Annotated in this window: 88 protein-coding genes, 3 tRNA genes, 4 pseudogenes and 1 riboswitch (1 of these 96 running past the window's edge); of the genes and pseudogenes, 50 read left to right on the top strand and 45 right to left on the bottom strand. The window is 70.5% G+C overall.

Translation table 11 applies throughout. The annotated features are described in order from the left end of the window. Positions 1-582, bottom strand: a pseudogene (locus tag ACIRBY_RS13630) (collagen-like protein); the annotation flags it as partial. A gap of 297 nt (positions 583-879) precedes the next feature. On the opposite strand from ACIRBY_RS13630, the gene ACIRBY_RS13625 reads away from it, so the two are divergent. Further along, positions 880-2,040 (top strand): glycosyltransferase, encoded by a 1,161-nt coding sequence (locus tag ACIRBY_RS13625; protein WP_403900251.1) that lies wholly within the window; start codon positions 880-882, stop codon positions 2,038-2,040. 23 nt (positions 2,041-2,063) lie between these two features. On the opposite strand, the gene ACIRBY_RS13620 is transcribed toward ACIRBY_RS13625, so the two are convergent. Both ACIRBY_RS13620 and thiC read right to left on the bottom strand, forming a co-directional pair. Next, on the bottom strand, positions 2,064-3,113 hold the full coding sequence (locus ACIRBY_RS13620) for an aldo/keto reductase (protein ID WP_403900569.1): 1,050 nt from the start codon (positions 3,111-3,113) through the stop codon (positions 2,064-2,066). A gap of 124 nt (positions 3,114-3,237) precedes the next feature. Beyond that, a complete protein-coding gene (gene thiC, locus ACIRBY_RS13615; RefSeq protein ID WP_390686158.1) occupies positions 3,238-5,025 on the bottom strand; it encodes a phosphomethylpyrimidine synthase ThiC in 1,788 nt (595 codons plus the stop codon). Beyond that, positions 5,020-5,164, bottom strand: a riboswitch (TPP riboswitch). (Overlaps the previous gene by 6 nt.) A gap of 72 nt (positions 5,165-5,236) precedes the next feature. Between thiC and ACIRBY_RS13610 the strand changes: the two genes are divergently transcribed. Next, entirely contained in the window at positions 5,237-6,709 is a 1,473-nt protein-coding gene (locus ACIRBY_RS13610) for a YibE/F family protein (RefSeq protein WP_403900248.1), read from the top strand. A 34-nt stretch (positions 6,710-6,743) separates the two neighbouring features. On the opposite strand, the gene ACIRBY_RS13605 is transcribed toward ACIRBY_RS13610, so the two are convergent. From ACIRBY_RS13605 to ACIRBY_RS13590, 4 genes are all read right to left on the bottom strand, one after another. Then, on the bottom strand, positions 6,744-7,196 hold the full coding sequence (locus ACIRBY_RS13605) for an SsgA family sporulation/cell division regulator (protein WP_403900246.1): 453 nt from the start codon (positions 7,194-7,196) through the stop codon (positions 6,744-6,746). Positions 7,197-7,293: 97 nt separating this feature from the next. Further along, positions 7,294-8,040, bottom strand: a complete 747-nt coding sequence (locus tag ACIRBY_RS13600; RefSeq protein WP_403900244.1) for an IclR family transcriptional regulator — start codon at positions 8,038-8,040, stop codon at positions 7,294-7,296. 182 nt (positions 8,041-8,222) lie between these two features. Continuing rightward, a complete protein-coding gene (locus tag ACIRBY_RS13595) occupies positions 8,223-8,450 on the bottom strand; it encodes a DUF5326 family protein (protein WP_403900242.1) in 228 nt (75 codons plus the stop codon). A 160-nt stretch (positions 8,451-8,610) separates the two neighbouring features. Further along, a complete protein-coding gene (locus ACIRBY_RS13590) occupies positions 8,611-8,928 on the bottom strand; it encodes a cupin domain-containing protein (RefSeq protein WP_042810190.1) in 318 nt (105 codons plus the stop codon). 92 nt (positions 8,929-9,020) lie between these two features. Between ACIRBY_RS13590 and ACIRBY_RS13585 the strand changes: the two genes are divergently transcribed. From ACIRBY_RS13585 to ACIRBY_RS13565, 5 genes are all read left to right on the top strand, one after another. After that, positions 9,021-9,401, top strand: coding sequence for a phage holin family protein (locus tag ACIRBY_RS13585; protein WP_042810191.1), 381 nt, complete (start codon positions 9,021-9,023; stop codon positions 9,399-9,401). A 12-nt stretch (positions 9,402-9,413) separates the two neighbouring features. Then, on the top strand, positions 9,414-9,917 hold the full coding sequence (locus ACIRBY_RS13580; protein ID WP_403900239.1) for a low molecular weight protein-tyrosine-phosphatase: 504 nt from the start codon (positions 9,414-9,416) through the stop codon (positions 9,915-9,917). After that, complete coding sequence (locus tag ACIRBY_RS13575; protein ID WP_403900237.1) at positions 9,914-11,095, top strand: cystathionine gamma-lyase; 1,182 nt, start codon at positions 9,914-9,916, stop codon at positions 11,093-11,095. The genes ACIRBY_RS13580 and ACIRBY_RS13575 overlap by 4 nt, the downstream gene beginning before the upstream one ends. A 175-nt stretch (positions 11,096-11,270) precedes the next feature. Beyond that, a complete protein-coding gene (locus ACIRBY_RS13570) occupies positions 11,271-12,179 on the top strand; it encodes a LysR family transcriptional regulator (RefSeq protein WP_403900235.1) in 909 nt (302 codons plus the stop codon). A gap of 61 nt (positions 12,180-12,240) precedes the next feature. After that, positions 12,241-12,720 (top strand): NUDIX domain-containing protein, encoded by a 480-nt coding sequence (locus tag ACIRBY_RS13565; protein WP_403900233.1) that lies wholly within the window; start codon positions 12,241-12,243, stop codon positions 12,718-12,720. Between the two features lie 34 nt (positions 12,721-12,754). Here ACIRBY_RS13565 and ACIRBY_RS13560 read toward each other — a convergent pair whose 3' ends face one another. Together ACIRBY_RS13560 and ACIRBY_RS13555 are read right to left on the bottom strand one after the other, a co-directional pair. Further along, entirely contained in the window at positions 12,755-13,939 is a 1,185-nt protein-coding gene (locus ACIRBY_RS13560) for a globin domain-containing protein (RefSeq protein ID WP_403900231.1), read from the bottom strand. 168 nt (positions 13,940-14,107) lie between these two features. Next, positions 14,108-14,731 (bottom strand): HAD family hydrolase, encoded by a 624-nt coding sequence (locus ACIRBY_RS13555; protein ID WP_403900229.1) that lies wholly within the window; start codon positions 14,729-14,731, stop codon positions 14,108-14,110. Between the two features lie 166 nt (positions 14,732-14,897). On the opposite strand from ACIRBY_RS13555, the gene ACIRBY_RS13550 reads away from it, so the two are divergent. Genes ACIRBY_RS13550 through ACIRBY_RS13540 form a run of 3 tightly spaced genes read left to right on the top strand, consistent with a single transcriptional unit; the run spans position 14,898 to position 17,512 of the window. After that, a complete protein-coding gene (locus tag ACIRBY_RS13550) occupies positions 14,898-15,800 on the top strand; it encodes a GNAT family N-acetyltransferase (RefSeq protein ID WP_403900227.1) in 903 nt (300 codons plus the stop codon). A 17-nt stretch (positions 15,801-15,817) separates the two neighbouring features. Next, complete coding sequence (locus ACIRBY_RS13545; protein ID WP_403900225.1) at positions 15,818-16,279, top strand: GNAT family N-acetyltransferase; 462 nt, start codon at positions 15,818-15,820, stop codon at positions 16,277-16,279. A gap of 54 nt (positions 16,280-16,333) precedes the next feature. Continuing rightward, the gene (locus ACIRBY_RS13540; RefSeq protein WP_403900223.1) at positions 16,334-17,512 is read left to right on the top strand and encodes a winged helix DNA-binding domain-containing protein; all 1,179 of its coding nucleotides are present in this window, start codon (positions 16,334-16,336) and stop codon (positions 17,510-17,512) included. A gap of 31 nt (positions 17,513-17,543) precedes the next feature. Here the strand turns inward: ACIRBY_RS13540 and ACIRBY_RS13535 are convergent, their stop codons facing one another. From ACIRBY_RS13535 to ACIRBY_RS13525, 3 genes are all read right to left on the bottom strand, one after another. Next, positions 17,544-18,929, bottom strand: coding sequence for a serine hydrolase domain-containing protein (locus ACIRBY_RS13535; RefSeq protein ID WP_403900221.1), 1,386 nt, complete (start codon positions 18,927-18,929; stop codon positions 17,544-17,546). Positions 18,930-19,087: 158 nt separating this feature from the next. Beyond that, the gene (locus tag ACIRBY_RS13530) at positions 19,088-19,468 is read right to left on the bottom strand and encodes a hypothetical protein (RefSeq protein ID WP_403900219.1); all 381 of its coding nucleotides are present in this window, start codon (positions 19,466-19,468) and stop codon (positions 19,088-19,090) included. Positions 19,469-19,546: 78 nt separating this feature from the next. After that, on the bottom strand, positions 19,547-19,849 hold the full coding sequence (locus ACIRBY_RS13525; protein WP_403900567.1) for a hypothetical protein: 303 nt from the start codon (positions 19,847-19,849) through the stop codon (positions 19,547-19,549). 80 nt (positions 19,850-19,929) lie between these two features. Here ACIRBY_RS13525 and ACIRBY_RS13520 point away from each other — a divergent pair, with 80 nt between their 5' ends. Then, complete coding sequence (locus tag ACIRBY_RS13520) at positions 19,930-20,286, top strand: hypothetical protein (RefSeq protein ID WP_403900217.1); 357 nt, start codon at positions 19,930-19,932, stop codon at positions 20,284-20,286. Here the strand turns inward: ACIRBY_RS13520 and ACIRBY_RS13515 are convergent, their stop codons facing one another. The 7 genes and pseudogenes from ACIRBY_RS13515 to dnaB form a co-directional block, all read right to left on the bottom strand. Continuing rightward, complete coding sequence (locus tag ACIRBY_RS13515) at positions 20,287-20,493, bottom strand: hypothetical protein (RefSeq protein ID WP_403900215.1); 207 nt, start codon at positions 20,491-20,493, stop codon at positions 20,287-20,289. It lies immediately after the preceding gene. Positions 20,494-20,940: 447 nt separating this feature from the next. Further along, on the bottom strand, positions 20,941-23,013 hold the full coding sequence (locus tag ACIRBY_RS13510; RefSeq protein ID WP_403900565.1) for a LysR family transcriptional regulator: 2,073 nt from the start codon (positions 23,011-23,013) through the stop codon (positions 20,941-20,943). A gap of 261 nt (positions 23,014-23,274) precedes the next feature. Continuing rightward, positions 23,275-23,667, bottom strand: a pseudogene (locus ACIRBY_RS13505) (TniQ family protein); the annotation flags it as partial. After that, on the bottom strand, positions 23,664-24,782 hold the full coding sequence (locus ACIRBY_RS13500; protein ID WP_403900213.1) for an AAA family ATPase: 1,119 nt from the start codon (positions 24,780-24,782) through the stop codon (positions 23,664-23,666). The pseudogene ACIRBY_RS13505 and the gene ACIRBY_RS13500, both read right to left, overlap by 4 nt. Then, positions 24,779-26,908 (bottom strand): helix-turn-helix domain-containing protein, encoded by a 2,130-nt coding sequence (locus ACIRBY_RS13495; protein ID WP_403900211.1) that lies wholly within the window; start codon positions 26,906-26,908, stop codon positions 24,779-24,781. Before ACIRBY_RS13495 ends, ACIRBY_RS13500 begins: the two co-directional genes overlap by 4 nt. Beyond that, on the bottom strand, positions 26,905-27,603 hold the full coding sequence (locus ACIRBY_RS13490) for a TnsA-like heteromeric transposase endonuclease subunit (RefSeq protein ID WP_403900209.1): 699 nt from the start codon (positions 27,601-27,603) through the stop codon (positions 26,905-26,907). The genes ACIRBY_RS13495 and ACIRBY_RS13490 overlap by 4 nt, the downstream gene beginning before the upstream one ends. A 223-nt stretch (positions 27,604-27,826) precedes the next feature. Next, positions 27,827-29,293 carry a replicative DNA helicase gene (gene dnaB, locus ACIRBY_RS13485; protein ID WP_042810219.1) on the bottom strand — a complete coding sequence of 489 codons (1,467 nt, stop codon included), beginning with the start codon at positions 29,291-29,293 and terminating at the stop codon, positions 27,827-27,829. 452 nt (positions 29,294-29,745) lie between these two features. On the opposite strand from dnaB, the gene ACIRBY_RS13480 reads away from it, so the two are divergent. Continuing rightward, positions 29,746-31,083, top strand: coding sequence for an MATE family efflux transporter (locus ACIRBY_RS13480; protein ID WP_403900207.1), 1,338 nt, complete (start codon positions 29,746-29,748; stop codon positions 31,081-31,083). 164 nt (positions 31,084-31,247) lie between these two features. Here the strand turns inward: ACIRBY_RS13480 and rplI are convergent, their stop codons facing one another. The 4 genes from rplI to rpsF form a co-directional block, all read right to left on the bottom strand. Then, entirely contained in the window at positions 31,248-31,694 is a 447-nt protein-coding gene (rplI, locus tag ACIRBY_RS13475) for a 50S ribosomal protein L9 (RefSeq protein WP_042810204.1), read from the bottom strand. 18 nt (positions 31,695-31,712) lie between these two features. Continuing rightward, positions 31,713-31,949, bottom strand: coding sequence for a 30S ribosomal protein S18 (gene rpsR, locus ACIRBY_RS13470; protein WP_005315025.1), 237 nt, complete (start codon positions 31,947-31,949; stop codon positions 31,713-31,715). Between the two features lie 43 nt (positions 31,950-31,992). Continuing rightward, entirely contained in the window at positions 31,993-32,577 is a 585-nt protein-coding gene (locus ACIRBY_RS13465; RefSeq protein ID WP_358891494.1) for a single-stranded DNA-binding protein, read from the bottom strand. Positions 32,578-32,649: 72 nt separating this feature from the next. Next, the gene (gene rpsF, locus ACIRBY_RS13460; protein ID WP_007265254.1) at positions 32,650-32,940 is read right to left on the bottom strand and encodes a 30S ribosomal protein S6; all 291 of its coding nucleotides are present in this window, start codon (positions 32,938-32,940) and stop codon (positions 32,650-32,652) included. A gap of 252 nt (positions 32,941-33,192) precedes the next feature. On the opposite strand from rpsF, the gene ACIRBY_RS13455 reads away from it, so the two are divergent. The 3 genes from ACIRBY_RS13455 (at position 33,193) to ACIRBY_RS13445 (ending at position 35,854) form a co-directional block, all read left to right on the top strand. Further along, positions 33,193-33,504: a hypothetical protein gene (locus ACIRBY_RS13455; RefSeq protein ID WP_403900204.1), complete on the top strand. Its 312-nt coding sequence runs from the start codon at positions 33,193-33,195 to the stop codon at positions 33,502-33,504. Between the two features lie 132 nt (positions 33,505-33,636). After that, positions 33,637-34,755 carry a peptidoglycan bridge formation glycyltransferase FemA/FemB family protein gene (locus ACIRBY_RS13450; protein WP_042810209.1) on the top strand — a complete coding sequence of 373 codons (1,119 nt, stop codon included), beginning with the start codon at positions 33,637-33,639 and terminating at the stop codon, positions 34,753-34,755. Positions 34,756-34,822: 67 nt separating this feature from the next. Then, the gene (locus ACIRBY_RS13445; RefSeq protein WP_042810210.1) at positions 34,823-35,854 is read left to right on the top strand and encodes an alanine racemase; all 1,032 of its coding nucleotides are present in this window, start codon (positions 34,823-34,825) and stop codon (positions 35,852-35,854) included. Between the two features lie 32 nt (positions 35,855-35,886). On the opposite strand, the gene ACIRBY_RS13440 is transcribed toward ACIRBY_RS13445, so the two are convergent. Beyond that, a complete protein-coding gene (locus tag ACIRBY_RS13440) occupies positions 35,887-37,380 on the bottom strand; it encodes a glycosyltransferase family 87 protein (RefSeq protein WP_403900201.1) in 1,494 nt (497 codons plus the stop codon). A gap of 86 nt (positions 37,381-37,466) precedes the next feature. Beyond that, positions 37,467-40,034 carry a transglycosylase domain-containing protein gene (locus ACIRBY_RS13435; RefSeq protein ID WP_403900199.1) on the bottom strand — a complete coding sequence of 856 codons (2,568 nt, stop codon included), beginning with the start codon at positions 40,032-40,034 and terminating at the stop codon, positions 37,467-37,469. A 272-nt stretch (positions 40,035-40,306) separates the two neighbouring features. On the opposite strand from ACIRBY_RS13435, the gene ACIRBY_RS13430 reads away from it, so the two are divergent. From ACIRBY_RS13430 to ACIRBY_RS13420, 3 genes are all read left to right on the top strand, one after another. Beyond that, positions 40,307-40,909, top strand: a complete 603-nt coding sequence (locus ACIRBY_RS13430) for a helix-turn-helix transcriptional regulator (RefSeq protein ID WP_358891489.1) — start codon at positions 40,307-40,309, stop codon at positions 40,907-40,909. A 50-nt stretch (positions 40,910-40,959) separates the two neighbouring features. Further along, on the top strand, positions 40,960-42,042 hold the full coding sequence (locus ACIRBY_RS13425; RefSeq protein ID WP_403900196.1) for an inositol-3-phosphate synthase: 1,083 nt from the start codon (positions 40,960-40,962) through the stop codon (positions 42,040-42,042). A 116-nt stretch (positions 42,043-42,158) separates the two neighbouring features. Further along, positions 42,159-43,415 carry an MFS transporter gene (locus ACIRBY_RS13420; protein ID WP_403900194.1) on the top strand — a complete coding sequence of 419 codons (1,257 nt, stop codon included), beginning with the start codon at positions 42,159-42,161 and terminating at the stop codon, positions 43,413-43,415. 74 nt (positions 43,416-43,489) lie between these two features. Here ACIRBY_RS13420 and ACIRBY_RS13415 read toward each other — a convergent pair whose 3' ends face one another. After that, entirely contained in the window at positions 43,490-44,941 is a 1,452-nt protein-coding gene (locus tag ACIRBY_RS13415) for a CCA tRNA nucleotidyltransferase (protein WP_403900192.1), read from the bottom strand. A gap of 196 nt (positions 44,942-45,137) precedes the next feature. Between ACIRBY_RS13415 and ACIRBY_RS13410 the strand changes: the two genes are divergently transcribed. From ACIRBY_RS13410 to trxA, 7 genes are all read left to right on the top strand, one after another. After that, the gene (locus tag ACIRBY_RS13410) at positions 45,138-47,405 is read left to right on the top strand and encodes a DUF6049 family protein (protein WP_403900190.1); all 2,268 of its coding nucleotides are present in this window, start codon (positions 45,138-45,140) and stop codon (positions 47,403-47,405) included. Positions 47,406-47,451: 46 nt separating this feature from the next. Next, complete coding sequence (gene murJ / locus ACIRBY_RS13405; RefSeq protein ID WP_403900188.1) at positions 47,452-49,626, top strand: murein biosynthesis integral membrane protein MurJ; 2,175 nt, start codon at positions 47,452-47,454, stop codon at positions 49,624-49,626. Between the two features lie 117 nt (positions 49,627-49,743). Next, the gene (locus tag ACIRBY_RS13400) at positions 49,744-51,462 is read left to right on the top strand and encodes a protein kinase family protein (RefSeq protein WP_403900186.1); all 1,719 of its coding nucleotides are present in this window, start codon (positions 49,744-49,746) and stop codon (positions 51,460-51,462) included. Between the two features lie 25 nt (positions 51,463-51,487). After that, entirely contained in the window at positions 51,488-52,189 is a 702-nt protein-coding gene (sigM, locus tag ACIRBY_RS13395) for an RNA polymerase sigma factor SigM (RefSeq protein ID WP_403900184.1), read from the top strand. After that, on the top strand, positions 52,186-53,136 hold the full coding sequence (locus tag ACIRBY_RS13390; RefSeq protein WP_403900182.1) for an anti-sigma factor family protein: 951 nt from the start codon (positions 52,186-52,188) through the stop codon (positions 53,134-53,136). The genes sigM and ACIRBY_RS13390 overlap by 4 nt, the downstream gene beginning before the upstream one ends. A 147-nt stretch (positions 53,137-53,283) precedes the next feature. Beyond that, on the top strand, positions 53,284-54,243 hold the full coding sequence (gene trxB, locus ACIRBY_RS13385; RefSeq protein WP_403900180.1) for a thioredoxin-disulfide reductase: 960 nt from the start codon (positions 53,284-53,286) through the stop codon (positions 54,241-54,243). Positions 54,244-54,292: 49 nt separating this feature from the next. Next, entirely contained in the window at positions 54,293-54,631 is a 339-nt protein-coding gene (gene trxA, locus ACIRBY_RS13380; protein WP_344160326.1) for a thioredoxin, read from the top strand. A gap of 89 nt (positions 54,632-54,720) precedes the next feature. On the opposite strand, the gene ACIRBY_RS13375 is transcribed toward trxA, so the two are convergent. From ACIRBY_RS13375 to rpmH, 9 genes are all read right to left on the bottom strand, one after another. Beyond that, positions 54,721-55,344 carry a GNAT family N-acetyltransferase gene (locus ACIRBY_RS13375; protein WP_403900177.1) on the bottom strand — a complete coding sequence of 208 codons (624 nt, stop codon included), beginning with the start codon at positions 55,342-55,344 and terminating at the stop codon, positions 54,721-54,723. Positions 55,345-55,426: 82 nt separating this feature from the next. Then, positions 55,427-56,533 carry a ParB/RepB/Spo0J family partition protein gene (locus tag ACIRBY_RS13370; protein ID WP_403900175.1) on the bottom strand — a complete coding sequence of 369 codons (1,107 nt, stop codon included), beginning with the start codon at positions 56,531-56,533 and terminating at the stop codon, positions 55,427-55,429. Further along, positions 56,530-57,654, bottom strand: coding sequence for a ParA family protein (locus ACIRBY_RS13365; RefSeq protein WP_403900173.1), 1,125 nt, complete (start codon positions 57,652-57,654; stop codon positions 56,530-56,532). The genes ACIRBY_RS13370 and ACIRBY_RS13365 overlap by 4 nt, the downstream gene beginning before the upstream one ends. A gap of 255 nt (positions 57,655-57,909) precedes the next feature. Then, positions 57,910-58,626 (bottom strand): 16S rRNA (guanine(527)-N(7))-methyltransferase RsmG, encoded by a 717-nt coding sequence (rsmG, locus tag ACIRBY_RS13360; protein WP_042810509.1) that lies wholly within the window; start codon positions 58,624-58,626, stop codon positions 57,910-57,912. 116 nt (positions 58,627-58,742) lie between these two features. Continuing rightward, a complete protein-coding gene (locus ACIRBY_RS13355; protein ID WP_403900171.1) occupies positions 58,743-59,255 on the bottom strand; it encodes a protein jag in 513 nt (170 codons plus the stop codon). A 14-nt stretch (positions 59,256-59,269) separates the two neighbouring features. Then, positions 59,270-60,376, bottom strand: a complete 1,107-nt coding sequence (gene yidC, locus ACIRBY_RS13350) for a membrane protein insertase YidC (protein WP_403900169.1) — start codon at positions 60,374-60,376, stop codon at positions 59,270-59,272. Between the two features lie 3 nt (positions 60,377-60,379). Then, a complete protein-coding gene (gene yidD / locus ACIRBY_RS13345; RefSeq protein WP_403900167.1) occupies positions 60,380-60,661 on the bottom strand; it encodes a membrane protein insertion efficiency factor YidD in 282 nt (93 codons plus the stop codon). After that, positions 60,658-61,032 (bottom strand): ribonuclease P protein component, encoded by a 375-nt coding sequence (rnpA, locus tag ACIRBY_RS13340; RefSeq protein ID WP_403900165.1) that lies wholly within the window; start codon positions 61,030-61,032, stop codon positions 60,658-60,660. The genes yidD and rnpA overlap by 4 nt, the downstream gene beginning before the upstream one ends. A 21-nt stretch (positions 61,033-61,053) precedes the next feature. Beyond that, positions 61,054-61,191 (bottom strand): 50S ribosomal protein L34, encoded by a 138-nt coding sequence (gene rpmH, locus ACIRBY_RS13335; RefSeq protein WP_018547628.1) that lies wholly within the window; start codon positions 61,189-61,191, stop codon positions 61,054-61,056. A gap of 359 nt (positions 61,192-61,550) precedes the next feature. Between rpmH and dnaA the strand changes: the two genes are divergently transcribed. The 11 genes from dnaA to ACIRBY_RS13280 all read left to right on the top strand — a co-directional run bounded on the left by dnaA (position 61,551) and on the right by ACIRBY_RS13280 (position 74,853). Then, positions 61,551-63,323, top strand: coding sequence for a chromosomal replication initiator protein DnaA (gene dnaA, locus ACIRBY_RS13330; RefSeq protein WP_403900163.1), 1,773 nt, complete (start codon positions 61,551-61,553; stop codon positions 63,321-63,323). Between the two features lie 864 nt (positions 63,324-64,187). Then, positions 64,188-65,318, top strand: a complete 1,131-nt coding sequence (gene dnaN / locus ACIRBY_RS13325; RefSeq protein WP_042810517.1) for a DNA polymerase III subunit beta — start codon at positions 64,188-64,190, stop codon at positions 65,316-65,318. Positions 65,319-65,512: 194 nt separating this feature from the next. Further along, positions 65,513-66,388, top strand: coding sequence for a phosphogluconate dehydrogenase (NAD(+)-dependent, decarboxylating) (gene gnd, locus ACIRBY_RS13320; RefSeq protein WP_403900160.1), 876 nt, complete (start codon positions 65,513-65,515; stop codon positions 66,386-66,388). Between the two features lie 56 nt (positions 66,389-66,444). Next, positions 66,445-67,581 carry a DNA replication/repair protein RecF gene (recF, locus tag ACIRBY_RS13315; RefSeq protein WP_403900158.1) on the top strand — a complete coding sequence of 379 codons (1,137 nt, stop codon included), beginning with the start codon at positions 66,445-66,447 and terminating at the stop codon, positions 67,579-67,581. Between the two features lie 83 nt (positions 67,582-67,664). After that, positions 67,665-68,144: a DUF721 domain-containing protein gene (locus ACIRBY_RS13310; protein ID WP_403900563.1), complete on the top strand. Its 480-nt coding sequence runs from the start codon at positions 67,665-67,667 to the stop codon at positions 68,142-68,144. 335 nt (positions 68,145-68,479) lie between these two features. Then, positions 68,480-70,501: a DNA topoisomerase (ATP-hydrolyzing) subunit B gene (gene gyrB, locus ACIRBY_RS13305; protein WP_403900561.1), complete on the top strand. Its 2,022-nt coding sequence runs from the start codon at positions 68,480-68,482 to the stop codon at positions 70,499-70,501. Between the two features lie 41 nt (positions 70,502-70,542). Next, on the top strand, positions 70,543-73,167 hold the full coding sequence (gene gyrA / locus ACIRBY_RS13300) for a DNA gyrase subunit A (protein ID WP_403900156.1): 2,625 nt from the start codon (positions 70,543-70,545) through the stop codon (positions 73,165-73,167). Positions 73,168-73,170: 3 nt separating this feature from the next. Continuing rightward, positions 73,171-73,845: a DUF3566 domain-containing protein gene (locus ACIRBY_RS13295; RefSeq protein ID WP_403900154.1), complete on the top strand. Its 675-nt coding sequence runs from the start codon at positions 73,171-73,173 to the stop codon at positions 73,843-73,845. Positions 73,846-73,940: 95 nt separating this feature from the next. Beyond that, positions 73,941-74,014: transfer RNA gene (locus tag ACIRBY_RS13290), tRNA-Ile, on the top strand. 145 nt (positions 74,015-74,159) lie between these two features. Further along, positions 74,160-74,294, top strand: coding sequence for a DLW-39 family protein (locus ACIRBY_RS13285; RefSeq protein ID WP_208809277.1), 135 nt, complete (start codon positions 74,160-74,162; stop codon positions 74,292-74,294). 232 nt (positions 74,295-74,526) lie between these two features. Further along, positions 74,527-74,853, top strand: a complete 327-nt coding sequence (locus tag ACIRBY_RS13280; protein ID WP_403900152.1) for a hypothetical protein — start codon at positions 74,527-74,529, stop codon at positions 74,851-74,853. A gap of 301 nt (positions 74,854-75,154) precedes the next feature. On the opposite strand, the pseudogene ACIRBY_RS13275 reads toward ACIRBY_RS13280, so the two are convergent. Beyond that, a pseudogene (locus tag ACIRBY_RS13275) lies at positions 75,155-75,706 on the bottom strand (serine/threonine-protein kinase); the annotation flags it as partial. 45 nt (positions 75,707-75,751) lie between these two features. Next, entirely contained in the window at positions 75,752-76,300 is a 549-nt protein-coding gene (locus tag ACIRBY_RS13270) for a helix-turn-helix domain-containing protein (protein WP_403900150.1), read from the bottom strand. A 162-nt stretch (positions 76,301-76,462) separates the two neighbouring features. Here ACIRBY_RS13270 and ACIRBY_RS13265 point away from each other — a divergent pair. Both ACIRBY_RS13265 and ACIRBY_RS13260 read left to right on the top strand, forming a co-directional pair. Further along, positions 76,463-76,535 (top strand) — tRNA-Ala (locus ACIRBY_RS13265). A 245-nt stretch (positions 76,536-76,780) separates the two neighbouring features. Continuing rightward, a complete protein-coding gene (locus ACIRBY_RS13260; protein ID WP_403900148.1) occupies positions 76,781-77,248 on the top strand; it encodes a LysM peptidoglycan-binding domain-containing protein in 468 nt (155 codons plus the stop codon). Positions 77,249-77,321: 73 nt separating this feature from the next. Here the strand turns inward: ACIRBY_RS13260 and ACIRBY_RS13255 are convergent, their stop codons facing one another. After that, positions 77,322-77,990 carry a DUF5324 family protein gene (locus ACIRBY_RS13255; protein WP_403900146.1) on the bottom strand — a complete coding sequence of 223 codons (669 nt, stop codon included), beginning with the start codon at positions 77,988-77,990 and terminating at the stop codon, positions 77,322-77,324. Positions 77,991-78,165: 175 nt separating this feature from the next. On the opposite strand from ACIRBY_RS13255, the gene ACIRBY_RS13250 reads away from it, so the two are divergent. After that, positions 78,166-78,705, top strand: a complete 540-nt coding sequence (locus ACIRBY_RS13250; RefSeq protein WP_403900559.1) for a peptidylprolyl isomerase — start codon at positions 78,166-78,168, stop codon at positions 78,703-78,705. A 124-nt stretch (positions 78,706-78,829) separates the two neighbouring features. Further along, positions 78,830-79,705: a rhomboid family intramembrane serine protease gene (locus ACIRBY_RS13245; RefSeq protein WP_403900144.1), complete on the top strand. Its 876-nt coding sequence runs from the start codon at positions 78,830-78,832 to the stop codon at positions 79,703-79,705. Positions 79,706-79,822: 117 nt separating this feature from the next. Here the strand turns inward: ACIRBY_RS13245 and crgA are convergent, their stop codons facing one another. Then, complete coding sequence (gene crgA, locus ACIRBY_RS13240) at positions 79,823-80,077, bottom strand: cell division protein CrgA (RefSeq protein ID WP_366454121.1); 255 nt, start codon at positions 80,075-80,077, stop codon at positions 79,823-79,825. Between the two features lie 92 nt (positions 80,078-80,169). Between crgA and ACIRBY_RS13235 the strand changes: the two genes are divergently transcribed. From ACIRBY_RS13235 to ACIRBY_RS13210, 6 genes and pseudogenes are all read left to right on the top strand, one after another. Beyond that, on the top strand, positions 80,170-80,946 hold the full coding sequence (locus ACIRBY_RS13235) for a DUF881 domain-containing protein (RefSeq protein WP_403900142.1): 777 nt from the start codon (positions 80,170-80,172) through the stop codon (positions 80,944-80,946). Further along, positions 80,915-81,640, top strand: a complete 726-nt coding sequence (locus tag ACIRBY_RS13230; RefSeq protein WP_403900140.1) for a class E sortase — start codon at positions 80,915-80,917, stop codon at positions 81,638-81,640. Before ACIRBY_RS13235 ends, ACIRBY_RS13230 begins: the two co-directional genes overlap by 32 nt. A 91-nt stretch (positions 81,641-81,731) precedes the next feature. Further along, a complete protein-coding gene (locus tag ACIRBY_RS13225; protein WP_030011120.1) occupies positions 81,732-81,908 on the top strand; it encodes a hypothetical protein in 177 nt (58 codons plus the stop codon). Continuing rightward, positions 81,905-82,543, top strand: coding sequence for an aminodeoxychorismate/anthranilate synthase component II (locus ACIRBY_RS13220; RefSeq protein ID WP_403900138.1), 639 nt, complete (start codon positions 81,905-81,907; stop codon positions 82,541-82,543). Before ACIRBY_RS13225 ends, ACIRBY_RS13220 begins: the two co-directional genes overlap by 4 nt. A gap of 203 nt (positions 82,544-82,746) precedes the next feature. Beyond that, positions 82,747-83,367 (top strand): annotated as a pseudogene (locus ACIRBY_RS13215) (class E sortase); the annotation flags it as partial. Between the two features lie 24 nt (positions 83,368-83,391). Beyond that, positions 83,392-84,126, top strand: coding sequence for a class E sortase (locus ACIRBY_RS13210; protein WP_403900136.1), 735 nt, complete (start codon positions 83,392-83,394; stop codon positions 84,124-84,126). Positions 84,127-84,224: 98 nt separating this feature from the next. Here ACIRBY_RS13210 and pknB read toward each other — a convergent pair whose 3' ends face one another. From pknB to ACIRBY_RS13180, 6 genes are all read right to left on the bottom strand, one after another. After that, positions 84,225-86,264 (bottom strand): Stk1 family PASTA domain-containing Ser/Thr kinase, encoded by a 2,040-nt coding sequence (gene pknB / locus ACIRBY_RS13205; protein WP_403900134.1) that lies wholly within the window; start codon positions 86,262-86,264, stop codon positions 84,225-84,227. A gap of 156 nt (positions 86,265-86,420) precedes the next feature. Beyond that, positions 86,421-87,884 carry a peptidoglycan D,D-transpeptidase FtsI family protein gene (locus ACIRBY_RS13200; RefSeq protein WP_403900132.1) on the bottom strand — a complete coding sequence of 488 codons (1,464 nt, stop codon included), beginning with the start codon at positions 87,882-87,884 and terminating at the stop codon, positions 86,421-86,423. Next, a complete protein-coding gene (locus tag ACIRBY_RS13195; RefSeq protein ID WP_403900130.1) occupies positions 87,881-89,305 on the bottom strand; it encodes an FtsW/RodA/SpoVE family cell cycle protein in 1,425 nt (474 codons plus the stop codon). The genes ACIRBY_RS13200 and ACIRBY_RS13195 overlap by 4 nt, the downstream gene beginning before the upstream one ends. Positions 89,306-89,336: 31 nt before the next feature. Next, on the bottom strand, positions 89,337-90,800 hold the full coding sequence (locus tag ACIRBY_RS13190) for a PP2C family protein-serine/threonine phosphatase (RefSeq protein WP_403900128.1): 1,464 nt from the start codon (positions 90,798-90,800) through the stop codon (positions 89,337-89,339). Between the two features lie 144 nt (positions 90,801-90,944). Further along, positions 90,945-91,445 (bottom strand): FHA domain-containing protein, encoded by a 501-nt coding sequence (locus ACIRBY_RS13185; RefSeq protein WP_344160193.1) that lies wholly within the window; start codon positions 91,443-91,445, stop codon positions 90,945-90,947. 10 nt (positions 91,446-91,455) lie between these two features. Then, positions 91,456-92,262, bottom strand: coding sequence for a DUF3662 and FHA domain-containing protein (locus ACIRBY_RS13180; protein WP_366454130.1), 807 nt, complete (start codon positions 92,260-92,262; stop codon positions 91,456-91,458). Positions 92,263-92,554: 292 nt separating this feature from the next. Here ACIRBY_RS13180 and ACIRBY_RS13175 point away from each other — a divergent pair. From ACIRBY_RS13175 to ACIRBY_RS13160, 4 genes are all read left to right on the top strand, one after another. After that, positions 92,555-92,637: transfer RNA gene (locus ACIRBY_RS13175), tRNA-Leu, on the top strand. 165 nt (positions 92,638-92,802) lie between these two features. After that, positions 92,803-94,515, top strand: coding sequence for a sensor histidine kinase (locus tag ACIRBY_RS13170; protein ID WP_403900125.1), 1,713 nt, complete (start codon positions 92,803-92,805; stop codon positions 94,513-94,515). Positions 94,516-94,523: 8 nt separating this feature from the next. Continuing rightward, positions 94,524-95,183, top strand: coding sequence for a response regulator (locus ACIRBY_RS13165; RefSeq protein WP_403900123.1), 660 nt, complete (start codon positions 94,524-94,526; stop codon positions 95,181-95,183). A gap of 114 nt (positions 95,184-95,297) precedes the next feature. After that, a protein-coding gene (locus ACIRBY_RS13160) for a DUF2252 domain-containing protein (protein ID WP_403900121.1) crosses the window boundary here: on the top strand, positions 95,298-95,830 show its 5' end (the start). The gene runs 916 nt beyond the window's last position; only the first 533 of its 1,449 coding nucleotides appear in the window; it begins with the start codon at positions 95,298-95,300; its stop codon lies off the right edge, out of view.

Below are 95,830 nucleotides of genomic sequence, written 5' to 3'. Positions count from 1 at the left end.
GGTCTCGCCCGTGGCACCGGTCGCTCCTGTGGGACCGGTCGGACCTGTGTCCCCCGTGGCGCCCGTCGCACCCGTCGCACCCGTCGCACCCGTCGCACCCGTCGCACCCGTAGCGCCCGTCGCACCGGTCTCGCCCGTGGCACCGGTCGCTCCTGTGGGACCGGTCGGACCTGTGTCCCCCGTGGCGCCCGTCGCACCCGTCGCACCCGTCGCACCCGTCGGGCCGGTGTCGCCCTTCGGGCCCTTCGGGCCTCGCGGACCGCGCGGGCCCCGCGGGCCGCGGCAGCCCTCGTCGTCCCGGTCGCCGCCGGCGGGAGACCGGTCGGCCCGACGGGCCTCCGGCTGGTCGTCGTCATCGTCCCCGTGATGGTGCGCCTTCCGCTTGCAGTGGTCCTCGCCACCGCCGACCGCAGGGCCGGCCGCGGCCACCGCCGGTCCGGCCTGCTGCGCCACCGCGACCACGGGACTGACGAAACCCGCCAGTACGAGGGAGAGCGAGGCCAGGGCGCCTCCCGCCAGCCAGGCCCCGCTTCGCGGAAGAGGGCCGAGGGGGACGACCTTGGCACGGTGCTCACGACTCATAGAGCGCTCCTTCGGCAAAGTGACTCGAACCGGAGCCGTCGGGATCCGGTCGCGGTTCGAGCCTCTCCCGGTGAACCCGCATCGCCGCGCGACGCCCTCGGAGCCGTTCCCACTATCAGCGCACCGGCTGACCCGATGCCCCCAATCGGGCCAACTCGGACTTTCCCGGCGCGCCACCCGGCGGTCCCCCGCGTGCCCTCCCTAGAGTCCCCGACGATCCATCCGACCCGGCCGGCCGCCAGAACGCACGGCCCACACCAGCGGACGGGACCCGTGAGACCAAAAGTCTGTCTGAACATGATCGTCAAGGACGAGGCCCCCACGATCCGGAAATGCCTCGACTCGGTACGTCCCCTGATCGACACCTGGGTGATCGTGGACACCGGCTCGACGGACGGCACCCAGGACGTCATCAGGGACTGCTTCGGCGACCTCCCCGGAACCCTCCACGAACGCCCCTGGAAGGGATTCGACGGCAGCCGGACCGAGGCGATCGAACTCGCCCGCGACACTGCCGACTACCTGCTGTTCATCGACGCCGACGACGCGATGGAGGTGGAGCCCGGGTTCCGGATGCCGGAGCTGACCCTCGACGCGTACCGGATCGCCCTGCACGACGGGCCGATCGTCCACTACCGGGCGGCGCTGGTCTCCACCCGCCTGCCCTGGCGGTACGTCGGCGTGCTCCACGAGTACATCGACTGCGGCGGCGAGTACAGCCTGGGAACGCTCGGCGGCGCCCACATCCTCAGCATCGGCGGGGGCGCCCGGCTCCGGGAGGGAGGTCAGCGGCAGAAGTACCTGCGCGATGCGGCCCTCCTCGAAGAGGGGCTGGCCAAGGAGCCCGACAACGCCCGCTACGTGTTCTACCTCGGGCAGAGCTGGCGGGACGCGGGCGAGCAGGAGAAGTCCCTCGCCGCTTACGACCGCCGGGCGTCCATGGTCGGCTTCTACGAGGAGACGTACCTCGCCCGGGTCTACGCCGCACGGGCCGCCGCGGGCCTGGGCAGGCCCGCGGCCGAGGTGATGGACCGCTACCTCCGCGCCTTCGAGAGCAGGCCCTCGCGGGCCGAGGCGATCGGGGACCTGGCGGGCCTCTGCCGGGTGGAGGAGCGGTGGCCGCTGGCCTATGTGTTCGCCAAGGAGGCGGCTCGTATCCCCTGCCCGAAGGACGTCCTCTTCGTGGAGCACGCCTGGCACGAGTGGCGGGCGCTCGACGAACTCGCGATCGCCGCCTACTGGGTCGGCGAGTACCGCGAGTCGCTGGAGTGCTGCGAGCGCCTGCTGAGCAAAGGAAGGATGCCCGACGAGCACCGCGAACGGGTCGCCGGGAACCTGGACTTCGCACGGAGCAGGCTGGATCCGGCGATGTTTCACGTGAAACGTCCGTCCGCCCCCCTCCCGGCCTCCGCCGGGAGCCGCCCCCCGGCGAAACGCCGCGCCAAGCGCCGGGTCTGACCCCTCCCTGCCGGAGGGACGGTCTAGCCCGCGGCCCGGTCGCCGAGCGGGCGCCGCCGCTGGGTGGCGTCCGTGAGGGCCGGCGGGCGCCAGACGCCGTCCGGGTGGTAGAGGTTCACGCCCGGCGGCACGACCTCGTCGATCCGGTCGAGCACCTCGTCGTCGAGGACCAGCCCGGCCCCCTTCACCAGGGACTCGAACTGTTCCATCGTGCGCGGCCCGATGATCACCGAGGTGACCGCCGGATGCGCGACGGGGAACGCCACGGCCAGCTCCGGCAGCGTGCAGCCCAGGTCGTCGGCGATCGTGACGAGCTTCTCCACGGCCTCCAGCTTGGCCACGTTGCCGGGGATCGCCGGGTCGAAGCGGGCCGGGTGCAGCTTCGCCCGCCCGGTGGTCAGGTCGACCGGGCTGCCGAGCCGGTGCTTCCCGCTCAGGAAGCCCGAGGCGAGGGGGCTCCAGGTCAGCACGCCCATCCCGTAACGCCGGGCGACGGGCAGCACGTCGGCCTCGATGCCGCGCGCGAGGATCGAGTACGGCGGCTGCTCGGTCCGGAACCGGGGCAGGGCCCGGCGCTCGGCGGCGTGATGGGCCTCGACCAGTTCCTCGGCGGGAAAGGTCGAGCAGCCGAAGGACCTGATCTTCCCGGCCCTGACGAGGTCGCCCAGGACGGACAGCGTCTCCTCGACATCGGTCGAGTGGTCGGGCCGGTGCACCTGGTAGAGGTCGATCCAGTCGGTGTCCAGCCGCCGCAGGCTGTCCTCGACGGCCCGCACGATCCAGCGCCGCGAGTTCCCGCTGCGGTTGCGGCCCTCTCCCATCTGGAAGTGGACCTTGGTGGCGAGCACCACGTCGTCCCGCCGCCCCTTGAGCGCCTTGCCGACGATCACCTCGGACTCGCCCGCCGAGTACATGTCGGCGGTGTCCACGAAGTTGATGCCCTGGTCGAGGGCGGCGTGGATGATCCGCTCGCACTCCGCGTGGTCCGGGTTCCCCACCGCCCCGAACATCATCGTGCCGAGGCAGTGGGCACTCACCTCTATGCCGGTCCCGCCCAGATTCCGGTATCGCATGGTCATGCGGCCGCACTCTAGGAGCTGGAGCGCACTCCAGCGCAAGACCCCGTTTTCCCGGCGGTCCGTCCGGACCGTCCCGCAACTCCCCCCATGAGGTCGCGGGACGGTCCGGACGGTCGGCTCAGTCCGCCAGCGGCAGGTAGACGCGGTTGCCGGAGGCGGCGAACTCGGCGGACTTCTCCGCCATGCCCGCCTCGATCTCCTCTGCCTTCAGGTCGCCGCCGTGCTCACGGCGGATGTCCTGGGAGATCTTCATCGAGCAGAACTTCGGACCGCACATGGAGCAGAAGTGCGCGGTCTTGGCCGGCTCGGCCGGGAGCGTCTCGTCGTGGAACTCACGGGCCGTGTCGGGGTCGAGGGCCAGGTTGAACTGGTCCTCCCAGCGGAACTCGAACCGCGCGTCCGACAGGGCGTCGTCCCACTCCTGGGCACCCGGGTGGCCCTTGGCCAGGTCCGCCGCGTGGGCCGCGATCTTGTACGTGATGACACCGGTCTTCACGTCGTCGCGGTTGGGCAGGCCCAGGTGCTCCTTGGGCGTCACGTAGCAGAGCATCGCGGTGCCCCACCAGGCGATCATCGCGGCGCCGATGCCCGAGGTGATGTGGTCGTAGGCGGGCGCGACGTCCGTGGTCAGCGGGCCGAGCGTGTAGAACGGCGCCTCCTCGCAGATCTCCTGCTGGAGGTCGATGTTCTCCTTGATCTTGTGCATCGGGACGTGGCCCGGGCCCTCGATCATCGTCTGCACGTTGTGCCGCTTGGCGATCGTGTTCAGCTCGCCCAGCGTCTTCAGCTCCGCGAACTGCGCGGCGTCGTTGGCGTCCGCGATGGAGCCGGGGCGCAGGCCGTCGCCGAGCGAGTACGTGACGTCGTACGCCGCGAGGATCTCGCAGAGCTCCTCGAAGTTCGTGTAGAGGAAGTTCTCCTTGTGGTGCGCCAGGCACCAGGCGGCCATGATCGAGCCGCCGCGGGAGACGATGCCGGTCTTGCGGCGGGCCGTCAGCGGCACGTACGGCAGCAGCACGCCGGCGTGGACCGTCATGTAGTCGACGCCCTGCTCGGCCTGCTCGATGACGGTGTCCTTGTAGATCTCCCAGGTCAGGTCCTCGGCACGGCCGTCGACCTTCTCCAGCGCCTGGTAGAGCGGCACGGTGCCGATCGGGACGGGGGAGTTGCGCAGGACCCACTCGCGCGTGGTGTGGATGTTGCGGCCGGTCGAGAGGTCCATGACCGTGTCGGCACCCCACTGGGTGGCCCAGGTCATCTTGTCGACCTCCTCCTCGATGGAGGAGGTGACGGCCGAATTGCCGATGTTGGCGTTGACCTTCACCAGGAACCGCTTGCCGATGATCATCGGCTCGATCTCCGGGTGGTTCACGTTGGCCGGGAGCACCGCGCGGCCTGCGGCGATCTCCTCGCGGACGACCTCGGGGGAGACGTTCTCGCGGATCGCGACGTACTCCATCTCCGGGGTGATCTCGCCCCGGCGGGCGTACGCGAGCTGCGTGACGGCCTGGCCACCGCGGCCCCGGCGCGGGAGGCGCGGGCGGCCGGGGAAGACCGCGTCGAGGTTCTTGAGGCCGCCGCGGGGCGAGGTGTGCTTGATGCCGTCGTCCTCGGGGCGCACGGGACGACCCGCGTACTCCTCGGTGTCACCGCGGCCGATGATCCAGTTCTCGCGCAGCGGCGGCAGGCCGCGGCGCACGTCGGTCTCGATCTGCGGGTCGGTGTACGGACCGGACGTGTCGTAGAGCGTGACGTCCTTGCCGTTGGTGAGGTGGACCTGGCGGACCGGCACCCGGATGTCCGGGCGGGAACCCGCCAGGTATCCCTTGTGCCAGCCGGGCTGGCGCTCGGTCTGGCCGTCGGCGCCCTGGTCGACGGCAGGCGTGCGTGCGTCCTGAATGGTCATGAGACCTGATCTCCCTACGCCGGCATTACCCGGTAACAGGTTCGGCGGTCGACGCAGCCTCCTCCCGTACGCAATCTGCTGCGCGTACGGTGATCAGCGCCCTCTCAGCCCGGTGCTCCGAGCTCCCGCGTTGTGCAAAGTAGCCCCCACGCTAGCGTCATCTGTGGCGTGCTGAACAGTGGGCCCCCTCATCTCTTGCGATGATCTGCCGGTGACGACCTCGCCGCAGCCCCCCAACCAGCCCACGGAAACCTGGGGCCACACCGGCCACGAGCATGCGTCCCCCGGGCATGCGGCCGACGGCCCGCAGGACCCTTCCCACGGCCATGGGCCTTCCCACGGGCAGGCGCACGGACATGACCACGGACACGACCACGGACAGGCGCACGGACACGGCCACAGCCACGGCCACGGGCCGGCGGCCCCGGGATCCAGGCACCTGCGCAAGGTGATCTCCGCCGTACTGATCCCCTTCGCCGTCGCCGTCTTCGCCGGCCTGGTGGTGCTCTGGCCCGGCGGCGCCCCCGGCCACGAGCGCACCGGGGTGGGCTTCGACCGCCAGACGCAGCAGGCGAAGGTGGTCGCGATCTCCGACGTCGACTGCAAGTCGGTCAACGCCTCGCAAGTCCCGCCCACCGGCAACGGTCCCGCCCCCCAGGGGCGCGAGGCCCGGCCCGGTGCCTGCAAGAGGGCCACCGTCGAGGTCGGCACCGGACCGGACAAGGGGCGCGTCTTCTTCGAAATCGTCCAGCCCGGTGCGCCACGACAGCTGGAGATGGACCAGGAGGTGGTCGTCGCGTACGCGCCGAACGCGCCGCGCGACCTCCAGTACTCCGTGATCGACCTGAACCGCAAGTTCCCGATGATCCTGCTCGCGGCCATCTTCGCGGTGGCGGTGGTCGTCGTCGGCCGGATGCGCGGGCTGTTCGCGCTCGTCGCGCTCGTCGTGAGCTTCGGGGTGCTGACCCTCTTCATCCTCCCGGCGATCCTGCAGGGTTCGAACCCCCTGCTCGTCGCGGTCGTCGGCGCCAGCGCGATCATGCTGATCGCCCTGTACATGTGCCACGGGCTGACCGCCCGGACCTCGGTCGCCGTCCTCGGCACCCTGGTCTCGCTGCTGCTGATCGGACTGCTGGGTTCGCTGTTCATCGGCTGGGCGTTCCTGAGCGGGAACACGGACGACAACACCGGGCTGATCCACGGGCTCTACCCGAACATCGACATGAGCGGCCTGCTGCTCGCAGGCGTGATCATCGGATCGCTCGGCGTCCTCGACGACGTGACCGTCACCCAGACCTCCGCCGTCTGGGAACTGCACCAGGCGGACCCTGACATGGGTCCGCGCGCCCTGTACCGGGCGGCCATCCGGATCGGCCGGGACCACATCGCCTCCGTGGTCAACACCCTCGTCCTGGCCTACGCGGGCGCGGCGCTCCCCCTGCTGCTGCTGTTCTCCATCGCGAACAGCAGCATGGGCACGGTGGCCAACAGCGAGCTGGTGGCGGAGGAGATCGTACGGACCCTGGTGGGCTCCATCGGACTCGTCGCCTCGGTCCCGGTGACCACGGCGCTGGCCGCTCTGGTGGTGTCCGCGGACCGGCCCGCCCCCACCGCCGCGGGCGCCGTCCCCGCCCAGGCCGCGCCGGCGGCCCGCGGTGGGCGGGGCCGGCGGCGCAAGCGCTGAGGGGCTGCGGGGGACGGGCCCGGGGAGCGGGCCCTCAGCCCGCGTTCTGCCCGTTCTGCTGCTGCGCCTGCGCGAGGATCCTGCCGAGCTCCTCGTCGAGGGTCTCCTCGAAGTCGCCGAGGCTGCGCTCCTGACCGAGCGGGACGAGCCGGTCGGTCCGGTCGAGGAACGCGACGAGCGGGGCCGCACCGGCACGGAAGAGGGCCCGGTCACCGCCGACCTGGAGGCGGATGTGGACGTCGGAGAGCTCTCCCGGTTCGGTGGGAGCGATGTGCACGTCGCCTTCACCGCAGGGCCTGTTGATGCCGTCGAGGAGCAGCTCCCGGCCGAACGCCCAGGTCACCGGGGCGTCTCCGGGAAGGTGGAAGGTCAGGCGTACGGCGTAGGGGTCACGGGCGTCGTACCGGAGTTCCACCGGGATCCGGAACGCGAGCTCCTCGGAAACGAGGAAGCTCATCATGACCTCTGCCTGTACCGACTCGCGCATTGCCTACCCCGCTGTAGTGGAAGTGGCCAGGAATGATCCCCCAGGGCCCTCTTGACAAGGGTGGTGGAAGCGCCAGCAGATCACAAGGAGTGAGTTTTCAGATACTGATAGAGAACGAGAGGGTGCTCAACAGCGCGCCTACTTCACTCCGTAGCCGATCGACTACACACAGCAAGCGGGATTCCTGGTGCACAGGGAGAGAAATGGCCATGGTCGCGGCGGCGTCGCCGGCGGTGATCGGGATGGCCGCGCACACCGTGCCCAGGGCGTACTCCTGATGCTCGGTCACCGGCTGCATCCGCCCCAGGGAGCCGATCCGCTCCTCCAGCGTGCGCATGTCCCGCACGGTGTACGGCGTGATGCCCTCGACCGGATGACGGTCGTAGTAGTCCCTGCGCGCCTTCTCGTCCAACTGCCCCAGCAGGCACTGCCCGATGGCGTGCGCGTGCGCGGTGGCGCGGAAATCGGCCCATTCCTCGCAGGCGGGGTTGGCCGGGGTGTCCGAGACACCCATGACCTCGATCTCACCCTCACGGTAGACCGCGAAGTAGACGGGGGCCCCGACCGCGTCGCGGAAGTGCGCGAGCGAATCGAGGATCATGCTGCGACGTTTCTGCTGAAGCCCTCCGTCCGCCAGCCGGCCGGCCGCGTCACCGAGGACGAACACCCCGCCCTCCCGGCGCAGATAACCCTCGTGCGTCAGGGTGCGCAGCAGGTGGTACGCGGTGGGGAGCGGGAGCCCGGCCTCGCGCGCCAGCTGTTTCGCCGGGGCTCCCCCGCAATGGGAGCTCGCCGCTTCCAGCAGCCGCAGCGCCCTCTGCACCGAGCCGATCAGCGTCGGCACACCGGCATTGCGATCCGGAGACACAGCTCACCCCCAGGCGTGGCGGCGGGCCCGGGGGGCCCGCCGGCGCCCAGGGAACGGCACGGATTGCCAGCCTATCCACCGATTGCCACAGGATGAGGGGTTTGCCGGGACATGTTCGCCCGGCTGGCGCAATGCCCGCACCCCTCGGGCACGACGGCCTACCAGTCGCCGGAGGTGCTCTTCGCCCCGCTGCCCGTGAACTTCTTGACGACGAAGACCAGGCCGCCGACCAGGGCCGCGAACAGCAGGACCTTGAAGGCGAAGCCGATCAGCGTGCCGATGATCGAGGTGATGATCCCGCCGAAGACGAAGAGCGCCAGCAGGGGAACGGCGACCCACTTGACCCACCACGGCGTGCCCGCGAACATCGCTCGGATCCCGTCCATGTCCCTACCTCTTCCTCGTCCTCGCCGGTGTCCCTGGCGTCGTCTTCCTTGGTCTCGAGCTTAGGAGCCGCGCGCACGGGCCGGGGGCCCGAGAGCCCCCGGAACCCCCTGACCCGCCCCCTAGGGGGATCAGGGGGACGACCCTCAGTCCGGCGGGGCCTCAGGCCTCCGGCGGGGAGAAGACGACCATCACCTTCAGCGGCTCGGTGATGTGGTGGAACTTGTGCGGCACCCCCGCCGGGACGTAGACCACGCTGCCGTTCGCCACCGTCGTCGTCTCCTCCCCGACCGTGATCGAGGCACGGCCGCTCACCACGAAGTACACCTCGTCCTGGCGGTGCGGCTGCTGCGGGTCGCTCTGCCCCGCGTCCAGCGAGTAGAGCCCGACCGACATGTTCCGCTCACGCAGGAACTGCAGGTAGGCGCCGTCGTTGGCGGCTCGTTCGGCTTCGAGCTCGTCAAGCCGGAAGGCCTTCATGTTCGCTGTGCCCCTTGCCCTTGCCCAGTGGTTCCCCGGATCCGCACATCTGCCGATGTCCGGCCCGCATGTTCTCTGCCACGATCAGACACATGACGAATTTCGTAGTCAAGACACTCGCCAACGCGGGGGCCCTGGCGGTCGCCGTCTGGCTGCTCTCGGGCATCACGCTCGACGACGGCAGCTCCCTGGGCCGCCGGACGGTGACCCTGATCCTGGTCGCCCTCGTCTTCGGACTGGTCAACCTCATCGTCAAGCCCGTGGTGAAGCTGCTCTCGATCCCGCTCTTCATCCTCACCCTGGGCCTGTTCACCCTCGTCGTGAACGCCCTGATGCTGCTGCTGACCTCCTGGCTGGCCGACAAGCTCGACCTCAGCTTCCACGTCGACGGCTTCTGGACCGCCCTCCTCGGCGGTCTCATCATCTCCGTCGTCTCCTGGGCCCTGAACCTGGCCCTGCCCGACAACGACTGAGCGGGCCCGCCCATGTACCGCGTGTGCTTCGTATGCACCGGCAACATATGCCGGTCCCCCATGGCCGAGTCCGTCTTCCGCTCGCACGTGGCCGCGGCCGGACTCGACGGCCTGGTCGAGGTCGACAGCGCCGGCACCGGCGGCTGGCACGAGGGCGACGGCGCCGACCCCCGTGCCGTGGCCGTGCTGGAGGCCGCCGGATACGGACAGGACCACCGCGCCCGGCAGTTCCGGTCCTCCTGGTTCGACCGCCTCGACCTCGTCATCGCCCTCGACTCCGGCCACCTGCGCGACCTCCGCTCCCTCGCCCCCACCCCGGAGGCGGCCGCCAAGGTCCGGCTCCTGCGCTCGTACGACCCCGCGGCGGCGGACGCGCACGGGTCCGGCGGCCCGGACGTACCCGACCCGTACTACGGCCCCTTCGACGGGTTCGAGGAGTGCCTCGCCCTGGTCGAGGCCGCGAGCCCCGGCCTGCTGGACGCCGTACGCGCCGCCGTGAAGGAGCACACCGCATGACCGAACACCCCGTGGCCGGGCACTCCGCCGGCGAAACGGCCCCGCCGGTCGCGTACGGCGACGGGACCCGGGCCGTACGCGCCGGGCTGCCCGAGCCCGTCAAGAACGAACCGCCGCTCCCCGGGCCCGTCTTCGCCGCCCACTTCCACCTCCCCGGCGAGGTGGCCGGCCCGTACACCTACGGACGTGACACCAACCCCACCTGGACGCTGCTGGAACGGGCGATCGGCGAACTGGAGGCGCCCGGCCGCCGGGACGTGGACACGATCGTCTTCGCCTCCGGCATGGCCGCGGTCTCCGCCGTCCTCCTCTCGCAGGCCCGCGCCGGGGACACCGTCGTCCTGCCCGACGACGGCTACCAGGCGCTACCCCTGGTCAGGGAGCAGCTGGAGGCGTACGGGGTACGGGTGCGGACCGCGCCGACCGGCGGGGACGCCCAGCTCACGGCCCTCGACGGGGCCCGGCTGCTGTGGATCGAGACCCCTTCCAACCCGGGGCTCGACGTGTGCGACGTACGCCGGCTCACCGCGGCCGCGCACACGGCGGGCGCCCTGGTGGCCGTCGACAACACCCTCGCCACCCCGCTCGGGCAGCGGCCGCTGGAGCTGGGCGCGGACTTCTCCGTGGCCAGCGGCACCAAGGGTCTCACCGGCCACGGCGACCTGCTGCTCGGCTACGTCGTCTGCCGCGACCCGGAGCTCGCCGCGGGCGTCCGGCGCTGGCGCAAGATCGTCGGCGCCGTCCCCGGCCCCATGGAGGCCTGGCTCGCCCACCGCTCCCTGGCCACCATCCAGCTGCGGGCGGAACGGCAGTGGGCCAACGCGCTGGCGGTCGCCGAGGCACTGGCCGACCGCACCGAGGTGAGCGGACTGCGCTACCCGGGGCTCCCCTCGGACCCCTCCCACAAGACGGCGGCCCTGCAGATGAGCGGCTTCGGGTCGGTGGTCTCCTTCACCCTGCCCGACCGGGCGCACGCGGAGCGCTTCATGTCCGCCCTGTACCTGGTCGAGGACGCCACGAGCTTCGGCGGGGTGCGCTCCACCGCGGAGCGGCGCGGGCGGTGGGGCGGTGACGCCGTGCCGGAGGGGTTCATCCGCTTCTCGGCAGGCGCCGAAGACCCCCGGGACCTGGTCGCGGACGTGCTCAGGGCCCTGGACGAAGCGGCTTCCGGGGCCTGAGTCCGCGGGAAGGCGGTCCGAGCCTCCCCCCTGGTGGCTCGGACCGCATCGGGTTCCCTGCCCACAAGAACCACGTCGACAAGGCTAGTTGACTCAGCGTCAGAGTCCAATCACGGTAACGACAGGAACCTATCGGCATATTTATAGTTGAAGGCCCCCACTGAGAGGGGCCGCCATGGACCTGGCCCTGCTGCGTACCTTCGTCGCCGTGCACCGGGCCGGCTCGTTCACCCGGGCCGCGACGCTCCTCGGGCTGTCCCAGCCCGCGGTCACCTCCCAGATCCGCACCCTGGAGCGCCAGCTCGGCCGCCCCCTGTTCCACCGCCGGGCCCGCGGTGTCACCCCCACCGCCGTCGGCGACGAGCTGGCCCACAAGGCGGCCCCGCACCTGGACGCCCTGCTGCGGATCGCCGAGACCGAGCGGCAGGCCGCCGGGGCCCTGCGCACCCTGCACCTGGCCGGACCGCCCGAGTTCCTGAGCCTGCGGGTGCTGCCCGCCCTCGCGCCCCTCGTGGGCCACGGCCAGACCCTGCGCACGGTCTTCGCGGCCGACACGGAGCAGAACCTCGCCGGGCTCGCCGCCGGACAGCACGACCTCGTCGTCACCGCCGCCCGGCCGCGCGGCGGTCCCTTCACCGCGGGCCCGCTCTGCGACGAGGAACAGGTGCTGGTGGCCGCGCCCTACTGGGCCGCCCTCGCCGACCCCGGCGAGCTGCTCGCCAAGGGCCCCGAGGCCCTCGACGGGATCCCGGTCGTGGAGGTCCACGAGAGCCTGCCGCTGGTCACCCGCTACTGGGCCGCCGTGTTCGACTCCGTGCCCGGCTCCGCGTCCGACACGGCCGCCACCGTCGTGGCGCCCGACCTGCGGGCCGTGCTGGAGTGCGTCCGGGCCGGCGCCGGGCTCGCCGTGCTGCCCCGCTACCTGTGCCAGGACGCCCTCGAACGCGGCCAGGTCGTCGCCCTGCTGGAGCCCGACCTGCCTCCGCTGCGCACCTGGTTCCTCGTCGTACGGACCGGCAGCCTGGCCCTCGCCCACCTGGCCCGCGCCCACGACCGCCTGCTGCGCGCCGCCGCGCACTGGTGAGCGGCTCGGGTTTCGGACGATGGCGCGTTTCAGATGCGCGGAGGTGGGCCACTCTTCTCCCATGACCGAACGCCCCGTGGTCAAACGCACCGCCCGCGCGATCCTGCTCGACGGTGACGACCTGATCCTCATCAAGCGCACCAAGCCCGGCGTCGACCCGTACTGGCTCACCCCGGGCGGCGGTGTGGAACCCTCCGACGCCACCGTCGTGGACGCCCTCCACAGAGAACTCGACGAGGAACTCGGCGCCAAGATCACCGATGTGGTGCCCTGTTTCGTCGACACCGTCGAACACATCGCCTCGGGGGGAGTGACCGGGGTGAAGGTGCAGCACTTCTTCGTCTGCCACCTCGAATCCATGGACCCCGACCGCCGGCACGGCCCCGAAGTCGACGAACCCCAGGGCGAGTACGAGATCGTCCGCGTGCCCTTCAGCCGCGTCGGCATCGCCGCGGTCCACCTCGTCCCGCTCTCGCTGCGGCACTACCTCGACGGCAACATCGAGGGGGTGCGCGCCATGCACGCCCCCGACCTGGGCTGAGCACGCCGGGGAGCGGGCGGGCCCGCGCCGGTCCTCAGCCGGCCACGCCCGCCAGCTCTTCCAGCGCGTCGTAGCGGATGCGTTCTCCGGGGATCCCGATCCGCTTGAGCGCGTCCACACCACTGCGGATCATCGCGGGCGGCCCGGAGATGAAGGCGTCGTACGAGCTCCAGGGCCCGTGCTCGCCGACCGCGTGCGGCAGCTGGCCCGCCATCCCCTCCCCGATCACCGGGCGCACCGACAGCCACGGATGGGAGCGCTGCAGCCCCAGCAGGGTGTCCTTGTCGTAGAGGTCGTCATCGCTGCGCGCCCCGAAGAAGACCTCCACCCGGCGGCGTTCGCCGTGCCCGGCCACGTCCTCGATCAGCGCCTTGATGGGGGCGATGCCGGTCCCCCCGCCCAGGCACAGCATCCCGTTGTCGGTGCTGTGGTCCACCACCATCGACCCGGCCGGCGGGCCCAGCCGCAGGACGTCGCCCGGGCGGGCGCGCCGCACCAGGGCGTTGGAGACCCACCCGGCCGGCACGGCCTTGACGTGGAAGGAGAGCAGTCCGTCGGCGCGCGGTGCCGAGGCGAAGGAGTAGTGCCGCCAGACCCGCGGCCACCACGGGGTCTCCAGGCTCGTGTACTGGCCCGCCAGGAACGGGTACGGCTGGTCGGGGCGGACGGTCAGAACCGCGATGTCCGGGGTGCGCAGGTCGTGGGAGACCACTTCGGCGTGCCACCACGCCGGCGCCCGCGCCTCGTCCTCCGCCGCGGCGTCGATCATGGTCTGCGAGATCGCGGTGTACGCGCGCACCCAGGCGGCCTCGGTCTCCGGGCCCCAGGTGAGCTCCGCGTACCGGGCCAGAGCCCCGATCAGCGCCTCCCCGACCGCCGGATAGTGCGCGGCCATGGTGCCGTACTTGCGGTGCCCGGTGCCGAGCCGGCGCAGGTAGGGGGTGAGCACCGCCGGGTCGTCGATGTGCTCCGCGGCGGTCAGCAGCGCCTTCAGCAGCCGGTCGCGCTGGGTGTCCATGGCGGCGGGGAACATCTCCCGCACCTCCGGGTGCCCCGTGAAGACCAGGGCGTAGAAGTACGAGGTGACCCTGTCGGCGACGGGTGCGATCTCCGCGAGGGTCCGGCGGATGAGGACGGCGTCCGGGGAGGGTTCGGTCGCACCGACCCCGGACGGTATCCAGCCCGCGGGTCTCGCCGATCTGGTGGGCGGAAGGTCCATGCGGTGCCTCGCTTCGAGCATCTCGGTCGGGTCTCACACGCCACGGCCTCGAATCCGTGGTTCCGGGCTTCACAGCGTGCCAGCCGACCGGGGGCCCTGCGGGGGAATGGGGAAAACCCGCACTCCGAACCCACGATCCCCTTAAGATGCTTCGACTCCCGGGCGCGTCTACCCCAGGAGCTGGTATGCCTCCCGCAGGTCACGGCCCTCGTAGACATGGGTGGCCCGCTCCGCCAGGTACGGCCGCGCGTTCACCGCCACCGACCGCGGAAGGGCATCGAAGAGGAACGCATCGGTCATCGAGTCCCCGTACGCGACGCAGTCGGCGCGGGTCACCCCGAACCGCTCGCACAGCCCGTCCGCGATCCTCAGCTTGCCCTCCGGCGTGAGGATCCCCGCCCTGTCGACCGGGCGGGTAAAGGGGACCTCGGGGAAGACCGAGCCGTGCGCGGCATGCGCGCCCCACTCCAGCAGCAGCTCGACGAAGAACGAAGGCGACAGGGAGATCACCGCGCAGTAGTCCCCGCGCTCCCGGATCTCCCGCCAGACGTCCCGGATACCGGCCAGCCACGGAGCCGCGTCGAACGCCGCCCGGACGTGCGCGGGCGTCAGGTCGGCCCACAGTTCGCGCGCCGCCTGCGAGAAGCCCTGCGGGCCGATCTCCCGGGCGCCGAAGGCCCGCTCCAGCTTCGCGATCTCGGTCTCCAGACCGAGCTGGCGGGAGATCTCGACCGGCGCGGCCGAGCCGTACATCAGGGTCCCGTCGAGGTCGAACACGTGCAGCAGCGTCATAGCCGTCGAGGCTAGCCCCTGCGTACGGCGGCACACACCTGGTTCGAGTGCCCCTCCCCTCCGTGGCCGGTGGTGGGGCGTCGGCTGTTTCACGTGAAACAAGGCGATGTTTCACGTGAAACGTCGAGCGCCCGGATCCCGGAATTCCCTGGACGCCCCCGAGTCGATGATCCACTCTGGGCCGGTGACACCACCACCGCTCACCGATCTGCCGATCCGCGCACTGACCCCGGACGACCTCCGTCACTGCGCCGACCTGTCCCAGGACCGCGGCTGGCCCCGCGAGGACCACAAGTGGGGGCTGCTCCTCACCGCCGGAACCGGGTACGGCGTCGACGCGCCGGACGGGCAGGGCCTCGCCGCCGCCTGTGTCGTCACCTCCTACGGGGACACCCTCGACAAGCCTGACCTCGCCGCCATCGGGATGGTCCTGGTCGCCGACCGCTTCGCCCGCCAGGGCCTGGGCCGCCGGCTGATGCAGTACGTCTGCGACGACGTCCTCGCCGGCGTACCGCTCACCCTGCATGCCACCCCGTACGGCCGGCCGCTCTACGAGGAGCTCGGCTTCGACACCACGGGCCGGGCGGAGATGCTCCGCGGCGCCTTCGTCCCCGACCCCCGACGGGCCGCTACGGGCGTCCCGGTCCGGCCGGCCACCGGCGAGGACCTCCCGGGGATCGTCCGGCTGGACACGGAGGTGTTCGGCACCGACCGAACCCACATGATCACGCGCCTGCCGGCCTTCACCGACCGGCTGCTCGTCGCCGAGGACGCCTCCGGCGCACTCATCGGCTATGCCGCCCTCTGGCCCAACATGGAGACCCATGTCGTCGGCCCGCTGATCGCCCGGGACACCGCCACCGCGCAGGCACTGGTGACGGCCCTGGCCGCGAGCACCGAGCGGCCGCTGCGCACCGACATCGACGTACGCCACGAGGAGCTCGTCTCCTGGCTCAAGGAGCGCGGTCTGCAGTCCCTGGCCTTCAACGCCGTCATGACCCGGGACATCCCCGGCCTGCCCGGCGACTGGACCCGCCGCTGGGCCCCGCTCACCGTCGCCGCCGGCTGAGAAGAGGACCCCCGACCATGACCGAAACCCCCGACCTCGTCATCCGGCCCGCCACCGAGGCCGATCTGCCCGCCATCGTGGCCCTGCTCGCCGACGACCCCCTGGGCGCCACCCGCGAGTCCCCGGACGACCTGGCCCCGTACGTCTCGGCCCTCCGGCGGCTGACCGACGACCCCCACCAGCACGTCGTGGTCGCCGTCCGCGACGCACGCGTCGTGGGCACCCTCCAACTGACGATCGTGCCCGGCCTGTCCCGCAAGGGCTCCACGCGCTCGATCATCGAAGGGGTCCGGGTCCACGCCGACGAACGCGGCAGCGGCCTGGGCACCCGCTTCGTCGAATGGGCCGTCGACCGGTCCCGGGCGGAGAACTGCCAACTGGTGCAGCTCACCTCCGACGTGTCCCGCACCGATGCCCACCGCTTCTACGAACGGCTCGGCTTCACCCCCTCCCACGTGGGGTTCAAGCTCCAGCTCTGAGCGGGCCCGCGGCGGGCCGGGGCGCTGTCGGCGGCCCGGCCTACGATCGGGAGGATGAGCACCGGGCTGCCCCTCGTCACCACCGCCGACCGCCGCCACCGGCTCGGCCGCCGCCACCGCCTGGCCCCCTCGGCCCGCGCCGCCACCACGAGCGGGGCCGCGGACGCGGTCGTCGCCCTGCACGCCACGGACGCGGCGACCGTCTACCTCTCCGCCCGCGCCCGCCTGGCCGAGGGCCACGGCACCACGGCGGTCGAACGCGCCCTGTACGAGGACGTGAGCGTCGTCCGGATGCTCAGCATGCGCAACACGCTCTTCGCCGTGTCCACCGAACTCGCGCCCCACGTGGACGCCTCCACCGCCCGCGCCATCGCGGTGAAGGAGCGCCGGACCTTCCTCAAGCACCTCGCGGAGGACGGCCAGGGGCTCGACGCGGACTGGCTGGCACGGGCCGAGACCGCCGCACTCGACGCCCTCGACGTCCTGGGGCCCTCGACCGGGGCCCAGCTCTCCGCGGCGGTACCCGCCCTGCGTCAGAAGATCACCATCGGCCGGGGCAAGAAGTACGAGGCCGAGACGGGCGTGGCCACCCGCGTCATCCGCCTGCTCGCCGCGGACGGCCGGATCCGCCGGGACCGGCCGCGCGGCTCGTGGACCTCCAGCCAGTTCCGGTGGGTGCACACGCAGCCCTGGCCCGCCGTACCCGCCGCCGAGGCCCGCGCCGAGATCGCCCGCCGCTGGCTCCGGGCCTACGGTCCCGCCACCGAGGCCGACCTCAAGTGGTGGACCGGCTGGACCCTCACCGACGTGCGCAGGGCCCTGGCCGCCGTGGGCCCCGAACAGGTCCGCCTGGAAGACGGCGGCACGGCGCTCGTCTGCCCCGGGGACACCGCGCCCGAACCGGCCCCCGAACCCTGGGCCGCGATGCTGCCGGCGCTCGACCCCAGCGGTATGGGCTGGGCCGACCGGAGCTTCCACCTCGACCCCGCCCACCGGCCCGCGCTCTTCGACTACGCGGGCAACATCGGCCCGACCGTCTGGTGGAACGGCGAGATCGTCGGCGGCTGGGCCCAGCGCTCGGACGGGGAGATCGTCTGGCGGCTGCTGGGCAGCCCCGGCCGCGACGCCGAAGAGGCGATCGGGGCCGAGGCCGCACGGCTGGCCGCCTGGGTGGGCGACGCCCGGGTCACGCCCCGCTTCCGCACTCCACTGGAACGCGAACTGGTCTCCTGACCCGGCTCGTCCCCCGACCGGGGGGGGAGCCTCAGCCGATGCCGCGCCAGCCCTGCGGGTCCACCCCGCCGGGCACCGGGGCCTGGGGGTCGTAGGGCTCGCGCGTGAAGACGAACGAGGCCAGGTCGAGGTGGCTGACGGAGCCGTCCTCCCGCCGTACGGCCCGCAGGGTCTCACCCGCGTAGTAGCCCGTCAGACCCGTCCACGTCCCGTCGGACCCGGCACGGAACCGGGCCGACCGGCCCAGCACGCCCACCGGGCCCAGTTCCAGCGAGCCGTCCGCCTTCAGCCGCAGCGCATGGGGCGCGGTACCCCAGTACCAGACGCCGCAGAGCTCCAGCGGAACCAGGTCGGCCTCCGCGAACGGCCGCCACGGCGCGGGGAACCCGGGCTCCGCGTCCGCCACGATGCCGATCAGGTCGGCGGCCACCGTCGAGGCCGCCAGACCCGACGTGCAGTTCGACAGGACCACGGCCGCCACGTCATCGGCCTCGCTCAGCCACAGTCCGGCGACGAAACCGGGGAGCGAACCGCTGTGTCCGACGAGCCGCCGTCCGCGCTGCTCCGTCAGCTGGAGCCCCAGTCCGTACCCGAGATCGGCGAACCCGGGCTCCGGGGGCGCCACCGACCTGCGCATCTCCCGTGCGCTCTCCGCGCTCAGCACCCGCTCGTCACCCCGCGCCAGCAGGACGGCGAACCGCGCCAGATCGCGGGTCGTGGACCACAGCTGACCCGCGGAGGCCATCAGCCCCAGGTCCTCGGCCGGCTCGGGCATCATCACGTCCGCCCAGGGGTGCACCGCCCAGCCACCCGCGTGCGGAGCCTGCGGCTGCGCACTCGTCCGGTGCAGCCCCAGCGGCTCCAGCACCTCGGTCCGCAGCACCTCCTCCCACGGCTTCCCACGCAGCGCCTCGACGAGCGAACCCAGCAGGGTGTAACCGGGGTTGGAGTAGTGGTGTCGGGTTCCCGGCACGTGCTTGAACGGCTCGTCGCCCAACACGTCGGCCAGCCCGGGCCGCTGCGCACCCGGAGTGCGCTCCCACCACTCGCCGGGCGTCTCCGCCGCCAGTCCCGCGCTGTGGGCCAGCAGTTGGCCGATGGTCACCTCGTCGGCGCCGGTCCCGGGCAGGTGCCGACCCAGCGGGTCCGAGAGCGCCAGCAGCCCCTCGTCCCGCAGCCGCAGCACGAGGACCGCCGTGAACGTCTTGGTGATCGACCCCACCCGGTACTGCACGTCCCCGTCGGGACCGTGGCCCTCGACGGAGGTCCGCGCGCCCTCCCAGACCACCTCTCCGCCGCGGACGACGGCCGCGACCACGGACGGGGCCCTGCCCTCGCTCTGCGCGACGGCGATCCGGTGGCTCAGCGCGCGCCGGGTGGAGGGCAGGAGTTCCAGGTCTTCAGAGAGCGCATCCATGATCTGTAGGTTCTCGCTTTCGGTGTCATATCGCGACGCTGTGACCTGCAGGTCTCGGCGATGTCTCACGTGGGTCGGCCGGGGTTCTGTCTCACGGCTGTGTCATTTCCTCGCAGCCATCCCGGATCCCTGTGCCTGCATCCGGGTTCCCTTCAAGGTCACCCAAAGATCAGTTCAACGTCCGAGTCGACGCAGACCTTCAATACGATCACGAGCTGTCGAGCGTCCTCGATGTGCCGCGAGAGAGGGGGAGTGCTTTCCTCGGCCTCCCACTCAGTGATGATCTCGGCCAGCCGGGGCAGGACCCTGGCGCAGTCGGCGGCGGATAGATCGCCGGCATCGTCGGGATGATCGATTAGGGGCTCAAGCGTCGATGAGATCTCGCTCCAGTCCCGGTCCCCGCCAAAGCCCCACATGTCCGGCAGTGCGAACCCCTCAGCCTGCGCCAAGCGCTGGCGAAAGGCGCTGAAACCCGAGTAGGACCAGCTGATGTCCGGGCTGGTGAGGTCACCGTCCCCAGGAAACAGACACAACCCCACGAAGCCTCCTCGATCGAGACTTCATGATCAAGGAGGCAGATCGAGTGCGGCAAGTGACTATCCGCCCCCAGCGAGCGATCACGACGGCCGCGCTGCAATCTGCTGACGGGCGGAGTCCCAGACCTTTTCGAACTCTTCAGAAGTCAGCTGCTCCGGATCATGGCCTTCCCACTCAGAGACGGGCAGTTCTGCTGTGATCCCAAACCTGCTGTCGTACTCGTCGAGGCGGCCTGTGTCGGAGGCCTGTTGCCATTCGACGACGGAGGCGGCTGCGATCGGGGTCAGCTCCGGCCCTTCGAGCTCGATCTGCCGGGTCACCCAGCCTTCGGCGTCGACCTCGAAGTAGAACCAGAGGTCTTCCTCGTCCCAGTAGCAGCGCATCCATGTCGTCACCAGGCCATGATGACTGCGTGCTGTCTGCTCGGCGGAGCAATGTCAGAGCCATGTTGGAGGATCACGCCATGCTGATTGCAACTGATGAGGCTGGGCGCGTGGTGAAGAGGCCCTCGAAGCCGGCGATAGGCAGGATGCTGGCCAACCTCCGGCGCGGTGATGCGCATCTGGTGTTGGAGCGCGTGGAGGAGGGCCTGGAAGGTAGCTGGTATGTCCAGGTGTTGCTGCGCGACGACAACACGTACCAACTCGAATTCCGGGACGGCGTGGCAGCCGAGCACTATCAGACGCGGACTGTCTCTCAGGAGAAGGTCCTGACGGCAATGCTCGGCTGGGCTGCTGGCAGGGGGGACTGGCGGGACGCTTTCATGTGGAACAACATCGGCTCGCAGTTCGAAACCGGAGAGGCTCCGCAACTCGGCTGATCAGGTCACCCATCCGGTAGTTGCTTCGCCCTTCGTCTGGATCCACTCGCGGATGGTCTCGATGGCGTCGAGAAGATCCTCGAAGGTGCGGAGATCACGATGCTGTCGACGAACCCGATCTGTTGGCACGTCCCCGCACTCAAGTTCCGCTTCACCGCTGCTCCAGACGATGAGCACGGCGACTTGGTCATCCGTTTCTAGCGTCACCCAGGTGCTGGTCTTGGTTCGGCCGTCCTCAGGCGATCGCTGGACGCCACCCGTGATTCCGCACGATCGCAAGCGTTCCTCGTGCTCGTCGAACCACGTCTGGAGCCTCTGAGGCAGCTCATCCGGGGTCCGCCGAGCTTCTCCACTGTCTCTCATGGCTGGGGGATGAATCCCGCGGATCGGTCGAGCGAGAACGGAGCACCGGCCAGCATCGGATCCCAGCCTTGGCTCCGCGCTTCCCGAATGCTCGCAGCAACGTGAGCTGGCCGAATGGGCTCAGTCTCGACACCCAACCAGTTACTGGGATGGGCCTGGCCGCTGGTAACGATCAAGGTCGTGCCCGGCTGGTCGACGTTGGCGGCCTCGACCGCGTAGGTCATGGGTGTCCAGCAGAGTCCCTGCATGTAGGAGGGCTTCCTACGGATTCGCCAGCGGTACTCGATCCCGTCAACGGTTATGCGGCGGGATCCCTTCTTGTTCAGCGCCATCGTCCCCCTTTTCTGCCTCGGACTGTAGTGCCCTGCCACTGGCCTGTCCCTGGATATTCCTGGCTGCGGCGGCGACCCTCTTCCCGAAGGCGGTCAGCTTCATGGCTCTGCCTCGTTCGGCGCGCTCAATCAGAAGCTGTCCCAGGTCCTTTTCCAGCCGGTTGATCTGGATCACCAACGTCGGCTGGTTGATGCCGAGGGCCCGTGCGGCCTCACAGATCGTGGGATAGCCGGAGGCAGCCAGGAAACGTGCAATGCGTTGCCAGGCATAGGGGCTGGTGAGGGCCTTCCGTAGGAGGGCTGGGGTCTCGGCTCTCTTCTCGGTCACGCGGAGTGCGGTGTCGTGGCTTCCGCCGCCGCGGGGCCGGAGGGGGATCTTGTGGGCGTGGGCCCAGCGGGCCATGTTCGCGGTGCTCATGCCGGCTTCTCGGGCGAGGTCCGGCAGGGTTCGGCGGCGATGGAGGTACTGCTCGATGAGCCAGTCTCGTTCGACGGTGCCCCGGCGCCTGTAGTCCTGTGGACCCTCACGGAGCGGGATGCCGTAGTCCTTGGCGAGGCCGGTCAGGGCGCTGCGGGAGAAGCCCGTGAGGATGGCAATCTGCTGAAGGGACCGGTGTTCGTCGAGGTAGAGCTGGGTGAAGCGCTCTTCCGGGATGGCTTGTCGGGCTTGCTGCCGGATGCGGCCGGTGGATCTGGCGGCGTTCTCTGTCAGCGGTGGTGCGGGGGCAGGGTGTTCGTCGAGGACAAGACGGATGGCCTCGACGGTCGCGCCCAGGACCTGGGCGGCGTGCTGAACGGGGTGTTGGCGTTCGCGGACCAGCTGGTGCAGGCGGGGCAGGTCGATGTGCGCCGGGTCGGGTCCGGGAAGGGAGAGCCCTGTCAGCAAGACGGTGGGAGGCTGCCAGGTCAAGGGCTCGTCGTGGATGTCGTGCGAGGCCAGGAATTCGAGGGCTTCCTCCTGGAGGGCGAGCGCGAGTTCAGGTGTCTGCAGCGCTGTGAACCGCAAAGACGTCGCCCGGAACTCTGCGCTGTCGAGCCCGCCCAGGTCGTCGGGGAAAGACTCGGCGGGCAGGCCGCTGAGACGTTGGAAGAGCTGGCTGCGTGCGATGCGTTCGCGCCGTCCGGTTCCCGGTGGTGTTCCGGTGCGGCGGCAGATCTCCAGCCAGCGGTCATGAGGAAGCAGACCGGTGCAGTCGAGGAGCCGGCGCCGGCCGTAGTCGATGGGGGTGCTGTTGGCGTCGAGGTGGTCGGCGAGCCGGTCCAGGGCAGTGGCGATGCCCGGCCATTGCGAAAGGTCGTCGAGTTCCTGGAGGAGGCGTGAGACCTCAGTGCCGTCGATCGCGTCGCCAACCAGCCCGGCTGCCTGGTCCAGGGATGTGCGGCTGTCGGGAAGCAGCAGCAGGGCGGCCAGGACGGGGGCCAGAGCCCGCGCGTGGACTCCTTCGGACGGTGCGAGCCGGATCGTCCAGGACGGCCAGAACATCGTGGGGATCTTCCTGGCTCGCTGCTCGATGTCCCGAGTGGTCCTGGCCGGTCGGCGGGGAGTCTCGGTCGCAACGCGGTAGCGGACGTATTCGCTGGGGCGGAGGGAAGGGGCGAGGGCGGCCAGGTGCACGGATTGCAGCACCGGGCTGATGCCCCTGCCCCAGCTGTCGATGCTGGTTGCCGAGATCTGCGTGAGTTCCTCGCGTACTGCTTCCAGCAGGCCCCGCAGGGCCTCGCCGGCCGGTTGGATTCCTGATTGCTCCAGGATGCCCAGGGCCATGGTGACCGCGACTGCTGTGTCTGCGGCTCGGGGCGGGGCCATGAACCCCGGACGTTCCGTCGCCTGTCCGGTGTGCGGTGAGACCGGATCGGTGCTGAGGTGCGCTTCTGCGATATCAGCCGGGATCTGTTCCCTTAGGACAGCCGCGGGCAGGTCGCTCAGAACGCGGATGCCCAGGGCCCGGATGTCCGCCAGCACCGCCGATGCCGGCTGGGGAGAGGTCCGGTAGGGGCCGAAAGCAGCCGTTGCCCCGTCGATGACCTCCATCACTCGGTCCTGCGCCATGAGAACCGGATGGCCAGGAGGCAGGAGAAGTGTCGAAGCGCGGGTCAGATCGGTGCCGCAGCCAGCCGAAAACGGGCGGGTGGGGCGGGTCGGTGGATTGCCGCAGAGTTCAGGCCGGGGGACGGACCGGCCTGAACGGGGCCGCTGCCGCAGCACTCTCCCGCACTGCGGGCAGCAGTCCGCCAGCAGTCTGCGGTGTCGGGTGCAGGCGAAGGAGAAACCGAGCCTCCAGGACAATTGCCATCGCCCACCAGTGGCATGAAGGCACTCCGGGCAGAACCGAGATCCGCCTCCGCGGCCCCAAAGGACGTGCCGTGACACGGCCCGGCCCCCGGCACTCAGGTGGAGGGCCCGTCCGTCGTAGTGCGCCAGGGTCAGGGCAGCGATTGTCTCCGGGGACGTCCCGGTGGCGTGCGCGACAGCATTGGTCTGCTGTTTGTCGAGGACGATCGTCCAGTCTGCCGGGATGCCCCGGAACTGGTTTCCTGCCCGGTGCCGGACCGGGAAGCCGAAGTGCAGCAGGACATCACCGAGTGCGGTGTCCATCCGCCTGGCCGTCGCCTCCAGCCATGAGTCCAAGGCCTCGCCGGGCAGTGGAGGCAGCCGGATCGGCAGGGTGCGGACCTGCGTACTCATGCGGGTCGCCGGCTCCGGGACCGCGGGCGACTGGTCAGCCGTTTCTTCTCCAGCGCGGCCTGCAGTTCGAGGCGGGCAGCCTCGGATGCCTCGTCGTTCTTCACCCGGTCCATGAGCTCCTGGTCAAGACGTTCGGCGCCGGTGCGGACCGCCCGCTGGCAGCTGCGGTTGATCAGCGTCATCAACGAGCCGATGTGTCCGGTGCTGCGGGCGAAGAGGTAGTCCGACAGGTCGTCCGCGAGCATGCCGGGGTGCTTGTCGGTGAGGACGACGCGCTGTTCGAGGGCCAGCAGCATCTGCCGCCATTCCCGGCGCCCGGCTTCCGTATCGATGGTGAACGGGCGAAGTCCGAGGCGGGTGGTGCGACGGCCGGTCTGAGCCAGAGCGGTGTCGCGCCCGTTCGTTCCTTCGCCGAACAGGCCCTTCTTCGCGAGCTCGACGCCCGCCATCAGCAACGTCACCGGGAACTCGTTGGCGATCCACTTCAGGTGGTTGCTCACCTCGATGCCGCTCTTCTGCCCCCATTTCAAGAAGTGCAGATCGTCCAGAACCACCAGGCGGACATCGCAGGACAGCACGCAGTCCAACACCCGCCGTCCGAACTGGGCGGTGGTCCCCCGCATCTGTCCGGGGTGGCCGAAGAACTCCAGCATGGCCCGGTTGAGATCCTTCATTCCGGTGTTCCCGGTCAGTCCGACCCGGCAGACGGGGATCCGCTCGTGCCCTTGGCTCGTGAACGCTCCCGACTCCTCGATCTCCCGCTGGTGGAAGTCGCGTGCAAAGGCCAGCACCGAGGTCGTCTTGCCCAGCCCCGGGAACGCGTCGACGGCCACCGCCCCCTTGGCCTTGTCGCCGTCCTGCTCGTTGCTGTCGACGATGTCCCATAGGTCTTCATGGAGCTCCGTCAGCTGCGGCGTCTTGACCGGGCCGATGTTCGCGTGCCACTGCCGGCGCTGACGGTCGTAGTCCGCCCGCGCCTGTGTGGGCAGGGACTTCAGCTGCTTGCGGGTCAGCAGGTCGGGCCGGCTGCGGCGAGGGCTCTCTGCAAACGCCTTGAAGTCCTCCTTCCGCGACAAGGCAAGACTGCCCGGATGCGGAACGCTGCCGCCGTTCACACGTCCTCCAGGGCATCGGCGTAGAAGTCATCCTCCCCGGCGAGGTCCTCCAGATCAGCCTCGTCGTCATCCCCCGTCTCCGCCACCACGTCGGGCTCCCGCCGTTCTGCGGTCTGTTCGTCCTGGCCGAGGGCCTTGCGTACGGAGGGAAGCGAGACGACCGTTTCCGCCTCACTCTCCGGAAGTTCGATGGCGGCCTGTTCACGCGAGAGCCGCAGGGCCATGCGCCGCTCAGCGATCGTGGTGCCCAGGCCAAGACTCCACCGCTCCAACAAATCAGCGACGGCAAGCCGGTCGTCGGGAAAGCGATACTTCGAGGCAGCCAGCTGCCGGGCGAACGTCAGCGCGTCCTCGCTCAGCGGCATCTCGGCCGACGGCGCGTGTTCCCAGACCAGCGTGTGCCAGGCCCGAGTAGCCGGATCGCGGAAGTAGATCTGGGTGATGTCGTCGGGGTCCACCTGGAAGGGCCAGCCGTTCTTGACCGGACTGTCGTAGGGGCTGCGGACGCCCGGCTCGGGCAGGCCGGGGCCGCTGTAACGGCGGCGGCCGATCTCGACCCCGTAGTGCTGGACCGTGCGCCACTTCGTCTGCAGGAACTCGAACGCGAGATCACGGTCCCGGGGAACCTCGATGTAGCCGGCGCGGGCCATGCCGTGCTCGAACATCTTCGCCGGGGACATCCGCAGACCCGGCAGGCCCGGATCGACCAGGCTGGAGTGCGGCCGGCAGTGATAGACCGCGGCGGTCCATTCCCGGATGATCGCCTCAAGCTCGTCGAGGAAGAAGAACGCTTCGTCCTCTGGGCTCTCGCCTCGCGAGTGGATGTCGGGCCCCTTGTAGCCGGGCAGCACCTGCAGCAGCCCCTCCCGCAGGGTCCGGAAGTAGCGCTCGACCGGCCCCTTGTCGCGGCCCGTCCGCAGCCGGGCCGGCTGGATGGAGATGCCCATCCGGCGGCAGACGCTGGTCAGATGCTCCGAGACGTAGACCTTGCCGTGGTCGACAACCAGCGTCTCCGGGACCAGAGGCGGCGAGGCCAGGCCCGGTCCGGTGGCACCTTCGACGTCGACCAAGACGGTGCGGGGGATACCGTGCTCGGGCCAGACCGCGTGCCGCGGCCAGTCCCGCCCCGCCGGCCGCGGCCGAAACGACTGGAACAACACCGCACTGACATCCACCGCCTTCGTCGAGACCGGCGTCAGCCGGATCCCCGTGATGCAGCGGGAGTACCAGTCCATCCCGACACTCAACTCGGCCTGCACCCACTTCAGCGTCAACGGGTCGAACGCGAAGACGTCCAGGCGCGTGGAGTCCATCAGCAGATACTCGCCCGGCCGCGTCGGCCGCAGCTTCCCGTACGGACCCGCCGGCCGACCAGCGATATCCCGGTTCCGCTTCGTACTCAGCCGGAACAACGGATGGCGTCGCTCCAACTCCTCCAACAGCCGAAACGCCGTCGCCCGACTCGGCTGCGGCACCACCCCCTCGCCGAACCGCGCGATCACCCGAGCTCGGGTCCGATCGATCACCATCGTCCGCGACGGCCGCGACTGGTCGGTGTGCTCGACCATCACCTCCACCGCGGTCTCTACCCACCGGTCATCGACCGCAATGTGCGACTTCCGCGTCGGCCCCTTCCGGGGAGCAAGTCCAGCTTCCCCGTGCTCCCGGAACTCGGCGACCCACCGTTTCAAGGTCCTCAGACCCAAACCGAGTTCAGCGGTCTTCGCCGCGTATCTGGCCTCCAACGGCTTCTCCGGCGAGTACTCGGAACGAGGTTCTTCGTCACGTGCGAGTTCGGGACTGCCGGACCGATAACCCGTCAGCACCTCACGGACGTGCTCGGCTCTTTCCAGGACCTTCTGTTTGCCCACGGCGTCAAGCTGCCCGAGAACCACAGAGGCGATCTCGCCCTCGTCGTCCGCCGACGGCCCCGGACCGTCAGGGGTGATCACAGCGCGCTCGGAGAACAGCAGCTCCTTGAGCGACAGCCGCAGAAGCCGCCCTTGACCATCCTTCAAGACCACTTCGTTGCCCGCCGTGGTCGCAGCCATCTCCACCACCTCGACGGTCTCCCCGTCGTAGCGGAAGCGCGTACCGACTCCGACGCGAGCCGCCGCCCGGCTCACCCTGCCCTCCTCAGCACGTGCGAAGGGCCCAGCGGGCGGTCGAGATCAGTGACGAGAGCCTGCGTCCAGAGCAAATGGTGGATGGCGGCGCGAACGTGAGGCTCCGGATGATTCGGCAGGCACCTCGTGGCCTGCCCCAGAAGAAGTCCGTCGAGATCCGCGTCCCAGAGCTCCTCCAGAGCCTCGGCGCTGAACAGCCAGTCTCTGCGGTAACCCGCCAGGAGCCGGATGTTCTCCAGTTCCACGGCCGGAGGCTCGCTCCAGACCTCGTACTTCCAACCGCGTGATTCCACTGCCTCCCGGGTCCAGTCGAAGGTGAACGCCACCTCCGGCTTGGACAACCGATGCAACGGCTTGATATCGACAACCACCGGTGCTTGCCCGGTGAGCAGGAGATAGTCCGGTATGTGCTGCCGCACCTTCCCCTCCAGCGCGGTCTTCAGCAGGAAGGGCTGGGCCACGATGCCGCGCACCGACGGATCGAAGTCGGCAAAGAGCAAGCGCGATAGTTCCAGGCGAGACTCATAGATCACGTGGTCGCGCACCGTCGCCGACCAGTAGGTACCCGAGTAGTGCTTCTGACCCTTGTACCAGCGGAACGTCCGCCACGGACAAGCCGATTGCAGGAGGTCGACGGGCGCCGTACCCCAGTCTCGATCCTCCACGAGAACGCCACGCTGCTGACGGATACTCACCGTCGCAGTGACACTGCCCATCGCACACCCCCGGCCCACGGACGATGACCCGCGCAGCCAAGGGTGTCAGCGGAACAACGGTGGGCGGAGCGAGCCGGAATCCCCTCACCCAAAAGGGTGAACGCTTCGACCAGCGAGTCTCACGAAGACGGCATAAGTGCCACCGATGTGCCATCGGGGCTGAGATTGTGCCGCGAATTTTGAGACCCTACATGATCGGATGCTACGTGTTGGCCATGTCCACGAACCGCGAATAATGGCCCTGGAAGGCCACGGTGATGGTGGCCGTCGGACCGTTTCGGTGCTTGGCGACGATCAGGTCCGCCTCGCCCGCGCGGGGGGACTCCTTCTCGTACGCGTCCTCGCGGTGCAGCAGGATCACCATGTCGGCGTCCTGCTCGATGGAACCGGACTCACGCAGGTCGGAGACCATGGGCTTCTTGTCGGTGCGCTGCTCGGGACCACGGTTCAGCTGGGAGAGCGCGATCACCGGCACCTCGAGCTCCTTGGCCAGCAGCTTGAGGTTTCGGGACATGTCCGAGACCTCCTGCTGGCGGCTCTCGGGCCGGCGCGAGCCGCCCGACTGCATCAGCTGGAGGTAGTCGATGACCACGAGCGAGAGGTCGTTGCGCTGCTTGAGCCGGCGGCACTTGGCCCGGATCTCCATCATCGACAGGTTGGGGGAGTCGTCGATGTACAGCGGGGCGGCCGAGACGTCCGGCATGCGGCGGGCGAGCCGGGTCCAGTCGTCGTCGGTCATGGTGCCGGAGCGCATGTGGTGCAGCGCGACCCGGGCCTCCGCCGAGAGCAGGCGCATCGCGATCTCGTTGCGGCCCATTTCGAGGGAGAAGATGACGCTCGGCAGGTTGCTCTTGATGGAGCAGGCGCGGGCGAAGTCCAGGGCGAGCGTCGACTTGCCCATGGCGGGTCGGGCAGCGATGACGATCATCTGGCCCGGGTGCAGGCCGTTGGTCAGCGAGTCCAGGTCGGTGAACCCGGTCGGGACGCCCGACATCTGGCCGGAGCGCGATCCGATGGCCTCGATCTCGTCGAGCGCGCCCTCCATGATGTCGCCGAGGGGCAGGTAGTCCTCGGAGGTCCGCTGTTCGGTGACGGCGTAGATCTCGGCCTGGGCGCTGTTGACGATCTCGTCGACGTCGCCGTCCGCCGCGTACCCCATCTGCGTGATCTTCGTACCGGCGGCGACGAGGCGGCGCAGGACGGCCCTCTCGTGGACGATCTCCGCGTAGTACTCGGCGTTCGCCGCGGTCGGCACGGACTGCACGAGGGTGTGCAGGTAGGAGGCGCCGCCGACCTTGCTGATCTCGCCGCGCCGGGTGAGCTCCGCGCCGACGGTGATGGGGTCGGCCGGCTCGCCCTTCGCGTACAGGTCGAGGATGGCCTGGTAGATCGTCTCGTGCGACGGACGGTAGAAGTCATGGCCCTTGAGGACCTCGACCACGTCGGCGATGGCGTCCTTGGACAGCAGCATGCCGCCGAGCACGGACTGCTCCGCGTCGAGGTCCTGGGGCGGGACGCGCTCGAAGCCGCCGCCACCCCCGTCCCAGGAACCGCCCTCGCGGCCCCGGTCGCGCTCCTCGTCCCCACCGCGGCCGCGGCCCTCGCCGCTCCGGCGCGAACGGGCGGGCAGACGGTCGCTGGGACCACTGTCGGCCCAGGGGTCGTCCATGGGCTCGGGCATGCTCACCGGGCCGCCTCCTCCCGTCCGCAACGCGGACCTCGCCGTGTCACTCTTTCTACGACACGGCTCTGACATTTGGGACACCCGGATCGGCTCTCGGCGCGTCGGGCAACGCCCAACGGTAGGGCCGCGAGCGACGTCAGCCAATCTTGTTATCCACAGGCTGTGTGGATGACATGTGGACGACGGACCCAATGCTGTGGGTAAGTCCCCCGAAGCTGTGCACAGACCGGGGGACGACGCTGTGGACAAAATCACCCGACACACCCCTACACCGGTGCTGACCTGCAATTTCCTTCTCCACTGCCGACTGCGGAGAAAATTCTTGGCCACTGTCCCAAGATCGCCCCGGATGGTGCGCCGCGAACGCCCAAGTCAGCGCCCGAGTAAGAGTCTCTAGACGATTGCATCCATTACCTGTGGAAGATTAGATTGAGCACATGACACAGGCCCCCCTGGCTGAGCAGGCCGCCCCGAGGCGGCACGACCGCGAGATACTCGCCCTCGCCCTCCCCGCCTTCGGCGCCCTCGTCGCCGAGCCGCTCTTCGTGATGGCCGACAGCGCGATCGTGGGACACCTCGGCACCCCCCAGCTGGCCGGCCTCGGCGTCGCCGCCGCCCTCCTCACGACCGCCGTGAGCGTCTTCGTCTTCCTCGCCTATGCCACCACCGCGGCCGTGGCACGCCGGGTCGGCGCCGGAGACCTCCGCGCGGCCATCCGGCAGGGCATGGACGGCATCTGGCTCGCCCTGCTGCTCGGCGCGGCCGTCGTCGTCCTCGTCCTGGCCACGGCGCCCTGGTTGATCTCCCTCTTCGGCGCCTCGGACGCCGTCGCCCCGTACGCCGTCACGTACCTGCGCATCTCGGCGCTCGGCATCCCGGCCATGCTCATGGTGCTGGCGGCCACCGGGGTCATCCGCGGCCTCCAGGACACCCGCACGCCGCTCTACGTGGCCATCGGCGGCTTCGCCCTCAACGGCGCCCTGAACGTGGCTCTCGTCTACGGCGCCGGGCTCGGCATCGCGGGCTCCGCCTGGGGCACGGTGATCGCCCAGTGCGCCATGGCCGCCGCCTACCTCTGGGTGGTGATCCGGGGCGCCCGCCGGCACGGGGCCTCCCTGCGGCCCGACCCGGCCGGCATACGCGCCAGCGCCCAGGCGGGCGTGCCGCTGCTGGTGCGCACGCTGTCCCTGCGCGCCATCCTGATGATCGCGACCGCGGTGGCGGCCCGGCTCGGGGACGCCGACATCGCCGCCCACCAGATCGCGCTCTCCCTGTGGAGCCTGCTCGCCTTCGCCCTGGACGCGATCGCCATCGCGGGGCAGGCCATCATCGGCCGCTACCTGGGCGCCGGGGACACCGAGGGCGCCCGGGACGTCTGCCGCCGCATGGTGCGGTGGGGCATCGGCTCGGGCCTCGTCCTGGGCCTGCTGGTCGTCCTGGCCCGGCCCCTGCTCATCCCGCTGTTCACCGCCGACCCCGTGGTCGAGGAGGCCCTGCTCCCGGCGCTCCTGGTCGTGGCCCTGGCCCAGCCGGTCTGCGGGGTCGTCTTCGTCCTCGACGGGGTGCTGATGGGCGCCGGTGACGGCCCCTACCTCGCCCGGGCCATGCTGGTGACCCTCGCGGTGTTCGCCCCGGCCGCCCTGCTCGTCCCCGTCTTCGGCGGTGGGCTGACGGCGCTCTGGTGGGCCATGACGCTGATGATGCTGGTCCGGATGGCCACCCTCCAGTGGCGCGCCCGCTCGGGACGGTGGCTGGTGGCGGGCGCCGCCCGATAGCCGGGCCGTACCGTGCCGGGGCACAGTCCGGTCGTGTTTCACGCGCGTGTTTCACGTGAAACGTGCCGGGGCTGCCGCTCCGCCGCGGGGCGCCCCGGTGGACTCGGGGCCGGAAAACGACGAAGGGCCGCACCCCGGAGGGTGCGGCCCTTCATGCGCTGCCCTTAGGCGGCGACGACCTCGATGCCCACGTTCGCGGCGACCTCGGCGTGCAGACGCACGGAGACCTGGTACGAACCGAGGGTCTTGATCGGGGAGCCCAGCTCCACGCGGCGCTTGTCGACCTTCGGGCCACCGGAAGCCTCGATCGCCGTGGCGATGTCGGCCGGGGTGACGGAACCGAAGAGGCGACCGGCGTCACCCGCGCGGGTGGCCAGACGGACCTTCACGCCCTCGAGCTGGGCCTTGACCTCGTTGGCCTGCTCGATGGTCGCGATCTCGTGGATCTTGCGGGCGCGGCGGATCTGCGCCACGTCCTTCTCGCCACCCTTGGTCCAGCGGATCGCGAAACCACGCGGGACCAGGTAGTTGCGAGCGTAACCGTCCTTGACGTCGACGACATCGCCGGCGGCACCGAGGCCAGAAACCTCGTGGGTCAGGATGATCTTCATTGGTCGGTCACCCTTTCCTTAGCGCGCGGTGGACGTGTAGGGCAGCAGCGCCATCTCACGGCTGTTCTTCACGGCCGTGGCGACGTCACGCTGGTGCTGCGTGCAGTTGCCGGTAACGCGGCGGGCACGGATCTTGCCGCGGTCGGAAATGAACTTCCGCAGCATGTTCGTGTCCTTGTAGTCCACGTACGCGGTCTTGTCCTTGCAGAACGCGCAGACCTTCTTCTTAGGCTTGCGCACAGGCGGCTTCGCCATTGTGTCTCTCCTGTGTGATCAAGAAGTGGGGGTGGAGCTGCCCTTAGAAGGGCGGCTCGTCCGAGTAGCCACCGCCGGAGCCGCCGGAGCTTCCGCCCCAGCCGCCCCCGCCGCCGCCCTGCTGCTGGCCACCGGCCGGCGCGCTGGACGCCCACGGGTCGTCGGAGGGAGCTCCGCCGCCCTGGGGGCCGCCGCTGGGGGCTCCCCAGCTGCCGCCGCCCTGCTGCTGACCGCCGCCGCCGTATCCACCCTGGCCACCGCGACCGGTGGTCTTGGCGACCTTGGCCGTGGCGTTCTTCAGGCTGGGGCCGACTTCCTCGACGTCCAGCTCGTAGACCGTGCGCTTGACACCCTCACGGTCCTCGTACGACCGCTGCCTCAGCCGGCCCTGCACGATGACGCGCATGCCCCGCTGGAGGGACTCGGCGACGTTCTCGGCCGCCTGCCGCCACACCGAGCAGGTCAGGAACAGGCTCTCGCCGTCCTTCCACTCGTTGGTCTGACGGTCGAAGGTGCGGGGAGTGGACGCGACACGGAACTTCGCGACCGCCGCACCCGAGGGGGTGAAGCGCAGCTCGGGGTCGTCGACGAGATTGCCGACGACCGTGATGACGGTCTCGCCTGCCATGGATGAACCTCTCGGCGGGGATTGCTGCTGGGCTGCTGTGCTACTCGGTCCCGATTACCGCTGAACCGGAGTTCAGTGGGTCTCGGGGCGAAGGACCTTGGTCCGGAGAACCGACTCGTTCAGGTTCATCTGGCGGTCGAGCTCCTTGACGACCGCAGGCTCGGCCTGCAGGTCGAGGACCGAGTAGATGCCCTCGGGCTTCTTCTTGATCTCGTAAGCGAGACGACGACGGCCCCAGGTGTCGACCTTCTCGACCTTTCCGTTGCCCTCGCGGACGACGGAGAGGAAGTTCTCGATCAGGGGGGCGACAGCGCGCTCCTCGAGATCGGGGTCGAGGATGACCATCACTTCGTAGTGACGCATGTGGAACCCACCTCCTTTGGACTCAGCGGCCACGGTCGTTCCGTGGCAGGAGGGTCGTGATGCGTGCCGCACGGTGCCTGAGAGCAGACACCGCGCAGACCGTACAGACTACCTGCTCGACTCCTTCCGGTTGAAATCCGGCGGGAGGGGACCACAATCTGTAGGCAACGGGTGTGCTCGGTGCTATGCCCCCGGCCCAGGCCGGCGGCCGCACCGCCACACCACACCGCTCCCGCCAGGAGGTGCCTTCCGATGGCACAGGCAATGGATCGTCCGCCCATCTCCCTGCTCGCGACCGACGGCAAGCCCCATCCGCTCCAGGACACCCTGGTGGCGGTCACCCTGGTCCTCGGCGCCGTGGCGTTCGTCACTGCGTTCTTCCACAATCTGCACCTGCTCAGCTCCTGGACGGGGCTGATCGGGATCGCGACCGGCGCCTACGGGCAGTTCATCTCCGAGACGACACGCGAGCGCTTCGCACTGATCATCGGCCTTGGCGCGTCTGGCATCGGCTTCTTCCTCGGCATGGCGCACGGCGGCCTCTTCGGCGGCCTGATGGGCTGACCGGGGGATCTCCTCGACAGGGCGCCGGCCGGACACCGGCCCGGACTACGGCCCGTCCCCCAGAAGGGTGGCGCCCCCGTCGCAGTAGGCTTCGCGCCATAGCCAGCGAAGCCGCCGGAGGAGACACCCCGCATGAGCCTGTCCCTGAGCACCATCAGCCGAGAGCAGCATCTGGCGTACCTCCAGAGCCTGCCCTCGGCTAGCCACTGCCAGGTCCCGGCATGGGCCGACGTCAAGAACGAGTGGCGCTCGGAGAACCTCGGATGGTTCGACAAGTCCGGTCAGCTCGTCGGTGCGGCGCTCGTCCTGTACCGCCAGCTGCCCAAGGTGAAGCGGTACCTCGCCTACCTCCCCGAGGGCCCGGTCATCAACTGGTACGCCCCCAACCTGGAGGAATGGCTCCAGCCGATGCTGGCGCACCTCAAGCAGCAGGGCGCCTTCACCGTGAAGATGGGCCCGCCGGTCGTCATCCGCCGCTGGAACTCCGCCGCCATCAAGGCCGGTATCCAGGACCCCGAGGTCAAGCGCCTGCGCGACGTGGAGGCCTCGTACATCGAGCCCCGCGCCTTCGAGGTGTCCGACAAGCTGCGCCGCATGGGCTGGCAGCAGGGCGAGGACGGCGGCGCCGGCTTCGGCGACGTCCAGCCCCGCTACGTCTTCCAGGTGCCGCTGGCCAACCGCTCGCTGGACGACGTCCTCAAGGGCTTCAACCAGCTGTGGCGCCGCAACATCAAGAAGGCCGAGAAGGCCGGCGTCGAGGTCGTCCAGGGCGGCTACGAGGACCTGCCGACCTGGCAGTACCTCTACGAGATCACGGCCGAGCGCGACAAGTTCCGCCCGCGCCCGCTCAGCTACTTCCAGCGCCAGTGGACGGCCCTCAACTCCGAGGACCCCAACCGCATGCGGCTGTACATCGCCAAGCACGAGGGCGAACCGCTCGCGGCCGCCACGATGCTGACGGTCGGCCAGCACGTCTGGTACTCCTACGGCGCCTCCGCCAACCACAAGCGCGAGGTCCGCCCCTCGAACGCCATGCAGTGGCGCATGCTGCGCGATTCGTACGCGCTCGGCGCCAGCGTCTACGACCTGCGCGGCATCAGTGACACCCTGGACGAGAACGACCACCTGTTCGGCCTGATCCAGTTCAAGGTCGGTACGGGCGGCGAGGCGGTCGAGTACGTCGGCGAGTGGGACTTCCCGCTCAACAAGGTGCTCCACAAGGCGCTCGACATGTATATGTCGCGTCGCTGACCCCGCCCCTTCCCCACACACCGCACAGCTGCACCACGCAGCTTTCCCAGAGAGGCTCCGGACGGGCATGGCGCTCACGCTCTACGTCGACACCGCGCGCTGGCGTGCGCACCAGAAGACGATCACCGACCAGTTCCCCGGTCTGATCCCCGTCTGCAAGGGCAACGGCTACGGCTTCGGCCACGAGCGGCTGTGCGAGGAGGCGACCCGGATGGGCGCCGACATCCTGGCCGTCGGGACGACGTACGAGGCCGCGAGCATCAAGGACTGGTTCGGCGGCGACCTGCTCGTCCTCACCCCCTTCCGGCGGGGTGAGGAGCCGGTGCCGCTGCCGGACCGGGTGATCCGTTCGGTGTCCTCCGTGGACGGGGTCCGCGGCCTGGTCGGCGCCCGCGTGGTCATCGAGTGCATGAGCTCGATGCGCCGCCACGGCATCTCCGAGCAGGACCTGGGCCTGCTCCAGTCGGCGATCGAGGACGTCCGGCTGGAGGGCTTCGCCCTGCACCTGCCGCTGGACCGCCCGGACGGCTCGGACGCCGTCGAGGAGGTCATCGGCTGGATGGACCGGCTGCGCGCGGCCGGTCTGCCGCTGCACACCATGTTCGTCAGCCACCTGCGCGCCGAGGAGCTCGCCCGGCTCCAGCAGCAGTTCCCGCAGACCCGCTTCCGCGCCCGCATCGGCACCCGGCTGTGGCTGGGCGACCACGACGCCACCCAGTACCGGGGCGCGGTCCTGGACGTCACGCGCGTGGTCAAGGGGGACCGTTTCGGCTACCGCCAGCAGAAGGCCGCCTCCGACGGCTGGCTGGTCGTGGTCGCCGGCGGCACCTCGCACGGGGTGGGCCTGGAGGCCCCCAAGGCCCTGCACGGGGTCATGCCGCGCGCCAAGGGCGTCGCCCGGGCGGGCCTGGCCACCGTCAACCGCAACCTCTCGCCCTTCGTCTGGGCGGGCAAGCAGCGCTGGTTCGCCGAGCCCCCGCACATGCAGGTGTCGATCCTGTTCGTGCCCTCGGACGCGACCGAGCCGAAGGTGGGCGACGAGCTGGTGGCCCACCTGCGCCACACCACCACGCAGTTCGACCGGGTCCTCGACGCCTGATCCGGACCCCGCGGGGCCGCCCCGCGGGGTGGTCAGTGCCCTTGGTCCGGGTCCACGCCCCAGGCGACCCGCTGTCCCTCCGAAGGCGCCGCGCACCGCGGCGCCTTCGCCCTTTCCCCGAGCACGAAGACGTCCTCGGCCCCGTCCAGGACGCCGCCGGACGGGTCGTCCGAGCCGTCGCGCCGTACGACGTCGCGCTCGGGCAGCAGGACGTCCCGCACGACGACCGCGCACAGGTAGAGCGTGGCCGCGAGGTGGACGGCGATGGCCAGCTGGTAGCCCTCCAGCGGCAGCCCCTGGTGCTTGTCCCCGCTGGTCGTGTAGGCGAGGTAGAACCAGATGCCCAGGAAGTAGGCGATCTCGCCGGCCTGCCAGATCAGGAAGTCGCGCCAGCGCGGCCGGGCCAGCGCGGCGAGCGGGACGAGCCAGAGGACGTACTGCGGCGAGTAGACCTTGTTGGCCAGGATGAAGGCGGCGACGACCAGGAAGGCCAGCTGGGCGAAACGGGGCCGCCTGGGGGCCGTCAGCGCGAGCAGGCCGATGCCCAGGCACAGCAGCAGGGTCAGCCCGGTCGCGTACGTGTTGGCACCCTCCAGCGGGTTGCCGGTGCGCTGGGAGATCAGCAGCCAGACGGAGCCGAAGTCGATCGGGCGTTCCTGGCTGAACTCGTAGAACCGCTTCCAGCCGTCCCAGGCGTAGAGCATGACCGGCAGGTTGACCGCGAGCCACGCGACGACCGCGCCCGCGGCGGCGGCGCCGAAGGCCCGCCACTTCCCGGCGCGCCAGCACAGGACGAACAGCACGCCGAGCAGCAGTACGGGGTAGAGCTTGGCCGCGGTCGCCAGGCCGATGAGGACGCCGCTCAGCAGCGGGCGGCTCCGCGACCACATCAGCATCGCGGCGGCGGCGAGGGCGACGGCGGGCAGGTCCCAGTTGATGGTCGCGTTGAGCGCGAAGGCGGGGGCCAGGGCGAGCAGCAGGGCGTCCCAGGGGCGGCGCCGGTGGGTCCGGGCGACGCAGACGGCGATGACCGCGGCGCAGGCCATCAGCATGCCCGCGTTGACCATCCAGTACATCTGCTCGCGGTGCTGGATGGCGCCGGACGAGGGGGTCAGCCAGGACGCCGCCTGCATGAAGGCCCCGGTGAGCACCGGGTACTCCAGGTACTGCATGCCCCCGTACTTCGGGTCGACCGCCAGGTCCGGGAACCGGTCGCGGTAGGGCACGAGGCCGTCGGCGAAGCCGCGGGCGGAGTACAGGTGCGGGATGTCGGAGTAGCAGGCGTGGGTGTACTGCGAGCCCGCTCCCCGGAACCAGGCCCAGTCGTAGCAGGGCAGCTTCTGCACCATGCCGAGCGCGAACATGCCGAGGGCCACGAGGACCACGACGCGGACGGGGGTCAGCCAGTGGCCGCCCAGCCGGGCGTACCGGCCGGCCGGCCCGCCGATGAGCTCGCTGCCGGCGGCCGCGACCTCGTCCTGCTGCGTTGGCAGGACGGGCGACTGGTCCTCGTGCACCTTGGTCATGGGCTCATCCTGCCGTACCGGCCCGGGCACGGGGGAGGGCCGCCGCACGGTGTGCGACGGCCCTCGGTGGTGCGGGCGGGGCGGGATCAGCCCTGGGTGCCCATGATGCTGCCCCAGTTGGTGGTACCGCCCTGGCGTCCGGGGCGGCCCGTCGCGGGCGGGGAGGGCTGATCGGTGCTCCCGCCCGTGTCACCGCCCGCTCCGCTGCTCGTACCGGCCGCGGTCTGCGGGTCGCACACGTGCCAGGGCCTGGGCTTGCAGGGCTTGCCCCCCTGGGACGGGGAGGGCGACACGGACGTGGACGGGGAGGTGGACGGCGAGGCCGACGGCGATCCGGACGGCGACACGGACGCCGAGGGGGTCGGCGACGGGGCGCCGGCGGCGTCGGCGACGACGCCCAGGTCCTGGGCCTCCGGGAAGTCCTTGACCGGGGCGCCCTTGAGGGCCTCGCGCATGTACTCGGTCCAGATCACCGCGGGGATGTCACCACCGTGGATGGAGTCGACACCGCCCACGTGGTTCATGGACATGAGCTTCTTGTCCTTGGAGTTCGGGTCGTTGCGGAAGAGCGTGACCGAGGTGGACAGCTCCGGGGTGTAGCCGACGAACCAGGCCGACTTGTTCTGGTCGGTGGTACCGGTCTTGCCCGCGGCGGGCCGGCCCAGCTTCTTGGCCTTGGTGCCGGTGCCGTTCTCCACGACGTTGCGCAGGACCTTGGTGATGTTGTCCGCGACGGAGTTGTCCATGGCCCGGGACTCCTTGGGGGCCTGGAACCCCGGCACGTCCTTGCCGTCCTTCTTGACCTGGAGCACCGAGAAGGGCTCGTGGTGCGTCCCGGACGCGGCGAAGGTGGCGTAGGAGTCGGCCATGCGGATGGCGCTGGGCGTCGAGGTGCCGAGGGCGAACGAGGCGTTGTTGTTCTCGTCCATCGACTCCTCCAGGATGCCGGTGGACTTCGCGACCTGGCGGACCTTGCTGTGGCCGACGTCGAAGACGAGCTGGGCGAACGGGACGTTGATGGACTTCTCCATCGCCTCGTTCAGGGTCACGTAGCCGTACGGGTACTCGCTCTCGTTCTTCTGCTTGAACGGCTGGCCGTCGGGGCCGAGCAGCGGCTTGCCCGTCCGGTCGTTGATCACCGTGAGGTCGTTGGCGTTGTACTTGCTCATCGCCGAGATGCCGGAGCCCTTGGAGTTCTGGGTGCCGTACTCCATGGCCGCGGCCAGCACGTACGGCTTCCAGGTCGAGCCGACGGGGACGCCGGAGGTGTTGGCGTTGTTGGCGAAGTACTTGTGGTCCCAGCCGGGGCCGCCGTACAGGGCGACGATCGCACCGGTCTTCACGTCGACGGAGGCGGCCCCGAACTGCACGAAGGTGTCGAACTCGGGCCGCTTCTTCTCGTCGAGGAAGTCGTTGCGGGTGTCCTCGACCGCCTTGGACAGGGCGTCCACCTTGGGCTTCTGGAAGGTGGTGCGGATGGTGTAGCCGCCGAGGGCCATCTTCTCGGCGCTGATGTCGGCCGTCTTCATCACGTACGACTTGGCCACCTCGACGAGGTAGCCGGTCTGGCCGGACATGCCGCTCGCCTGGGCGAGGTCGACGCGGACGGGGAAGTCCTTGTACTTGTCCCGCTCGGACTGCTCCATGCGGTGCACGGCGACCTCGCGGTCGAGCACCCACGCCCAGCGGGCCCGGGCGCGCTTCTCGTTGGCCTCGGGGGTGGCCGCGGAGCCGATGCCGCCGTCCGGGTTGTAGAGGTTGGGGCCCTTGAGCAGAGAAGCGAGGAAGGCGCTCTCGGACGGGTTGAGGTCCTTCGCGTCCTTGCCGAAGTAGGCACGGGCGGCGGCCTGGATGCCGTAGGCGTCACGGCCGAAGTAGGCCGTGTTCAGGTAGCCCGCGAGGACCTTGTCCTTCTCCTCGGTGGCACCCAGCTTGATCGCGATGAAGAGCTCGGTGACCTTGCGCTTGAGCGTCTGCTCGGAGTCGAGGTAGGTGTTCTTGACGTACTGCTGGGTGATGGTGGAGCCGCCCTGGGTCGAACCGCCCGTGGCCATGTTCACCACGGCGCGGGCGATACCCATCGGGTCGACGCCCTTGTCCGTCTCGAAGGACTCGTTCTCCGCCGCGATCACGGCATTCCGCATGGAGACCGGAATCTGGTCTATCGGGATGATCTGGCGGTTCGTGGACCCGCCGGTGGCGACCATCTGGGTGCCGTCGGCCCACTGGAAGACGTTGTTCTGCGCCTTGGCCGCCTTGTTCGCGTCCGGGGTGCCGACCATCGCGATGCCGACGCCGGCCCCCGCGATGATGACGGCGAAGAAGCCCAGGATGCTGCCGGTCACCAGCTTCCAGGAGGGCACGAAACGCTTCCACCCGGCCTTTCCGGCGCGGGGGTAGTCGATGAGCCGCTTGCGGCCGTCACCCCCCTTCCCACCTGGGCGTCCTCGGCCGGCAGGGGGGTGCTGGGCACCCCGGCGGGCGTCGGTGCGGCTGCTGTGGGCACTCTGGTCCGCGTACGGTCCGCCCGGCGGCGCGGCGGGGAGGTCCCGTCCGGGACCGGGGCCCCGGCCGGGGCGCGGCTGGGCAGCCCGGCGGGACGCGGCGCGGCCGCCGCCCTGGGGCTGCGGCGGTTTGCGGCGGTGCTCGCTCATCGAACGACTACTCCTCGGGCAGGCGAGTGGCCTGGAAGCGGCAGGTGATTCCGGTTCCCCCCGGTGGTCCTTCCGCACAGCCTACGCACGGCCAAAACCCAATCAGTGCCGAAGTTCACCCCAAATCAGGCAACTTGCATCGTATGAATTGGTGATGTGACGCCGGTCACCATGTCTTGGCTTGTCGCCGGGAGCGCCCCGATCTATGGTCTGGATGTATCGAGCCGATACATCAGCTCGACATAAACTCCGAGGCAGAGAGGGGCAGGCGGATGAGCAGGCGCTCCGGCATCCTCGAGTTCGCCGTGCTCGGCCTGCTTCGCGAATCCCCCATGCACGGCTACGAGCTCCGCAAGCGGCTCAACACCTCGCTGGGGGTATTCAGGGCGTTCAGCTACGGGACTCTCTACCCCTGCCTGAAGACGCTGGTCGCCAACGGCTGGTTGATCGAAGAACCGGGGAACGCCCCGGAAGACGCTCTCGCCGCTTCACTCGCAGGGCGCCGCGCCAAGATCGTCTACCGGTTGACGGCAGCAGGTAAGGAGCACTTCGAAGAGCTCCTCTCCCACACCGGCCCCGACACCTGGGAGGACGAGTCCTTCGCCGCCCGCTTCGCCTTCTTCGGCCAGACCGAACGGGAAGTGCGGATGCGCGTGCTGGAGGGCCGTCGCAGCCGGCTGGAGGAGCGCCTGGAGAAGATGCGCGCCTCGCTCGCCCGTACACGGGAGCGCCTGGACGACTACACGCTCGAGCTGCAGCGGCACGGAATGGAATCCGTCGAGCGTGAAGTGCGCTGGCTGAACGAGCTCATCGAGAGCGAGAGGGCGGGACGGGACCAGAGACGACCCGGTCCGCCCGACGAAACAGCAAAGTGAGACCTGCATCTCGCAGGCCTCGTTCCGAGAACAAACAGGGAGCAACCGGAATGGGTTCGGTTCGCGTAGCCATCGTCGGCGTGGGCAACTGCGCCGCCTCGCTGGTGCAGGGCGTCGAGTACTACAAGGACGCCGACCCGGCCTCCAAGGTCCCGGGTCTGATGCACGTCCAGTTCGGCGACTACCACGTCCGTGACATCGAGTTCGTGGCTGCCTTCGACGTCGACGCGAAGAAGGTCGGCCTGGACCTCTCTGACGCCATCGGCGCCAGCGAGAACAACACCATCAAGATCTGCGACGTCCCGAACAAGGGCGTCACGGTCCAGCGCGGCCACACCCTCGACGGTCTCGGCAAGTACTACCGCCTGACGATCGAGGAGTCCTCCGAGGCCCCGGTCGACGTCGTCCAGATCCTCAAGGACCGCGAAGTCGACGTCCTGATCTGCTACCTCCCGGTCGGTTCCGAGGAAGCGGCGAAGTTCTACGCCCAGTGCGCCATCGACGCCAAGGTCGCCTTCGTCAACGCCCTCCCGGTCTTCATCGCCGGCACCAAGGAGTGGGCCGACAAGTTCACCGAGGCCGGTGTCCCGATCGTCGGCGACGACATCAAGTCCCAGGTCGGCGCGACCATCACGCACCGCGTGATGGCCAAGCTGTTCGAGGACCGCGGCGTCCGCCTCGAGCGCACCATGCAGCTCAACGTCGGCGGCAACATGGACTTCAAGAACATGCTCGAGCGCGACCGCCTCGAGTCGAAGAAGATCTCCAAGACGCAGGCCGTCACCTCGCAGATCCCCGACCGCGAGCTCGGCGAGAAGAACGTCCACATCGGCCCGTCCGACTACGTCGCGTGGCTCGACGACCGCAAGTGGGCCTACGTCCGCCTCGAGGGCCGCGCCTTCGGCGACGTCCCGCTGAACCTCGAGTACAAGCTCGAGGTGTGGGACTCCCCGAACTCCGCCGGTGTCATCATCGACGCCCTGCGTGCTGCGAAGATCGCCAAGGACCGCGGCATCGGCGGCCCGATCCTGTCGGCCTCCAGCTACTTCATGAAGTCCCCGCCGGTCCAGTACTTCGACGACGAGGCCCTGGCCAACGTCGAGAAGTTCATCAAGGGCGAGGTCGAGCGCTAGTCGCGCCGCCGGTCGGGTCCAGGGTCTCCCGGGACACCTGCTCTTCGACGGTTCTTCCACCGAGGGTCTCCGGACTATGTGTCCGGAGACCCTCGGTGTATGTGACCCTTGCCCTCATGCCCGTCGTACGTGATCTGCGCGTACTCCTGCGCCGGAGGGACTTCCGCAACCTGCTCGCCGTACGGCTGCTGTCCCAGGCCGCCGACGGGACGTACCAGGTCGCGCTGGCCACCTATGTGGTCTTCTCCCCGGAGAAGCAGACCTCACCCGCGGCCATCGCCTCCGCGATGGCCGTACTCCTGTTGCCCTACTCCGTCATCGGCCCCTTCGCCGGAGTACTGCTCGACCGGTGGCGCCGCCGCCAGGTCTTCCTCTACGGCAACCTGCTGCGGGCCCTGCTCGCCTGCGTCACCGCCGTACTGATCGTCGCGCACGTCCCCGACTGGCTCTTCTACGGCTCGGCCCTGTCCGTGACGGCCGTCAACCGCTTCGTCCTCGCCGGGCTCGCGGCCTCCCTGCCCCATGTCGTGGACTCCGACCAGCTGGTCACCGCGAACGCCCTCTCGCCCACCGCCGGAACGCTCGCGGCCGTGGCCGGCGGAGGGCTGGCCTTCCTCGTCCGGCTGCTCGGCTCGGGGTCCAACGCCCTCGTCGTCCTGGTCGGAGCCGGCCTGTACCTGTGCGCGGGGCTGGTGGCGCTACGGCTGGCCATCGGCCTCCTGGGGCCCGACCACCCTCCCGGCCGCACCCGCCCGTCGATCGCCGAGGGGGTCGCCCTCACCGTCCGCGGCATGGCCGAGGGCCTGCGGCACCTGGCCGGGCGGCGGGAGGCCGCCCGGGCCCTCACCGCCATGACGCTGATGCGCTTCGCGTACGGGGCCCTGACCGTGATGCTCCTGATGCTCTGCCGCTACGCGTGGTCGGAGAACGAGTCGGACGGCCTGGCGCTGCTGGGGATCGCCGTCGGGGTCTCCGGGGCGGGCTTCTTCGCGGCCGCCGTGGTCACCCCGTGGATGGTGGGCCGGCTGGGACCGCTGGGCTGGATCACCGTCTGTGCGGCCGGCGCGGCCGTCCTCGTGCCGGCCCTCGGCCTCTTCTTCGCCCCGGGGCCCATGCTCGTCGCGGCCTTCGCCCTCGGCATCGCGACCCAGGGGGCCAAGATCTCCACGGACACCGTGGTGCAGTCCCGGGTGGACGACGACTACCGGGGCCGGGTCTTCTCCGTCTACGACGTGCTGTTCAACGTGGCCTTCGTCGGGGCGGCCGCGGTGTCCTCGCTGATGCTCCCCGCCGACGGCCGGTCCGCGGCCCTGCTCCTGGCCACGGCTCTGATCTACGCCGCCACGGCGGCGTTCCTCCGCCGCAAGCGCTGACGGGGGCGATGTTTCACGTGAAACAGTCCCTGTGTTTCACGTGAAACATCGCCCCCGCCCAGCCGCCGCGGCCGTCAGCCCTGGGGAGCCTGCTCGGCCCACCACTGCCTGAGGGCCGCCACCGCCGCCTCGCGCTCCATCGGGCCGTTCTCCAGCCTCAGGTCCAGCAGGAAGGCGTAGGCCTTGCCCACCGCCGGCCCCGGGGCGATCTCCAGGATCTGCTGGATCTCGTTGCCGTTCAGGTCCGGGCGGATCGCGTCCAGCTCCTCCTGCTCCTGGAGCTGCGCGATCCGCTCCTCCAGCCCGTCATAGGTGCGGGAGAGCGCGTTGGCCTTGCGCTTGTTGCGGGTGGTGCAGTCGGACCGGGTCAGCTTGTGCAGCCGGTCCAGGAGCGGCCCCGCGTCGCGGACGTAGCGCCGCACGGCCGAGTCGGTCCACTCACCGTCCCCGTAGCCGTGGAAGCGCAGGTGCAGCTCCACCAGCCGGGACACGTCCTTGACCATGTCGTTCGAGTACTTCAGCGCCGTCATGCGCTTCTTGGTCATCTTCGCGCCCACCACCTCGTGGTGGTGGAAGGAGACCCGGCCGTCACTCTCGAAACGGCGCGTGCGGGGCTTGCCGATGTCGTGCAGCAGGGCGGCGAGGCGCAGGACCAGGTCCGGGCCGTCCTCCTCCAGCGCCATCGCCTGCTCCAGGACGATCAGCGAGTGGTCGTAGACGTCCTTGTGGCGGTGGTGTTCGTCACTCTCCAGCCGCAGCGCGGGCAGCTCCGGCAGGACCCGGTCGGCGAGACCGGTGTCCACCAGGAGGGCCAGGCCCTTGCGCGGGTGGGCGGAGAGCAGCAGCTTGTTCAGCTCGGCCTGCACCCGCTCCGCCGAGACGATCTCGATCCGGTCGGCCATCGCCTTCATGGCCGCCACCACCTCGGGGGCGACCTCGAAGTCCAGCTGCGCCGCGAACCGGGCCGCGCGCAGCATGCGCAGCGGGTCGTCGGAGAAGGAGTCCTCCGGGGTCCCGGGCGTCCGCAGCACGCCGGAGGCCAGGTCCTCCAGACCGCCGTGCGGGTCGATGAACTCCTGCTCCGGCAGGGCCAGCGCCATGGCGTTGACCGCGAAGTCCCGGCGGACCAGGTCCTCCTCGATCGAGTCGCCGTAGGAGACCTCGGGCTTGCGGGAGGTACGGTCGTACGCCTCGGAGCGGTACGTCGTCACCTCGATCTGGAAGCCCTCCTTCTGGGCGCCGACCGTACCGAAGGCGATGCCGACGTCCCAGACCGAGTCGGCCCACGGCCGCACGATCTTCAGTACGTCCTGGGGACGCGCGTCGGTGGTGAAGTCAAGGTCGTTGCCGAGACGCCCGAGCAGCGCGTCGCGTACGGACCCGCCGACCAGGGCGAGGCGGAAGCCCGCCTCCTGGAACCGGCGGCCGAGCTCGTCGGCGACGGGAGCGACCCGCAGCAGTTCACTGACCGCGCGGCGCTGCACCTGACTCAGGGCACTGGGGTTGTCTTCATTGGCGTTCGGCACAACAGAAAAGGGTACGTGGCCCGCCCGGCCGGGGCCGCCCGGTTTCGCCCGGGGAGCAGCGCTGCGGCCCGGGAACCGGAACGGATCCGGAACCGATCTTGTGGAGCAAGGCGCGGCACTCGCGCACAGCGCGCCTCGTTACCATGCGAGGACGCAGAACCGACGACCACTGACACTTCGAGGGACTGGTGAGCGCGTGGCCGAGGCGGCAGACATCCAGGGGGCGGCCCCCGCCCCTGCCCGGCGCCGATGGCTGCGGCGGGCGGTCGTCCTGCTGAGCGGGACGCCGGTGCTGGCTGCCCTCGTCTACGCCCCCGCCCCCGCCGCGCAGGCCGCCGATTCCCCCGTCGACGTGCAGCTTTCCGAGGTGTCGCCGAGCGCTCCGGTCAAGAGCGACACGCTGACCGTCCAGGGGACCGTGGTCAACAACGGCCGCGAGACGATCAAGGGAGCCCACGTCGGGCTGCGGGTCGGCCCCATGGTGGGCGACCGGTCGGCCATCGACGAGGTGGCGGACCGCAAGGGCTTCCGGCCCGGGGCGGACCCGGGGGAGATCGACCCGGCCTTCGCCGTGAAGATCGACTCCCTGCCCTCGAAGGTGGGCCAGCCCTTCACGATCAAGGTGCCGGTGAACAAGCTGGACCTGGGCGCCGACGGCGTCTACCAGCTCGGCGTCTCCGTGTCCGGGACCACCGACAGCCGCCCGTCCGAGCAGGTGCTCGGCATCCAGCGGACCTTCCTGCCCTGGCAGCCGGACCCGGCCGCCAAGCGGTCCTCCCTCACGTACGTCTGGCCGCTGGTCTCCACGACCCGCGTCACCGCCGAGACCGGATCGGACGAGGTCCAGACCCCGGTCTTCAAGGACGACTCCCTGGCCGACGAGCTGCGGCCGGGCGGACGTCTGGAGCGGATGGTCTCGCTCGGCCGGGACCTGCCCGTCACCTGGGTCATCGACCCCGATCTGCTGGCCACCGTGGATGCGATGACCAAGGGGTACCGGGTACGCAGCGCCGACCCGGACGGCAAGCCCGTCCAGGGCCGGAACAAGGCCGTGGCCGAGCAGTGGCTGAGCTCCCTGGAGAGCGCTGTGCAGGGCAAGAAGGTGGTCGCCCTGCCGTTCGCGGACCCCGACATCGCCTCCCTCGCCCACCACGGCAAGGACGTATCCGGCACGCTGGGCCAGCTGCGGCCCGCCACCGACAAGGCGAAGCAGGCCGTCGAGACCGTGCTGCACGTCACCCCCTCCACCGACTTCTCCTGGCCGGTGGACGGCGCGATCGACCCGTCGATCGTGAACGTCGCCACTTCGGCCGGCGCCCACAACGTGCTGACCCGCAGCGACAGCCTCCAGGAGACCGGCGCCCTCGGCTACACCCCGAGCGCCGCCCGTCCCATCGGCGCGGGCACCACCGCCGTGGTGGCCGACGCCGACCTGTCCACCGCCTTCGAGGGGGACATGGCGAGCGCCGGGAACTCCACGCTCGCCGTGCAGCGGTTCCTCGCCCACAGCCTGGCGCTCAACCTCCAGCGCGGGGACGAACCCCGCAGCTACGTGGTCGCGCCCCAGCGCCGGCCCTCCACCACCCAGGCGGAGTCGATGGCCACCGCCCTGCGCGGGCTCCAGGCCGCACGCTGGACCCAGCCCTCCGACCTGGAGGCGGCGGCCGCCGCCAAGCCCGACCCCGGAGCCGCGACCCAGGTCCCCGGCGCGGGCCAGTACCCCGAGGCCCTGAGCCGCCAGGAGCTCCCGGTGTCGGCCTTCGAGAAGATCCGCACCACCCAGAACACCCTGGACCGGTTCAAGGTCATCCTCACGGCACCGGACCGCGTCGAGATCCCCTTCGGCAACACCACCAACCGGGAGATGTCCACGTCCTGGCGCGGCCGCGCCGAGGAGGCCGACCGCTACCGCGACGAGGTCCAGTCCTATCTGCTCGGACTGACCGACAAGGTCAAGGTCATCCCCAAGTCCGACGCCACCTTGTCCGGACATAGCGCGACGATCCCGGTCAGCGTCCAGAACAGCCTCGTCCAGGACGTACACAACCTTGTACTGAGGGTGAAGTCCGCCAACCCGACCCGCCTGATGTTCGGCGACAGCGGCGAATCGGAACAGGAAGTCACCGTTCAGGGCGGCCACAGCCAGACGGTAAAGTTCACCGCCAACGCCACCGCGAGTGGTCCGGTCGAGGTCACCGCACGCCTGTTCACCAAGGACGGCGTGCCGTACGGCAAGGAACGCAAGTTCACCGTCGAGGCCACCGAGATCACCCCCACCGTCATGCTCGTCATCGCCGGCGGCGTGCTCCTCCTCGTACTGGCGGGCATCAAGATGTACGCCAGCCGCAAGCGGGTCGCCGCCCGGGCGGCCGCCGAGGAGAGCACGCAGCCGAGTGACGGGACCGCGGACACCGGACCGCAAAGCACAGAGGGGTCCGGAACGGGTGAGACAGTGGACCGTTGAGCGATGCCGTGGCCGGTCGGCCTGGGGACGATGAGGTGGGGTTGCGATGAACGCGCCGTACGACGGTGACCGCGCGCAGGGCGCCGGCGGGCCTGGGCCCGCCCAGGGCACTGCCCCCGGCACTCCGGTGCCCGGGCAGGTTCCGCCGCCCGCGCCCGCGCCGGAGCACGACCCGTACGTCCAGGACGCCTACGACCGCGACCCGTACCGGTCGCAGGACCTGTCGGCCCAGGACCCCGTCGCCGAGGTCCTCTACGACCGCGCCTCGCACCCCCCGCCGCCGCCGGGCACCTACCAGGAGCCGGGTCCGCTGTACGCCGCGCCCCAGGCGCCCTCGCACGGCCCCGACCCGCGCGTCTGGGCCCAGACCCCGCCGCCCGAGCCCGACGGCCCGTCCCGCCACCTGCCCTACGGCGACCACGCCGCGACGACGCAGTTCGTCGGGGTGGACTCGCTCGTGACCAGTGCCTCGGACGAACAGCCCGAGCCCGACGCCTTCACGCACCTCTACCGCGACCAGCAGGCCGCCCCCGGCGCCCCCGTCGAGGAGGCCCCGGTCGCGGCCCCGGCACCGAGCAAGCCCGCCGGGAAGGCGTCCAGCCTGCTCAAGTCCAGCGCCCTGATGGCGGCCGGCACGATCGTCTCCCGCATCACCGGCTTCGCCCGCACCCTGGTCATCGCCGGCGCCATCGGCGTCGCCACCCTCAACGACTCCTACCAGGTCGCCAACACCCTGCCGACGATGATCTACGTCCTCGTCGGCGGCGGCGCCCTCAACGCGGTCTTCATCCCGCAGCTCGTGCGCGCCATGAAGAACGACGAGGACGGCGGCGAGGCCTACGCCAACCGCCTGCTCACCCTCGTCATCACCCTGCTCGGCGCGGTCACCACCATCTGCGTCCTCGCGGCCCCGCTCTTCATCCGCCTGATGTCGCCGACCATCGCCGGCGATCCGAAGCGCCTCGACGTCGCCGTGGCCTTCGCCCACTACTGCCTGCCCACGATGTTCTTCATGGGCGTGCACGTGGTGCTCGGTCAGATCCTCAACGCCCGCGGGCGGTTCGGTGCGATGATGTGGACCCCGGTCCTCAACAACATCGTCGTCATCGCCACCTTCGGCGCCTTCATCTGGGCCTTCGGCGGGTTCACGGCCTCCGGGGTCTCCGAGGCGACCATCACCCCCGAGGGCGTGCGCCTCCTGGGCATCGGCACCCTGCTCGGCCTCGCGGTCCAGTCCCTCGCGATGCTGCCCTACCTGCGTGACGCCGGCTTCAGGATGCGCCTGCGCTTCGACTGGAAGGGCCACGGCCTCGGCAAGGCGGCCGGCCTGGCCAAGTGGACGTTCTTCTTCGTCCTCGCGAACCAGATCGGCCTCGTCGTCGTCACCCAGCTCGCCACCGCGGCCGGCACGGCCGCCGAGAAGCTGGGCCACGGCGGTACCGGTATCACCGCCTACAACTACGCGCTGCTGCTGTGGCAGATGCCGCAGGCCATCATCACCGTCTCCGTCATGACGGCCGTCCTGCCGCGCATCTCCCGCTCGGCCCACGACGGCGACGCCGCCGCGGTCCGCGACGACATCTCCTACGGCCTGCGCACCTCGGCCGTCGCCATCGTGCCCTGCGCCTTCGCGTTCCTCGCGCTCGGCGTCCCGATGGCCACCCTGCTCTACGCCAGCGCCGGCAAGGACGCCGTGAACATCGGCTACGTCCTGATGGCCTTCGGCCTCGGCCTGATCCCGTACTCCGTCCAGTACGTGGTCCTGCGCGGGTTCTACGCCTACGAGGACACCCGGACCCCCTTCTACAACACCGTCATCGTCGCGGCCGTCAACGCCGGTGTCTCGGCCCTCGCCTACTTCCTCCTGCCCGCCCGCTGGGCCGTCGTGGGCATGGCCGCCGCCTACGGGCTCGGCTACGTGGTCGGCGTCGGCGTGGCCTGGCGCCGCCTCAAGACCCGCCTCGGCGGCGACCTCGACGGCGCCCACGTGATGCGCACCTACACCCGCCTGATCGGCGCGTGCGTCCCGGCCGCCGTGGTCGCGGGCGCCGCCGCCTACGGGGTGATGCAGGTCCTGGGCAGCGGAGCCCTCGGTTCCCTCGCCGCCCTGGTCGCCGGAGGCGTCGCGCTGGGGGCCGTGTTCCTCCTCGCCGCCAAGCGCATGCGCATCGAAGAGCTCAATTCCATGGTCGGAATGGTCCGCGGCCGACTGGGTCGCTGATGCGCACAACCGTCGGGCCCCATCGTGTGTCGTGCATAGCGCCGGACTGTGGGCACAATTGGCATGGCTTCGCAGACTGGCCGACAGCGCGCAACGGATGGGGAGGCAGGGACGACGGTGGCGGAACGTAGCACAGCTGCCGTCGACGTGGCCGACAACAGCGGCGACCAGCCGCTGGCCGCAGATGCGGCCAAGGCCACGGCCGACGGGGTGGACACCCAGAACGGACGAGCCGCGGACGAGCCCATGCCCGAGAAGGACGGCGAACGCAGAAGCGCGGCACCCGTGGCCGCGCCCGAACTCCACAGCGGCCACAAGCTCGCGCGGCGCTACCGCCTCGAGGAGTGCGTCACCCGTCTGGACGGATTCAGCAGCTGGCGCGCGATGGACGAGAAGCTGCGCCGCGCCGTCGGGGTCCACCTCCTGCCCGCCGACCACCCCCGGGCCCGCACCGTCCTGGCGGCGGCCCGCTCCTCCGCCCTGCTCGGCGACCCCCGGTTCGTCCAGGTCCTCGACGCCGTCGAGGAGAACGACCTCGTCTACGTGGTCCACGAGTGGCTGCCGGACGCCACCGAGCTCACGGCCGTCCTCGCCGCCGGCACGCTGGAGCCCCACGAGGCCTACCAGCTGGTCAGCCAGGTCTCCCAGGCCATGGCCGCCGCCCACCGCGAGGGCCTGGCCCACCTGCGCCTGACCCCGAGCGCGATACTGCGGACCTCCACGGGCCAGTACCGCATCCGAGGCCTCGCCGTGAACGCCGCCCTGCGCGGCATCACCAGCGACACCCCGCAGCGGGCGGACACCGAGGCCATCGGCGCACTGCTGTACGCCGCCCTCACCCAGCGCTGGCCGTACGAGAACGACGCCTACGGCCTGCGCGGCCTGCCCAAGGGCGTCGGCCTGCTCGCCCCCGACCAGGTCCGCGCCGGCGTCCACCGGGGCCTCGGCGAGCTCGCCATGCGCGCCCTCGCCAACGACGGGGCCACGGCCTCCCGCCAGGAGCCGGCCTGCACCACCCCGGAGGAGCTGGCCAAGGCCGTCGCGGCGATGCCCCGCATCAAGCCGCCGGAGCCCGCCTTCACGGCGCCGCCGGAGTACCAGCACACCACCTACCAGCAGGGCAGCTACGGCCGCCCGGCTCCCGTCGGCATGCCCACGGCGCCGATCTCGGTCCCGGTGCCCCCGCCGCCCCCGCTGCAGAGCCGTACGGGCCGCGCCCTCAAGTGGGGCGTCGCCGCCCTCCTGATCGCCGCCCTGGGCCTGGGCAGCTGGCAGCTCGCCGACGCCCTCCTGGACCACAACAAGCAGAACAACAACGAGACCACCCAGCCCCAGCAGCAGCAGGGTCCCGCCCCGGAGAAGAAGGACCCCGTTCCGCTCGCCGTCAAGGACGCGAAGGAGTTCGCCCCGGACGGCGTCCCGCAGAACGCCGGCGACGTCGGCAAGACGTACGACGGGGACACCTCCAGCTACTGGCGGACCAAGAGCTTCTCCGACGGCCCGAAGATCGTGATCAAGGAAGGCGTCGGCATCGTCTACGACCTCGGCTCCGAGCAGGAGGTCAGCGAAGCCTCGATAGGGCTCAGGCACCCGGGCGACCACACCACCCTGACGCTGTACGCGGTCGACGGTCTGCAGCCCAAGGGCAAGATCTCGTCGATGAAGAAGATCGCGGGCACGACCACCAAGGCCAACAGCGCCAAGCTGACCACGGACAAGCCGGTCAAGACGCGCTACGTGCTCCTGTGGATCACCGAGATGCCGTACGCGGGCTACGACGACTACAGCGGCGCCGGCTACAAGCAGGGCATCACGGACGTGAAGTTCAAGGGCTGACGCACGGCAGGGGAGGGGCTCACCGTTGGACGAAGCCGCAGCCGGCGACCGCAGCGACCAGGAACTCCTGGCCCTGCACGTCGCCGGGGACCCGGAGGCCTTCGGTGAGCTGGTGCGGCGGCACCGCGACCGGCTGTGGGCCGTCGCCCTGCGGACCCTCGGCGACCGTGAGGAGGCGGCCGACGCCGTCCAGGACGCCCTGGTCTCCGCCTACCGGGCCGCCCACACCTTCCGCGGGGACTCCGCGGTGACCACCTGGCTGCACCGGATCACCGTCAACGCCTGCCTGGACCGTGCCCGCCGGGCCGCCTCCCGCCGGACCGCGCCCCTGGACGACACGGACCGCCTGGAGCGCCTCCTGGAGCCCCACGAGTCCGCCGAGGCCCCTGCCGAACGCCAGGACCTCCACCGCCAGCTCCTGGCCGCCCTCGCCACCCTCCCGGCCGACCAGCGGGCCGCCCTCGTCCTCGTCGACATGCAGGGATACCCCGTCGCCGAAGCCGCCGCCGTCCTCGACGTCCCCGTCGGAACGATCAAGAGCCGGTGCGCGCGCGGCCGGGCGAAACTCCTCCCGCTCCTCACTCATCTGCGCACGAATGCCGGGGATAACACCGCCACCGAGCGGGCAAGGAACCGGACGCCGGGGGCGCCCGTCCCATCTGCGGCAGACCCCAGGCATCCCGAACCGGACCCAGACCCTGTGAAGGGCGGAGGTGGACGACCGTGACCCCGACAACCGGCACCGCCGGCACGATCCGGCACCCGGAGGTCTCGGAGATCTCCGACCTGACCGAAGGGCTCCTCTCCCCCTCCCGCACCGCCGAGGTCCGCCGCCACCTCGCGGACTGCGCCCTGTGCGCCGATGTCCTGGCCTCCCTGGAGGAGATCCGCTCCCTGCTGGGCACCCTGCCCGGACCGCCGCGGATGCCCTCCGAGATCGCCGGACGCATCGACGCGGCCCTCGCCGCCGAGGCCCTGCTCGACTCCACCTCCTCCCGGGCCGAGGCCCCCGAACCGCGCGCCGCGGACGATGTTTCACGTGAAACAACGCCCGGCACCCCGGGCCGGACCGGGGCCCGTCGGCCGGCCGGTCACCCGTCCGGCGCAACCGGGCCGGGCCGTCGCCGCGCCCGCCGCCGGATCGCCGTCCTCGCCGGCCTGGCCGGGGCGGCCGCCTGCGCACTCGGCGTCCTCCTCTTCAGCGGGCTCACCGGAACCGGCGCCCACGACACCGCCACGAGCAACAACGCCGTGCGGGCCGCCGGCTCGGCCGCCCCCGGCGAGTACACCGCCCAGGGACTCCGGCAGAGCGTCCACCAGCTCCTGGCCGCCGGCCCCGCCGCGAACGCTCCCCAGACGGCCCCCGGGGACACGAACCGGACCATGCAGCTGGACGACCCCTCTCCCGGGCTCGCCCCGGCCGAGCGGCCGGGATCGCCGGAGCCGGCCCCGGTGGCGGTCCCTCCGTGCGTCCAGCGGGCCACCGGCCGCACCGAGGCCCCCCTCGCCGCCGAACCGGGCCGCTACCAGGGCACAGCGGTCTACCTCGTCGTCCTGCCCCATGCCCAGGACCCCGCCCTGGTGGACGCCTACCTCGTGGCCTCCGACTGTGCGGACGCCCCCTCCGCGACCCTGGAAAAGCCGCTCCTGACCCAGACCTATCCCCGAGGCTGAAGGACTTCGCGGGCGGCGCCCGGCGCATTCCGAGGCAGAGGGTGACGGCAGGGGAATGCGCGCGCCGTAGGATCCGTTGGGTGGGGTGAGAGTCCGCACCGGCCCCCGGTAGGCAGCACGCAGTCCGCAGAGACGAGGAAAGAACCCGTGAGCGACGTACGAAACGTGATCATCATCGGCTCCGGGCCGGCCGGTTACACGGCCGCCCTGTACACCGCACGCGCTTCGCTCAACCCCCTGGTCTTCGAGGGTGCCGTCACCGCCGGCGGCGCGCTGATGAACACCACCGAGGTCGAGAACTTCCCCGGCTTCCGCGAGGGCATCATGGGCCCGGACCTCATGGACAACATGCGTGCGCAGGCCGAGCGCTTCGGCGCGGAGCTCGTCCCGGACGACGTCGTCTCCGTGGACCTCACCGGTGAGATCAAGACCGTCACCGACACCGCCGGCACGGTCCACCGCGCCAAGGCCGTCATCGTCACCACGGGCTCCCAGCACCGCAAGCTCGGCCTGCCCAACGAGGACGCGCTCTCCGGACGCGGCGTCTCCTGGTGCGCGACCTGCGACGGGTTCTTCTTCAAGGACCAGGACATCGCCGTGGTCGGCGGCGGCGACACCGCGATGGAAGAGGCGACCTTCCTCTCCCGCTTCGCCAAGTCCGTCACGATCGTCCACCGCCGTGACACCCTGCGCGCCTCCAAGGCCATGCAGGACCGCGCCTTCGCCGACCCGAAGATCAGCTTCGCCTGGGACAGCGAGGTCGCCGAGATCCACGGCGAGCAGAAGCTCTCCGGTCTGACCCTGCGCAACACCAAGACCGGCGAGACCTCCGAGCTGGCCGTGACCGGTCTGTTCATCGCCGTCGGGCACGACCCGCGCACCGAGCTGTTCACCGGCCAGCTCGACCTGGACGACGAGGGCTACCTGAAGGTCGACGCCCCGTCGACGCGCACCAACGTCACCGGTGTCTTCGGCGCCGGCGACGTCGTGGACCACACCTACCGCCAGGCGATCACCGCCGCCGGCACCGGCTGCTCCGCCGCGCTCGACGCCGAGCGCTTCCTGGCGGCCCTCTCGGACGCCGAGCCCGCCGCCGCGACCGTCTGACCCCGCACCACCCCCCTACACCCCACCCGCAGGAAAGAAGGAGGCCGCTGTGGCCGGCACCCTCAAGAACGTGACTGACGCCGACTTCGACGCCGAGGTCCTGGGCAGCGACAAGCCCGTGCTCGTGGACTTCTGGGCCGAGTGGTGCGGCCCGTGCCGCCAGATCGCCCCGTCGCTGGAGGCGATCGCGGCCGAGTACGGCGACCAGATCGAGATCGTCAAGCTCAACATCGACCAGAACCCGGCCACGGCCGCCAGGTACGGCGTCATGTCCATCCCGACGCTGAACGTCTACCGGGGCGGCGAGGTCGCCAAGACCATCGTCGGCGCCAAGCCGAAGGCCGCCATCCTGCGCGACCTGGACGGCTTCATCCAGGTCAAGGCCTAAGGACCGGCCCCGGCGACAGCCGGGGAGCACACGAAGAACGGGGCCGCCCCTTCCGAGGGAGCGGCCCCGTTCTTGGTGTCCAGCGATCCTCACAGGGGCCGCAGCACCGGCTCCTTCCGCGCCCTCGCCCCGCCCAGCAGCCGGTCCAGGGCCAGCTCCACGTCTTCCTTCCACGACAGCGTCGTGCGCAGCTCCAACCGCAGCCGCGGATGGGCCGGATGGGGACGGACGGTCTTGAAGCCGACCGACAGCAGATGATCGGCCGGCAGCAGGCATGCGGGCCGCTCCCAGCGGGCGTCACCGAAGGCCTCGATCGCCTTGAACCCCCGCCGCAGCAGGTCCTTGGCCACCGTCTGGACCATCACCCGCCCCAGACCCTGCCCCTGATAGCCCGGCATGATCCAGGCGGTGATGAGCTGCACCGCGTCGGGCGAGACCGGACTCGTCGGGAAGGAGGCGGCACGCGGGACATAGGCGGGCGGCGCGTAGAGGACGAACCCGACCGGGACCTCGTCCACGTAGACCACCCGGCCGCAGGAGCCCCAGTCCAGGAGGACGGCGGAGATCCAGGCCTCCTTCTCCAGCTCCGCGGTGCCCGCTTTCACGGCGGCCTCGCCGGTGACGGGATCCAGCTCCCAGAACACGCAGCCCCGGCAACGCCTGGGCAGATCCTGGAGGTTGTCCAGCGTGAGCGGTACGAGCCGACGACCCATGACGGCATCGTAACCACTGCCCCCTGCTTCTTCGAGGGTGGCTCGACAAGCAGGGGGCAGCGGGACAACGGGAGACGAGGGGCTACTCCCCGGAGAGGCCCTGCTCCAGCACCCGGCCCTCGCCCGGCGCCAGGGTCCCCAGGATCCGCTCCAGGTCCTCCATCGACGCGAACTCGACGGTGATCTTGCCCTTCTTCTGGCCCAGATCCACCTTCACCCGCGTCTCGAACCGGTCCGACAGGCGCGTCGCCAGCTCGCTGAGCGCCGGCGACACCCGGCCGCCGGCCCGCGGGCCCTTGGGCTTCACGGTGCTCGCGCTGACCGACGGCTCGGAGCCCATCAGCTGCACGATCTCCTCGACCGAACGCACCGACAGGCCCTCGGCCACGATCCGCTGGGCGAGACGGAACTGCTCCTCGGCGTTCTCCACGCCCAGCAGGGCCCGCGCGTGACCCGCCAGCAGGACGCCGGCGGCCACCTTCTTCTGCACCTCCGGAGTGAGCCGCAGCAGCCTCAGGGTGTTGGTGACCTGCGGACGCGAGCGTCCGATCCGGTCCGCCAGCTGGTCGTGCGTGCAGTTGAACTCCCGCAGCAGCTGGTCGTACGCGGCCGCCTCCTCCAGCGGGTTCAGCTGGACCCGGTGCAGGTTCTCCAGCAGGGCGTCCAGCAGGAGCTTGTCGTCGTCCGTCGCCCGGATGATCGCCGGGATCCGCTCCAGCCCCGCCTGACCGCAGGCACGGAAGCGCCGCTCACCCATGATCAGTTCGTAACGCCCGGGCTCGGTCTCCCGGACTACCACGGGCTGGAGCAGACCCACCGTCTGGATCGAGGTCACCAGCTCGGCGAGCGCGTCCTCGTCGAGGTGCTCCATGTTCCGCGGCTGGCGCGGGTTCGGCGCGATGGCGTCCAGCGGGAGTTCCGCGAACGTCGCGCCCGCCACCTCCTCCGCCGCCTCCGGCCGGGCCGGCGCGGGCACGGCCGCCGGCTCACTCGGGGCCGGTCCTCCACGGGGAACATCGGTCTGCGTCAGCACGGCGAGCTTCGCCGCGGCGACGCCCCGCTCCGACGTCAGTACCGGCACCGCCGAAGGAGACGTGGACCCGCCGCCCGCCACCGGCGTCTTCTCCTGGGGAGCGGCCGGGATCAGCGCGCCGAGCCCCCGCCCCAGACCCCTACGTCGCTCGCTCACTGGATCCCCTCCGCCATATTCTGCGTGCTGTTCATGCCCGCGCCCATGGGGGCGCTCGGGGCGTCGTAATGGATTCCGGCTCCCCGGAGCGCGATCTCCCGCGCGGCCTCCCTGTAGGAGAGGGCGCCACTGGAACCCGGGTCGTACGTGAGGACCGTCTGCCCGTAGCTCGGGGCCTCCGAGATGCGCACCGACCGGGGGATGCTCGTGCGCAGCACCTCCTCGCCGAAGTGGGTGCGCACCTCCTCCGCCACCTGCGAGGCGAGCCGGGTCCTGCCGTCGTACATCGTCAGCAGGATCGTGGACACGTGCAGGGTCGGGTTCAGGTGCGCCCGCACCAGGTCGACGTTGCGCAGGAGCTGGCCCAGCCCCTCCAGCGCGTAGTACTCGCACTGGATCGGGATCAGTACCTCCGCGCCCGCCACGAGGGCGTTCACGGTCAGCAGGCCCAGGGACGGCGGGCAGTCGATCAGGATGTAGTCGAGCGGCTGCTCGTACGCCTGGATCGCGCGCTGGAGCCGGCTCTCGCGGGCCACCAGGGACACCAGCTCGATCTCCGCACCCGCGAGGTCGATGGTGGCGGGGGCGCAGAAGAGGCCCTCCACGTCCACCACCGGCTGGACGACCTCCAGCAGCGGCCGGCTGTCCACGAGCACGTCGTAGATGGAGGGCACGTCCGCGTGGTGGTCGATCCCGAGCGCCGTGGAGGCGTTGCCCTGCGGGTCCAGGTCGATCACGAGGACGCGGGCACCGTGCTGGGCCAGGGAGGCCGCCAGGTTCACGGTCGTCGTGGTCTTGCCCACGCCGCCCTTCTGGTTGGCGACCACCATGATCCGCGTCTGCGCCGGCCGGGGCAGCGGGACACCGGAACGCCCGATGGACTCCACCGCCAGCTGCGCGGCGCGCTCGATGGGGGTGTCCTCGGTGTCGTCGTTGTCCACCAGGGGCAACGAGGTCTCTCCCCCGGTCACCACCGGGGGCGCCTCGGGCGAAACGACATCGCCTGGCGGTTCAGAGCGGGGACCGGGGACCGGATCGGTCATCGGCCCCGCGAGGTTGGCGTCGGACCGCACGGTGTCACTCTCCTCGGCAGCGGGCTCGCGATGAACAGAGCCTGCCATGCCACCCGGGTCGCGAACCAGCGGGGCCCGTGCTCCTGTGGATGAATCCGCCGTTGTGGACAGCTCCGTCACCCCCGCGTCCTGGCGGGGACGGGGGGCGGCAGCAGCCCGGCCGCGGCTGATGATTCCGTGCAGCAGAGAGCGATGTTTCACGTGAAACACGATGCCGGGACGGAGTCTTCAGCCCTCTACGACACTCCGAAATCCGTACCTATAGGGCCCAACCCGCCCCAAAACCCACCTACGGCACGAAGATCAACGGCGCCTGCGCGTCCGCCCGACCCGCGCGGCCTTCGCCCGCTTGGCCGCGAAACGCACCCCGCCGGGGCTCTCCCCGACCTCCACCCGGACCACCGTGGACAGGGGATCGACCACGCCCTCGCCGACCTGGAGCACTGAGGTCTTCACCACACCCAGCTTGCTGAGGGCCACCTTCGCCGAGACCAGCTCCTCCTCGGCCGTGTCGCCCTTGAGGGCGAGCATCTCGCCGTAGGGACGCAGCAGCGGCACGCCCCAGCCGGCCAGCCGGTCCAGCGGGGCCACCGCGCGCGCGGTCACCACGTGCACCGGCTGGACCTTGCCGAGCACTTCCTCGGCCCGGCCGCGCACCACCGTGACATGGTCCAGCCCCAGTAGCTCGACGGCCTCCTGGAGGAAGGTCGTCCGGCGCAGCAGCGGCTCCAGCAGGGTGATCTTCAGGTCCCGCCGGACCAGGGCCAGCGGGATACCGGGCAGGCCGGCACCCGAGCCCACGTCGCACACGGTGACGCCGGCGGGCACCACCTCGGAGAGCACCGCGCAGTTCAGCAGGTGCCGCTCCCACAGCCGGGGAACCTCACGGGGCCCGATGAGGCCTCGTTTGACGCCCGCGTCCGCGAGCAGCTCCGCATACCGCACAGCTTCCGGGAAAAACTCACCGAACACCGCGCGCGCCTCTTCAGGCGCCGGGGGAAGCTCCGCTGCCTCCGTCACGGGGACCGTCCTTCCGTACAGAACCGCTCACGTCAAACCGTGGTCGTTCAACTGCCAGGCTTACAAACATCGGCCCCGCCTGCGACACAGGCGGGGCCGACTCACACCATTCCGGGTCAGGCCGGAAGCACAACGACGAAGCGCTGCGGCTCCTCGCCCTCGGACTCGCTCTTGAGACCGGCGGCCGCCACGGCGTCGTGGACGACCTTGCGCTCGAACGGGGTCATCGGAGCCAGCTTCAGCGGCTCGCCCGAGGCCTTCACGTCCGCCGCGGCCTGGGCGCCCAGGGCCGCCAGCTCCGCGCGCTTCTTCGCCCGGAAGCCCGCGATGTCCAGCATCAGCCGGCTGCGGTCCCCGGTCTCCCGGTGCACCGCGAGGCGGGTCAGCTCCTGGAGGGCCTCCAGGACCTCACCGTCGCGGCCCACGAGCTTCTGCAGGTCACGGCCGCCCGCGTCGCTGACGATCGAGACCGAGGCACGGTCGGCCTCGACGTCCATGTCGATGTCGCCGTCCAGGTCGGCGATGTCCAGCAGACCCTCGAGGTAGTCGGCCGCGATCTCGCCCTCCTGCTCGAGGCGGGTGAGGGTGTCGCCACTCTCAGCGGCGGCGGTGGTGGTGCCTTCCGTCACGGGAGGGACTCCTTCTACTTCTTCGAGGGCTTGCTGGGGGGCGTCTGGCGCTTCGACTTCGACTGGCGCTTGGGCTGCTGCCGCTTCGTCGCGACGCCACCGCTCGCCGAGTCCGCGTCCGCAGTGGCCTCGGCACTCCTGGTCACGGAACCGTCGGCCTGTGCGGCCATGCCCTGCTTCGACAGCGCGGTGATGAACTTGCGCTCGTTGTCGTTGCGGTCCGGGCCCTTGGCCACGATCGCCGCGACGATCTTCTTCTTGCTCCGGCCCTTGACGTTCCCGTGCGTGGAGACGTGCTTCAGCAGGCGGGTCAGGTACTGGTCCTGCGCCTTGCTGCCCGGGGTCGGGTTCTGGTTGATCACGTACATCTGCTGGCCCATGGTCCACACGTTGGTGGTCAGCCAGTAGACGAGGACACCGACGGGGAAGTTGATGCCCATGAAGGCGAAGATCAGCGGGAAGATGTACATGAGCATCTTCTGCTGCTGCATGAACGGCGTCTTGACCGAGAGGTCCACGTTCTTCTGCATCAGCTGGCGCTGCGTGTAGAACTGCGACAGCGACATCATGACGATCATGACCGCGGTCACGATCCGGACGTCGGTCAGGGAGGCGCCGAGGGCGGCGACCTTCTCCTCGCTGTCCGTGAACTTCGCCGCCAGCGGGGCACCGAAGATGTGCGCCTGGCGCGCGCTCTCCAGGAGCGACTGGTTGATGACGCCGATGGTCTGGCCGTTGGCGATGGCCGAGAGCACGTGGTACAGCGCGAAGAAGAAGGGGGACTGCGCCAGGATGGGAAGGCACGAGGAGAGCGGGTTGGTACCCGTCTCCTTGTACAGCTTCATCATCTCTTCGGACTGGCGCTGCTTGTCGTTCTTGTAGCGCTCCTGGATCGCCTTCATCTTCGGCTGGAGCGCCTGCATGCCACGCGTCGCCTTGATCTGCTTCACGAAGAGCGGGATCAGGCAGATGCGGATCAAGACCACCAGGGACACGATGGACAGGCCCCAGGCCCAGCCGCTGTCCGGCCCGAAGAGCGCGCCGTACAGGCTGTGGAACTGGACGATGACCCACGAGACTGGCGTGGTGATAAAGCTGAACAGACTGGCAATCGTGTCCACTAATCAGGCTCCTTGAGCATTGCGAGGTCGACGCAACGCACTGCGCAGCTGCTCGTGCCAACGCGGGCGTTTACGAGGTGGGACATGGTCGACACCGCCGGGGGACCACGGATTGCACCGCAGGATCCGCCAGCCGGTCAGGACCGTTCCCTTCACCGCACCATGCCGGTCGATGGCCGTGAACCCGTAGTGCGAGCACGAGGGGTAATAGCGGCACACCGGCCCGAGCAGCGGACTGATCGTCCACTGGTACAGCTTGATCAAAGCGAGCAGCGGGTACTTCATCGAGCCACGCCTCCGAGGAGCCGCACCAGAGCGGCATCCAGGTCCCGGGCCAATTCGTCGACGCCGGCCTCACCCGCTCCGGGCAACGCCCGCACCACCACCAGGCTACCGGCGGGCAGCACGGAGAGCCGATCCCGTACGAGGTGACGCAGACGACGCTTGACCCGGTTGCGGATCACCGCGCCGCCTACGGCCTTGCTGACGACGAAACCCGCACGTGCCGAGGGAACAGTCTCCCCCGGCCCGTGCGGGTCCGTTGCACCGCTTGTACGTAGGTGGACGACGAGGAGCGGGCGACCGGCCCGACGGCCTCGGCGCACTGCGCTCGCGAAGTCCTCGCGCCGCCTCAGCCGATGTTCGGGAGACAGCACGACGTCACGACCTGCGCGTTGTTACGCGGAGAGGGCGGCGCGGCCCTTGCTGCGGCGGTTCGCCAGGATGGCGCGACCGGCGCGGGTACGCATACGCAGACGGAAGCCGTGGGTCTTGGCACGACGGCGGTTGTTCGGCTGGAAGGTGCGCTTGCTCACTCGGGGGCTCCAGAAAATGAATCGTTGTGGCGGTACATCGCCTGGCTGTCACCGTGCGCCCACGAGGAACTCGCGTGTTCGCCCGAGTGGACACCGCTAAATGATCACAATCAGTGATCTTCGCCCATCGGTAGGCAGGCGGCAGCAGCCATCGACAACTCGACCTCGCTACGGTACGCGGGGCTACGCCATCCGGTCAAACCGAGCGTCCTCTGCCCCACACTGTGCACAGGCTGTGGACAACGACTTGAACCGCAGCCACCGGCCTGACTACCGTTGCCTGATCCCTGTTTTTTGTCCCGACCGTCCCAAAGAACCACACATTCGTGGGACGAGGGACCTGTGAGAGAGCGTGCTCTGTGGCTGACGTACCTGCCGATCTTGCCGCAGTGTGGCCACGCGTGCTCGAGAAGCTGCTCGGCGAGGGTCAGCAGGGGATCGAGCCGAAGGACAAGCAGTGGGTGGAGCGCTGCCAGCCGCTGGCCCTGGTCGCCGACACCGCCCTGCTCGCCGTCCCCAACGAGTGGGGCAAGCGGGTCCTGGAGGGCCGTCTCGCCCCGCTGATCAGCGACGCCCTCAGCCGCGAGTGCGGCCGCCCGATCCGGATCGCCATCACGGTGGACGACTCCGCCGGCGAGCCCGCGCCCCCCGCCGCGCCCGCACCCTCCTCCCGCGAGGCCTACGAGCCGTACGGCGGCCCTCGCCCGGGCCCCGGCGAGGAGCAGCTGCCCACCGCGCGCCCCGCCTACCCGGAGTACCAGCAGCCGCGCCCCGAGCCCGGCGCCTGGCCCCGCGGCGGCCAGGACGACTACGGCTGGCAGCAGCAGCGCTTCCCCGAGCGGGACCCGTACGCCTCGCCGCAGCCCGGCTACCTCCAGCAGCCCGAGGCCGGCGGCTACGACCAGGGCGGCTACGAGCAGCAGAAGTACGAACCCCAGCCGTACGAGCCGCAGAAGTACGAGCCGCAGCAGTACGAGCAGCAGTCCTACGACCAGCCGTCGTACGAGCAGCCCGCGCCGCGTCCGGCCCCCGGGCGGCCCACGCCCGCGCCGCCGCCGTCGGCCCCCTCCGGCGGTTCCACCTCGGGCCCGCTGGAGCCGACCGCCCGGCTGAACCCCAAGTACCTCTTCGACACCTTCGTCATCGGCGCCTCCAACCGCTTCGCGCACGCCGCCGCGGTGGCCGTCGCCGAGGCGCCGGCGAAGGCGTACAACCCCCTCTTCATCTACGGGGAGTCGGGCCTCGGCAAGACGCACCTGCTGCACGCCATCGGGCACTACGCGCGGAGCCTGTACCCGGGTACCCGGGTGCGGTACGTGAGCTCGGAGGAGTTCACCAACGAGTTCATCAACTCCATCCGCGACGGCAAGGGCGACGCGTTCCGCAAGCGCTACCGCGAGATGGACATCCTGCTCGTCGACGACATCCAGTTCCTGGCGAGCAAGGAGTCGACGCAGGAGGAGTTCTTCCACACCTTCAACACGCTCCACAACGCCAACAAGCAGATCGTGCTGTCCTCCGACCGGCCGCCCAAGCAGCTGGTCACCCTGGAGGACCGCCTCCGCAACCGCTTCGAGTGGGGCCTGATCACCGACGTCCAGCCGCCCGAGCTGGAGACCCGGATCGCGATCCTGCGCAAGAAGGCGGTCCAGGAGCAGCTCAACGCCCCGCCGGAGGTGCTGGAGTTCATCGCCTCCCGGATCTCGCGCAACATCCGCGAGCTGGAGGGGGCGCTGATCCGGGTCACGGCGTTCGCGAGCCTCAACCGGCAGCCGGTGGACCTGGGCCTGACGGAGGACGTCCTCAAGAACCTGATCCCGGGCGGCGAGGACAGCGCGCCCGAGATCACCGCCGCCGACATCATGGCGGCCACCGCGGACTACTTCGGACTGACCGTGGACGACCTGTGCGGATCCTCGCGCAGCCGGGTGCTGGTGACGGCGCGGCAGATCGCCATGTACCTGTGCCGGGAGCTGACCGACCTGTCCCTGCCGAAGATCGGGGCCCAGTTCGGCGGCCGCGACCACACCACCGTCATGCACGCGGACCGCAAGATCCGTGCCCTGATGGCGGAGCGCCGCTCCATCTACAACCAGGTCACGGAGCTCACCAACCGCATCAAGAACGGCTGACGACGGGGCCCCGGACGGCGCGTCGGGGGCCTCTCAAACCCCGGCACAGGGCGCCCTCGGATCGAACCGGGGGCGCCCTTCTTCGTCCGTGCGCCCCTGCTCTGTTCGAATACGCCCCCTGGAGAGGCAGTTGTCCACAGATTCCTCAACTTTCTTCCGTCCACAGCCTGAGGACAGAGATGCTCACCCACAATCTGTCCACAGGGGTGCCGGTTGAGGGATCATCAGCCCAGGTCAGGGACGTGTGGATTTGTGCGCAAGCACCATCCACAGCCTGTGGACAGAAAAATCATCCACAGGCTCATCCACTCCTCTGTCCACCGCTGACTCACAGGTTCGCGCATCCCGTGCACAGGTTCCCGGCGGTTCTCCACACGGTTGTCCACTGTTCGGCAACCGGACCCCTCCGATCACCGGCACGAGTGAAAGCCGTCACACGGATGTCGACGTTTGGGCTGTGGACTTCTGGGGAAAAACTGGGGACACACCTGTGGAGTAGTGGGGGTCCCCTGGGGACGACCTGTGCAGAACTTTCCTTTCTCCACAGAGACACCGTGTTGTCCACCGGTGCCACCCACAGGGTGTGGGGATAAAAAACTGGGCCTGACCTGCGAGAACGAGCTTTTCCACCGTTTCCACAGGCCCTACTACTACCCCCATAGACAGTTAGCGTGGATTCGGTTTTCAAGCAGGGCCTGTGCACAACTCGTCGGACGGCCGTCCCGCCGCCTCGCTCCCGACTTGACCGCCAGCCGCAACGACTGTCGGCGCCGTACGTCAGACTGGTGACCGGCATCGGTCGAGGCATCGACGACCGACGACGAAGGCCGGCAGACGAGCGAGCAACAGCAGGAGGCGGTTCCGGTGAAGATCCGGGTGGAGCGCGACGTACTCGCGGAGGCGGTGGCCTGGGCCGCACGCAGCCTCCCGGCCCGGCCGCCGGTGCCCGTGCTCGCGGGCCTGCTGCTCAAGGCCGAGGACGGGACCCTGTCCCTCTCCGGCTTCGACTACGAGGTCTCGGCCCGCGTCTCCGTCGAGGCGGACGTGGAGGAGGACGGCACCGTCCTCGTCTCCGGCCGGCTCCTCGCCGACATCTGCCGCGCCCTCCCCAACCGCCCGGTGGAGATTTCCACAGACGGTGTACGGGCGACCGTGGTCTGCGGCTCCTCGCGGTTCACCCTCCACACCCTGCCTGTGGAGGAGTACCCGGCCCTGCCGCAGATGCCCACCGCCACCGGCACCGTCCCCGGCGAGGTCTTCGCCTCCGCCGCCGCCCAGGTGGCCATCGCCGCCGGCCGCGACGACACGCTGCCCGTGCTGACCGGTGTCCGCATCGAGATCGAGGGCGACCGCGTCACCCTGGCCTCCACCGACCGCTACCGCTTCGCGGTCCGCGAGTTCCTGTGGAAGCCGGAGAACCCGGAGGCCTCGGCCGTGGCCCTGGTGCCCGCCAAGACCCTCCTCGACACCGCCAAGTCCCTCACCAGCGGCGACACGGTCACCCTGGCGCTCTCCGGCTCCGGCCAGGGCGAGGGCCTCATCGGCTTCGAGGGCGCGGGCCGCCGCACCACCACCCGCCTGCTCGAGGGCGACCTGCCGAAGTACCGCACGCTCTTCCCGACGGAGTTCAACTCGGTCGCGGTGATCGAGACCGCCCCGTTCGTCGAGGCCGTCAAGCGCGTGGCCCTGGTCGCCGAGCGCAACACCCCGGTCCGCCTCAGCTTCGAGCAGGGCGTCCTCATCCTGGAGGCCGGGTCCAGCGACGATGCACAGGCTGTGGAACGCGTCGATGCGACGCTGGAGGGTGACGACATTTCGATCGCCTTCAACCCGACCTTCCTGCTCGACGGCCTGAGCGCGATCGACTCGCCGGCCGCCCAGCTCAGCTTCACCACCTCGACGAAGCCCGCCCTGCTCAGCGGCCGTCCGGCGGTCGACGCCGAGGCGGACGAGGCCTACAAGTACCTGATCATGCCGGTGCGCCTCTCCGGCTGACGCCCTCCCGTGCACCGGCGCCGGGCCCGGACCCGCACAAGCGGGCGCCGGGCCCGGCGCCGTGCGGAGCGGCCCCGCGCCACCGCCCGGCGTAGGCTCGGACCCGGCGGGCGACCCAGGAGAAAACGGCCGGAAACCACCGGTCCCCGGGGAGCCCCGATACAGACGGCCCCAACGCTTAAGGAACCCACCTGATGGAGCTCGGTCTCGTCGGTCTCGGCAAGATGGGCGGCAACATGCGCGAGCGCATCCGCCGCGCAGGCCACACCGTCATCGGATACGACCGCAACCCGGACCTCGCCGACGTCCACAGCCTTCGGGAGCTTGTGGACAGCCTCCAGGCCCCCCGCGTGGTGTGGGTCATGGTCCCGGCAGGCGCCGCGACGCAGTCCACCGTGGACGAGCTGGCGGAGCTGCTCTCCCCCGGCGACGTCGTCGTGGACGGCGGCAACTCCCGCTGGACGGACGACGAGAAGCACGCCAAGGAGCTGGAGGCCAAGGGCATCGGTTTCGTCGACTGCGGCGTCTCCGGCGGCGTCTGGGGCCTGGAGAACGGCTACGCGCTGATGTACGGCGGCGACGAGAAGCACGTCGCGGCGGTCCAGCCGATCTTCGACGCCCTCAAGCCCGAGGGTGACTTCGGCTCCGTCCACGCGGGCAAGGTCGGCGCCGGCCACTTCGCGAAGATGGTCCACAACGGCATCGAGTACGCCATGATGCAGGCCTACGCCGAGGGCTGGGAGCTCCTGGAGAAGGTGGACTCGGTCACCGACGTCCGCGAGGTGTTCCGGTCCTGGCAGGAGGGCACGGTCATCCGTTCCTGGCTGCTGGACCTGGCCGTGAACGCCCTGGACGAGGACGAGCACCTCGAAGGCCTCAAGGGCTTCGCCCAGGACTCGGGCGAGGGCCGCTGGACCGTCGAGGCGGCGATCGACAACGCGGTGCCGCTGCCGGCGATCACCGCCTCGCTCTTCGCCCGCTTCGCGTCCCGCCAGGACGACTCGCCGCAGATGAAGATGATCGCGGCGCTGCGCAACCAGTTCGGCGGCCACGCGGTCGAGAAGAAGTAACCGCACCACCGCACCACAGAGCACAGCAGCAGGAAGCCGGGGGAGGTCGGCGCCGTATGCACGTCTCGCATCTCTCGTTGGCCGACTTCCGCTCGTACGCCCGGGCCGAGGTCCCCCTCGCCCCGGGCGTCACGGCTTTCGTGGGCCCCAACGGCCAGGGGAAGACGAACCTCGTCGAGGCCGTCGGCTACCTGGCCACCCTGGGCAGCCACCGGGTCTCCTCCGACGCCCCCCTGGTGCGGATGGGCGCCGACCGCGCCGTCGTCCGCGCCGCCGTGACCCAGGGCGAGCGCCAGCAGCTGGTCGAGCTGGAGCTCAACCCGGGGCGCGCCAACCGGGCCCGCATCAACCGGTCCTCGCAGGTCAGGCCCCGGGACGTGCTGGGCATCGTACGGACCGTGCTGTTCGCCCCCGAGGACCTGGCCCTGGTCAAGGGCGACCCGGGCGAGCGGCGCCGGTTCCTGGACGAGCTGGTCACCGCCCGCTCCCCGCGCATGGCGGCCGTCCGCTCCGACTACGAGCGGGTGCTCAAGCAGCGCAACACCCTGCTGAAGTCGGCGGCGATGGCCCGCCGGCACGGCGGCCGCTCCATGGACCTGTCCACCCTCGACGTGTGGGACCAGCACCTCGCCCGCGCGGGCGCCGAGCTGCTCGCCCACCGGCTCGACCTGATCGCGACCCTGCTGCCGCTGGCCGACAAGGCCTACGAGCAGCTCGCGCCCGGCGGCGGCCCGCTCGGGCTCGCCTACAAGGCCTCCGTCGGCGAGGGCGTCGACAGCGGCGGGGCCCGGACCCGCGAGGGGCTCTACGAGGTGCTGCTGGCGGGGCTGTCCGAGGTGCGCAAGCAGGAGATCGAGCGCGGCGTGACCCTCGTCGGGCCGCACCGCGACGACGTCCTCCTGCACCTCGGCGACCTCCCGGCCAAGGGGTACGCCAGCCACGGCGAGTCCTGGTCGTACGCCCTGGCGCTGCGGCTGGCCTCGTACGAGCTGCTGCGCTCCGAGGGCAACGAGCCGGTGCTGATCCTGGACGACGTCTTCGCGGAGCTGGACGCCCGCCGCCGCGAGCGGCTCGCGGAACTGGTGGCCCCCGGCGAGCAGGTCCTGGTGACGGCGGCGGTGGACGACGACGTCCCGGGCGTGCTGACGGGGACGCGGTTCGCGGTGTCCGGCGGTGAGGTGACCCGGCTGTGAACGGCGGCTCCGACACCGGCGTCCCCCGCGACGACCGCGCCGGCGGGGACCGGGAGCGGCGCCGGGCCCCCGAGCCCTCCGGCGTGGACCTGGCCCGCCAGGCCCTGGCCGCGGCGCGCGAGCAGGCCCGGGCGCGGGGCAACGCCGCCGCCGGGAGGAAGAACCGGCAGCAGCCCGGGCTGCGCTCCGGCGCCCGCGCCGACGGCCGGGACCCGATGCCGCTGATGGCGGCGCTGGACCGGCTGCGCACCGAGCGCGGCTGGGAGATGCCGATCGCGGTCGCCGGGGTGATGGAGCGCTGGGCGGACATCGTCGGCCCGGAGATCGCCGCGCACTGCGAACCGGAACGCTACGAGGACCGTGAGCTCCTGGTGCGCTGCGACTCCTCTGCCTGGGCCGCACAGCTGAAGCTGCTGGCCCCGCAGCTGGTGGCCCGGCTCAATGCGGAGCTCGGCCAGGGCACCGTCCGGATGATCAAGGTCCAGGGGCCCGGCGCCCGCCCGAAGCGGTACGGGCCGCTGCGCGCACCGGGCAGTTCCGGCCCCGGCGATACCTACGGGTAGCCCTCCGCGGACCCCCGCGCCCCGCCCCTCGGACGCCGACGGGACGGGGCGCCGAATGCGGCGTCCCTCACGGTAGCCGCGGGTTGACAGGCCGAAGCGCTGGACGCCCGCGTGAGCCTCTTTGGGCCCCTCCCCGGATATGGGGAGTCGGAGAGAGGAGGTTCAGGGCGGCACATGCGGACTCAGGCACCGGCAAACCCCCACTCATGTCAGTGGTACCGGTAGACTGGAGACAATCCCGCCCGATTGGCGGGTGGACACCCGACAACGCAGACAACGCAGATCGACGCGGCCGCTCCCGCCGGTGCACATGCTGGTCCGGAGTACGGGCTGCGCTGTGCCAGAAAGGGCGCTTCGTGGCCGATTCCGGCGACTCCAACGAGAAGAATTACGACGCCAGTGCGATCCAGGTCCTCGAGGGCCTGGACGCGGTCCGCAAGCGGCCGGGTATGTACATCGGCTCGACGGGTGAGCGTGGTCTGCACCACCTCGTCTACGAGGTCGTCGACAACTCGGTCGACGAGGCGCTGGCCGGGCACGCGGACACCATCGACGTGACGATCCTCGCCGACGGCGGGGTGCGCGTGATCGACAACGGCCGAGGCATCCCGGTCGGCATCGTGCCGTCCGAGGGCAAGCCGGCCGTCGAGGTCGTCCTGACGGTCCTGCACGCCGGCGGCAAGTTCGGCGGCGGCGGCTACGCCGTCTCCGGCGGTCTGCACGGCGTCGGCGTGTCCGTCGTGAACGCACTGTCCACGAAGGTCGCGGTCGAGGTCAAGACGGACGGCCACCGCTGGACCCAGGACTACAAGCTGGGCGTGCCGACGGCCCCGCTGGCCAAGAACGAGGAGACCGGCGAGCACGGCACGTCGGTGACGTTCTGGGCCGACGGGGACATCTTCGAGACCACCGAGTACTCCTTCGAGACGCTGTCGCGGCGCTTCCAGGAGATGGCCTTCCTCAACAAGGGCCTGACCCTGACGCTGACCGACGAGCGCGAGTCGGCGAAGGCCACGGCGGGTGCCGACGACCCGGACGCGGACACGGCCGAGCCGCAGGCGCGCACGGTGAAGTACTACTACGAGGGCGGCATCGTCGACTTCGTGAAGTACCTCAACTCGCGCAAGGGCGAGCTGATCCACCCCACCGTCATCGACGTCGAGGCCGAGGACAAGGAGCGCATGCTCTCGGTCGAGATCGCGATGCAGTGGAACTCGCAGTACACCGAGGGCGTCTACTCCTTCGCGAACACGATCCACACGCACGAGGGCGGCACCCACGAGGAGGGCTTCCGCGCGGCGCTGACGGGTCTGGTGAACCGTTACGCGCGCGACAAGAAGCTGCTCCGCGAGAAGGACGACAACCTCGCCGGCGAGGACATCCGCGAGGGTCTGACGGCGATCATCTCGGTCAAGCTGGGCGAGCCCCAGTTCGAGGGCCAGACGAAGACCAAGCTGGGCAACACCGAGGCCAAGACCTTCGTGCAGAAGGTCGTCCACGAGCACCTCAGCGACTGGTTCGACCGCAACCCGGTCGAGGCCGCGGACATCGTCCGCAAGGCCATCCAGGCGGCCACGGCCCGCGTCGCGGCCCGCAAGGCCCGCGACCTCACCCGGCGCAAGGGCCTCCTGGAGAGCGCCTCGCTGCCGGGCAAGCTCTCGGACTGCCAGTCGAACGACCCGACCAAGTGCGAGATCTTCATCGTCGAGGGTGACTCCGCCGGCGGCTCCGCGAAGTCCGGCCGCAACCCGATGTACCAGGCCATCCTGCCCATCCGCGGCAAGATCCTGAACGTCGAGAAGGCCCGTATCGACAAGATCCTCCAGAACACCGAGGTCCAGGCGCTGATCAGCGCCTTCGGCACCGGTGTGCACGAGGACTTCGACATCGAGAAGCTCCGCTATCACAAGATCATCCTGATGGCGGACGCCGACGTCGACGGCCAGCACATCAACACCCTGCTGCTGACCTTCCTGTTCCGCTTCATGCGTCCGCTGGTCGAGGCCGGGCACGTCTACCTGTCGCGCCCGCCGCTCTACAAGATCAAGTGGGGCCGCGACGACTTCGAGTACGCGTACTCGGACCGCGAGCGCGACGCCCTGGTCGAGCTCGGCAAGCAGAACGGCAAGCGGATCAAGGAAGACTCGATCCAGCGCTTCAAGGGTCTGGGCGAGATGAACGCCGAGGAGCTGCGCGTCACCACCATGGACGTGGACCACCGCGTGCTCGGCCAGGTCACGCTGGACGACGCGGCGCAGGCCGACGACCTGTTCTCGGTGCTGATGGGTGAGGACGTCGAGGCGCGGCGCTCCTTCATCCAGCGCAACGCCAAGGACGTCCGCTTCCTCGACATCTGAGTCGGCCTCCGCTGACCGCCTGAAAGGACTTCTGACCAGCAATGGCCGACGAAACCACCCCCACCGCAGAGAATCCCGCGGAGGAGCAGCCCGTGCTGCGCATCGAGCCCGTCGGGCTCGAGACGGAGATGCAGCGCTCCTACCTCGACTACGCGATGTCCGTCATCGTGTCCCGCGCGCTGCCCGACGTACGGGACGGCCTCAAGCCCGTCCACCGGCGCGTGCTGTACGCGATGTACGACGGCGGCTACCGGCCCGAGAAGGGCTTCTACAAGTGCGCCCGCGTCGTCGGCGACGTCATGGGCACCTACCACCCGCACGGCGACAGCTCCATCTACGACGCCCTGGTCCGCCTGGCCCAGCCGTGGTCGATGCGCATGCCGCTGGTGGACTCCAACGGCAACTTCGGCTCCCCGGGCAACGACCCGGCGGCCGCCATGCGCTACACCGAGTGCAAGCTCATGCCGCTGGCCATGGAGATGCTCCGGGACATCGACGAGGAGACCGTCGACTTCCAGGACAACTACGACGGCCGCAACCAGGAGCCGACCGTCCTGCCGGCGCGGTTCCCGAACCTCCTCGTCAACGGCTCCGCCGGCATCGCCGTCGGCATGGCCACCAACATCCCGCCGCACAACCTCCGCGAGGTCGCGGCCGGCGCCCAGTGGGCGCTGGAGCACCCGGAAGCCTCGCACGAGGAGCTCCAGGACGCGCTCATCGAGCGCATCAAGGGCCCGGACTTCCCGACCGGCGCGCTGGTCGTGGGCCGCAAGGGCATCGAGGAGGCGTACCGGACCGGCCGCGGCTCCATCACGATGCGCGCCGTGGTCGAGGTCGAGGAGATCCAGAACCGCCAGTGCCTGGTGGTCACGGAGCTCCCGTACCAGACCAACCCCGACAACCTGGCGCAGAAGATCGCCGACCTGGTGAAGGACGGCAAGATCGGCGGCATCGCCGACGTCCGCGACGAGACCTCGTCCCGGACCGGCCAGCGCCTGGTGATCGTGCTCAAGCGCGACGCCGTCGCCAAGGTCGTGCTGAACAACCTGTACAAGCACACCGACCTCCAGACGAACTTCGGCGCGAACATGCTGGCGCTGGTGGACGGGGTGCCGCGCACCCTGTCGATCGACGCGTTCATCCGCCACTGGGTGCAGCACCAGATCGAGGTCATCGTCCGCCGTACGCGCTTCCGCCTGCGCAAGGCGGAGGAGCGGGCCCACATCCTGCGCGGCCTGCTCAAGGCGCTGGACGCCATCGACGAGGTCATCGCCCTCATCCGGCGCAGCAACACCGTCGAGATCGCGCGCGAGGGCCTCATGGGCCTCCTGGAGATCGACGAGATCCAGGCGAACGCCATCCTGGAGATGCAGCTGCGCCGCCTGGCGGCCCTGGAGCGCCAGAAGATCGTCGCCGAGCACGACGAGCTCCAGGCGAAGATCAACGAGTACAACGCGATCCTGGCCTCGCCGGAGAAGCAGCGCTCGATCGTCAGCGAGGAACTGGCCGCGATCGTCGAGAAGTACGGCGACGACCGGCGCTCCAAGCTGGTGCCCTTCGACGGTGACATGTCCATCGAGGACCTGATCGCCGAAGAGGACATCGTCGTCACCATCACGCACGGCGGCTACGTCAAGCGCACCAAGACCGAGGACTACCGCTCGCAGAAGCGCGGCGGCAAGGGCGTGCGCGGCACGAAGCTGAAGCAGGACGACCTGGTCGACCACTTCTTCGTGTCCACCACGCACCACTGGCTGCTGTTCTTCACCAACAAGGGCCGCGTCTACCGGTCCAAGGCGTACGAGCTGCCGGACGCGGGCCGCGACGCCCGCGGGCAGCACGTGGCGAACCTGCTGGCCTTCCAGCCGGACGAGAAGATCGCCCAGATCCTCGCGATCCGCGACTACGAGGCGGCGCCCTACCTGATCCTGGCCACCAAGGCCGGCCTGGTGAAGAAGACGGCGCTGAAGGACTACGACTCGCCGCGTTCGGGCGGCGTCATCGCCATCAACCTCCGGGAGACCGGCGCCGACGGCGCCGACGGCACTGCCGACGAGCTGATCGGCGCCGAGCTGGTGTCCGCCGAGGACGACCTGCTGCTCATCAGCAAGAAGGCCCAGTCCATCCGCTTCACGGCGACTGACGAGGCGCTGCGGCCGATGGGGCGCGCCACCTCGGGCGTGAAGGGCATGAGCTTCCGCGAGGGTGACGAACTGCTGTCCATGAGCGTGGTGCGGCCGGGCACGTTCGTGTTCACCGCGACCGACGGCGGCTACGCCAAGCGGACCCCGGTGGACGAGTACCGCGTCCAGGGCCGCGGCGGTCTGGGCATCAAGGCCGCCAAGATCGTGGAGGACCGCGGGTCGCTCGTGGGCGCGCTGGTGGTGGACGAATCGGACGAGATCCTCGCGATCACGCTCAGCGGCGGTGTGATCCGCACGCGAGTCAACGAAGTCCGGGAGACGGGCCGTGACACCATGGGCGTCCAGCTGATCAACCTGGGCAAGCGGGATGCCGTGGTGGGTATCGCCCGCAACGCCGAGGCCGGTCAGGAAGCTGACGAGGTCGACGAGATCGAGACAGGGATCGAGGCCGCGGCAGCCGAGGGAACGGCCGTCGAGGCCGCCGGGGGCGAAGGGTCCTCGGATCGGGAGCACGAGGAGTAAGTCGTGAGTGGAGCCACGGGCGCCGGACCGGCCAAGACTGGAGCGAACGGTGCCCGTGGCCCCGCCGCGGAATCCCAGGGTGGGGATACCCCCGCCGAAGGCAGGGGGGGAACCGTGACGGACACCCGAGGACCGCAGTCGGAGCCGCAGGCGAAGCCGCAGTCCCAGTCCAAGCAGAAGCAGAAGCAGAAGCCCGGCGCGGCCGAGGACGCGGCCGAGCAGCCCTACCACCCCCCGCAGGCCTACGCGGCCCCCGCGGGGCCGGGCACCCAGCGGGCACCCCGTCCGGGGACCCGTACGACGCCCCGGACGCGCAAGGCGCGGCTGCGGGTGGCGAAGGCCGACCCGTGGTCGGTGATGAAGGTCAGCTTCCTGCTGTCCATCGCGCTCGGCGTCTGCACGATCGTGGCGTCCGCGGTGCTGTGGATGGTCATGGACGCCATGGGCATCTTCTCGACCGTCGGCGGCACGATCAGCGAGGCCACCGGTTCGAACGAGGGCAACGGGTTCGACCTCCAGTCGTTCCTTTCGCTGCCGCGCGTGCTGATCTTCACCTCGGTCATCGCGGTGATCGACGTCGTGCTGATGACCGCCCTGGCGACGCTGGGCGCGTTCATCTACAACCTGTCGGCGGGCTTCGTGGGCGGCGTGGAGCTCACGCTGGCCGAGGACGAATGACCCGCTGACTGACCTGCGGGAAAGCCCCGCGGGAGCGGATTTGGGTTCCACTGCGTCTGTGCGCTAATCTTCAGGAGTCAGCGCGCAGGCGCGGAGGGGCTATAGCTCAGTTGGTTAGAGCGCATCCCTGATAAGGATGAGGCCACAGGTTCAAATCCTGTTAGCCCCACAGAGTCGAAGACCCCCAGTCCCCAGGACTGGGGGTCTTCGCCGTTGGGCCGTCCAGGGGCCCCCTAGATAACCGATCGGTATCGGTCGGTGTGTATTGTTGGCGCCCAGAAGTCCCCAACGTCAACGAAAGACGAGGTCGCGCGGTGAAGAAGCTGCTCCTGGTCGCACTGGCCGCCATCGGCGGGCTCCTCGTGTACCGCCAGATCCAGGCGGACCGCGCCGAGCAGGACCTGTGGACGGAGGCAACCGACTCCGTGCCTTCCGGTTCCGGCGTGTGAGCCCCACGTTTGATCTCATGAAGCCCCGACTGCCGCTGCAGTCGGGGCTTCGTGCTGTTCCGGCCACTGTGGCGCTGGGGGCCCTGGGGCTGCTGGGGCCGCTGGGCGCGGCGGATCGGGGGGAAGCCGTCGACGGCGGGCGCGCCGCCGCTGGAGTCCTGCGCGGTGTACGAGGACGTCATCGCCCCCGGGGGCGCGGGCGGGCTACGGCGACGGCCTGGAGGTCGAGCTGATGACCACCGGGGCCCGTTCCTGCCCGGGCGACCCCGGCCGGGCCTCCTACGGCTACGACGCGGTGCCGCTGGGCGCGGTGGGGCAGCGGCTGCTCGGGGAGGACGCCGAGTGCCGGGCGGCCGGGACGTACTGCGCGAAGGTGCCCCGCACCGCCGCCGGCCAGGACTCCCCGCGCGAGGCCTGGCCGGTCGTGTCAGGTCGGGCGGAGGGTGCCGGTGCCCGGGGGAAGGCCGTCGGGGGCGTCGGGGGAGCCGGTGGCTGCGGTGTGCCGGTCGGTGGGCCCATGTGGCCCGGGGCCGCGCCGTGTTGGGGCCGTGCGGGGTGAAGCCGGGCGGCAGGGGGCCGAGTTGGTCGAAGTCCTCGATCGGTTCCTCGTCCTCGGCCGGGAGGGGGAGTGACCGGGCGGCCTCGGCAAGGGCCTTGCGCGCCCCTGTGGCGCTGCGGAACCGGATCCGGGGCTCCGGGTGCAGGAGGGGTGCGATGGCGTCCCACAGCGGCGCCGGGACCCCTTCAAGGGCGTCGGGGAGGCCGTGGGCGGAGAACTGTTCGACCAGCGCACGGGAATCGGGCTCGCGGCCCGTCGGCACGTACGGCGCGACCAGCCCGACGGCGTAGAGGTCGGCGGGGAAGTCCGGTTCCGCTCCCCGCAGTTGTTCCGGGGCGAAGGAGCCCGGATTGCCGACGACCAGGTCCGTCCCGGTCAGCCGGGGCTCGCCCTTGCGCAGGGAGATCCCGAAGTCGGACAGCCGCAGGTGCGGCCGCCCGTTCCCGGTGGCCTCCAGCAGGAGGTTGGCGCGCTGGACGTCGCGGTGGACGACGCCCTCCGCGTGCGCCGCCGCCAGCCCCGACAGGAGCTGGTCGAGCAGGACGCACGAGAAGCGGGGCGGCAGCGGCCCGTGGTCCGCGACGATCTGGGCCAGGGTGCCGCCGCCGACCAGGTCCATGGTGAGCAGGACCTTGTCGTCGTCGGCCGCCCAGCCGGAGGGGGCGAGCACGTGCGGCTGGTCGATGCGCAGGGCCTGCTCGCGCACGAACCTCGGGATCGCGTGGGCGTCGCCCTGGCGCAGCACCTTCGCCGCGACGTACCGGCGCCGGTCCCAGGCCCGCCAGACGGCGCCCGCGCCGCCCCGGCCCACCGGGTCGACCAGCTCGTACCGGCCGGCGAAGACCTCACCCATCGCCGCGCCCGTCCCCCGCTCCGTCCCCCGTGCGCCCCCGGTGCGTCAGTTCTGGTGGGCCTCGTAGTGGGCCACGGCCTCGGCCGTGCGCCCGGCGCCGTACACCCGGAGGAACTCCGCCAGTTCGGGGTGGCTCGGGGCGAGGGCGTTCGCCGCGTCGATGATGTCGCCCGCCGCCGAGACCGACCGCAGCAGCGACTGGATCTCCCGGACGACCCGCTTGACGGTGGGGGCGCCGGAACTGGTGGTGGTCTGAGCGCTGTTGCTGAGGACGGACCCTCCCTGGGTGTTCTTGATCTCGTCCATCCGGTCGGTGGCCTCGCCGGCGCTGACGCTGCCGTCCGCCACCTGCCCGGCGAGGTCCTGGAGGGCCTGGACCCGCTGGACGACGGCCGGGTTGCCGATCTTGGCGCGCTGTCCGCTCATCAGCTGGGACAGCATGGGCGCCGACAGTCCGAGGACAGCAGCGAGGCGAGCCTGGTTCAGGCCGAGGTCATCTATGAGCCGCCGGAACAGGGCGCCGAGCGGCTCCCCGTACCAACTGCGCTGAAGCTCCCGGGCTCTGGCGGTTGCCTCTTGCTGTACTGCGTCCACTCTTCCTACTCCCCTTCGCTGGTGCGAACCTCGCGAGCATCTTACGGAGCGTGGTCGCGGGGCGGGAGTCCCTATCATTTTGCGGGATGAGGGGGTGCACCGGGTACTCTGTCCTGCGGAACGGACGCTCCCTCCCGGGGGAGGATCCGCGTCCGGACGCACGGGGCCTTAGCTCAGTTGGTAGAGCGCTGCTTTTGCAAGGCAGATGTCAGGAGTTCGAATCTCCTAGGCTCCACTTCCAGAGACCCTCTGACCTGCGAAAACGCCGGTCAGGGGGTCTTCTGCATTCCTCTTTCCCGCCGTCTCCCCGGAAGCCCGGGAAGGGACACGGTGAGTGACAGCCGGACGGCGCGGGGGGCGGCCCGCCGACGAGGTCCCCCGGACGGCCCGGCCACAGGGCCCCCGCGCTCCCCGTGGCCGACAGTGGGTGGAGGCAGGCACGCAGGGGGCACACCCACACCACGCGGGAGGCACACGCAGATGGGGCTCTTCGATTTCCTGAAGCACGACAAGAAGAAGCAGGCGGAGCAGAAGGAGCAGCAGGCCGCGGCGCGCGGCGCGGGCGCCGCCCCGCCGACGCCGTCCGACATGGGGTCGAAGTACGCGGACGCGTCCGGGGCCGGCAAGGCGGCGGCCGAGCGGGCGGCCGGCGCGCCGAAGGCCGCCGTGCCGCGGACGGCGGCGGGGCAGGCCCGGCCGCACCCGGCGCCGGCCGAGCCCAGCGACCTGTCGGCCGCGCACAAGGCGGTGCCCGTGCCGCCGAAGCCGCCGGCCGCCGCCAAGAAGCGCACGTACACCGTCAAGGCGGGGGACTCGCTCGCCGCGATCGCCCGCCGCGAGCTCGGCAACGAGGCCCGCTGGCGCGAGCTGTACGCCATGAACCGGGGCGTGATCGGCGCCAACCCCGACCTCATCCAGCCGGGACAGGTGCTGACCCTGCCCGGCTGAGCGGGCCTCAGGCACGACGGCGGGGGCCCGGATCCTGGTGGATCCGGGCCCCCGCCGTCATGGGCGGGTCCGCTCAGGGCGCCCCGTTCTCCTTCTCCTTGGCGGCCTGGGCCTCGTCGAAGGCCGCGGCGTCCTGTGCCGACGGCTCGGTGGCGGCCGGGGGCTCCACGAGCCAGTCCGGGTTGGACTGCTGGTCCCACCACCGCCAGGCCAGGTAGGCCGCGCCGGCGAGCACGGCGGCCAGTGCGACGCCCTTGACCAGCCGCCCGCACTTCGCCCGCCGCTCGTGGCGCCGTACCAGTCGGCGCACCTCCTCGGCCGTCACCTGCCCGCGCAGCGCGGCCAGTGCCGCCATCGAGCGGTTCTGGGCCTCCTCGGCCACCGGCCGGCCCGCGGCGATGGCGCTCTCCAGGCGCGGGGCCGTGTAGTCCATGGCGTGCCGGCACGCCTGCCGCGTCTGGTGGACGGCCTTCGTGGCGGCCCGGTCCACGTGCGGCGGGAGGTGCGTGCGTGCCGCGGTCATCCGTGGGTACAGATGGGTGTCGTAGGCGGCGCGGGCCTGCTGGGACGCCTGGTTGGCGGCGTGGGAGACCTTGGGGGCCAGCCGTGCGTTCGCCTCTTGGGCGTAGTGGACGGCCGCGTCCCGGGCGGTCTCCGCGTACGGTGCCACCGCCTCCGCCGCGTGCCTCACGGCGTCCCTGGCGTTCTCGGCGGCCAGGCTCACGCTGTCCTTGGGGGTCACGGGATCCTCCTCCTCGGTGGCGGACACAGTTCACCTTTCCACCCTTTGTCGGATCATGCCTGCCACAGCGCCGCGCGGCATGCGTGACAGGGCATCCGGGTGGGGGAATTTCCTCCGGGTGCTCCCCTCCGTGGGAGGATCGGGACCGACAGTGATGACTATGGAAGGCAGATCCGTGGCCGAGAAGCTCTACGCCACCCTGAAGACCAACCACGGCGACATCGAGATCGAGCTGCTGGAGAACTTCGCGCCGAAGACCGTCCGGAACTTCGTGGAGCTCGCCACGGGCGCCCGCGAGTGGACCCGCCCCACGGACGGCCAGAAGACCACGTCCCCGCTCTACGACGGCACCGTCTTCCACCGCGTCATCAGCGGCTTCATGATCCAGGGCGGCGACCCGCTGGGCAACGGCACCGGCGGCCCCGGCTACCGGTTCGCCGACGAGTTCCACCCCGACCTGGCCTTCACCAAGCCCTACCTGCTCGCCATGGCCAACGCCGGCCCGGGCACCAACGGCTCGCAGTTCTTCATCACCGTGGCGCCCACCGCCTGGCTGACCCGCAAGCACACCATCTTCGGCGAGGTCACCGACAAGGACAGCCAGAAGGTCGTGGACGCCATCGCGTCCGGCCCGACCAACCCGCGCACCGAGCGGCCGCTGGACGACGTGATCATCCAGTCCGTGTCCGTCGAGCGCCGCGAGGCCAGGCGCTGACGGATCCGCCGTCCGCCGGTTCCCGGGGCGCCCCGGGAACCAACGGGACCCGCCCGTCCGTACTGCATGTGTACGGATCCGCGGGGACGCGCACGGCCCGCCCCGCCGCCGACCGAGGGGACCGATGGACACCGACCGTCTGCCGGGCTGCTACCGCCACCCGGACCGCGACACCGGCATCAGCTGCACCCGCTGCGAGCGGCCCATCTGCCCGGAGTGCATGATCAGCGCCTCGGTCGGCTACCAGTGCCCCGAGTGCGTCCGGGGCGGCTCCGGCACCGGGCACGCCCCGGCGGCCAACGCCCCGCGCACGGTCGCGGGCGGGCTGGTCGCCGCCGACCCCCAGCTGATCACCAAGATCCTCATCGGGATCAACGTGGCGGTGTTCCTCGCCGTGTACGCCGTACCGGGCCTGGCCGTCCAGCTGGAGCTGCTGGGCCGCTACGTGGAGTACTACGGGGCGCCCGTCGAGGGCGTCTCGACCGGGCAGTACCACCGGCTCCTGACCTCGATGTTCCTGCATGTCGAGTGGTGGCACATCTTCGGCAACATGGTGGCCCTGTGGGTGATCGGCGGCCCGCTGGAGGCGGCCCTGGGCCGCTCCCGCTACCTGGCCCTCTACCTGTTGTCGGGCCTGGGCGGCAGCGCCCTGGTCTACCTGCTGACCGCGCCCAACACCCCGACGCTCGGCGCGTCCGGCGCCATCTGCGGGCTGCTGGGCGCCACCGTCGTCCTCGCCCGCCGGCTGCGGTACGAGATGCGGCCGGTGCTGGTCACCCTCGGGCTGATGCTGCTGGTGACCTTCGTGCCCCTGGGGGGCGGCTGGTCGGTCTCCTGGCAGGCGCACATCGGCGGCCTGGTGACGGGCGCGCTGGTCGCGCTGGGCATGCTCGCCCCCGCCACGGGCAGGAGGCGCACACTGGTTCAGGGAGGCACCTGTGTGCTGGTCCTCCTGCTGACGGCGACCCTGATCATGGTGCGCACGGCCGCGCTCACCTGATCACACCGGCGTCAACTCTCCACAGAGTTATCCACAGATCTTCTGTCTTTTCCTCAGGTGTGGATGACGCTGTGGATAACTCCTGGGGAGAGGTTGCGCCGCTCGGCTATCCGTGTACTACTTCCACTGGGTGGAGACGCCGAATCCGGCGGCGATGAATCCGAAACCGACCACGATGTTCCAGTTGCCCAGAGCCTCGATCGGCAGCTGGGTGTCGGTCACGTAGAAGACGACGATCCACGCGAGACCGATCAGGAAGAAGGCCAGCATGACCGGGGCGACCCAGCCGCGGCTCCCCAGCCTGATCTGCTGCGCCTGCTTCGCCGGCGGCGGCGTGTAGTCGTCCTTCTTGCGGATACGTGACTTCGGCACGAGGGGCTCTCCTGTCGATGCGCTGGGGGACCTTGCCTGCCCCGGGCGTCCGTTAGCGTAGTGGACCTGTGGCGTTGAAGGAGAAGGGTACGTTGACCAATTCCGACGACTCCTCCGCGGGTCCCCGCCGCCGGGCCAGGGCGATGGGGCTGCTGACGGCCGCCGTGTTCGCCCTGGCGGGGCTCATCTTCGTCACCAGCTTCAACACGTCCAAGGGTACGAACATCCGCACGGACGCCTCCCTGCTCAAGCTCTCCGACCTGATCCACGAGCGCAGCGCCAACAACGCCGAGCTGGAGAAGACCGCCGCCGCCGTCCGTACCCAGGTCGACGCCCTCGCCGACCGCGACAACGGCAGCACCAAGGCCGAGGACGCCAAGCTCGCCGCCCTGCGCAAGGCCTCCGGCACCGAGGAGCTGACCGGCAAGGGCCTCAGCGTCACCCTCAACGACGCCCCGCCCAACGCCACCGCCCGCGTCCCGGGCGTGCCCGAGCCCCAGCCCAACGACCTCGTGATCCACCAGCAGGACCTCCAGGCCGTGGTGAACGCGCTGTGGCAGGGCGGGGCCGAGGGCATCGAGGTCATGGGCCAGCGGCTGATCGCCACCAGCGCCGTCCGCTGCGTCGGCAACACCCTGATCCTCCAGGGCCGGGTGTACTCGCCCCCGTACAAGGTGTCGGCGGTCGGCGACCCGGGCGCGCTGCGCAAGGCCCTGAACAACTCCCCCGCCATCCAGAACTACCAGCTGTACGTCAACGCGTACGGGCTCGGCTGGAAAGTGGACGAGGACAAGAGGCTGACACTTCCCGGCTACTCCGGCACAGTGGACCTCCACTATGCGAAGCCGCTGGAGCCCGCCTCGCCCTGACGCCGTACTGCGCCTGGCCGTACGGACGTTGAGCGAGCTGTGCCTGACGGCCGGGACGCTGGTCGTGCTGTTCACGGCGTACGTGCTGCTGTGGACCGGGGTCGAGGCCGACCGGGCCATGGACGGCGAGCGGGCCCGCCTGCGCGACCGCTGGGCGGCCGCGGCCCCCGCCCCCGCGCCCCCGCCGGCCTCCCCCGCCCCTGTGGCCCCTGCGGCCCCGCCGCAGCCCTACCCCGCCGGACAGGCCTTCGCCGAGATGTACGTCCCCCGCTTCGGCGCGGACTGGAGCAAGCCGGTCCTGGAGGGCACGGACACCGACCTGCTCAAGAAGGGCCTCGGCCACTACGCCGGCAGCGCCCGCCCCGGCGCGGAGGGCAACTTCGCGGTCGCCGGCCACCGGCGCACCTACGGCGACCCCTTCAAGGACCTGGACGAGCTGCGTCCCGGCGACACCGTGATCGTCCGCGACGCCGTGAACCGCTACACCTACACCGTCCGCGCCGAGCCGCTGCGCACCCTGCCCACCGAGACCGGAGTGGTCGAGCCCGTCCCGCGCCGCTCACCCTTCGCCACCCCCGGCAGGTACCTGACCCTCACCACCTGCGACCCCGAATGGGGCCACAGCCACCGCCTGATCGTCTGGGCGGAGCTCACCGGAACCCGTCCCGCCGATCCCGGGGGATTGCCCGGCTGACCCCCGCCGCGGGGGCCCCGGCCCGTAGTCTGGTGCGGTACCGCCCCCGCGGTGCGTGAGTGAATCGTGGACGACGAAGGAAACAGACGGAATGTACGGCTGGATCTGGCGGCATCTGCCGGGCAACGCGTGGGTGCGGGCGCTGATCTCTCTCGTACTGGTCCTCGCGGTGGTGTTCGTACTGTTCCAGTACGTCTTCCCGTGGGCCGAGCCGCTCCTTCCCTTCAACGACGTGACGGTGGACGAGGGATCGGGAGCGACTCCGTGAGCGCGCGCATTCTGGTTGTCGACAACTACGACAGCTTTGTCTTCAATCTGGTCCAGTACCTCTATCAGCTCGGCGCCGAATGCGAGGTGCTGCGCAACGACCAGGTCGAGCTCGCCCACGCCCAGGACGGTTTCGACGGCGTCCTCCTCTCCCCCGGTCCGGGCACGCCCGAGGAGGCCGGCGTCTGCGTCGACATGGTCCGGCACTGCGCCGACACCGGCGTCCCCGTCTTCGGCGTCTGCCTCGGCATGCAGTCCATGGCCGTCGCCTACGGCGGTGTCGTGGACCGCGCTCCCGAGCTGCTGCACGGAAAGACCTCCCCCGTGGTCCACGAGGGGCTGGGCGTCTTCTCCGGACTCCCCTCCCCGTTCACGGCGACCCGCTACCACTCCCTCGCCGCGGAGCCGCAGACCCTGCCCGACGTGCTGGAGGTCACCGCCCGCACCAAGGACGGGATCATCATGGGCCTGCGGCACCGGGAGCACGACGTCGAGGGCGTCCAGTTCCACCCCGAGTCGGTACTGACCGAGTGGGGCCACCGGATGCTCGCCAACTGGCTCGTGCGCTGCGGTGACGCGGGCGCCCTCGCACGGTCGGAAGGCCTGGCCCCGGTGGTGGGCAAGGCCGTCGCGTGACGACGGTCGCGCCGTCCGCGCCCAGCGAGGGCCGGGCCGCGCGGCGCAGGGCAGCGCAGGAGGCCGCGAAGCGCTCGCACGCGCGGGCCCGCAGACGGGGCGGGCGGGGCCGCAGGCGCGCCCCCGCCCCGCGCACCGGGGGGCCCGTGGTGGTGCTCAGCCGGGCCGTCGGCGAGCTGTTCATCACCGTCGGCGTGGTGATGCTGCTGTTCGTCGCCTACCAGCTCTGGTACACGAACCTGCTGGCGGAGCGGGAGGCCAGCGGGGCGGCCGGTTCACTGCGGCAGAACTGGGAGAACCCCCCGGCGGCCGCCGCCCCGCCCGTGGCGGCCTTCGAACCCGGGCAGGGCTTCGCGATCCTCCACATCCCCAAACTGGACCTGAAGGTGCCGGTGGCCGAGGGCGTCAGCAAGGCGAAGGTGCTCGACAAGGGGATGGTCGGCCACTACGGCGAGGGCGCGCTGAAGACGGCGATGCCCGCCGACCGGCAGGGCAACTTCGCGCTCGCCGGACACCGCAACACCCACGGCGAACCGTTCCGGTACATCAACCAGCTGGTGCCGGGCGACCCGATCGTGGTCGAGACCCGCGACGCCTACTACACGTACCGGATGACCTCGGCCCTGCCGCAGACCTCCCCGGCGAACGTGTCCGTCATCAAGCCCGTGCCGGAGGGTTCCGGGTTCACCGGCCCCGGCCGGTACATCACGCTGACGACCTGCACCCCGGAGTTCACGAGCACCTACCGGATGATCGTATGGGGCAGGATGGTCGACGAACGCCCGCGCAGCCAGGGTGCTCCGCCCGCGCTGAACAGCCGCTGAACAGCCCGTAAGGACGAATCCGCAGTGTCTCGTGCCCGCCGCCGCTCCGCACCGCCGCCCGCCGACCGCAGTGTGATCGCCGGGGCCCTGAGCCTGCTGGGGGAGCTCCTGATCACGGTGGGGCTGGTCCTGGGCCTGTTCGTGGCGTACTCGCTGTGGTGGACCAACGTGCTCGCCGACCGGCAGGCCTCGGCCCGGGGCGACCAGATCCGCCGGCAGTGGCAGCAGGCGCCCGGCCCCGCCGCGGGCTCGCCCGCGCAGCCGGGGGCCCTCGACACCCAGGGCGGGATCGGCTTCCTGCACGTGCCGTCGATGAAGAACGGCGAGGTGCTGGTCAAGACCGGCACCTCCCCGGACGTCCTCAACGACGGCGTGGCCGGCTACTACACGGACCCGGTGAAGGCGGCGCTGCCCTGGGAGGACAAGGGCAACTTCGCGCTGGCCGCGCACCGCGACGGCCACGGGGCGAAGTTCCACAACATCGACAAGGTGAGGAAGGGCGACGCGGTCGTCTTCGAGAGCAAGGACACCTGGTACGTGTACAAGGTCTTCGCCGAGCTCGCCCAGACCTCGAAGTACAACACGGACGTGATCAACCCGGTCCCGAAAGAGTCGGGCAAGACCGCCCCCGGCCGGTACATCACGCTGACGACCTGCACCCCGGTCTACACCTCGAAGTACCGCTACATCGTCTGGGGCGAGCTGGTGCGCACGGAGAAGGTGGACGCGAACCGCACCCCGCCGGCCGAGCTGCGCTGACCGCGAGGCGTACGTGAAACAGGCCCGGCCCCCACGCGGGGGGCCGGGCCTGTTTCACGTGAAACCGGGCTGCGTCGCCGGACCGGGGTGCCGGGCGGCTACCGTCGGCCGCCGGTCAGGCCGCCGAAGAAGCCTCCGCCGCCCTGCCCGCCGTCCTGCGGCTGGCTCGGGTTCGCCATGGTGCGGACGTTGACGACCGTGCCGCCCGGGACGGGGGTACCGGCGGCCGGGTCGGAGGCCACCACGATGGCGTTGTCGTCGGTCGGACCGCCCAGGACCGCCCCGAAGTTCAGGTTGCTCTGCTTCAGGATGTTCTTCGCCTGGGCCACGGTCTGCCCGGTCAGCACCGGCACGGCGGCCGGCTGAGAGGACGCCTTGGTGATGCTGACGTTGACCGGGGTGTCCTTGGGGAGCTGCTGGCCGGGCTCGTACTGCTGCGCCACGATCGTCTTCGGCGCGGCTCCGGGCTGATCGACCTCGGTGGTGCTGCCGAGCTTCAGCTTGGCGTCCTGGAGCGCCTTGACCGCCTGCTCCTTGGTCAGGCCGGTGAGGGCCGGGACGACGCCCTTCGCGACCTCCTTGGCGACCTGGAGGGTGACCACCGAACCCTGCTCGGCCTGGCTGCCGGCCTTGGGGTTCTGGTCCAGGACGGTGCCCGGGTTGGCGCCGTCGGACTCGACGAGCTTCTTCTCGACCTGGAAGTTGCTCTTCTTCAGCAGGGTCTCGGCGTCCTCGAACTTCAGCCGTGCGACGTCGGGGACCGCCGCCTTGGGCGCTCCCGAGGAGACCTTGACCTTGACCGACGAGCCCTTGTCGACCTTGGTGCCCTCGGCCGGGTTCTGCGAGCAGACGTTGCCCTTGGGCTGGTCCGCGCAGGGCTCCTCGGCCTCCTTCTCCACCGTGAGGCCCATGTTCTTGGCGCTGCCCTGCGCCGACTCGAAGGTCTGGCCGACGAGCTTGGGGACGGCGGGGCGGTTGTCCGCGGTGCTGAAGAGGGACTTGCCGATCAGGATCGCGCCGACCAGGACGAGCACACCGGCGATGGCCAGCAGGACCGTCGAGGCGCGGCTCTTCTTCTGCTGGCGCCGGCCGTGGCCCTGGTCGTAGCCTCCGTGTCCCTGGTCCTGGTACCCGTATCCGCCGTCGCCCCCGGGGGGCATCGGCGGCATCATCGAGGTCTGGCCCGAGTCCGGGGAGCGCAGGGCGGTGGTGGGCTGGTCGTAGCCCTGGTGCCCGTAGCCGCCCTGGTCGGGGTAGCCGTAGCCGGCGCCGCCCATGGTGGCGGTGGCGGCGACGGGCTGGCCCTCCAGGCAGGCCTCGATGTCCGCGCGCATCTCGTCGGCGGACTGGTAGCGGTAGTCGGGGTCCTTGACCAGGGCCTTGAGGACGATGGCGTCCATCACGGGCGTGATCTCGGGGTCGAAGTTCGACGGCGGCTGCGGCTCTTCCCGTACGTGCTGGTAGGCGACCGCCACGGGGGAGTCGCCGACGAACGGGGGCCGCACGCAGAGCAGCTCGTAGAGCAGGCAGCCAGCGGAGTACAGGTCGGAGCGAGCGTCGACCTGCTCGCCCTTGGCCTGCTCCGGGGAGAGGTACTGGGCGGTGCCGATCACGGCGGCGGTCTGCGTCATGGTCATCCCGGAGTCGCCCATGGCGCGGGCGATGCCGAAGTCCATGACCTTGACCTGGCCGGTCCGGGTGAGCATGACGTTGGCGGGCTTGATGTCGCGGTGCACGATGCCGGCGCGGTGCGAGTACTCCAGCGCCTGGAGGATGCCGATGCACATCTCCAGGGTCCGCTCGGGCAGCAGCTTGCGGCCCGAGTGCAGCAGCTCGCGCAGGGTGGAGCCGTCGACGTACTCCATCACGATGTACGGGATGGAGATGTTGTCGACGTAGTCCTCGCCGGTGTCGTAGACCGCGACGATGGCCGGGTGGTTGAGCGACGCGGCCGACTGGGCCTCGCGGCGGAACCGGGCCTGGAAGGACGGATCACGGGCGAGGTCGGCGCGCAGGGTCTTGACGGCGACGGTACGGCCGAGCCGGGTGTCGTGCCCGAGGTAGACCTCGGCCATGCCACCGCGGCCGAGCACGTGGCTCAGCTCGTACCGGCCGCCGAGGCGACGCGGCTCTTCCATAACGTTCCAGCCCTCTCCGTCAGTCCCGACCGCACCCGTGTGTGGTCCGGCGGTGTGCTGTTCGCGGCAAGGCTACCGGCCGATCGTCGGTGATCGGTTCGTGACCACAGGCTGATATCGGACCGGTACCGAGCGCTCGGATCCCGTCTGCGGGTGTCATCCCTTGTTCTTCAGGACGGCTTCCATGACGGCCTTCGCGACCGGTGCGGCCAGGCCGCCGCCGGTGATGTCCTCGCGGTCCTGGACGGCGCTGTCCTCGATGACGACGGCCACGGCCACGGGGGAGGTTCCGTCGGGCAGCTCGGCGTAGGAGATGAACCAGGCGTAGGGGCGCTTGGCGTTCTTCTCGCCGTGCTGGGCGGTACCGGTCTTGCCGCCGACCTTGACGTTCTTGATCTTGGCCGTGGTGCCCGTGCCGTTCTCGACCACGTTCACCATCATCTGCTGGACCTTCTGCGCGTTCGCCGCGCTGAGGGGCCGGCTCATCTCCTGCGGCTCGTGCTTCTCGATCGTGTCGAGGTTGGGAGCGGTGAGCTGCTCGACCATGTACGGCTTCATCAGCTTGCCGTCGTTGGCGATCGCCGCGGTGACCATGGCCATCTGGAGCGGGGTGGCCGCCGTGTTGAACTGGCCGATCGAGCTCAGCGCGTTGCCGTCCTTGCCCATCGTCTTGTCGTAGACGCTGGCGAAGGCGCGGACCGGGGTGTCGATCGTGCTGTTGAAGCCGAACTTCTGGGCGGTCTCGACCATGCCGTCGCGGCCGACCTTGTCGCCGACGTTCGCGAAGACCGAGTTGCAGGAGACCTTGAGCGCGTCGTTCAGGCTCGCCTTCTCGCAGCCGCTGGCGTGGTTGACCATCGGGGTCCGCGTGCCCGGCAGGATGTACGGCTCGGGGGTGTCGGTCGGGGCGTTGATGTCGCTGATCACCCCGTGCTCCAGCGCGGCCGCGGCGGTGACCACCTTGAAGGTGGAGCCCGGCGGGTAGGTCTCGCGCAGGGCGCGGTTGACCAGGTTCTTGTCGGCGCTGTCGTTCAGCTCGCGCCAGGCCTTCTCGTCGTTCTTGGAGTTGCCCGCGAAGGTCGAGGGGTCGTACGACGGGGTGCTGGCCAGGGCCAGGATGGCGCCGGTGCGCGGGTCGATCGCGGCGACCGCGCCCTTCTTGTTGCCCAGGGACGTGAAGGCGGCCTTCTGGGCGTCGGCGTTCAGGGTGGTGATGACGTTGCCGCCCTGCTTCTTCTCACCGGTGAACATGCCGATCGTCCGGTCGAAGAACAGCCGGTCGTCGTTGCCGGTGAGGATGCCGTCGTCGATCTTCTCCAGCTGGGTGGAGCCGAAGGCCTGCGAGGCGTAGCCGGTGACCGGCGCCCAGAGCGGACCGTCGATGTAGGTCCGCTTGAACTTGAAGTCGCTGCCGTCGGTGACCGCGGACCCGGTGATCGGCTGGCCGCCGACGATGATGTTGCCGCGCTCCGTGGCGTACTGGGCGATCTGGACCCGGCGGTTCTCCTTGCGGGTGCTGAGGTCCTCGGCCTGGACGTACTGCAGCCAGTTGGTGCGGATCAGCAGTGCGAGGACGAGGAGCCCGCAGAACAGCGAGATGCGGCGCAGGGGCTTGTTCATGACGGGCGGACCACCTGGGTCATCTCGGAGTCGGGGGACGGAGCGGGGGCCGGGGCGGGTCGGCGCGCGGTGTCGCTGATCCGGATGAGGATGGCGATGAGCATCCAGTTGGCCAGGACGGAGGAACCGCCGTTGGCGAGGAAGGGCATCGTCATGCCGGTGAGGGGGATGAGGCCCATGACTCCGCCGGCGACGACGAAGATCTGGAGGGAGAAGGCGCCGGAGAGCCCGATGGCGAAGAGCTTGCCGAAGGGGTCGCGGGCGGCGAGGGCGGTGCGCACGCCCCGCTCGATGATCAGGCCGTAGAGCAGGAGGAAGGCCATGACGCCGGTCAGGCCGAGCTCCTCGCCGACGGTCGAGAAGATGAAGTCGGAGTTGGCGGCGAAGCCGATGAGGTCCGAGTTGCCCTGGCCCCAGCCGGTGCCGAGGACTCCGCCCGAGCCGAAGCTCATGATCGACTGGCCGACCTGCTCGCAGGCGCCCGAGGTGGTGTAGCAGGCGAAGGGGTCGAGCCAGGCGGTGACGCGGACCTTGACGTGGCTGGCGGTCATGCCGACGACCGTGGCGCCGCCGACCGACATGAGCAGGCCGATGACGATCCAGCTGGTCCGCTCGGTGGCCACGTACAGCATGATCACGAACATGCCGAAGAACAGCAGCGAGGTGCCGAGGTCGTTCTCGAAGACGAGGACGAGCAGGCTCATCGCCCAGATCATCAGGATCGGGCCGAGGTCGCGGCCGCGCGGCAGGTAGAGGCCCATGAATCGGCGGCTGGCCAGGGCCAGGGCGTCGCGCTTCACCATCAGGTAGCCGGCGAAGAAGATCGCGATGACGATCTTGGCGAACTCACCGGGCTGGATGGAGAACCCGCCGACGCTGATCCAGATCTTCGCGCCGAAGACGTCCGCGCCCAGACCCGGGACGACGGGCAGGATCAGCAGGACGAGGGCGCCGGCCATCGAGATGTACGTGAACCGCTGGAGCACGCGGTGGTCCTTGAGGACCAGCAGGACGACGGAGAACAGGGCGATGGCGAGCGCCGTGTACATCATCTGCCGCGGCGCGGACTCCGAGAAGCCGCCGAAGCTGCGCTTGGCGAGGCTCCGCAGCCGCTCGGACTGGTCGAGCCGCCAGATCAGGACGACGCCGAGCCCGTTGAGCAGCGTCGCGATCGGCAGCAGCAGCGGGTCGGCGTACTTGGCGTAGCGGCGTACGACGAGGTGCGCGATGCCGGAGAGCACGGCGAAGCCGAGCCCGTAGACCAGCATGCCCGGGGGCAGCTCGCCGTGGATCGACAGGCCCACGTTGGCGTAGGCGAAGATCGGGATGACCACGGCGAAGGCGAGCAGCAGGAGCTCGGTGTTCCGCCGGCTCGGCGCCTCGATGGCGCCGATGGTGGTCGTGTTGGTGACAACGCTCATGGTGTGGCGGGCCCCCTGTGCCCGCGTATCTCTACTGCTTCTCGCACTGGCCGACGACAGCCTGCTCCGCGGGAGTCAGGCTGGGTCCGGGCGTCTGGCTGCCCTGCGCTTCGGCGGCGCGGCGGGCCTCTTCCTGCTTGCAGGCGGAGACCTGGGTGCCGAGCTCGTCGATCTTCTTGCGCGCCCCGTCGAGGCTGTCCTCGCTGATGGTGGCCTCGACCTGCTTCCGCTTGAAGGACGGCAGGTACTTCAGTTCGATCTCGGGATGATCCGTCTCGACCTGAGAGAGGTGGATCCAGGCCAGGTTCTGGCTGATGCCGCGGTACAGCGCGACGTGGTCACCCTTGACGCCCACGTAGTACTGGGTCTGCGTCCAGCGGTGCGCGGCGTACAGGCCGCCGCCGACGACGCCGGCGACGAGGAGCAGGATCAGGGTGCGGGTGGTCCACTTGCGCCCTTTGCTGCGCCGCTTGCGCGGGTGGTCGTACGAGTCGTCGTACTGGCCGTCGGCGTCGTACGCCTCGGGTTCGCCGAAGGTTCCGTACGGGGCGCCGCCGCCCTGGCTCTGGTCGGGGTATCCGTAGCCGGCGGCTTCACCGCTGCCCGGGGGGCCGAAGGCGCCCGGGGGAGGCGGGGTCTGGCGACCGAGGCCCGAGGCCCGGCCGGCCGGGGTCTGCATGGCGTTGCCGTCGAAGAGCTGGTGCGGGTTCTCGGCGACCGCGCCGACGACCACCGGGGTGTCGTTCGGCTGGGCGGCCATGGTGTCGCCGCTGTCGGTGTCGAGGACGTCCGCGACGATGCAGGTGATGTTGTCCGGACCGCCGCCGCGCAGGGCGAGCTGGATCAGGGACTGCACCGTCTCGTGCGGGCCGTGGTAGTCGGCGAGGGTCTCCTCCAGGGTCTGGTGGGAGACCACGCCGGACAGGCCGTCGGAGCAGATCAGGTAGCGGTCGCCGGCCCGGACCTCGCGGATGGAGAGGTCGGGCTCCACGACGTCGCCGCTGCCGAGCGCCCGCATCAGGAGGGAGCGCTGCGGGTGGGTGGTGGCCTCTTCCTCGGTGATCCGGCCCTCGTCGACGAGCCGCTGGACCCAGGTGTGGTCCTGGGTGATCTGGGTGAGGACGCCGTCGCGGAGCAGGTAGGCGCGGGAGTCGCCGACGTGGACGAGGCCGAGCCGCTGGCCGGTCCACAGCAGGGCGGTGAGCGTGGTGCCCATGCCCTCCAGCTGGCCGTCCTCCTCGACCATGACGCGCAGCTGGTCGTTGGCCCGCTGCACGGCGATGCCGAGGGCCGTGAGGATGTCGGAGCCCGGGATGTCGTCGTCGAGCTGGACGAGCGAGGAGATGACCTCGGAGCTGGCGACCTCGCCGGCGGCCTGGCCGCCCATGCCGTCGGCGACGGCGAGGAGCCGGGGCCCGGCGTAGCCGGAGTCCTCGTTGCCCTCGCGGATCATCCCCTTGTGCGATCCGGCGGCGAAACGCAGGGTCAGACTCATGCGCACCTGCCCTGTCGACGACGCTTCGGGGTACAACCGGTCTCGAGCCACACTGCCCACCCTCCGGTCGGGAGCGCGCTCGGGTCCGCGTCCCCGGTGGGACGGACCGCTGCGGCTCGCTCGCTCCGCTCGCTCATTCTCGTACTACTTCCGCAGCTCGATGACGGTCTTGCCGATGCGGATCGGGGCGCCCGGCGGGATGGGCGTCGGGGTGGTGAGTCGGGTCCGGTCGAGATACGTGCCGTTGGTGGACCCGAGATCCTCGACGATCCACTGGCCGTCACGGTCGGGGTAGATCCTGGCATGGCGGCTGGAGGCGTAGTCGTCGTCCAGCACGATCGTGGAGTCGTGGGCGCGGCCCAGCGTGATCGTCTGGCCGGCGAGGGTCACGGTGGTGCCCGTGAGGGTCCCCTCGGAGACGACGAGCTTGGTCGGCGCGCCGCGGCGCTGGCGCTGCTGCGGCGGGGCGGCCTGCCGCCCGGTCTGCTGCGGCGCCGCGGCCGCGCCGCCGCCGCGGCGCGAACCGCGCTGCGTGACGCGCGTACCGAACAGGTCGCTGCGGATGACCTGAACGGCCACGATGACGAACAGCCACAGAACGGCCAGGAAACCCAACCGCATGACCGTCAGGGTCAGCTCTGACATTGCCCCCGCTTCACCCTTCGGCTTGCCGGTAAATGATGGTGGTGCTGCCCACGACGATCCGCGAGCCGTCGCGGAGCGTAGCGCGGGTGGTGTGCTGTCCGTCCACCACGATGCCGTTGGTGGACCCGAGATCCTGGATCGTCGGGGGTGTTCCGGTCCGGATCTCACAGTGCCGGCGGGATACGCCGGGGTCGTCGATCCGCACATCGGCCTCGGTGCTGCGGCCGAGTACGAGCGTGGGACGCGAGATCTGGTGGCGGGTGCCGTTGATCTCGATCCAGCGGCGCATGGTGCCCGGAGCGCCGGAAGTCGGAGGGGCGCCGCCGGGGCGGCCGCCGGGTGCGCCCGGGGGAGGACCCGCGGGCATGGGAGGGGCGGCGACCGGCGGGTAGCCGTAACCGCCCTGCTGGCCCTGGGGGGCCTGGGAGGGGTCCTGGGAGGTGCTGGAGGCCAGGGTGCGGCTGCGGACGCGGTAGAGGCCCGTGTCCAGGTCCTCGGCCTTCTCCAGGTGGACCTTGATGGGGCCCATGAAGCTGTAGCGCTGCTGCTTGGCGTAGTCGCGGACGAGGCCCGCGAGCTCGTCGCCGAGCTGCCCGGAGTAGGGGCTCAGGCGCTCGTAGTCGCCGGCGCTCAGCTCCACGATGAAGTCGTTGGGGACGACGGTCCGCTCGCGGTTCCAGATGGTGGCGTTGTTGTCGCACTCCCGCTGGAGGGCGCCGGCGATCTCCACCGGCTGGACCTCGGACTTGAACACCTTGGCGAAGGTGCCGTTCACCAGACCTTCGAGTCGCTGCTCGAACCGCTTCAGGACTCCCATCGGGCACCTCCTCCGTCGCTGTCGCCCTGTACTGCTTACTGATCGTATCCACGCGTGGCGGATTCGGGTGGTTCCCCTTCGCTCCTGTCCACAGGAGTGTTGGTCCTCACAAGGGATCGTAGGGGTGCTCCAGGGACAGTGTCCCGCACCCGGAGGGGGCTGTGGGAGGGGCCGTCGGGAGGTCCACCGGGGGTGACGGGAAAGCGATTTCAATCCACCCCTTCTGACGTGCTACTGTTTCGACGTCGCCAGGGGAACGGGCCGAAAGGCAAGATCCACTGGAGAGCTACTCGGGCGAGTGGCGGAACGGCAGACGCGCTGGCTTCAGGTGCCAGTGTCCTTCGGGACGTGGGGGTTCAAATCCCCCCTCGCCCACATCGGGGAAGCCCCGGTCCGGACTCCGGATCGGGGCTTCTCGCCGTTTCCGGCCGTCCGTGCGGACGCCCGTCGTGCGTCGCCGCCGACCGTCCGACTTTCGTCGTGCAGGGCGCGACGAAAGAGGGCGGCCCGCGGGGTGTGCCGCTGTCTAGGGTCGGTCGCGTGGATGCCGAGGCGAGGGTGCGTGCGGGCCGGGAGTGGCTGAAGGGGCCGGAGCCCTGGTCCCGGCGGATGCTGGCGGGGGACCTGGCCCTCGCGGGGCTGCTGGCCCTGCTGGGCCTCGGCGTCGACGAACTCAGCAACAGCTCGGGCCTGAAGACGGTCCTCGGGGCCGTGGCCGTGGTGGCGCTGGTGCTGCTGCGCAGGCGGCTGCCGGCGGTCACGCTGGTGGCGGGCGCCGCGGCGAGCGCGCTGCTGCCCGCCGTGTTCCTCGTGACGATCGTGCTGGGCTGGTCCGCGGGCCGCAGGATCGTCGGCGTGGGCCGGGCGCTCGGGGCGTTCGTGCTGGCCTTCCTCGCGTCGGTCGGCCTCACGCTCGTCGACCAGTGGGCGCAGATGCGGCCCTTCCTGGTGATCGTGTTCGCCACCCTGCTGTTCCTGGCCGCGACCGTCATGCCCGGCCTGGCCAGCCGGTACTGGCACCAGCGCCGGACCCTGCTGAGCGCCCTCCAGGAGCGCAACGACCGGCTCGTGCGGGAGCGGACGATGGTCGCCGGGCAGGCCCGGCTGCGGGAGCGGCAGCGGATCGCCCAGGACATGCACGACAGCCTCGGCCACCAACTGGCCCTGATCTCCGTGCACACCGGGGCGCTGGAGGTGGACCCGGCGCTGACCGACCGCCAGCGCGAGGCGGTCGGGGTGCTGCGGCAGGCCTCGGTGGCGGCGATGCACGAGCTGCGCGAGGTCGTCGGGATCCTGCGGGACGGGGTGGAGGCCCCCGCCCCGGCGGACGAGGCGCAGCCGGCCGCCCGCGGGGTGGCCGGGATCGCGGGCATCGTCGAGGCGGCGCGGGCCGCGGGGACCGATGTGCGGCTCGGCACGGCGGGGCGTCCCCGGCCGCTGGTCGCGGCCTGCGACCACGCCGCGTACCGGATCGTGCAGGAGGCGCTGACCAACGCCTACAAGCACGCCCCGGGGTCGTCGATCGCCGTGGAACTCCGCTACGAGGACGACTCGTTGGTGGTGGAGATCGCCAACGGTCCGGCCGTCGAACGGGGTTCGGGCGAGGTGGTCTCCGGCGGGCAGGGCCTGACGGGGCTGCGGGAGCGGGCCCGGCTGGTCGGCGGCATGGTGCACGCGGGCGCCACCGAGGACGGCGGGTTCCGGGTGGCCGGGGTCCTGCCGTACGGGACGGAGCCGGCCGGGGCGGCCGACGACGCCGCCGGCGACTTCGCCGACGACTTCGGCCAGCGGTCGCAGGCGCTGTCGCTGGCGCGGGAGGGGGCCGCCAGGACGGCCCCGCCGATGGACTGGGCGGCGCTGGACCGCGAGCTGTCCGTCCCCGTCCGCACCCGGGCGGGGGGCGTCGCGACGGGCTGCGGGATCGCGGTGGCGGCCGTGGTGCTGCTGGTCATCGTGCTGGGCGCCGGCATGGTCCTGCTGGTGAGCACCGCGAACCAGGCGATGATCAGCAAGGCCCAGTACGACGACGTGCACGTGGGAGAGTCCGAGCAGTCCGTGCGCAGGCGACTGCCGGACGGGGACAGCGTCCTGACGATGGGCGTGGACCGCAAGGGCCCGCCGCCGCCGGCGGGGTCGGACTGCCTGGCGCTGCTGGCCGTGGACTCCTCGGAGCTCACGAAGGACACCGTTTTCCGGTTCTGCTTCCTGGACGGCAAGCTCGTCGAGAAGCAGGCGTACGAGGTCGAGCAGTAGGAGCGCGGGTGACAGCCAAGGTGATCCGAGTGGTGATCGCTGACGACGAGCCGCTGATCCGGGCCGGGATCAGGATGATCCTGACCTCGGCGCCGGACATCGAGGTCGTGGCGGAGGGGGCCGACGGGCGGGAGGCGGTCGAGCTGGCCCGCTCCCACGCGCCGGACGTGGTGCTGCTGGACATCCAGATGCCGGTGATGGACGGGCTGACCGCGCTGGGCGAGCTCGGGCGGGCGGTGCCGGGCGCGCGGGCGCTGATCCTGACCACCTTCGGGGAGCGGGAGAACGTGCTGCGGGCGCTGAGCCAGGGCGGTGCCGGGTTCCTGCTGAAGGACTCGGCGCCCGGCGAGCTGATCGGCGCGGTCCGGGCCGCCGCCGCCGGGGACGCCTACCTGTCCCCCGCCGCGACCCGGCACGTGGTGGACCAGCTGGCCGGCGGGCGGGCCGCGGGCCGCGGCGAGGAGGCCCGGCGGCGGGTGGCGGGGCTGAGCGAGCGGGAGCGCGGGGTGCTGGCGCTGCTCGGGGAGGGCCTGTCCAACGCGGACGCCGGCCGCAGGCTGCACATGAGCGAGGCGACGGTGAAGACGTACGTGAGCCGGATCCTCGCGAAGCTGGAGTGCGAGAACCGGGTGCAGGCGGCGCTGCTGGCGCGGGACGCCGGTTTGTAGCAGGGCTGTGGCGGCCCTGTGGCGGTGCCGTGCGGGGGACTTGGGGTACCGTCGGGCCGATCTGACCGGCGGAGAAGCCGCCGGTGGGGCGTGACGAGGCGGGGGGCGGCGCACATGGCGACGGCATCGGGACGGTACGCGGCGGACGCGGCGGAAGCCGCCGACGCGGGACGGTCCGGCGGGCGCGTCCCGCGCGTCCCGGGCTTCGCCCCGAAGACCGTGGCCGGCTCCCCCAAGGAGGCCGGCCGGGCACTGCGGCTGCGCGTGCCGCGCTCCGCCCACGCCCGCTTCGAGATACCCGCCGGCCGCCCGGACGCCGTGCGCGCGGTGGAGGAGTCCAACGTCGGGCGGGTCGCCGAGCTGACCCCGATACGGGTGGGCCGGATGGCCGCCAACCCCTTCGCCTTCCTGCGGGGAGCCGCCGGCCTGATGGCGCACGACCTGTCCGGCGGCCCGGTGACCGGGGTGGGCGCGCAGATCTGCGGCGACGCCCACGCGGCCAACTTCGGCCTCTACGGGGACGCGCGCGGCCGGCTCGTGATCGACCTCAACGACTTCGACGAGACCGTCTTCGGCCCGTGGGAGTGGGACGTCAAGCGCCTCGCCACCTCGCTGGTGCTGGCCGGACGCGTCGCCGGCGCCGACGA

This window comes from Streptomyces sp. NPDC096136, from assembly GCF_044763325.1.
In the GTDB taxonomy this organism is placed as follows: domain Bacteria; phylum Actinomycetota; class Actinomycetes; order Streptomycetales; family Streptomycetaceae; genus Streptomyces.
Note: the sequence above shows the minus strand (reverse complement) of the source record. Positions and strands in the feature narration are given on the sequence as shown.

Excerpts from the sequence above, each read along its gene's own strand:
- ACIRBY_RS13625 (WP_403900251.1), top strand. The coding sequence starts at position 880 with ATGATCGTCAAGGACGAGGCCCCCACGATCCGGAAATGCCTCGACTCG.
- ACIRBY_RS13620 (WP_403900569.1), bottom strand. The coding sequence starts at position 3,113 with ATGCGATACCGGAATCTGGGCGGGACCGGCATAGAGGTGAGTGCCCAC.
- thiC (WP_390686158.1), bottom strand. The coding sequence starts at position 5,025 with ATGACCATTCAGGACGCACGCACGCCTGCCGTCGACCAGGGCGCCGAC.
- ACIRBY_RS13605 (WP_403900246.1), bottom strand. The coding sequence starts at position 7,196 with ATGCGCGAGTCGGTACAGGCAGAGGTCATGATGAGCTTCCTCGTTTCC.
- ACIRBY_RS13595 (WP_403900242.1), bottom strand. The coding sequence starts at position 8,450 with ATGGACGGGATCCGAGCGATGTTCGCGGGCACGCCGTGGTGGGTCAAG.
- ACIRBY_RS13590 (WP_042810190.1), bottom strand. The coding sequence starts at position 8,928 with ATGAAGGCCTTCCGGCTTGACGAGCTCGAAGCCGAACGAGCCGCCAAC.
- ACIRBY_RS13585 (WP_042810191.1), top strand. The coding sequence starts at position 9,021 with ATGACGAATTTCGTAGTCAAGACACTCGCCAACGCGGGGGCCCTGGCG.
- ACIRBY_RS13580 (WP_403900239.1), top strand. The coding sequence starts at position 9,414 with ATGTACCGCGTGTGCTTCGTATGCACCGGCAACATATGCCGGTCCCCC.
- ACIRBY_RS13575 (WP_403900237.1), top strand. The coding sequence starts at position 9,914 with ATGACCGAACACCCCGTGGCCGGGCACTCCGCCGGCGAAACGGCCCCG.
- ACIRBY_RS13570 (WP_403900235.1), top strand. The coding sequence starts at position 11,271 with ATGGACCTGGCCCTGCTGCGTACCTTCGTCGCCGTGCACCGGGCCGGC.
- ACIRBY_RS13565 (WP_403900233.1), top strand. The coding sequence starts at position 12,241 with ATGACCGAACGCCCCGTGGTCAAACGCACCGCCCGCGCGATCCTGCTC.
- ACIRBY_RS13560 (WP_403900231.1), bottom strand. The coding sequence starts at position 13,939 with ATGGACCTTCCGCCCACCAGATCGGCGAGACCCGCGGGCTGGATACCG.
- ACIRBY_RS13555 (WP_403900229.1), bottom strand. The coding sequence starts at position 14,731 with ATGACGCTGCTGCACGTGTTCGACCTCGACGGGACCCTGATGTACGGC.
- ACIRBY_RS13550 (WP_403900227.1), top strand. The coding sequence starts at position 14,898 with ATGATCCACTCTGGGCCGGTGACACCACCACCGCTCACCGATCTGCCG.
- ACIRBY_RS13545 (WP_403900225.1), top strand. The coding sequence starts at position 15,818 with ATGACCGAAACCCCCGACCTCGTCATCCGGCCCGCCACCGAGGCCGAT.
- ACIRBY_RS13540 (WP_403900223.1), top strand. The coding sequence starts at position 16,334 with ATGAGCACCGGGCTGCCCCTCGTCACCACCGCCGACCGCCGCCACCGG.
- ACIRBY_RS13535 (WP_403900221.1), bottom strand. The coding sequence starts at position 18,929 with ATGGATGCGCTCTCTGAAGACCTGGAACTCCTGCCCTCCACCCGGCGC.
- ACIRBY_RS13525 (WP_403900567.1), bottom strand. The coding sequence starts at position 19,849 with ATGCGCTGCTACTGGGACGAGGAAGACCTCTGGTTCTACTTCGAGGTC.
- ACIRBY_RS13520 (WP_403900217.1), top strand. The coding sequence starts at position 19,930 with ATGCTGATTGCAACTGATGAGGCTGGGCGCGTGGTGAAGAGGCCCTCG.
- ACIRBY_RS13510 (WP_403900565.1), bottom strand. The coding sequence starts at position 23,013 with ATGGAGGTCATCGACGGGGCAACGGCTGCTTTCGGCCCCTACCGGACC.
- dnaB (WP_042810219.1), bottom strand. The coding sequence starts at position 29,293 with ATGGACGACCCCTGGGCCGACAGTGGTCCCAGCGACCGTCTGCCCGCC.
- ACIRBY_RS13480 (WP_403900207.1), top strand. The coding sequence starts at position 29,746 with ATGACACAGGCCCCCCTGGCTGAGCAGGCCGCCCCGAGGCGGCACGAC.
- rplI (WP_042810204.1), bottom strand. The coding sequence starts at position 31,694 with ATGAAGATCATCCTGACCCACGAGGTTTCTGGCCTCGGTGCCGCCGGC.
- rpsR (WP_005315025.1), bottom strand. The coding sequence starts at position 31,949 with ATGGCGAAGCCGCCTGTGCGCAAGCCTAAGAAGAAGGTCTGCGCGTTC.
- ACIRBY_RS13465 (WP_358891494.1), bottom strand. The coding sequence starts at position 32,577 with ATGGCAGGCGAGACCGTCATCACGGTCGTCGGCAATCTCGTCGACGAC.
- rpsF (WP_007265254.1), bottom strand. The coding sequence starts at position 32,940 with ATGCGTCACTACGAAGTGATGGTCATCCTCGACCCCGATCTCGAGGAG.
- ACIRBY_RS13455 (WP_403900204.1), top strand. The coding sequence starts at position 33,193 with ATGGCACAGGCAATGGATCGTCCGCCCATCTCCCTGCTCGCGACCGAC.
- ACIRBY_RS13450 (WP_042810209.1), top strand. The coding sequence starts at position 33,637 with ATGAGCCTGTCCCTGAGCACCATCAGCCGAGAGCAGCATCTGGCGTAC.
- ACIRBY_RS13445 (WP_042810210.1), top strand. The coding sequence starts at position 34,823 with ATGGCGCTCACGCTCTACGTCGACACCGCGCGCTGGCGTGCGCACCAG.
- ACIRBY_RS13440 (WP_403900201.1), bottom strand. The coding sequence starts at position 37,380 with ATGACCAAGGTGCACGAGGACCAGTCGCCCGTCCTGCCAACGCAGCAG.
- ACIRBY_RS13435 (WP_403900199.1), bottom strand. The coding sequence starts at position 40,034 with ATGAGCGAGCACCGCCGCAAACCGCCGCAGCCCCAGGGCGGCGGCCGC.
- ACIRBY_RS13430 (WP_358891489.1), top strand. The coding sequence starts at position 40,307 with ATGAGCAGGCGCTCCGGCATCCTCGAGTTCGCCGTGCTCGGCCTGCTT.
- ACIRBY_RS13425 (WP_403900196.1), top strand. The coding sequence starts at position 40,960 with ATGGGTTCGGTTCGCGTAGCCATCGTCGGCGTGGGCAACTGCGCCGCC.
- ACIRBY_RS13420 (WP_403900194.1), top strand. The coding sequence starts at position 42,159 with ATGCCCGTCGTACGTGATCTGCGCGTACTCCTGCGCCGGAGGGACTTC.
- murJ (WP_403900188.1), top strand. The coding sequence starts at position 47,452 with ATGAACGCGCCGTACGACGGTGACCGCGCGCAGGGCGCCGGCGGGCCT.
- ACIRBY_RS13375 (WP_403900177.1), bottom strand. The coding sequence starts at position 55,344 with ATGGGTCGTCGGCTCGTACCGCTCACGCTGGACAACCTCCAGGATCTG.
- ACIRBY_RS13365 (WP_403900173.1), bottom strand. The coding sequence starts at position 57,654 with ATGGCAGGCTCTGTTCATCGCGAGCCCGCTGCCGAGGAGAGTGACACC.
- yidD (WP_403900167.1), bottom strand. The coding sequence starts at position 60,661 with ATGAAGTACCCGCTGCTCGCTTTGATCAAGCTGTACCAGTGGACGATC.
- gnd (WP_403900160.1), top strand. The coding sequence starts at position 65,513 with ATGGAGCTCGGTCTCGTCGGTCTCGGCAAGATGGGCGGCAACATGCGC.
- recF (WP_403900158.1), top strand. The coding sequence starts at position 66,445 with ATGCACGTCTCGCATCTCTCGTTGGCCGACTTCCGCTCGTACGCCCGG.
- gyrA (WP_403900156.1), top strand. The coding sequence starts at position 70,543 with ATGGCCGACGAAACCACCCCCACCGCAGAGAATCCCGCGGAGGAGCAG.
- ACIRBY_RS13280 (WP_403900152.1), top strand. The coding sequence starts at position 74,527 with ATGACCACCGGGGCCCGTTCCTGCCCGGGCGACCCCGGCCGGGCCTCC.
- ACIRBY_RS13260 (WP_403900148.1), top strand. The coding sequence starts at position 76,781 with ATGGGGCTCTTCGATTTCCTGAAGCACGACAAGAAGAAGCAGGCGGAG.
- ACIRBY_RS13245 (WP_403900144.1), top strand. The coding sequence starts at position 78,830 with ATGGACACCGACCGTCTGCCGGGCTGCTACCGCCACCCGGACCGCGAC.
- ACIRBY_RS13230 (WP_403900140.1), top strand. The coding sequence starts at position 80,915 with ATGCGAAGCCGCTGGAGCCCGCCTCGCCCTGACGCCGTACTGCGCCTG.
- ACIRBY_RS13225 (WP_030011120.1), top strand. The coding sequence starts at position 81,732 with ATGTACGGCTGGATCTGGCGGCATCTGCCGGGCAACGCGTGGGTGCGG.
- pknB (WP_403900134.1), bottom strand. The coding sequence starts at position 86,264 with ATGGAAGAGCCGCGTCGCCTCGGCGGCCGGTACGAGCTGAGCCACGTG.
- ACIRBY_RS13200 (WP_403900132.1), bottom strand. The coding sequence starts at position 87,884 with ATGAACAAGCCCCTGCGCCGCATCTCGCTGTTCTGCGGGCTCCTCGTC.
- ACIRBY_RS13195 (WP_403900130.1), bottom strand. The coding sequence starts at position 89,305 with ATGAGCGTTGTCACCAACACGACCACCATCGGCGCCATCGAGGCGCCG.
- ACIRBY_RS13190 (WP_403900128.1), bottom strand. The coding sequence starts at position 90,800 with ATGAGTCTGACCCTGCGTTTCGCCGCCGGATCGCACAAGGGGATGATC.
- ACIRBY_RS13185 (WP_344160193.1), bottom strand. The coding sequence starts at position 91,445 with ATGTCAGAGCTGACCCTGACGGTCATGCGGTTGGGTTTCCTGGCCGTT.
- ACIRBY_RS13180 (WP_366454130.1), bottom strand. The coding sequence starts at position 92,262 with ATGGGAGTCCTGAAGCGGTTCGAGCAGCGACTCGAAGGTCTGGTGAAC.